This is a genomic window from Embleya sp. NPDC059237, assembly GCF_042754105.1.
Taxonomy (GTDB): Bacteria; Actinomycetota; Actinomycetes; order Streptomycetales; family Streptomycetaceae; genus Embleya.
The window spans coordinates 1,388,588-1,501,881 of sequence record NZ_JBHZAE010000001.1; the positions used below are offsets into that span (position 1 = coordinate 1,388,588).

Sequence of the window (113,294 nt, forward strand, 5' to 3'; positions counted from 1 at the left end):
GCTGCGCCGCCCGGTCGTCCTCGCCGGCAGCGCCGCCGCCCAACTGGCGCTGATCGTGCTGCGGTTCACCGACGTGATCGGCAACTGGCCGTTCGTGATCGGCATCCTGCTCGCGGTGATCGGCATCCCGGCCGCGCTCAAGATCGAGGTGATGATCAAGGCGCCGCGGACCGAACCGGAGGTGCCCGAGGGCCTGTCCGGGCAACCCGAGGGCCTGGGGCTGAACGGAAACCGGTTCAAGGCCGCCGACATCGAGGCGCTGGACAAACTCATCGCGCTGCCCTCGCTGCCCGCGGCGGCGACGGCCGCGGCACCGTCACCCATCCTGCCGGGAGCACGTCATGGGGCTTGAGGTCGAGGGCGTCACGGTCCGCTTCGGCGGCCACACGGCCCTGAACAACGTCGACATCTGGGCCCACGAGGGCAAGGTCACCGGCTTGATCGGGCCCAACGGCGCGGGCAAGACCACCATCTTCAACGTGATCACCGGCCTGCAACCGCCCTCCTCGGGACAGGTGCGGATGGACGGGCGCGACGTCAGCAAACTGGCGCCGTACCGCCGGGCCCGGCTCGGCATGGCCCGCACCTTCCAACGCCTCGAACTGTTCGGCTCGTTGTCGGTCCGGGAGAACATCCAGGTCGCCGCCGCGCAGTACCGCCGGCTGCACCGGGGCACCAGGGAGACGCCGCAGGACACCGCCGCGCGCCTGCTGCACCGCCTCGACCTGACCGCGATCGCGCACGTGCGCGCCGACCAACTGCCCACCGGGCAGGGCCGCGTGGTCGAGTTGGCCCGCTCGCTGGCCTGCCGGCCCAAGATCCTGCTCCTGGACGAGCCCGCCTCGGGCCAGGACGACGAGGAGACGCGCGGCTTCGGCCAACTCCTGCGCGAGATCGCCGCCGACGGCGTCGCTGTACTTCTGGTCGAGCACGACATGGACCTGGTGATGAACACCTGCGACGAACTGCACGTACTTGACTTCGGCAAAAAAATCGCCAACGGTACGTGCGACGAGATCCGCAACAACGCCGCCGTCCAGGCGGCCTACCTCGGTACCGCGGACGCGGCGGAGGCCGACGAAGTCCTTCAGGAGACGGTATGACCCTGAATGTGGCCGACGCGCAGCCGGCCGGCGCGCCGAGCGCCCCGCCGCTGCTCGAACTGCGCGGGATCAGCGCCGCGTACGAGCAGGTCGAGGTGCTGCACAAGGTGGACCTCGCGGTGCCCACCGGCAAGGTGATGGCGGTGCTCGGACCCAACGGCGCCGGCAAGACCACGATGCTCAAGGTGATCACCGGGCTGCACCAGCCCACCACCGGCGACATATACCTCGCCGGCCGGTGTGTCACCGGGGCCGCGCCCGTGGACCTGGCCCGGATCGGCCTGTGCAGCATCCCGGAAGGCCGCGGCGTCTTCCCCAATCTCACCGTGTCCGAGAACCTGTGGATGGCGACCTATCGAGGAGTCTCCCGCAAGGAGATCGAGGAGAAGGTCTTCCCGATCTTCCCCCGCCTCGAACAGCGCCGGAACCAGGCCGCGGGCACGATGTCGGGCGGCGAGCAGCAGATGCTGGCCGTCGCCCGGGCGATCGCCACCAACCCGGCCATCATCCTGCTCGACGAGTTGTCGATGGGCCTCGCGCCCCTCGTCGTCGACCAGCTGTACGACGTGGTCGGCAAGATCGCCGAGACCGGTGTCACCGTGCTTTTGGTCGAGCAGTTCGCGCGCACGGCCCTGGCCGTCGCCGACCTCGCCGCGGTCATGAGCGGTGGCCGGATCCTTCAGGTCGGCACCCCGGACGAGATCGCCGGCGACCTGCACAGCGCGTACCTGGGCGGCTGATCGCACATGGCCGTCGGGTACGCATCAACCTCACGGCGACCCACGAGGTGAGCACTTATATGAGTATGAACAGCGTGAACGCCGACGGGCAGCCACCCGCACCCGCGGGCCCGCCCCCCGGCGTGCCGCCGACGGTTCCGCAGGGCGTGCCGACCGCCGGGCCACCGGCGTACGCACCGCCGCGCCACGCGGCCGTCCCGGCGGCCACCCAGGACCGGACCCGGCAGTTCACCGCCGACGTCGGGGCCCTCAAGCTGCGCGCACCCAAGACCATGCTCGACACCCAGCTGATGTGGCTGGGCGTGGGGCTGATGGTGCTCGGGATCGGGATGGGCTTCGGCGCCTACTTCATGTCCCACGGCACGACGCTGATCCTGACCCAGAACGACGCCATCACCCTGGGCATCTCGGCGATCCCGGTCTCGCTCCTCGGGTTCGCCCTGTTCCTGCGCTTCTCGCTGTCCACCTTCATGCGGTTCTGGCTGGCCCGGCTGATCGCCGCCCAGCAGAGCCCGCAGCAGGGGCCGGCGGACGCGGGCACGGACACCACGGCGGTATTGCCGACCACACCGGCGAAGCACTGAACGATCGTGGCCCTCGACCGCTTCGGGGGCTCCTCAACGGGCCGCGCGCGGTGTCATCCTGAACGGGACGGACGCCGCGCGCAGCACCCGTGGAGGGCAGCGAGGACATGAGCGAGAACCCACCGCCGGGAGATGCCGCCCCGCCCGACACGACCACACCGCGCGACGGCCGCCGCCTGCGCCTGGTCACCACGGTGTGGGCGGTGCTGATGGCGCTCGCGATCGTGATGATCGTCCTGATGTTGCGCAGCTAGAGCCGTTTCCGGCAGCGCACCCGCACGTGCGGATGGCCGACCCCGTGCGGGGCCGGCCATCCGCACGTGCGCGGGTTGCTCAGATCGCCGGCGGCAGGTCCACCAGCGCGCCGAGCGTGCCCCGGTGTCGGTCCGCGGTGCCCAGAAGCAGCGCCGAGGACATCGCCCGCTTGAGGTACAGGTGCGCCGGGTGCTCCCAGGTGAAGCCGATCCCGCCGTGCATCTGCACACACTCCTCCGCCGTGCGCACCGCCACCTCGGAGCAGTACGCCTGGGCCAGCGCGGTGGCCACCGCCGCGTCGGCGGAGTCCTCCGCCAGGCACGCCGCCGCATAGCGGGCCGCGGCCCGGGCCGACGCCAGGTCCGACCACAGGTCGGCCGCACGATGGCGCAGCGCCTGGAACGAGCCGATCGGCCGGCCGAACTGGTGACGCACCTTCAGATAGCCGACCGCCTCGGCCAACGCCTGCTCGGCCACGCCCAGTTGCTCGGACGCGAGCAGCGCCGCGCCGTAGCGCACCGCGTGCCCCAGGGCCCGTTCGGCGTGCTCGGGACCGGCCACCACCCGACCGCGGACCTGATCCAGCGTCACCTGGCCCACCGGGCGCGTCGCATCCAACGAGGTCACCGCGCCGCGCGACAGGTTCGCCGCGTCACCGGCCACCAGCGCCAGATGCGGCTCGCCGGAAACGATCACCGGCAACACCAGCAGCTCGGCCCGATCCACGGCCAACACCCCGGTCACCGCGCCGGTCAGGGACAACTCCCCGTCCTCCCACGTCCCCGTCACCGACAGCGGGAAGCCCGCCTCCGGCCAGGTGGTCGCGGTCACCGCGAGCGTGGCGGTACGGGTCCCCTCCGCCAGCGCGCGCAGCGCGGCATCGCGCGCCGCACCGGCCGGACAGGCGAGCAGCGCCGAGGTGGCCAGTACCGCGCTGGCCAGGAACGGCACCGGCGCCACCGCGCGGCCCAGCTCCTCCAGCGCCACCGCGACCTCCCGCGGCCCCGCGCCGGCCCCGCCGAACTCCTCGGGGATCAGCAGCCCGGCCAACCCCAACTCGGCCGCCACCGCCTTCCACAGGCCCTCGTCGTACGCCTCGTCGGTGTCGATCCGGGCCAGCACGTCGTGCCACCCGCACCGGTCCCGCAGCAGCTCGCGCAGCGTCGCGCGCAACTCCTCCTCGATCTCGCCGTACAGCAGCGAGGGAATCGTGGGCTCGCTCACCGGGGCATCTCCTTCCACGCCACCTTCGTATCGGTGCGCGGCTCGCGCGGCAGATCCAGCACCCGGTCCGCGATCACGTTGCGCAACACCTCCGAGGTGCCGCCCTCGATCGAATTGCCCTTGGCCCGCAGGTAGTAGTAACCCGGAGCGCGCGCGCCGAGCGAGGCCTGGCCCATGTCGCTGCGCCGCATGGTCCACTCGTCGTAGCCCAGGCCCTCCTCGCCGGTCAGCTCCAGCCACAACCGGGTCACGTCCTGGTTCAGCCGCGCGTAGGCGATCTTGGCCGCCGACCCCTCCGGCCCGGGCGCCCCGACCGCGAGTTGCTGGCGGATGCGCTCGTTGCCGAGCCGGGCCACCTCGCACTCCACCCAGGCCCGAAGCAGCCGGTCGTGCAGGCCGGGAGTGCGCAACTCCGGCCGGTCGCGCCACATCCGCGCCACCGCCCCGATCGCGTTCGCCTCGCGGGGCGCGGCGCCGCCGCCGATGGCCACCCGCTCGTTCATCAGCGTGGTGTTCGACACCGCCCAGCCCTGACCCACCTCACCCGCGCGATGCGCGTCGGGCACGCGTACGTCGGTCAGGAATACCTCGTTGAACTCGGCCTGTCCGGTGGCCTGGCGCAGCGGGCGCACCTCCACCCCGGGCGAGGTCATGTCCAGGAAAAAGTAGGTCAGCCCCTGGTGCTTGGGCAGGTCCGGATCGGTCCGGGCGAGCAACATCGCCCAGCGCGCCTTGTGCGCGAGCGAGGTCCACACCTTCTGGCCGGTCACGATCCAGTCGCCGTCGCCGTCGCGCACCGCCCGGGTGGCCAGCCCCGCCAGGTCCGATCCCGCGCCGGGCTCGCTGAACAGCTGGCACCAGACCTCCTCGCCGGTCCACAGCGGGCGCAACAACCGCGCGCGCGACTCGGCGTTGCCGTGCGCGACGATCGTGGGCGCGCCCATCCCGAGGCCGATCGGATTGCGGTACGCGCTGACCACCTTGGCGCCGGCCGTGATCAACGCGTCCTCGACCACCTGTTGCAGCGCCCGCGAGGCGCCCAGACCGCCGCAGCCGACGGGGAAGTGCACCCAGGCCAGGCCCGCGTCGAAGCGGTGCCCGAGGAATTCCACCGAGGACATCGTGGTGGGATCGTGCGCCGCGACCAAGTCGGCCACCCGCCGCCGCAGTTCCGCCGCGTCGAGCGGGCCGCCCGCGGCCGGTGGGCCCTCGGGAGCGGTGCCCGACGCGGCCCGGGGTTCGTTGCCGAGCCCGTCGTCGTGCCCGTTGTCGGGCTGGTTGTCCGTATCGCTCACGCCGCCCCGCTCTCGCACAGGAGGTGCCTCCGTTCGCCACCATGACGCCCTGTTCCCGTCGTACGACACACCGTCGACAACCGGGCCACCTGGATGCTAAGTGCTGAACTCACCGGTAGGAAGCCCGTGCCCGGGCCCCCAACCCGCACGCGCAGGCGATATGTTCTTGTCCCCGTGTGATCGAGTACACGCACGGTCTCCAGCCGCCGGCTTCCGGGTTTTTGCGTGTCGCAAGGGGGTTGTCACAAGCCATGACCGCCGAAGAACTCGAGGCGGGTCTCGCCGCCGAACTCGCCGCGGACGGGGAGTCGGTCACCGAAGCACTGGACCGGTGGTCGGCGCACACCCCGATGCGGGTCTTCATCCACTACGGCGAGCACGGCCTGGACCTCGGCTACGCCGAGGCCAAGCGGGCCACCGACACGATCGCCGGCAACCTGGCCCGGGCGGGCGTGCGGCGCGGCGACCGGATCGCGGTGCACTGCCGCAGCTCGTACGCGGCCGCGCTGTGGATGTTCGGCATCTGGAAGGCGGGCGCGGTCTACTGCCCGATCGACCCGGACCTGATCGGCGACCCGCTGGTCGAGCAGCTGGAGTCCACCGCACCGCTGCTCGTGGTCACCGAGCGCATGCTGGTGCAGTCGCTGGAGGCGGTGCGCCCGCACCTGGACCGGCTGCCCCGGCTGACCGTGCACGACGCGGTCGGGCCGCGTCCGCCGCACGGCTATCCCGAGATCGCCTACGCCAACTTCCTGGCCCGCGCCGAGCCGCCGGGCGTGGTCAACGACCCCGCCGACGTCGCGATGATCGTGCACACCGCCGGGGTGACGGGCCGGCCCAAGGCCGCCGTGCTGCCGCACCGCTGGCTGGCGGCGTACACCCTGCTGCTGCGCCGGCTGACCACGCCGGACGACGTGGTGCACGTGGACCTGCCGATGCACTCGCTCCAAGGCGCGTTCGCCGGGCTGGCCCGGGCGGCCTGGACCGGCGCGGGGGTGTCGTTGTGGGACCGGTTCCACCCGGTCGACTTCTGGCGCCGGGTGACGGCAGCGGGGGCCACCAGCGCGGTGCTCACCGAGACGATGGTGGGCTGGCTCTCCGGTGCGCCCGAGCGGCGCGGCGAGCGGGACAACCCGCTGAGCAAGGTGCTGATGCAGCCGCTGCCCGCGATCCACCACTCGTTCGCGCGCCGCTACGGCATCGACACCGTGGTGGCGGGCTACGGGCAGGTCGAAACCGGACTGCCGATCGCCGCCGTGCTGATCGGCGCCGACCCGGGAGAGGGCACCCCGGAGGCGCTGCGGCGCGGGCTGGGGGCGAAGGAGGTCAAGCGGGTGTGCGACCGCCTGGGCGTACCGGTGCTGCCCGCGTCGCGGATCGTGCGCCGGGGCTGTCTGGGCGCGCCGCTGCCGTTCACCCGGGTGGCGATCCTGGACGAGCACGACCGGCCGGTGCCGCGCGGGGTGGTGGGCCACCTGGCGATGCGTCCGCATCTGCCGGGGCTGCTGGTCCAGGAGTACGTGGGCGACCCGCTGAGCATTGCCGAGGCCACCCGCAACCTGTGGTTCCACACCGGCGACGCGGCGGTGTTCGACGAGGAGGACGGGCTGCTGCACTTCGTCGACCGGGTCGTGGACCGGATCCGGATCCGCGGCGAGAACGTGTCGGCGTACCACATCGAGGACCTGGTCAACCAGCATCCCGACATCGCGGTCGGTGCGGTGTTCGGGGTGCCCGCCGACCGGGACGACGAGGACGAGGTGGTGCTGTACGCCGAGCCGGAGCCGGGTCGGCCGCTGGATCCCGACGAGCTACGCGCGTGGTGCACCCAGTCGTTGCCCGCGTACATGCGGCCGGCGTACGTGCGGATCGTGGCCCGGATGCCGCGGACGCCGAACGGGCGGGTGGAGAAGTATCGGCTGCGCAGGCACTTCCTGGGCCTGACGGATCGGCCGGGCCCGGCGGTGCGCGGGGTCACGGTGACCACGGCGACGGCCACGCCGATGCCCACGGCCCGACCGGCGCTCGCCCCGGCGCTGTCCCCGGTGCGCTCCGCGCTGCCGCCGTCGTTGCCCCCGGGGACGGGTCGCTGAGCGGCGCGCCGCGCGGGGCCCGCCCCGGTCTCTGACGATCATGCGGACAGCCGATCGTGCGGATATGTCGCTTTCCAGCGGGAAGGCGTACCACGCACGCGATTTCGCGGGCGCGGGACGGATCCGAGGAGCGGCACCCCATGGAGAGCACGAAGGGCGTCAGCGGTCCCTCCGCCGAATCCGGCGTGGGGCGGCATCGACGCAGCGGCAAGGGATTCGGGTTCGGTCTGCTCGTGGTGCTCGGCGTGGTCCTGATGCTCGGCGGGGTCGTCGGCCTGATCTACACGGGCCTGGCCACGCTCACCACGATGGTGCTGTTCGGCTGGCTGCTGCTGATCGGCGGCGTGGTCGGCTTCGTCCAGGCCATCCAGGCGCGCAAGGAGAACGCGTTCTGGCTCGTGGTCGCGGTCTCGGCGCTGAACATCGCGGCGGGCGTGGTGCTGCTGCGCCGACCCGACGTGGGGGCGCAGGCGCTCACCCTGTTCGTGGCCCTGCTGCTGCTGGGCGCGGGCATGTTCCGCATCGTCGGCGGCGTGGCGAGCATGTCGGCCAAGATGATCTGGACCATCGGCGTCGGCGTGGTCGACCTGGTCCTGGGCCTGCTGGTACTGGCCGAATGGCCGAGCAGCAGCCGCTACGTGATCGGCACGTTCATCTCCCTGGCGCTGCTCTTCGACGGCCTGAGCCTGGTCAGCCTGGGCCTCACCGGCCGCCGAATCGTAGGCATGGTCCGAGACGCGGAAGTCCCCGAGCCCACCGGGCCGACCGAATGGACAGCCGAAAAGCCCCCCACAAGGGAGGGCACATACAAGGGCCCCGACACGATGACAAAGCAACCAACCGAAGACCAATAAAAGGCAAGACACAAACCCAAACGCCGGACGGGCCACACAGCCCGTCCGGCGTTTGAGGACACCCGACTCGGGCCGCCACCTCCAGCCCGTCCGGCGCTTGAGGACCAGCGGGCCGCCGGCCGGCACAGGAGCACGGGCACCCACAACGACCTCGTCGACCCGAGCAAACCCAGCCCGTCCGGCGCTTGAGGACCAGCCCGTCCGGCGTTTGAGGACGGCCGCCCGACCCCGGCCTACTCGCCCACCGCCCCCGTGGGCCGACGGCGGCTCATCAACAGCGCCGGCAGGAACGCCAGCCCCATCAACGTCACGGCCCACCAGTACGTCCCCTGAAACGCATCGGCCAACGCCGGCCCGATCGCCACCACCACATCCGGCGACAACGTGTGCAGCTCGCCCAGCCCGCCGGCCCCCTGCCCGGCCGGCAGGCCATCCCGCATCGACCCGGCCAACAGCACCGACATCAACGCCCCACCGATCGCCGCCGACACCTGCTGGATGATCGTCAATGTCGTCCCCGCGACCGCGACCTGCTCGTGCGACATCGTGCGCAGCGCCGAGGCGGTGGTCGGCATCAGCGTCATCCCCACCCCGACACCGGTCACCGACATGCACGCCATCAGCACCCAGTACGGCGTATCCGCCGCCACCTGCGTGGTGAACGCCAGGAACCCGGACGCGGCGACCACGATCCCGATCAACACGATCCGCCCCGGCGCGATCCGGTCGCTGAGCCGACTGGCCACCTGCATGGACAGCGCCGTCGCCAGCGCCTGCGGCGCGCCCAGCATCCCGGAGGCGGTGGCACTCTCCCCGCGCACCAGCTGGTAGTACAGCGGAGCCAGCATCATCGAGCCGAAGTACGCGCAGACGAACAGGAACATGGTGCCCGCGGCGGCCACGAACGGCCGACTGCGAAACAGTCGCAGATCGATCAGCGCGTGCTCGATCCGCAACGCCCGGGCCACGAAGCCGATCACCAGGAGCGCACCGAGCACGGCCGGCACCAGCGCCCCGGCGGCGCCGAAGTCGCCCTTCTCGCCGCCGGTGGCCAGCCCGTAGATGAGCAGGGCCAGGCCGGGGGAGAGCATCAGCAGTCCGGGCACGTCCAGCGGCCTGGTCGGTTGCGCGGTGTCGCGCGGGAAGACCTTGGCGGCCAGGCCCAGGGCGATCGCGCCGATCGGTACGTTGATGAAGAAGATCCAGCGCCACGAGACGTCGTCCACCAGCCATCCGCCCAGGATCGGGCCGACCAGCGGGCCGATCAGGATCGGGATGCCCAGGATGGCCATCGTGCGGCCCATCCGGCTCGGGTCCGAGGCGCGGGCCAGGATGGTCATCCCGACCGGCATGATCAGGCCGCCGCCGAGCCCCTGCAGGACCCGGAAGACGATCAGCGATTCGGCCGACCAGGCCAGGCCGGCCAGGACCGATCCGGCGGCGAAGGTGCCGATCGAGAACATGTACAGCCGTTTGGTGCCGAAGCGGCCCATCGCCCACGCGGCCATCGGGATGACCGTGGCCAGGGCGAGGGTGTACCCGGTCGCGACCCATTGGATCGTGGCCAGCGGGGCGTCGAAGTCCTGCGCGAGGTGGTTCAGCGCGACGTTGACGACCGTCACGTCCAGAACCGACATGATCGAGCCGAGCACGACGACGAGGGCGATGGCGGCGATGCCGCGGGGCGGGGTGTCGGTGGGGTGGATGGCCGCGGGGGAGTTCGCGGCCGGGGCGGTGGTCGTTGCCATCGCGGGCTCCTGGCTTTCGACGGGGTGGGTACGCTGCGGCGACGGGCGCTTGAAGACGCGCGCCGGGGGTCAGACGCCGTACGGGCGGCGCGCGCGCATCGACCGCGTGGTCTCGGTCCACCAGGCGAGCTGGTCGAGCATGACCTTGGCGGCGGCGGCGGTACCGGCCGCGTCGACCGGCTTGCCGTCGGCGTCGAACTTCTCCCACGCCATCGGGAAGGCGAGCCCGTCGCGGGTGGTGACCATGTGCTGCTCGGCGAAGACCAGACGCAGCTGCTCGACCGCGCGCAGGCCGCCGGAGATGCCGCCGTAGGACACGAAGCCGACGGGCTTGCCCTGCCACTCGTTCCGGAACAGGTCGATCATGTTCTTCAGCCCGGCCGGGAAGCTGTGGTTGTACTCCGGCGTGACCACGACGAACGCGTCGGCGGCGGCGAGGCGGGCGCCGACCCGGGCGACCACGGCGGCGGGCTCGCCGCTCAGCGGGGCCCATACGTCGGGCAGGCGGTCCTCGGCTAGGTCGATGATGTCGACCTCGAAGTCGCCGTGCTCCTCGGCCGCGCCGGCGAACCAGTTCGACACCACCGGGGCGAACCGGCCCTGCCGGGTGCTGCCGACGATGACGGCGAGCCGGAACCTGTCGGCGCCGGCGGTGGTGGTGTCGATGTCGGCGACGGTGTGCGCGAGCGTGGTCATGGCGTCCCCAAGAAGAGTTCGGATGCGCCTCGGAAGCGGTTGCTCCGGGCGACGAGGAAAACGTTAGAAGTTCAAGTCGACTTGAAGTCAACTACCGCTTTCCCGAACCCTTTCGGCGTGTTTTGGGGCAGGTGTCGGGCTACCTCGAAGCCCTGTCGCGGCCGGGCGCGCCGAGAGGTGCGACGACGGCGACCATCGTCAGGGCGACCGCGCTCGCGCACACCATGACCGTCGAGGGGGACGTCGCGTCCACGACGCCGCCGCCGAGGAGGGCGCCGGCGGCGAAGGTGAGTTGGAAGGAGGACGTGAACACCACCGTCGCGGCCTCCGGGGCGTCGGGCGCGCACCGGGCGAACCAGGTCTGCGAGCAGGCCGGGACCGCGCCGTAGGCCAATCCCCACACCACGAGCAGGCCGAACGCGCCCGCGTCCCACCGGCCCAGGACCGGGAAGAGGGCGGTCGCCGCGGCGATCAGCGCGGCGCAGCCGGCGAAGGCGGTGCGCAAGTGGCGGGGCAGGGCCGCGCCCGCGACGAAGTTCCCGACGATGCCGGCCACGCCGAAGGCCAGCAGGTACAGGCCGATCCGGCCGCGGTCGACGTGGGTGACCTCCTCGAGGAAGGGCGTCACGTACGTGTAGGCCCCGAAGTGCGCGATCACCACGAGGGCGGTGGCGGCGAGTCCGATCCGCACGTCGGCGCCGCGCAACAGGCCGCGCAGTACCCGGGCCCGGGTCACGGTCGTCGCGGGCAGCGGGGGCAGCAGGACGAGCAGCGCGATCGACACGGCCAGCGCGAGGGCGCCCATGACCATGGACGAGGCCCGCCAGCCGAGGTGTTCGCCGAGTTGGGTACCGGCGGGCAGGCCGAGTACGGAGCCGGCCGGCACCGCGGCGAAGATGACGGCGGTCGCCGTACCCACGGCCTCGGGCCGTACCAACCGGGGCGCCAGGCCCGCCCCGATCGACCAGAAGCCGCCGATGGTGACCCCGACCAGCGCACGCGCCACCAGCACCACCCAGAACGCCGGTGCGAGCGCGGCCAGGAAGTTCGCCACCGCGAGCAGCACGATCAGCGCGACGAGCATGCTCCGCCGATCCAGCCGCCCGGTGGACACCGTCACCAACGGCGCACAGATCGCGGCCAGGAACCCGGGCACGGTCATCAACCACCCGGCCGTCCCGTCCGAGACCCCGAAGTCGTCCCCGATCGGCGTCAACAACCCGATCGGCAAAATCTCGGTCGTCACGATCGCGAAGATCCCGAGGAACAAACACACAACGGCGGCCCAGTACTGCCGCGGCGGCGCGAGATCCGTCCCGGGCTCGGGCGATGCGGCCGCACGTTCGTCGACTCGGGCGATGACGGACATGGGTGTCCCTTTCGGCGATGTGGGGGGGAGCCCCGGAAGCCGGGGCGTATCCAGTACAGCCACCCCCACCACCCCGGGTCTGGCGGAAACCCGCCCTCAACGCCGAGCCGTCACCCGCCCGAAGCCCAACCGGTCCACGTGGGCCCGCCGTTCCGGCCGCCGGACCCGATTTCGTAGGTTGACCCCATGACTTCTTCGGTTCTTGTACTCGGCATCGACCCGCACATCGTCCCCGGAACCAACGGCGCCGCCCTACTCGCCACCCTGGAGGCGGAGTTGGCCCGATTCGCCGACCACGGCATCCACGCGTCCATGACCGTGTTCGGCCCCGACGAGACCGCCGAGCCCACGATCGTCGCCGCCCTGACCGAGCGCGCCTGGAACGTGGTCCTGATCGGCGGCGGCATTCGCAAGTCGGAAGACCTCCTCCCGCTCTTCGAACAGACCGTCAACCTCGTCCGCACCCACGCTCCCGGCGCGGCCATAGCGTTCAACACCACCGCAGACACCATCGTCGAAGCCGCCCAACGCCACCTCTGACGCTGCGCCGATGAGTTTTCGGTGGTTGTGGGGTCTACCCGTCGACGACACAGGGAGGACACCATGCGCAAGATCATCGTTTGTACGTTCCTGACGCTCGACGGCGTCATGCAGGCGCCGGGTGGGCCGGACGAGGACGCGGAGAGCGGCTTCGAGCACGGCGGCTGGCAGAAGCCGGTGACCGACGAGGAGGTCGGCGCGGGCATCGCCGAGTGGTACGAGGACTCCGACGCGATGCTGCTGGGCCGCAAGACGTACGACATCTTCGCGTCGTACTGGCCGACCGCCGGTCCCGACAATCCGTTCACCGACCGGATGAACAGCATGCGCAAGTACGTGGCGTCTCGGACCCTGACATCCGTCGAGTGGCGGAACTCCACGCTGTTGGAGGGCGACATCGCCGATGCCGTCCGCGCGTTGAAGGCATCCGAGGGCGGCAACATCAACGTCGTCGGCAGCGGCGACCTCGCCCAGACCCTCATGCGGCACGACCTCGTCGACGAGTACCGGTTGACCATCCACCCGGTGATCATCGGCACCGGAAAGCGGCTGTTCGCCGACGGAGCGATCCCCACCGCGCTGGAGCCGGTCGGCGTCTCGACGACCAAGGGCGGCACCGTCCTCGGCATCTACCGACCGAAGGGCAAGCCCACCTACGACAGCTACCAGTAGGTCACAGGCCACCTTCGCCGCGCCGAACCCCGCCGGGCCCAGCGCGATCGCGGCGCCGAGCGCGGGTGCACCCATGACCACGAACGAGGCGCGCCACCCCCGGCAACGGAGAGTCCGGTACAGCCGCCCAACCACCCCCGGTCCGGCGGTATCCCGCCGTCAACGTCACACGTCCCGAATCGCTTCACAGTCGCCCCGCACTGCCTCGCATCCGCCCCGGGCGGCGCCCGCCTCGCGTTTGGGCGCCGCGCCGGTATGAGGCCGTACGGCTGACGACGTACGCGGATCGATGTACGGCGAACTCGTGCCTGCGCGTGATGATCCGACTACTCAACGCAGGGAGTCTGGGTGTGTGAGTGCTCCCACAGTGGGAGCGATACATCGACCCGGAGGCAAAGAAATGCGCTCTCTCACTCGTTCTCGCCGATATGTGTCCTGGACGGCTATCGCCGCCCTCTCGCTCGCGACCGCCGGCGTCGTCGTGTCCGCCGCACCCGCCGCCACAGCCGCAGTCCCCGCCGTGGAGCCTTTGGACTGCGCCGTGATCGTCAATCAGGACACCCACGTCGGCTTTCCCACCTGGCGGTGGGCGGACGTCCGCAACGACTGCGGGCGTCGCATGAACCTGAGCGTCCAGGTCTCGGGCTGGCCCGACCCGGAATGCCAATACCTTGCCGGCGGTGAGACCAAGCGTTTCCGATGGGACTCGACCGGTGGCCCGGCCAACTACGTGTGGGACTGCGGCGGCTGATGTCGCCATCCTCCCCACGCTGTGGACAAGGGCCCCGGATCGCTCGCGATCCGGGGCCCTTCGGCGTTCCGAGCCCCCCGATACCCCACGCGCCCGGTCACAGCCGTGGTCGCCGCGGGCCGGCCAAAGGACGACTTCGCCCAGGGCGAACAGGGGGCGGGGTGGGTGGGGGAACAAAGAGGGGCTCGTGTTTCTTGAGTCGGTACAGCGCAAGTTTTTCGACTGTGGCCACTGAAGGGGCATGACATGAGCGAGACCATCGGGACCCTGACCCTGCCGGTTCTTCCGTTGGACGACGTCGTCGTCCTCCCCGGCATGGTGGTCCCGCTCGAACTCGACGACGCGGAGACCCGTGCCGCCGTGGATGCCGCGCGGGCCGCCGCGGGGCGGTCCACCGGGCCCGGCGTCCGTAGTGAGAGCAAGGCGCGGGTGCTGCTTGTTCCGCGTGACGACGGGCAGTACCCGGCGGTGGGCACGCTCGGCGTGATCGAGCAGGTCGGCCGGCTGCCCGGGGGTGAGTCGGTCGTGGTGGTGCGCGGCGAGGGCCGGGTGCGGATCGGCAGCGGCACCACCGGCCCCGGCGCGGCGCTGTGGGTCGAGGCGACCCGGGTGCCGGACGTCGAGGCCGACGAGCGCACCCTGGAGCTGGCCCGGGAGTACAAGGCCCTGGTCACCACCGTGCTCGGCAAGCGCGGTGCGTGGCAGGTGGTGGACCATGTCCAGGCTCTGGAGGACGCCGGCGACCTGGCGGACAACTCCGGCTACGCCCCCTACCTGAGCCTGCAGCAGAAGATCGAGGTGCTCCAGACGATCGACGTCCAGGAGCGGCTGACCAAGGTGGTCGGCTGGACCCGGGACCACCTCGCCGAGCTGGACGTGGCCGAGACGATCCGCAAGGACGTCCAGGAGGGCATGGACAAGCAGCAGCGCGAGTTCCTGCTCAAGCAGCAGTTGGCCGCGGTGCGCAAGGAGCTGAACGAGCTCAACGGCACCCCGGACAGCGAGGAGGAGGACTACCGGGCGCGGGTCGAGGCCGCGAACCTGCCGGAGAAGGTCCTGGAGGCCGCGCTCAAGGAGGTCGACAAGCTGGAGCACGCCTCCGACGCGTCGCCCGAGGGCGGCTGGATCCGGACCTGGCTGGACACGGTCCTGGAGATTCCCTGGAACGAGCGCAGCGAGGACGCGTACGACGTCGCCGAGGCGCGCGCGATCCTGGACGCGGACCACTCCGGTCTGGACGACGTCAAGGAGCGCATCGTCGAATACCTGGCGGTCCGCAAGCGCCGCGAGGAGCGCGGTCTGGGCGTGGTCGGCGGCCGGCGCTCCGGCGCGGTGCTCGCCCTGGTCGGCCCGCCCGGAGTCGGCAAGACCTCGCTCGGCGAGTCGGTGGCCCGCGCGATGGGCCGCTCGTTCGTCCGGGTCGCCCTCGGTGGCGTCCGCGACGAGGCCGAGATCCGCGGCCACCGCCGCACCTACGTCGGCGCGCTGCCGGGCCGGATCGTCCGGGCGATCAAGGAGGCGGGCAGCATGAACCCCGTCGTCCTGCTCGACGAGATCGACAAGGTCGGCTCGGACTACCGGGGCGACCCGACCGCGGCGCTGCTCGAAGTGCTCGACCCGGCCCAGAACCACACCTTCCGCGACCACTACCTGGAGGTCGAACTCGACCTGTCCGACGTGGTGTTCCTGGCCACCGCCAACGTCCTGGAGACCATCCCCGAGCCGCTGCTCGACCGGATGGAGCTGGTCCGCCTGGACGGGTACACCGAGGACGAGAAGGTCGTCATCGCCCGGGACCACCTGATCAAGCGTCAGTTGGACAAGGCGGGCCTGGACGCCACCGAGGTGTCCTTCACCGAGGACGCACTGCGGCTGCTCGCGGGCGAGTACACCCGCGAGGCGGGCGTACGCACCCTGGAGCGTTCGATCGCCCGCGTGCTGCGCAAGGTCGCGGCCCGGCAGGCGCTCGACGCCGCGTCGCACCCGCTGCCGATCACGGTGGACGCGGGCGACCTGCGCGACTACCTCGGCCGGCCCCGGCACACCCCGGAGTCGTTGCTGAGCAAGGCCGAACAGCGCACGGCGGTGCCGGGCGTGGCCACCGGCCTGGCGGTCACCGGCGCGGGCGGCGACGTGCTCTACATCGAGGCCTCGCTCGCGGACGCCGAGACCGGCGGCACCGGATTGACCCTGACCGGCCAACTCGGCGACGTGATGAAGGAGTCGGCCCAGATCGCGCTGTCCTACCTGCGCTCGCGCGGGGCGGAGCTGGAGGTGCCGGTGGGCGACCTCAAGGACCGCGGCGTGCACATCCACGTCCCGGCCGGAGCGGTCCCCAAGGACGGCCCGAGCGCCGGTGTCACGATGACCACCGCGCTGGTGTCGCTGCTGACCGGGCGGCCGGTCCGCTCCGACGTGGCGATGACCGGTGAGGTCTCGCTCACCGGCCGGGTGTTGCCGATCGGCGGCGTGAAGCAGAAGCTGCTCGCCGCCGAACGCGCCGGTGTGACCACGGTGTTGATCCCCAAGCGCAACGAGGCCGACCTGGACGACGTGCCCGAGGAGATCCTGAGCCGGCTCACGGTCCACGCGGTCGCCGACGTCCGCGAGGTCCTGCACCTGGCCCTCGAACCCGCCGACAGTCGGCAGGTCGTGGCCGCCTGACCCTCGGCGATGTCCCGACAACCCCGACAACCCACCGCGCGAGCCGTCCGAAGGGGCGGCTCGCGCGGTGCTTTTCGGCCACACGAGCCGCGACCCGGTCGGGATCGGGAGGCGGGTCGTGCCACTTGAGTACACCTACTCATGTGCGCGACACCCGTCCGGCCCAAGACTGTCGTCATGACTTCGCCGCTGCGCACCAACAACACCCAAGGGTTCTTCGTCCAAGCCGCACTGTCCTTCGGGGTGTCCGTGAGCGCGGTTCTGATCGGGATCGTGTATCTCCCGGTCGACCGCTGGATCCGGGCCTTCCTCGGCATCGGCGTGCTCTACGTGGTGACCTCCAGCATTACCCTCGCCAAGGTGGTCCGGGACCGGCAGGAGAGCGAGGCCGTGGTCAACCGGGTCGACCAGGCTCGCCTGGAGAAGTTGCTCACCGACCACGACCTGTTCAAGAACGACCTGGTCTGAACAAGGATCCGCACACCGATCCGAACACCGATCCGCACGCGGACCGGCGGTGCGTCCGAGGCCCCCGGCGCCCCCGGCCCCGTCGCACCGCCCGCCGCTACCCGCCCAGTTCCTCGATCGTCTTCAGGATCCGCTTGTCCGACACCGGCTGCGGGGTGCCGAGCGACTGGGCGAAATAGCTCACCCGCAGCTCCTCGATCTGCCAGCGCACCGCCGCCACCTCCGCCGGAATCGGCGCACCCTTTGCCTGACGGTCCATCAAGTCCCGGTATGCCGCCTGGATCTGATGGACCTTCTGCATGCGCTCGCGATCGCGCACCGGGTCCGCCTCCAGCCGCTGCAACCGGCGCTCCATCGCCTGGAGATAGCGGTGCACGTCCGGCAACCGGCGCCACCCCGCCTCGGCCACGAAGCCCTTGTGCACCAGCGCCGTGTACTGCGCCTTCAGGTCGGCCAGCGCCGGGGCCAGCGCCGGACTGCGGGTCGTCTTCAACCGCCCGGCCACCCCGTGCGAGGCGCCCAGGATGCGCTCGACCTTGACCACCGTGTCCTCGGTCAGCCGGGGCAGCCCCGCCTTGACCCGATCGCGCAGCCGGACGAAGCCCGCCTCGTCCCATGCCGGCCCGCCCGCGTCGCGGATCAGCATGTCCGCCGCGCACGCGAGGATGTCCTCGAAGAGCGCGTCGATGCCCCCGTGCGGGTTGTGACTGAGCGTCAGCTTGGCCATGTTGGGCAGCCGGCCCTGGATCTGCTTGACCGGCGACTGCACGTTGAGCAACACCAGGCGCCGCGTCCCGTCCCGCATCGCGCGCAGCTGCTCCGGCTCGCTGTCGAACAGCCGCACCGCCACCGAGCCGCCCTCGTCGACCAGCGCCGGATACGCCTTGACCACCAGCGGCCCGCGCCGTTGCTCGACCACGCGCGGCAACTCGCCCAGGTCCCACGCGGTGACGCCGACGCGCTCGATGTCCAGCGTGCTCGCCGCCTCGGACACCGCCGCCCGCATGCGCTCGCGCAGCTTCAGCTTCAGCGCGTCCAGGTCCTTGCCCTCGGCGAGCACGCGCCGGTCGTCGTCGAGCACCCGGAAGGTCATCCGCAGATGCTCGGGCACCTTCGTGAGGTCCCAGCCCTCCCGCTTGACCGGCATCCCGGCCATCCGACTCAACTCCCGCTCCAGGCCGTCCACCAGAGAGCCCTTGCGCGGGGTGAGCCGGCCCAGGATCGCCCGCGCGTAGTCCGGCGCCGGTACGAAGCCGCGCCGAATGCCCTTGGGCAGCGACCGGATGTAGGAGGTCACCAACTCCTCGCGCAGCCCCGGGATCTGCCACTCGAAGCCCTCGCCGGAGAGCTGGTTGAGCACCGCGACCGGGATGTGCGCGGTCACCCCATCGGCGTTCGAGCCGGGCTCGAACTGGTAGGTCAGCGCCAGCTCCAGACCCTCCTCGACCCACGTGTTCGGGTAGTCCTCCTCGGTGATCCCGCCGGCCTTGGCGTTGATCAGCATGGACTTCTCGAAGCTCAGCAGGTCCGGATCGGTGCGGTGGGCCTTCTTCCACCACGCGTCGAAGTGCCGCCCGGAGACCACGTCGGCCGGGACGCGCTCGTCGTAGAAGTCGAACAGGGTCTCGTCGTCGACCATGATGTCCCGGCGCCGGGCCCGGTGTTCCAGCTCCTCGACGTCGGCGAGCAGTCGCCGGTTGGCCGCGAAGAACTTGTGGTGCGTGCGCCAGTCGCCCTCCACCAGGGCGTGCCGGATGAACAGTTCACGCGACAGTTCCGGATCGACCTTGCCGTAGCCGACCTTGCGCGCGGCCACGATCGGCACGCCGTAGAGCGTGACCTTCTCGAAGGCCATCACCGCGGCCATCTTCTGTTCCCAGTGCGGCTCGCTGTAGGTGCGCTTGATCAGGTGCCCGGCCAGCGGTTCGATCCACTCCGGCTCGATCCGGCCGGCGATCCGGGCCCACAGCCGGGACGTCTCGACGAGTTCGGCCGCCATCACCCACCGCGGCGGCTTCTTGAACAGCGCCGAGCCGGGGAAGACCGAGAAGCGGGTGCCGCGCGCGCCGCCGTACTCGCGCTTGGCCGGGTCCATCAGGCCGATGTGCGAGAGCAGACCGGACAGGATCGCGGTGTGGATGTGCTGGGTGTTCGGCTCCTTCGGCTCGCCGGTCGCCTCGATTCCCAGCGACTTGGCGGCGGAGCGCAACTGGCTGTGCAGGTCCTGCCATTCGCGTATGCGCAGATAGTGCAGGAACTCGCTCTTGCACATCTTGCGGAACCGGCTGGAGGACAGCTCGTCGCGCTGTTCCCTGATGTAGTTCCACAGGTTGAGATACGCGAGGAAGTCGGACTCCTTGTCCGCGAACCGCGCGTGCAACTGGTCGGCGTGCTGCTGGTGTTCGGTCGGTCGCTCGCGCGGGTCCTGGATGGACAGCGCGGAGGCGATGATCAGCACCTCGCGGACCACGCCGATGCGGTCCGCCTCCAGGATCATCCGGGCCAGGCGCGGGTCCACCGGCAGCTGGGACAACTTGCGCCCGATCGGGGTCAGCCGCTTGCGCACGTCCGGCTCGTCGGGGTCGAGCGCGCCCAGCTCCTGGAGCAGTTGTACGCCGTCCTTGATGTTGCGCCGATCCGGCGGCTCCACGAACGGGAACGCGGCGATGTCGCCCAGGCCGAGCGCGGTCATCTGCAGGATGACCGAGGCCAGGTTGGTGCGCAGGATCTCCGGATCGGTGAACTCGGGCCGCGACTCGAAGTCCTCCTCGGAGTACAGCCGGATGCAGATGCCGTCGGAGGTGCGCCCGCTGCGGCCCTTGCGCTGATTGGCCGAGGCCTGCGAGACGGCCTCGATCGGCAACCGCTGCACCTTGGTGCGCAGGCTGTAGCGGGAGATGCGCGCGGTGCCCGGGTCGATCACGTACTTGATGCCCGGCACGGTCAGCGAGGTCTCCGCGACGTTGGTCGCGAGCACGATCCGCCGGCCGGTGTGCTGCTGGAAGACCCGATGTTGTTCGGCCGCGGACAGCCTGGCGTACAGGGGCAGCACCTCGGTGTTGCGCAGCTGCCGCTTGTTCAGTGCCTCGGCGGTGTCCCGGATCTCCCGCTCGCCGCTGAGGAAGATCAGGATGTCGCCGGACGCCTCGCCGAGCAGCTCGTCGACCGCGTCGCTGATCGCCTGGACCTGGTCGCGGTCGTCGGGTCGGCGCTTGCCGCCGCCCTCCTCGTCGTCCTCGTCCTCGTCGACCTCCGCGACCAGCGGGCGATAGCGCACCTCGACCGGGTAGGTACGGCCGGAGACCTCGATGATGGGCGCGTCGTCGAAGTGCTGCGAGAAGCGCTCGGGGTCGATCGTCGCCGAGGTGATGATCACCTTGAGGTCGGGGCGGCGCGGCAGCAGCTGTTTGAGGTAGCCGAGCAGGAAGTCGATGTTGAGGCTGCGTTCGTGCGCCTCGTCGATGATCAGCGTGTCGTATTGGCGCAGCAGCCGGTCGTTCTGCACCTCGGCGAGCAGGATGCCGTCGGTCATCAGCTTGACCAGGGTGTTGTCGCTCGACTGGTCGTTGAAGCGGACCTTGTAGCCGACCACGTCGCCGAGTTGTCCGCCCAGCTCCTCGGCGATGCGGTCGCCGACGGTGCGGGCGGCGATCCGGCGCGGCTGGGTGTGGCCGATCAGGCCCTGGACACCCCGGCCCAGCTCCAGACAGATCTTCGGGATCTGGGTGGTCTTGCCCGAGCCGGTCTCGCCCGCCACGATCACGACCTGGTGGTCGCGGATCGCGGCGAGGATGTCGTCCTTTTTTTGGCTGACCGGCAGTGCCTCGGGGTAGCCGATCGTGGGCACGGCGGCACGCCGGTTCGCGACCCGTGTCTCGGCGGCGTCGAACGCGGCGATCAGGCTCTCGGTCTCGGCGACCTGCTGCGGGCCCTTGCGACTCTTGCGGGTCCGGTCCAGGCGACGGCGCAGACGGTCCTGATCCCGAAGCATCAGGTGGGGCAGGCGCGCCTGGAGGTCGGCGAGCTGAGATGTGGCTACTGGCGTTCCCATTACGGGGTCAAGGATAAGTGGCACCCCGGGGGCGACGGCCAGTGGATTACTCCCGAAGGCGCTCGGAGCGCCGATCCCTCTGCCGGGTCAATTGTTGAACGTAGAACTACTTGGTATTCTGATCGTATGGAGACCACCTCGTCGCGGCCCGCCACGCCGCGCATGCCCGTCGTCTATCTCGGTCACGGCGCGCCGCCGCTCGCGGACGACGCGTTGTGGACCGGCCAGCTGGCCGCGTGGGCCGCCGACCTGCCCCGGCCCACGGCCGTGCTGATGGTGTCCGCGCACTGGGAGGACGCCCCGATCGCGCTGGGGGCCACGCGCACCGTCCCGCTCGTGTACGACTTCGGCGGCTTTCCCGAGCACTACTACCGGGTCACCTACCCGGCCCCCGGCGCGCCGGACCTGGCGGCGCGGGTGCGGGCGCTGCTCGGGCCGGACGTGCGGGACGCGCCCGAGCGCGGCCTCGACCACGGCGCCTATGTACCGCTGGTGGAGATGTATCCCGACGCCGACGTGCCCGTCCTGCAGATGTCGCTGCCCACGCTCGACCCGGTGGAGCTGTACCGGGTCGGTCGCCGGCTCGCGGAGCTGCGCGACGAGGGGGTGCTGATCGTCGGCAGCGGTTTCTTCACGCACAACCTGCGCGGTCTGGACCCCCGGGCCGAGGCGCCGGTGCCCGGGTGGTCGGCCGAGTTCGACCACTGGGGTGACGAGGCGTTCCGCGCGGGTGATCTGGATGCGCTGCTCGACTTCGCGCACAAGGCGCCGGCCGCGCGCCTGGCCCACCCGCGCACCGAGCACCTGGCCCCGCTGTTCGTCTCGCTCGGCGCCGGACACGAGGACCTGGACACGTTGCGCCAGGTGATCGACGGCTTCTGGTTCGGGTTGTCGAAACGATCGATCCAGCTGGGCTGAGCCGGGCGGGGCCGGCCCGAAGGTGATGGTCGTACGGGCGTACCGTCGTCATAAAGAGGCCATTGTCGTAAATAACCGAAACCGCGCCACGGCGCGCCACCGGAGCCGTACCGTAGCGGCATGGCTGCCAGAACCCTGCCGCAGAGCTGCGTGGGCGTCGGCTGCATGCTCGTGCGCGAGCACCTGAACGCCGAACAACATTTCTGGGACGCGAGGTTCTTCCCGTCCGGGGGAGTGCGCGAGGACAGCGGGTTGCTGGTCGCGCTCTTGATGGCCTCGGCGCTGCACCGCGTCGCGCGCGGCATGGGCATGTCGGACGGCGATCCCGACGCGGTGATGCGCGTCCCCGTGGTCCCCACACACGCCCTCCTGCGCACCGATCGGGATGCGATCGAGGCCGCCCGGAGCTTCACCAACCCGGCCGAGCTCGACGAGTTCCACACCCGCCTGACCCGGTTGTGCCCCGGCCGCGACGCGGTCTGGCCCTCGGTTCGCTGGACCGCCGAGGACCTGCTGCTCGTCTACGCGCACGCCGCCGCGACCCACCGCGTCCTGCCCACCCTCGACCCGACCAGCGCGCTCGCCGACATCGACCCGGGCCTGACGGTGGCGGGCCTGTGGGAGGAGTGAGGAAGAGTCCCGCCCCGCCGAGGAATTGCGTGTCCATCTTCGACGTATGCACCGAGGAGACAAGGCATGACCGAGACCGAGCACGGTGACCCCACTCTCTACCGCACACCGGCGGACGCGATCGCCGCGCCCCCGGAGAAACTCGCCTACATCGTCGGCTTCGACCGCACCGAGCAGCACCCCGACGCGCTGTTCACCGTCGACACCGACCCCGAATCCCCGACCTACGGGCAGGTGTTGAGCCTCGTCGAGGTGAGCGGGACAGGCGACGAACTGCACCATTTCGGCTGGAACGCCTGCTCCAGCGCACTCGCGCACGCCTGCCACGAGCATCCCGAACGGCGCTACCTGCTCGCGCCCGGGCTGCGATCCTCGCGCCTGCACGTGTTCGACACCCAGCCCGATCCGACCCGTCCGACCCTGCTGAAGACCATCGAGGCAAAGGAACTCGCCGACCGGGCGGGCTACTCGCGCCCGCACACGCTGCACTGCGGTCCCGATGGGGTCTTCCTGTCCTGCCTGGGCGGCGCGGGCGGAGCCGACGGCCCCGGCGGTGTCGCCCTGCTCGACCACGACACGTTCGAGGTGCGGCGGGCCTGGGAGACCGATCGTGGCCCGCAACACCTGGCGTACGACGTGTGGTGGCACCTGAACCACAACGTCGCGATCACCAGCGAGTGGGGCACCCCCTCGATGATCGAGAACGGCGTCGACGCCGAACTGCTGCTCGGCCGGCGTTACGGGCATGCGTTGCACTTTTGGGAACTGGACTCCGGGCGGCATCTCCAGCGGCTGGACCTGGGCGATCAACACCAGATGGTGCTGGAGTTGCGGCCGGCCCATGACCCGCAGGCGACCTGGGGATTCGTCGGCGTCGTGGTGGACGTGACGGATCTGTCGGCGTCGGTGTGGTTGTGGCACCGGGACGGCGACGAGTTCACCATCCGGAAGGTGATCACGATCCCCGCCGAGGCCGCCGATTCGGACCGACTCCCGCCGGTGATCCGGCCGTTCGGCGCGGTGCCGCCGCTGATCACCGACATCAACCTGTCCGTGGACGACCGCTGGTTGTACATATCGGCCTGGGGGACCGGTGAGTTGATCCAGTACGACGTCAGCGACCCGTTCCATCCCCGGCGCACCGCGTCCGTCCGGCTCGGCGGCATCGCCGGCCGCGTACCGCACCCCCGAGCGCCCGAGGTCCCGCTCACCGGCGGGCCGCAGATGGTCGAGATCAGCCGGGACGGACGGCGGCTCTATCTGACCAACTCGCTGTACGGCTCGTGGGACGACCAGTTCTACCCGGACGGCGTCGAGCCGTGGCTGGTCAAGCTCGACGCGGACACCGCGCACGGCGGCCTGTCGGTCGACGAGCGCTTCTTCCCGCACGGCGAGGAGTTCTGCGGCCGACGGGTGCACCAGACCCGGCTCCAGGGCGGCGACGCCTCGTCCGATTCCTACTGCCACCCGTCGGATTCCCGGTCCTGAACCCGGGTCCCGCCCACCCGGCGCGGGTGGGCGGGCGCTGTTCGTGGCGCCTGCCCCGGAACGCGAACGGCCGCCTCACCGCGCCGGGAACGCCGCCAAGTGGTCGAGGAGCAGCCCGGTCAGGGCCTGCGCGCCGTTCTCCGGGACCCAGTGGTCCACGTCCGCGAGCACCTCGAAGCGGTACGGGCCGACGACCGAGTCGGCGGTGGCCTCCGCGGCGGCGCGGCCGAAGGCCTGGTCGCGGTCGCTCCAGACGTACAGGGTCGGAATGTCGATGTCGCCGATGTCGAGCAGGACCTTCGGATCGATCGCCCGGTACCAGTTCAACGCGCCGGTGAGCGCGCCCGGTTCGCGCAGCACGGCGAGGTAGCGTTCGGTGACCTCGGCGGGCAGCGAGGCAAAGACCTCGCGCAGATAGGCGGCGTCGTCGGCGAGCAACTTCTCCTCCGCTGCGCCGCGCGTGCGGAACAGCCGGATGTACGACGACTGTTCCCGCTGGCCCGACGCCTCGTCCCGGACCGCCGAGGCCAGCGCGACCGGATGCGGCGTGGAGACCACCGTCAGCGTGTGCAGCCGCTCCGGCGCCAGCCCCGCGACCTGCCAGGCCAGCGCGCCGCCCCAGTCGTGCCCGACCAGGTCCACCCGGTCCAGGCCGAGGGTGTCCAGCACGGCGAGCACGTCGCCGACCAACTCGTCGCGCCCGTAGGCCGATTCCTGCGGCGGCCGGGCGCCGGGCGAGTAGCCGCGCTGGTCGAAGGCGATCGCCCGGTGGCCGGCCCGCGCCAAGCCCAGGAGTTGCGCCGTCCAGGAGGCGGAGGTCTGCGGGAAGCCGTGCAGGAACAACACCGGCCGCCCGGCCGCCGGTCCGGCCACGCGGGCGTTGAAGACCCAGCCGCCGGCCGTGATCTCGGCCGCCTCCACGAACGGTTGCGGGGAGTCCGCGCCGACTGATCTGCCCGCCGAGGTGTTCATCCGACCTCCGGATCGCTGTGTCGCGCTGTGCCGGTCTTCCGATCGGCAGCATAGGCGTCTCGGTACGCGAGATTCGCATCCCATGCCCGTCCCGCGCCAGTCCCCCCTCGGCCACATCCGCGCCGGTCCGCCGCGCGCTTGCCGTCGCGTGTTTCTCATCGCACCTTAAGAAACGCCTCATCCGGCTCCCAGGCCGCCCCGACACCGTCCGACCATGAGCCTGACGACACCCACGCGCACCCGGATCGTGGACGTGGTGGTGCCCGTGTACAACGAGGCGCACGTGCTGACCGCGAGCATCCGGCGCCTGCACGCCTACCTCCTGCGCGGATTCCCGTACGCCTTCCGGATCATCGTCGCGGACAACGCCAGCACCGACCGCACCCATGCGGTGGCGTGCGAGTTGGCGCGCGAACTGCCGCACGTACGCGCGGTGCACCTGGACCGCAAGGGGCGCGGCCGGGCGCTGCGCAAGGTCTGGACCGAGTCCGACGCCGACGTGGTGGCCTACATGGACGTCGATCTGTCCACCGACCTGGACGCGTTCCTGCCGCTGGTCGCGCCGTTGGTCACCGGACACAGCGATCTGGCGATCGGCACCCGCCTCGCCCGCTCGGCCGACGTGGTGCGCGGGCCGCGCCGAGAGGTGGTCTCGCGCTCGTACAACCTGCTGCTGCGCGGGGTGTTCGCGGCGCACTTCTCCGACGCCCAGTGCGGCTTCAAGGCCGCCCGTACGGTGGTCGCCCAGGCGCTGCTGCCGCACGTGCATGACGAGGAGTGGTTCTTCGACACCGAACTTCTGTTGCTGGCCGAGCGCAACGGGCTGCGGATCCACGAGGTGCCGGTGGACTGGGTCGACGATCCGGACAGCCGCGTCGACGTGCTGCACACCGCGATCGACGATCTGCGCGGGATGGTCCGCGTCGCCCGGCGGATCGCGGCCGGCACGTTTCGGGTCCCGGTCCCGGCCCGGGTGCGCGAGGCGCGGTTGCCGACCGGGATGCGCGCCCAGCTCCCGCGCTTCGCGGCGATCGGCGTACTCAGCACGCTGGCCCATCTGTTGTTGTACGTCCTGTTTCGGGACGGCCTGGGTGTGCTCGCCGCGAACGCCCTCGCGCTGACCGTCACCACGATCGCCAACACCGCGGCGAATCGGCGCTTCACCTTCGGGGTGCGCGGGCGCGCCGGTGCCTGGCGCCATCAGGCCCAGGGCGGCCTGGCGTTCGTGGTGGGCCTGGGTCTGAGCAGCGCCGTCCTGGCCGGATTGCACGCCGCCGTCGCGGATCCGTCCCGAAGGGTCGAGTTGGCCGCGCTGGTCGGCGCCGGCGTGGTCGCCACCGTCGTGCGCTTTCTGCTGCTGCGGGTCTGGGTCTTCCGACGCTCTCCGGGCGCGACGGTGTCGGATTCACCCGCCGGCCCGGCCGCGGCCGGCGCGACAGGCCCGAACGCATCGATCGCTTCGGTGATTTCCATCACGTCGGCGAGCGCGGCCGAAAGCATGTCTCGTGAGGAGGACGCATGACCGCCGTGGTGGTTCCGCTGCCGATCCCCGCTCCCAGGGGCGGAGGCACGGTCGATCGACCCTGGTACGTCCGACTGGTGCGCGGACGCGAGGCGGACGCGCCGTGGGTGCGCCCCGCGCTGCTCGCGCTGCTCGTCGGCACCGGCGTGCTCTACATCTGGGGCCTGGGCGCCTCCGGGTGGGCCAACTCGTTCTATGCGGCGGCCGTTCAGGCGGGCACGGAGAGCTGGAAGGCGTTCTTCTTCGGCTCTTCCGACGCGGGCAACTCGATCACCGTCGACAAGACGCCGGCGGCGCTGTGGGTGATGGGCCTGTCCGCCCGGATCTTCGGGGTCAACGCGTGGAGCATCCTGATTCCGCAGGCCCTGGAGGGTGTGGCCACGGTCGGCGTGCTGTATCTGGCGATCCGGCGCCGATTCCCGGCCTGGGCGGGCCTGTTGGGCGGGGCGGTGCTGGCGCTCACGCCGGTCGCGGCGCTGATGTTCCGGTTCAACAACCCGGACGCGCTGCTCGTCCTGCTGCTCACCGTCGCCGCGTACGCGGTGCTGCGGGCGCAGGAGAGCGGCGCCACCCGCTGGTTGGTTCTGGCCGGGGCGTGTGTGGGGGTCGGGTTCCTGGCCAAGATGCTTCAGGCGTTCCTGGTCGTGCCGGTGCTTGCGGCGGTGTACCTGGTGCTGGCGCCGGTGGACTTTTGGCGGCGGGTGCGGCAACTGCTCTGGTCGGGGCTGGCGTTGCTGGTCGCGGGCGGGTGGTGGATCGCGATCGTGGAACTGTGGCCGGAATCGTCGCGCCCCTACATCGGCGGCTCGCAGCACAATTCGATCCTCGAACTGACGCTGGGCTACAACGGACTCGGTCGGCTCAACGGCGACGAGACCGGCAGCGTGGGCGGCGGCGGGCCCCGGGGCGGCGGCTGGGGAGCCACCGGCTGGGACCGGATGTTCAACCCCGAAATGGGCGGCCAGATCTCGTGGTTGTTGCCCGCCGCGCTGATTCTTCTGGTGGTGGGCCTGTGGTCGACCCGTCGGGCACCGCGCACCGATCCCGCTCGGGCGGCGATCGTGTTGTGGGGTGGGTGGCTGCTGGGCACCGGGCTGACGTTCAGTTATATGGCGGGCATCTTCCACGCCTACTACACGATCGCCCTCGCGCCGGCGATCGCGGCGCTGGTCGCGATGGGCGCGGCGCTGTTGTGGGAGCGGCGCCGGGTGTTGCGGGCGGCGGCGGTCGCGGCGCTCACCGTGGGGGTGAGCGCGTGGTGGGCGTACCACCTGCTGGGCCGTACGCCGGACTGGCATCCGTGGTTGCGGCACGGCGTGCTGATCGGCGGAGTCGTCGGCGCGCTGGGGGTGTTGGCCGTCGGGCTCACGGCGCTGCGCGGGCTTGCGCCGGTGGCGGCCGGGGTGTCCGCGGTGGCGTTGCTGGCCGGGCCGGCGGGCTACACCTGGGCCACCGTGACCACGGCGCAGCGCGGGTCGATCCCGAGCGCGGGCCCGGTGGGGGCGGGCTTCGGGCGGGGGTTCCCGGGTGGGCCGGGCGGTCCGGGGGGTCCGGAGGGCTTGGGTGGGCCACGGGGCTTTCCGGGTGTGCCGCCCGGTCAGGTGCCGGGGCAGGTGCCGGGTGGTCGGGCGCCCGGTGGGCAACCCGGCGCCGGGTCGCAGGTGTTCCCCGGTGCTCCGGACGGCACCGGTCGTACCCGGGGGCAACGCCCGGGCGCGGGCGACGGTTCCGTCCCGCAGGACGGCGGGGGCGCGGCACGCCGACCCGGCGGCGGCATGGGCGGTCTGCTCAACGGCAGCACACCGGGCAGGGAGGTCGTCGCGACGCTGAAACGGGACGCCGGCCGCTACACCTGGGTGGCCGCCTCCGTCGGCTCGAACAGCGCCTCGGGCTATCAACTGGCCACCGGCGACCCGGTGATGCCGATCGGCGGCTTCAACGGCAGCGACCCGTCACCGACCCTGGACGAATTCCGCAAGCTGGTGCGAAACGGCCGGATTCACTACTTCATCGGCGGTGGCCTCGGCGGGATGCGCGGCATGGGCGGCAGCAACACCGCGCAGGAGATCGCGACCTGGGTCGAGCGCACGTTCACCGCGACCACCGTCGACGGGGTCACCCTCTACGACCTGACCGCGCCGGAAGGGAACGTTACCGACGAATCGTCACCAACCGCCTGACGGGTTGTCAATCGACCTGCCGCGTGCGGCAAACGGCGGGCCCGGATGATCCGTAGGATCCCTCCCCGTGACGATCAAGATGCGAAAGGTCGGGGCCGGGTTGATCGGCCTGCTGACGACCTTGGCTGTCGTGGGCGGTTCCGCGCCGTCCGCGATGGCCGACGAGACGAATTCGACCGCGCCGCCACCGAAGGTCGAGTTGATCCTCGACGTGAGCGGTTCGATGAAGGCCAACGACGCCGGCGGGATGACCCGCATCGACGCGGCGAAGAAGGCCTTCAACGAGGTCGTGGACGGCGTCCCGGAACCGGCCGACTTCGGCGTCCGGGTGCTGGGTGCGACGTACCCGGGCAACGACAAGGCCAAGGGGTGCGTCGACACCCAGCAGTTGGCCCCGGTCGGCAGACCCAACAAGGTCGTGATCAAGAACGAGATAGCCAAGCTGCAGCCGACCGGCTGGACGCCGATCGCACTGTCCCTGCGCGAGGCCGCCAAGGACCTCGGCACCGGCACCGGTACCCGGCGCATCGTGCTGATCACCGACGGCGAGGAGACCTGCGCGCCGCCCGACCCGTGCGACGTGGCCCGCGAGTTGGCCGCCTCCGGCCTCAACCTCGTGGTGGACACCCTCGGTCTGGTACCCGACGAGAACACCCGCCGGCAGCTGTCCTGCATCGCCGAGGCCACCGGCGGTACGTACACCTCGGTGCTGAACGCCGACGAGCTGTCGCAGAAGGTCCAGCAGATCGTCAAGCGCGCGGTGCGCGAGGTGGACGAGACGCCCGCTCCGGTCAAGGGCAGCCCGAACGGCTGCCAGGATGCCCCGCTGCTCGGCCCCGGGGTGTACAGCGACCGTGAGGAGTTCGGTCAACACCTCTGGTACAAGGTCCCGGTCAAGCCGAACCAGGAGTTGCGGACCACCGCGACGGTCGGCGCCGACCGCAAGGTGGCGCGCGACTACGACGTGACGGTCACCGCGTTCGGCGAGGACGGCCGCGAACTGGTCGGCAACGCGGGCGCGGGCAACGGCCGTACGGACGTGCAGTCCGCCGGGTTCCGCTACCCGTACAAGACGGACAAGGACCACGCGAAGACGAAGACGGTCTGTCTGGTCGTCACCAACGCGTTCGCCGCGCAGCCGAACGTGGCCACCAAGCCCGGTCTGCCGCTGGAGTTGACGGTGGACCTGGTCAAGGCCACGGACAGCAAGGCGGCCAACGTGCACGGCCTGGGCCGCGGTTGGGTGTTCCTGGGTGTGCTCGCCGGATTCGGCCTGATCTCGGGCCTGTTGGCGGGCTGGCTGCGCCGGGCGTTCAAGGCTCTCGGGAAGGCGATGTCATGACGGCGATCCGTACGATGAGGCGGGCACTCGCGGCGGTCGCCGCGGCGTTCGTCGGGGTGACGCTGTTCGCGGGCGCGGCGGCGGCCGATCAGGACGTGCCGCCGGGGACCACGTTCCTGGCCGCAGGCACGCTCAAGCTGGGCGAGGACGCGCGCTGGTCGGCGTCCGAGGGCGAGTACCTGTACTGGCAGTTCCCGGCCAAGGCGGGCAAGGAGATCCACGCCAAGGTCGATCTCGACCTGGCGTCGGGCAATGCCCGTACCGGTCCGGTGACCTACCGGATCGAGATCTACGACGGCCTGCGTCGGCGCCAGCCGTGCGTCGAGGGCAAGCAGGTCGCCACCGCGCAGAAGGCCGACACCAAGCTCGCGCTCACCTGCGTGCCGAGGGTGGTGCGCGACTGGGCCGAGCCGTGGTCCACCGACCCGCTGCCCGGGATGTACTTCGTCCGGATCGCCGCGATGGACGTGCCGGACCTGGACGCGGGCGCCGCGGTCAAGGTCGCGGTGCGGGTGGACACCAAGGACGGCGACGACCAGGTGCCGACCTCGGACCGCAAGCTGGCCGATCCGCTGGTGCCGATCACCAAGGCCGGCGCGGTGCTCAAGAGTGGGCAGACCGCGGACACCCGGTCGGTCGCGTGGGACCAGGAAGAGGACCACTGGTACCAGTGGGACTGGATGGACGGGCCGAACGCGCGGTGGTTCTGGACGGCGATGGCGACGTTCGTCGCGGTCGTGTTCGGGATCCTGGGCTACCAGCTCACCCGGAAGAAGCGGCACTGGTTCAGCTGATTCCGGTGATTCCGGCGATCCCGGTCGCGACACCGCGTGGCGAACCGCCCCGGCGCATCCCGCGCCGGGGCGGTTCGCCATGATTCGGGAGACGTGCCGACACCGAATCCGAGCCGGACCCCGATCCGACGACGCAGGGAGCCATCATGATCATCGAACACGCGGACATCACCGTCACCGCCGGCCGCGAGGCCGACTTCGAGGCCGCGTTCCTGCGCGGGCGCGAGGTGGTCGCGAAGTCGGCCGGCTTCCGCTGGGCCCGGCTGGTGCGCCAGATCGAGTCGCCGACGTCGTACCTGCTGCTGATCGGCTGGGAGACGCTGGAGGCGCACACGGTCGGCTTCCGCGAGTCGGAGCTGTTCCCGCAGTGGCGCGGGATCGTGGGCGAGTTCTTCGCGGTGCCGCCGACGATCGTGCACTACGAGAGCGACCTGACGCCGGTGGACGAGGGCTGAGGCGGGTAGTCGGTCGGCTGGGCACCCGGCCCGGTCTTCCGGTCCCCCGGTCTTCCGGTCTCCCGGGTGTCTGGGAACCTGGTCTCCAGGTCACCCGGCCTCCAGGTCACCCGGCCTCCCGGGCGCCCGGCCTCCCGAGGCCCCTGCCCCCGTTTCGGGGCGGGGGCCTCGGTGTGTCTCGGCCGGGTCAGCCCGGCGGCGTCTCGCGTGTTCCGGGCAGGTGGATCCTGGCGATCGTGCCCGGGCCGTCGGCGGCCGGTTCCAGGGTTACCGTGCCGCCGGCGTCGGCCACCGTGCGGGCGACGATGGACAGGCCCAGGCCGGAGCCGGGCAGGCCGCGGGCGGCGGGCGCGCGCCAGAAACGTTCGAACACGTACGGGGCGTCGGCGTCGGCGATGCCCGGGCCGTGGTCGCGCACGGTGAGGCGGCCGTCCGCGAGCCGGACCGTCACGACCCCCTTCGGGCCGCCGAACTTGAGCGCGTTGTCCAGCAGGTTGACCACCGCCCGCTCCAGCGCGGCCGGCTCGCCGCGCACGTACCAGGGGCTGACGTCCACCTCGATCCGCGCGTCGGGCGCCCGCAACCGGGCCCGCTCCGCCGCGCGTTCGACCGCGGAGTGCAGCGCGGCGGCCTCGGCCGGCGGCTGGCCGGCCACGTGGTCCGGGCGGGCCAGCAGCAGCAGATCGCCGACCAGGTCGGAGAGTTCGACCAGTTGCGCCTTCACGTTGTGCAACAGGCGCTCCTTGTCGGCCTGCGGGATGGAGCGGCCGGTCTGTTCGCTGCGCAGCAGCAGATCGGTATTGGTGCGCAACGAGGTGAGCGGAGTGCGCAGTTCGTGCCCCGCGTCGGCGATCAGCCGCTGCTGGCGCAGCCGGGACGCCTTGAGCGAGGCCGTCATCGCGTTGAACGAGCGCCCCAGGCGGGCGATCTCGTCCTTGCCCGCGATCGGGATCACTGTGTCCAAGTCCTCGGTGCGGGCCACGTGTTCGGCCGCCTCGGTGAGCCGGTCCACCGGCCCCAGCGCGGCCCGGGCGACCAGCAGCCCCAGCGTGGCCGCGCCCAGGATGCCGATCGCGCTCACCGCGACGAGCCACGTGGCCAGGCTGTCCAGCGAACTCTCGATCTCGTCGAGCGGCCGGGACACGGACACCGCGGTGTCCCGGCTGACATGCTGCGTCATCACCCGCACGTGCTGCCCGCTCTTGGTGGTGGCGTCGTGGAAGACCACCTTCTTCGTGCCCGACGTGTCCGCCGCCACTGCCTTGTCGTCCTCGGTCACCGGGACCGGGCTGACCGGCACCGCACTGCTGCCCTGCTGGGTGCAGAACCAGCCGTCGCCGCGCACCACCTGATACGTCAACAGGCCGCGCTGGAAAGGTGGCGCGGGACGCAGGCAGATGTCCGCGATGGTCGTCGCCTGGCCGCCGCGTGGGTTCAGGAACGGCGTCCCGGTGGTGGCCAGGGTCCGGTCCATCTGTTCGCGCAGCTGATTGCGGGTCAGCACCCAGCAGGTGACCGCCGCCGCCGCGACCGCGAGCGCCACGGCAAGCGCGGTGAGCAGCGCCAGGCGGGCGCGCAGCGGCAGATGACGGCTCATCAGGACGGCGCCTCCGCGGTACGCAGGACGTAGCCGACGCCGCGAACGGTGTGCACGAGCCGGGGCAGGCCGCCGGCCTCGGTCTTGCGCCGCAGGTACATCACGTACACGTCGAGCGAATTGGACGCGGGTTCGAAGTCGAACCCCCAGACGTTGTGCAGGATCTGCTCCCGGGTCAGCACCTGGCGGGGGTGGGTGAGCAACAGTTCGAGCAGCGTGTACTCGGTACGGGTCAGGTCGATCGTCCGGCCGGCGCGGGTGACCTCGCGCGAGGCGGTGTCCATCCGCAGGTCGGCGTAGGTGAGCGCGTCGTCGCGGGCCTCCTCGCGCGCGCCGGCCATCGCGCTGCGGCGCAGCAGCGCGCGTACCCGGGCCAGCAGCTCGTCCAGCTCGAACGGCTTGACCAGGTAGTCGTCCGCGCCCGCGTCGAGCCCGGTGACCCGGTCGCCGACCGCGTCGCGCGCGGTGAGCATCAGTACCGGGAGCGTGTCGCCCCGGGCGCGCAGTCGGCGGCACGCGGTCAGCCCGTCCATGCGGGGCATCAGTACGTCGAGCAGCACCAGGTCCGGCTCGTCGCCCGCGATCGCGGTGAGCGCGGCCACCCCCTCGTCGGCGAGGGTGACCCGGTAGCCCTCGAAGCGCAGGCTGGATTCGAGGGCCTCGCGGACGGCGGGTTCGTCGTCCACGACGAGAATGTGCGGCGGGGTTCCGGTGTCGGCGGCGGGCGTCATCGCGGGCGTCATGGCGGGCGACTCCTTCATTCGGCGGCGGATCCCGGGGGATCCGGTTACTCCGGGTCGCCCCACGGTCGCACGCGGACACCTTCCGTGTGGACTCGGTACAAAGCGTGTCGTGCCAATGTGCGCGCTCGACATGAAAGGAACATGAATGCGACGCGGTTCGATCGAAGCCGACCCCCGCATGTGAGGATCGAGGTAGCGCAGCGGGCCCTCGCGCGTGCCGATCGAGGTGGTGGCCTCGGTCGACCGAACGGGGGGCCGACGACACACGCGGGTGCCGCGACCGGCAACATACGCGGCACCGGGCGCGCGGTCCGGGCCACCCCCGAGTCCCCGCGCCGATCGCCCCGAACCCGGAGGTACACCGTGGAGCCCGAGCCGGTACGCACGAGCCTGGACGACAAGCCCGGCCACCCGCACTCGACCGACGATCCGGTCCGGATGACGCTGGACGACGGCATCGCGACCATCACGCTGGACTCGCCCGCCAACCGCAACGCGCTGTCCGCGCGCCTGGTCGCCCGGCTGCGCCATCACCTCGCCGAGGCGGGCGTGGACGAGCGGGTGCGGGCGGTGGTGCTCACCCACACCGGGCCGACCTTCTGTTCGGGCATGGACCTGCGCGAGGCGGCGGCGGGCGGGATGGCCCAGGGCGCGGAGCAACTGCTCGCGCTGCTGCGCCTGGTGGTCGAGGTGCCGGTGCCGGTGGTCGCACACCTGCGCGGCAACGCGCGCGCCGGCGGGATCGGCCTGGTCGGCGCGGCGGATCTGGCGATCGCGCCGGCGCAGGCGACGTTCGCGTTCACCGAGGCGCGGCTCGGGCTCAGCCCGGCGGTGATCTCGCTGACCACCGCGCCCCGGATGGATCCGCGGTCGGTGTCGCGGTACTACCTCACCGGCGATGTGTTCGACGGCGCGGAGGCGGAGCGGATCGGCCTGCTGACCCGCGCGGTGAACGGGCCCGAGGGCGCGGACGAGGCGGTGGCGGCGCTGGTCGCGTCGTTCCGGCTGTGCTCGCGGCAGGGGTTGGTCGAGTCGAAGAAGTTGACGATCGGTGCGTTGCAGGCCGGTTTCGACCGGGACGGGCGCGAGTTGGCCCGGCGCTCGGCGGAACTGTTCGCCTCGGCCGACGCGACGGAGGGCATGGCGGCGTTTCGGGAGAAGCGGGCGCCGAAGTGGGTGAGCGAGGGGGGCGCAGGGCGGTGACGGGTCCTGCGCGGTGTGTAACCGTGAATGGTCGGGCGGGAGTTGCCGCGACGTGACCGGCGAACTCTTCCCGGTACCCCGGGAGCGGGTCGAACTCGCTCCCGGGGCCTGGCACGTGCCGGACTGGCTTTCGCTCGACGAGCAGCGGGAGTTGGTGGTCGCGGCCCGTGCGTGGGCCGCGCCGCCGGCCGGCATGCGGCATCTGGTGATGCCCTCGGGTGGGGTGATGAGCGTACGCAGTGTGTGTCTCGGGCTGCACTGGGAGCCGTACCGCTACAGCGAGTTCCTGCCGGACGGCACGCCGGTGAAGCCGTTCCCGGCGCTGCTCGGGGCGCTGGCGCGGCGGGCGGTGGTCGAGGTGTACGGGTCCCTTCCGGCCGATCCGTACGACATCGGCCTGGTCAACCACTACGACGCCAAGGCGAGCATGGGCCTGCACCGCGACGCGGACGAGGCGTCGCCGGCGCCGGTGGTGTCGCTGAGCATCGGCGACAGGTGTGTGTTCCGCTTCGGCAACACCGAGACGCGCACCCGTCCGTGGACGGACGTGGAGCTGTACAGCGGAGACCTGATCGTCTTCGGCGGCCCGTCCCGACTCGCCTACCACGGGGTACCGAGGATCCGCCCAGGCACGGGCGACCCGGCGACGGGCCTGGCGGGCGGCCGGCTCAACATCACCATCCGGGCGTCGGGGCGGCGGCCTGCCGGGTCGTAGGGCCTTACCCCGGTTCGTGGTGGGCGAGAACCTGCCCGAGCAGGCGGGTCAGGGTCTGCCGGTCCTCGGCCGACAGCGGCGCGAGGAGGTCGTCCTGGGCCCGATCGAGCAGTTCGTCCATGCGGCGCAGTTGACGCAGGCCGTTCTCGGTGAGGGTGACCCGGTTGCGCCGGCCGTGGCCGGGGTCGGGGGAGCGGTCGACGAAGCCCTCCTCGACGAGGGCGCTGACCGCTGCCACGATGTCGCTGCGGTCGACGCGGCACCGTCGGCCGAGCTGGGCCTGGCTCGCCGGCCCGAACTCGTGCAGCGCGGCCAGGATCCGGTAGTGGTAGCCGCGCGCCCCGGCGGCGGTGAACCCGTCGTTCACCAACCGGCGGGCATGCACGGCGAGTTGGGTGATCAGCCAGCTCGGCTTGGTGGTCAGGCGCCGGGGGGTTTCGTCCATGTGGATCACTGTATCGATGTTGGTATGACCAACATGTATGAGTAGTGTTGGTGTCACCAACATTGCAGCAGTGATTGAAGCAGTGAGAGTGAAGGAGCCGTGCCGCCGTGTCCGCAAACACCACCGATGCCACCGCCGCCTTGCTTGCCGATCGTCTTGAGGTCGCCGATCTGCTTGCCCGCCTCGCGAATCTGCTGGACGAACGCCGCTACGACGACGCGGGCAGCGTCTACCACGCCGATGCCGTGGTGCGCGGGCCGCGCGGTGACCTACGCGGCCTCGACGCGCTGACCGCCCTCCTGAAGGAGAGCCACGTCGAGGGGGTGCACACCCAGCACGTCCACGGCGACGTACTGGTGCGCGTCGACGGCGACCGCGCCGAGGCCACCGCGAACCAACTCGTGTACTTCCACCACGAGGGCGAACCGCCGCACCGGACCAGCGGCCTGCGCGTAGCCGCAACGGCCGTGCGGACCCGGGAGGGCTGGCGCTTCAGCGAAATGCGGATCACCCTCGCCTGGACGCACGACGCGTGACCGATGAGTTTCTCCGCTCCGCACGGTCTCCATGGCGAGACGACACGAGACGAGACGACGAGGAGCGTGCGGAGCATGGGAACCATGAAGCAGGCGGAATCCGTGAGCGTCGCCCTGACCATTGCCCTGCCCGCCGCGAAGGTGTTCGCGGTGCTGACCGATCCGACGACCCACGCCTCCATCGACGGCACCGGCTGGGTCCAGGAGTGCGTCGACAGGGCGCCGCTGACCGAGGTGGGGCAGGTCTTCCGGATGGCCATGTACCACGCCAAGCACCCGGACGGCGACTACCGGATGGCCAACCAGGTCCGCGTCCTCGACGCGCCACACGCCATCGGCTGGGCGCCCGGTATGGAACAGGACGACGGCGGCCTGCAGTTCGGTGGCTGGACCTGGCGCTACGACCTCAAGCCGCTCGACGCGTCACAAACCGAGGTCACCCTCACCTACGACTGGTCGGCGGCGTCGGAACCCGCCCGGGAGCGCTTCCAATTCCCACCCTTCGGCCCCGAACACCTCCCCAACTCCCTGCGCCACCTGGCAGAGATCGCCGCCGCCAGGTGACAAGGCCGCTCGATGGTCAGACGGGTCGGGTCATGGGCCCTTCGCGGTACATCTCGGCGGCGGGTGCGGTCGTGATCCTGTCGGCGCGTGCGCCGTATGCGTATTCGACCATCCACCGGTCCCCGTCGTGCCAGATGCGGGTGATGGTGCCGAGGTGGTGATGTCGCGCGTGGTGGTCGACCTTGCGCCACAGGGGTTCGCCGATGGCCCAGGGAGGCGTGGGCGTGTCGGTCATGATCTCTCCTTGCGTATGGAACGGGGCGACGGGGTCGGAGACTTCGGCACGCGGCGCTCGGTGCGCGATGATGCGCACGTAGCCCGGGGAGAACCCGGTCGCGCGGGCAATGACCTCCACCGACATGCCGCTTCGATACGCATCGGCCACGGCGCCCCGCAACGCGGCCCCGGCGGCGCGGCAGTGCCGGTGGTGGGCGCGCTGCCGATGCGGTGGGGCGGTCGCGGGGTCGGGCCGGCGGCCCGCAAGTCGATGGCGTTCGGCGGCGGTTGCACCGAGACGTTCAAGAAGCGGCGGGTACACGGACCTGCTTTCGGTGGTGGATCGGCGGACGGCCCGGCCCGGCCGGTTGTGCGGGGGTCTTCAGGCACCCAGCCGGACAAGGGATCGAGCCCCCGGTCCCGCAGCCGCGCCGGTGGCCGCAGGACCGGGAGGTGCCGCCCGCAGGAAACGGTCGGAGCGGGCGGCATCGGGCGTGGCTCAGCCGCCCGAGTCCAAACCGCGCCCGACCAACGGCGCCGGAAAGGTCCGCATCAAATACACCCGCGCCTCATGCACCAGAGCCGTCAACTCCGCCCGCGTCACATCGAGCGGATCACGACCGGGTGCCGTGATGCGGACTGCTCGGTCCGGATTGCCGGACGGCTGGATGGTTACGGAGTAGGACATGACGACGGCCCCTAGCGTTGGAAACCTGGTGGTCACAACGCTAGGGGCCGTCCAGTGACGTGAGGACTACGTTCTGTATCCTTTTCGAGGCTTGCGTCAGGCCACGCCCACACGCCTCGCAAATTCCATTCGATGCCCGCTCCTGCGGTACTTCGCCGTCATCAGGCGCACGTTCTCGCGCACGGCCGGATGCATGCGCGCCTGTTGGGGGGCCAGCTTCTCCGCTTGTTCGAACGCCTCCCAGGCCGAGTCGTGGTCGCCCGCCAGGTAGTGTGCGCGGCCCGCGTCGATGTGGAAGTGGCTGCGGCGTTCCCTGCTGTAGTTCTTCGGCAGGATGATTCGCTCCAACCGGCGGACCGCGTCGCGCCCACGGCCCAGTTCGACCGGCAGCGAAACGCCCCAGATGGCGACGTTCGTCGGACCGAAGACCAGCTCGAAGTCGTTGCGATCCCGGCCGAGTTCGGTCGCCGCCTGCTCGGCCTTCGCCCAGTGCGCCCAAGCGGCCTCACCGTCGTAGCCGCGCGCCGAGTTGAGCGACGCCTTCAGATGGTAGGCGCCCGCGAGCGACAGGGACATCGGGTCGTCGCGATACCGAGGCTTGGACAGCTCGGTCAGGCCGTCATCGAGGATGTCCGCTGCCTCCTCGTGCTCGCCGATGCCGATGTACTCGCCCGACTCGTACCAGCGGGCGGCCAACATCCGCAGCGGATCCTCCGTGCGCTCGGCGGCCCACAGGACCCGCTCGGTCGCGAGGGTCGCGTCGCTGATCAGGCCCATTTTGTAGAGGTACTGCATCGCGGCCTCGTAAGCCGAGCACAACAGGCCGTACGCCTCTCGCTGTTCGTGCGCTTCCAGCACGTGCGTGGCGATTCGGGTGTCACGCAGCAGATCGGGCAGCACCTCGCCGGTCCGGGTCATCGCTGCGGCTTGCCGCCAGGCGCTCGCCTCGGCGACACGAAGGCGCAGTTCGGCGAGGTCGACCTCGCGAGCCTGAGCGTCCGTCGGGCGAGGCGGCCGGTTGTAGCGCAGGAGTTCGCGCTTGATCGCGGACACCGCTCCGTCGTCCGAGCCCGGCACGTAGTACGGGGCTCCGGTGATGTCGGTCGGGTGGCACTTCAAGGCACGTGCCAGGGTCAGGATGTTCGCGGGTCGGTCCAGGCTGCGGGCACCGCGCTCGTATGCCTTGATGGCGGCGAGGCTGAAGTTCGCCTCCATCGCGAGGCGGCTCTGCGTCCAGCCTCGGGCGGCACGGGCCGCCGCCAATCGGGAGCCGTTGTGCTCGATCGTCGGTGTCTCGTCGTGGTCGGTGGGCATGACCTGGGATCCCTCCGAGCAGGCCCCCCGAGCTGGCCATGCGCGCCGCTCGCCGGGCTCCTGCCTGGCCAACGGACGCCGCGCCGTACCCGGGCGAGGCAAATCAGGTCCTGCCAGCGTACGCCGAAGCGCGACCCGAACAGGATGCCGAAACGGGCAACTTCGCCTGAGCCCACCCCGCCGGGCAACGAAGAGGACAAGCCGTCTCGCGGACGCCTTACCGCACCTTGCTGAGCACTCCCCGGTGCCCGGCAGCCTTCGTCGCGACCGTCACTGCCCGCCGCGTCGGCATCGCGATCGTGGCCGAGGCCCTGGTCGGCCCCAACTCGCCGGCCCAATCGACCGCTTCGGCACTGCCACCCCTACCGGCTGCCCATGCCGCAATGTTGGCCGTCCTGCTGATTCCGGTCGACCCTGGCCGGAGTGGCCTCATAACCCTGGGCAAGTACTGGTCGGCACCACCATCCCGCAACTGGGCGCACCGCTCGCAGCCGGTTGGGTGGTCCTGCTGCAACGAGCACCGAACCGCGGGAACTACCCGGCATCTTCGCGGTGGAGTCGCTGAGCAACGTCGTGGGCTACCTGCCGGACCCAACCCTGATCGGCATCCTCGGCGCGAACGAGCACACCAAGCAGGCGACCGTCCCGGCAGCCACCCCCGGTGGCGGCCGATGAAGGCTCCTGCAAGCCGTCCAGGCCGATGTCGATGCGCGAGGTCGGATCGACTGGAGCATGGTGAGCGTGGACTCCACCTCGTGCCGAGCCCATCAGCACGCTGCCGGGGCTCCGCACAGGACGCCGCAAGTTCCGAAGCGGAGATCAACACCTCGGCAGCACCGCTCCGACGAAGGGCTCAGCCGTTCGCGGGGCGGTCTGACCTCCAAGATCCACCTTGCCGGGGAAGTCGGCCTCCGCCCTCTGGCGCTGCCGATCACTCCTGGTCGGTGGGGCGACAACCCGCAGCTGATCCCAGTCCTCGAACGCATCCGGGTAAAGCGCCTCGGCGGTGGGCATCCGCGGACCCGTCCCGACCACTTGGGCGGCGCTAAGGCATACGGTTCCCGCCGTAATCGGCGCTACCTGCGCAGACGCCAGATCAAACACACCATCCCGGAACCGAAGGACCAACGAGCCAACCGCAGGCGCCGAGGAAGTCGAGGAGGCCGGCCGGCGGGCTTCGACAAGGAGACATACAAGCGCCGCAACGAGGTCGAGCGCACGATCAACCGGCTTAAGCACTTCCGCGCAGTGGCTACGCGCTATGACAAGCGCGCCTTCGTCTTCCACGGCACTGTCACCGTGGCCTCCCTCCGCCTGGAGCTCAGCCCGTGAGCGGGCGGATAAAACGGTGGCCGCCTGATTCGCTTCCCTGCCACGATCTGGGGGTGACCACGTTGTTCCTGATGGTAGGCCTGCCAGGGGCCGGAAAGACCACGCGGGCCCGACAGCTCGCAACGGAGCACGGCGCGCTGCGTCTGACGCCCGACGACTGGATGATTCCCCTGTTCGGCGAGGCGGAGGCCGACGGGAAGCGCGACGTGCTGGAGGGGCGCATGCTCTGGCTCGCGCTTGAGGCGGTCAGACTCGGCACCAACGTCGTTGTGGACTACGGCTGCTGGTCACGGGACGAACGGTCCGCGATCCGCTGGTTCGTGGAGGCCGAGGGGGCGTGCTTCCGCATGGTCTACCTGCCGGTGGACGAGGAGACCCAACGCGCCCGTATCGCCCACCGCTGGGCAACCAACCCCGAAGAGACACTGCCGATGTCCGAGACAGACATCATGCACGGGCGCGCGCATTTCGAGGAGCCCGACGTGGCGGAGCTGGAGGGCCGCAGGGCCGCCGGCCCGCCGCCCGGGTGGGTCGACTGGCGGGAGTGGGCCGCCGACCGGTGGCCGTCGTTCGCGTGACTGCCGCGGCCCACGACGACTCAGCCGTACCAGGCGTTCCCTGCACCAGCCGAAAATGATCCGCCGGACAGCCCCTGGCGGCAACGGTGCACCCCCACGTGTGTGGGGACTTCCCCGGGGTGGCCCACCTCCGTCCTCGACGGTTCACCCTTACGTGTGTGGGGACTTCCGCATGGGCTACTACATCCAGCACACCGACGGCGGTTCACCCCCACGTTGTGTGGGGACTTCTCTTTGAGCTGCGCGGCATGACCCCCAATGGCCGGTTCACCCCCACGTGTGTGGTGACTTCGCGGTTTCGACGTCGCCGAGCGCGAGGTGGATCGGTTCACCCTCACGTGTGTGGGGACTTCGGACAGGTGGTTTCCCTGGGGGTCTCGGGACCCGGTTCACCCTCACGTGTGTGGGGACTTCGGACAGGTGGTTTCCCTGGGGGTCTCGGGACCCGGTTCACCCTCACGTGTGTGGGGACTTCAAGCGGCGTGTGCGGGGTTCTCGTTGGGGCGGCGGTTCACCCCCACGTGTGTAGGGACTTCTCCCGGCCCTGTGTCAGGACGCGATGGTCGAGCGGTTCACCCCCACGTGTGTGGGGACTTCCGGGCCTCATCCTCGGTGATGGGCACGATCTCCGGTTCACCCCCACGTGTGTGGGGACTTCTCTTGCTGACCTGCGGGTCCTCTGGGTCTTTGCCATTTCGCGATGAGGATTGGGCAATTGAGGCAGAGATTCTTCCTGAATGTGGTCTGACCAGGGCCTCTTCTCGGTCCAGGTCCCGGCAAGGGTTTCAGTCTCCCAGCAATGCCGGGTGCTTCCGCAAGGCTCGCTGCGACTGTCCCGACGGTCGCACGGCCGGTGATCTTGCAGGCGTGGCGGACAACAACCTCTCGAATCCCGGTCGGTGCATGCGCAGACCTGCGGTTCGATCCTCCGGCATACTCGATGTGCTGCTCTCCGGCGCGGCGTCGCTGAAGTCCCCTACGAGACCACGGAATCCGCCATGCATGGCGGCTGCAAGGATATCTCGAGCGATTCGGCAACCCGCGATTCAGGCAGTCGGCCTCGACCCGGGCCCGCCTTGACCCCGGCTGTGGCGGGAAGGAAAGCGCCGAGGTAGGCAGGGGTTGAGGCGCCGATGCCAGCGTGGAGGTGACCCGCAGGGATGTGCCGGTACCGAAATAGGCCTGGCGGGGGCGGTGTGTGGTCTCCAGGTAGCGGCGTGCCAGGTCGACGAGCTGGCGGATGGGCCCTTGATCGGGTGTGGTGCCGACCTCGTTGCGGAAGCGCTCATATCGCCGCGATCGGCCAGGAGGGGGTCTGGTGAGGCGTCGTGGACGTGCAGCATGGCTTGGAACTCCCCGTCGGCGGGATGGAAGGCAGCCCCGATCACGCCCTATGGATCACACAGTCTCTTGCCGCGGCAGCGGCTCCTTACGCCCCGCCGAACCCCAATTGGCGTCCGAGCCCTGAAAAGGCTTGAAAACGTGACCGCATCTCCCCGACAGAAACCCGAGCGAACCACGACGACCCGCAACCACCCCCGGGCCTCCATATTCAACGGGCATCCCCTCACCGAAGCGACAGACCAGTAAATAAGGTCCGCTCTGAGCCGGATGCGGCCCCAAGCGACTCAGTCGAGGAGAGTCGTCACCGCCATGCTCAAAGCACCGGAGGATCGAACCGCAGGTCTGCGCATGCACCGACCGGGATTCGAGAGGTTGTTGTCCGCCACGCCTGCAAGATCACCGGCCGTGCGACCGTCGGGACAGTCGCAGCGAGCCTTGCGGAAGCACCCGGCATTGCTGGGAGACTGAAACCCTTGCCGGGACCTGGACCGAGAAGAGGCCCTGGTCAGACCACATTCAGGAAGAATCTCTGCCTCAATTGCCCAATCCTCATCGCGAAATGGCAAAGACCCAGAGGACCCGCAGGTCAGCAAGAGAAGTCCCCACACACGTGGGGGTGAACCGAGCGACACACTCTCGCCGCTGGAGCTCCCGCAGAAGTCCCCGCACACGTGGGGGTGAACCGTCGGCGGCGACGCTGCTGGCCGACGCGTACCAGAAGTCCCCACACACGTGGGGGTGAACCGCCGTTGAGCATGCTCGCGTGTGCCCCGGATGCGAAGTCCCCACGCACGTGGGGGTGAACCGTCGCGAAGGACATGCTCGGCAAGGCCGTGGAGGAAGTCCCCACACACGTGGGGGTGAACCGTGGAGGCGGCCCGCGTGGTAGCCGTGACGTGGATCCGAGGGGATCGGGGGGAGCCCGGGTGCGCGGGTATCCCGGTCGGCGCGAGCCGTACGTCACGAGTGTGTGAACGCGGCCACGTCGCCAGTGCGGGCGGGCGTAGCCTCCCCGGACCAGAACTGTGGGGGGATCATGCACACTCGCACCATCGGCGCCGTCTTGGCCGTCGCCTGCACGCTCGCACTTGCCGCCTGCAACGAGCGCGACGACAAGGTCGTCACCAAGGCGAACAACCCGACGATCATCGACAAGTCCGTCAGCGAACCGCCCGGGGCCGTGTCGCCGACGGTTGCCGCCCCGGGCGCCTCAGCCGCCCCGGCCACCCAGGCCGCAGCCGCACCCACCTCGACCAGGCCGAGTGCCCCGCCTGCGGCAAAGGTTGGCGACACGCTCACCCTGACGAATGCCAAGGGCGTTCCGGTCGACGTCACCCTGGTGAAACTCGTCGATCCGGCGTCGTCGTCGAATCAGTACCTCAAGCCCAAAGCGGGCAACCGATACGTCGCGATCCAGTGGAAGATCGTCAACAGTGGTGACCAGCCGATCACCGACACGCCGAACTTCGGCTCCCATCTGATCGACGCCGATGGTCAGCAGTTCGGCAGCAGCTTCGGTGAGACCAGCGCCGGCCCCGCGTTCCCGTCGAGCGTGAGCATCCCGCCCGGTGGTGTCCGGCTCGGATTCGTCACCTATGAGGTGCCCACCGCCGCAAAGATCACGACGATCCAGTTGCAGATCAGCATGATGTCAACCAACACCGGACAGTGGAACGCCTGACCTAACCGCAACACCCGAGGCTCCCGCGACCCGAACGCGCGGGGGCCTCGGCCATCTCCGCGCCGACGCAGCGGACGGCTCGCCCGCCACTCATTCGGCCGGTGGCCGCGGTTTCGAGGTCACCTCGCCGCACGCCCGCTTACCCCGTCGCCGCCGCCAATGCCGCCAGGGCCATTCGGCTCAGCATTGGGGCCAGGATGCGTTGGGGGGTGCGTAGTGTGTGGGGGGTGGAGTTGATCAGGCCGAAGGCGGCGTGGACCGCGGCGCGGGCCTCGCGGTCGTCCAAGCGGTTCGGGTGGGCCTTCATCGCCACCTCGACCCACAGCTCCACGTAGGCGCGCTGGACGCGGCGGATCCGGTGTCGCTCGGCCGTGGGGACCTGGTTGAGCGCGTGGTCGTGCAGCGTGATCAGGTCCGGGTGGCGCAGCGCGAACTCGACCTGGCCCTCGATCAGCGCCGCCAGCGCCTGCGCCGGGTCCTCGATCGACGCCCGCAGCTCGCCCCGGGCCAGCAGCTGCTCGCTGATGTCGACCAGCAGCTCGGTGAGCATCGCCTCCTTGCCCCGGAAGTGTTTGTACAGCGCGGGGCCGCTGATGCCCACCGCCGCGCCGATGTCGTCCATGCCCACGCTGTGATAGCCGCGCTCGGCGAACAGCCGGGCGGCCACCTGCAGGATCTGGTCTCGACGGCTCACGGTCATGTGTCCATGCTAGACACTCGGATTAACCGTGGTTAACCTCGGGGGCAGGTGAACGAAGGTTAACTCGAGGCGGTGTCATGGAAAACGTGCTCGGCACAGCCGCCGACCCGGGGTCGCAGACCTACCGGGCCAACGCGGAAGCCCACGAACGCGCGGTCGTCGAACTGCGCGCCCGGTTGGCGACCACCGCGTTGGGCGGCGGCGAACGGGCCCGGGAACGGCACACCGCGCGGGGCAAGCTGCTCCCGCGCGACCGGGTGGAGACCCTGTTGGACCCCGGCACGCCGTTCCTGGAGATCGCGCCGCTTGCCGCCGACGGGATGTACGGCGGCGACGCGCCGGCCGCGGGGATCATCGCGGGCGTGGGCCGGGTCGCCGGCCGCGAGTGCGTGATCGCGGCCAACGACGCGACGGTCAAGGGCGGCACCTACTACCCGATGACGGTCAAGAAGCACCTGCGGGCCCAGGAGATCGCGCTGGAGAACCGACTCCCGTGCCTGTACCTGGTCGACTCCGGAGGCGCGTTCCTGCCCATGCAGGACGAGGTCTTCCCGGACCGGGAGCACTTCGGGCGGATCTTCTACAACCAGGCGCAGATGAGCGCCCGGGGCATCCCGCAGATCTCCGCCGTGCTCGGCTCGTGCACCGCCGGCGGCGCGTACGTGCCGGCCATGAGCGACGAGACGGTGATCGTGCGTAACCAGGGCACCATCTTCCTCGGCGGCCCGCCGCTGGTGAAGGCCGCCACCGGCGAGGTGGTCAGCGCCGAGGAGTTGGGCGGCGGCGACGTGCACGCCCGCATCTCCGGCGTCGTCGACCACCTCGCGGCCGACGACAAGGACGCGCTGCGGATCGTCCGCGACATCGTCGGCACCCTCGGCGCCCGGCCGCAACTGCCCTGGGACGTACGGGAAGTGGAGCCGCCCGCCGTCGACCCGGCCGGGCTGTACGGGGTCGTGCCGCCCGACGCGCGCACCCCCTACGACGTGCGCGAGGTGATTGCGCGCATCGTCGACGGCTCGCGCTTCCACGAGTTCAAGGGCGAATACGGCACCACCCTGGTCACCGGCTTTGCCCGGATCCACGGCCACCCGGTGGGGATCGTCGCCAACAACGGCATCCTGTTCGCCGAATCCGCGGTCAAGGGCGCGCACTTCATCGAACTGTGCGACCAGCGCGGCATCCCGCTGCTGTTCCTCCAGAACATCACCGGCTTCATGGTCGGCAAGGACTACGAGCACGGCGGCATCGCCAAGCACGGCGCCAAGATGGTCACCGCGGTGGCCACCACCCGCGTGCCCAAGCTGACCGTCGTCATCGGCGGTTCGCACGGCGCGGGCAACTACTCGATGTGCGGACGTGCCTACAGTCCGCGCTTCTTGTGGATGTGGCCCACCGCCAAGATCTCGGTGATGGGCGGCGAACAGGCCGCCACCGTGCTCGCCACCGTCAAGCGCGACCAGATCGAGGCGCGCGGCGAGAGCTGGGACGGCGAGGAGGAGTTCAAGCAGCCGATCCGCGAGCAGTACGAGCGGCAGGGCAACGCCTATTACGCGACCGCGCGCCTGTGGGACGACGGGATCATCGACCCCCTCGACACCCGCACCGTGTTGGGCCTGGCCCTGACGGCGTGCGCCAACGCGCCGCTGGCCGAGCCGCGCTTCGGTCTGTTCCGGATGTAGAGGGGTCACGACGTGTTCGACGCAGTACTGGTCGCCAACCGAGGCGAGATCGCGGTCCGGGTCATCCGCACGCTGCGCCGCCTGGGCGTGCGCGCGGTCACCGTGTACGGGCCGGGCGACGCCGCCGCGCGGCACGTGCGCGAGGCTGACGCGGCGGTCGAGGTACCGAGCTACCTGGACGTGGACGCGGTGGTCGCGGCCGCCGTGCGCGCCGGCGCCGGGGCGGTTCACCCCGGCTACGGATTCCTGTCCGAGAACGCCGGGTTCGCCGCCGCCGTGGCGCGCGCCGGGCTGGTCTTCGTCGGCCCGCCGGCGGGCGTGATCGAGCTGATGGGCGACAAGATCCGGGCCAAGGAGACGGTCGCCGCCTACGGCGTGCCGGTGGTGCCCGGCGGCGGCGCGGCGGGCATGACCGACGCCGAACTCGTGGACATCGCGCGGGAGATCGGCTTCCCGGTACTGATCAAGCCGTCGGCGGGCGGCGGCGGCAAGGGCATGCGCCTGGTGCACGACGGCGCGCTGCTCGCCGACGAGATCGCCGCGGCCCGGCGCCAAGCCAAGGGCGCGTTCGGCGACGACACGCTGTTGATCGAGCGCTGGATCGACCGCCCCCGGCACATCGAGATCCAGGTGCTCGCGGACACCCACGGCACGGTCGTGCACCTGGGCGAACGCGAGTGCAGCCTGCAGCGCCGGCACCAGAAGATCATCGAGGAGGCGCCGTCGGCGCTGCTCGACGCGGACACCCGGGCCGCGATGGGCGCCGCCGCCGTGCGCGCCGCCCGGGCCTGCGGATACGTCGGCGCGGGCACGATCGAGTTCATCGTGCCGTCGGAGGATCCCGGCTCGTTCTACTTCATGGAGATGAACACCCGCCTCCAGGTCGAGCACCCGGTGACCGAACTGGTCACCCGCGTCGACCTGGTGGAGAGTCAACTGCGGATCGCCGCGGGCGCCGCGATCGGCAAGTCGGACGTGTCGATGCACGGGCACGCGGTCGAGGCGCGGATCTACGCCGAGGATCCCGATCGGGGCTTCCTGCCCACGGGCGGCCGGGTGTTGACGGTGTGTGAGCCGGAACTCGAAGGCGTCCGGGTCGACTCCGGGCTGCGCGAGGGCGGCGAGGTCGGCAGTTCGTACGACCCGATGCTGGCCAAGGTGATCGCCTACGGCGACGACCGGGCGACGGCGATCAGCCGACTGCGGGCGGCACTTGCCCAGACCCGGGTCCTTGGGGTGACCACCAACCTCGGCTTCCTGTACCGCCTGCTGGGCGACCCGGCGGTGCTCGCGGGCGACTTGGACACCGGCCTCGTGGAGGCCAGGACGGACGCGCTGACCGGGCATCCGGCGCCGCCGGAGGTGGCGGTCGCGGCGGCGCTCGCGGCGCGGGCCGAGCGGGTGTCGGCCGACGGCTGGGCGGACCCGTTCGCGGCGCAGACCGGCTGGCGGGTGGGCGGACCGGCCTGGGACACGCACGTGTTGCGGATCGGGCCGGGCGAGCCGATCGAGGTGCGGGTGCGCGACGGCGAGGTCTCGGTCGACGGCGGCCCGGCCGTGTCGGCCTCGGTCTCGGCGGTGCCGGGCGGGCTTTCCGTCGGGTACGACGGGCTGACCCGGCGCTTCGACTACGTTGCCGAGTCGTCGGGCGTGCGCTGGCTCGCCTACGGGCCGGACACCTGGCGGGTGAGCGAGGTGGACACCGTACGGGCCGAGGCGGCGGGCGGCGCGGCGCACACCGGCGCGCTGACCTCGCCGATGCCGGGCACGGTGACGGTGGTCAAGGCCGCCGTCGGGGACCGGGTCGCCCGCGGACAGACCGTGGTCGTGGTGGAGGCGATGAAGATGGAGCACGCGTTGACCGCGCCGTTCGCCGGCGTGGTCGCCGAACTGGGCGCGGTGGTGGGCGCGTCGGTGGCGATGGACCAGACGCTGGCGGTGGTGGAGCCGGACCCCGACGGGGCCGACCCGGAAGCGGCGGCGGGGGCCGAAGGAGAGGCGACGGAACGATGACGCGTCGACTGCCGGATGTACGCCGCGAACCCGGGTTGCCGGAGCGGGTGTTCATCCACGAGGTGGGTGCCCGGGACGGACTCCAGAACGAGTCCGGCGTGGTGCCGACCGACGCCAAGATCGAGTTCGTTCGCCGGCTGGCCCGTGCGGGTCTGCGCACGATCGAGGTGACCAGCTTCGTACCGCCCAAATGGGTGCCCCAACTCGGCGACGCCGCCGAGGTGTTCGCGGCGGTCCGGGCCGACGCCGAGATCACCGCCGACGATCGCCGCCTGCCGGTCCTGGTGCCCAACGAGCGCGGCTTCGACCGCGCCGTCGAGCTGGGCGCCGACCGCATCGCGGTGTTCGGCAGCGCCACCGAGACCTTCGCCCGGCGCAACCTCAACCGCACGGTGGCCGAATCGTTGGCCATGTTCGCCCCCGTGGTCGAGCGGGCCGGCGCCGCCGGGATCGACACACGCGGCTACCTGTCCATGTGCTGGGGCGACCCGTGGGAGGGGCCCGTCCCGCTCGACCAGGTGGTGCGCGTCGGCAAGGCCCTGGTGGACATGGGCTGTTCGCAACTCAGCCTGGGCGACACGATCGGCGTGGCCACCCCCGGACACGTCACCGCGCTGCTGACCGCGTTCGCCGAGGCGGGCGTGCCGGCGTCGCGCATCGCGGTGCACTTCCACGACAGTTACGGCCAGGCGCTGGCCAACACCCTCGCCGCGCTGCGCTTCGGGGTGACCACCGTGGACGCGTCGGCGGGCGGCCTGGGCGGATGCCCGTACGCGGAGAGCGCGACCGGCAACCTCGCCACCGAGGACCTGGTGTGGATGCTGCACGGCCTCGGCATCGAGACCGGCGTGGACCTCGGCGCGCTGGTGGCCACCAGCGCCTGGATGGCCGACCTGCTCGGCCGCCCCAGCCCCTCGCGCGCGGTCCAGGCGCTGATCGGCAAGCGGGTGGACGCGCACGGCCTGGTGCTCGCCGACCCGACCACCGCCACCGCCGCCGGCACCACCGCCGACGCGTAGCCGCGACCGCCCGGCCGCCGACCGAACCACCTCCGACGCACCGAAGCCGCCACGAGCGGCCCGGTCCGTCCCCCGCCACCGAACCCGGGAGCCCGGATCATGTTGGACCACCGCCTCGACGAGGAATACGAGCAACTGCGGCGCACGGTCGCCGAGTTCGCCAAGGACGTGATCGCGCCCGCGATCGGCGACCTGTACGAGAAGCACGAGTTCCCGTACACGATCATCCGCGAAATGGGCCGGATGGGCCTGTTCGGCCTGCCGTTCCCGGAGGAGTACGGCGGCATGGGCGGCGACTACCTCGCGCTCGGCCTGGTCCTGGAGGAGTTGGCCCGGGTCGACTCCTCCGTGGCGATCACCCTGGAGGCGGCCGTCTCGCTGGGCGCGATGCCGATCTACCGCTTCGGCACCGAGGAACAGAAGCAGACCTGGCTGCCCAAGCTGACCAGCGGCGAGATGCTGGGCGCCTTCGGCCTGACCGAGCCCGGCGGCGGCTCCGACGCGGGCGCCACCCGCACCACCGCCCGCCTGGACGAGGCGACGGGGGAGTGGGTGATCAACGGCGGCAAGTGCTTCATCACCAACTCCGGCACCGACATCACCGGCTTCGTGACGGTCACCGCGGTCACCGGCACCAAGGGCGACGGCGGCAAGGAGATCAGCACGATCATCGTGCCGGCGGGCACGAAGGGCTTCACCGTCGCACCGCCCTACTCCAAGGTCGGCTGGAACTGCTCGGACACCCGCGAGTTGTCGTTCACCGACGTGCGCGTCCCGGCGGAGAACCTGCTCGGCGAACGTGGGCGCGGCTACGCCCAGTTCCTGTCCATCCTGGACGAGGGTCGGGTGGCCATCGCGGCGCTGGCCACGGGGTTGGCCCAGGGCTGCGTGGACGAGTCGGTGCGCTACGCCGGTGAGCGCGAGGCGTTCGGCCGGCCGATCGGGGCCAACCAGGCGATCGCGTTCAAGCTCGCCGACATGGAACTGCGGGCGCACAACTCGCGGTTGGGCTGGCGGCACGCGGCCTCGCTGCTCGTACACGGCGAGGGCTTCAAGAAGGAGGCCGCGCTGGCCAAGCTGTACAGCTCGGAGAGCGCGGTGGACAACGCCCGCGACGCCACCCAGATCCACGGCGGCTATGGCTTCATGAACGAGTATCCGGTGGCCCGCTTCTGGCGCGACGCCAAGATCCTGGAGATCGGCGAGGGCACGAGCGAGGTGCAACGCATGCTGATCGCACGGGAGTTGGGCCTGCCGCGCTGAATCGACGACGGCTCTTTCGGCACCGACCCTTCTGGACGACACCCGTCCGGGAGGGTCGGTTTCGGTTTTCCGGGCGAATGAACACGGTCACTGTTGAACGCGGTCACCGTTGAACGCGTTCACCGTGCGACAGCACGGGTGATGCTCACGACCCGGCGTGCGCCGCGAGGGGCCCGGGTGGGGGTCAGTGGTCGACGGCCGGCCGGGCTCGGCGTGCGCTGGCCAGGACCGAATCGAGCAGCCCGGGGAAGAGGTCGTCCAGGTCGTCGCGGCGCACCCGGACCAACCGGGTCCGGCCCTCGATGGTCGTCCAGGTGACGCCGGCTTCGCGCAACACCCGGTAGTGGTGGGACAACGTCGTCTGGTGGACGTCGAGTTCCTCGCCGGCCGCGGAGCAGCTGTCCGGGCCGGTGCGGTCGAGCCGCTGTACGAGTTCGAGCCGCACGGGATCACCGAGCGCCCGCAGCACGTCCACGAGCCGGATGGCGTCCCGGGTCGGCTGTGACACCTCGCGCATCGTCGGCCTCCCGCTTTCGCTCGTGTCGCCACCGCCGGCTGATCATCTCGCGTCGAGGGGCAAGTCTATCCGACACATTGATACATGGACAAGCATCCATGCTTTGTCTACGCTGCCGACTCGTCAGCTTGCGATCCGTCCCAGCGGAAGGCACCGCCGCCCATGTTCAAACGTCTCGCGCCGTTGGCCCTGGCGACCTTCGCCGTCGGCACCGACGGCTACGTCATCGCCGGTCTGCTCCCGTCCATCGCCGACGACCTGGATGTCTCGACGCCCGCCGCCGGGCAGTTGGTCACGGTCTTCGCGCTGGTCCTCGCCGTGTCGGCACCCGTCATGGCGGCGGTGGCCGGGGCGCTGGACCGACGTACGGCCCTGCTTGTCGCACTCGGCGTGTTCGTCGTCGGCAACGCCCTCACCGCGATCGGCACCGGCTACGAGGTGGTCATGGCCGCCCGCGTCCTCACCGCGATCGGCGCCGGCACGATCACCTCGACCGCGTCCGGCACGGCCGCCGCCATCGTCGAGCCCGAACGCCGGGGCCGGGCACTGGCGTTCGTCCTCGGCGGCCTGACCCTGGCCACCGCCGTCGGCCTGCCACTGGGCACGCTGATCGGCCGCACCGACTGGCGCATCACCCTGTGGGCCGTCGCCGGCCTCGGCCTGCTCGCGGCGGTCGGCGTGGCACTCGGCCTGCCCAAGGTGGTCCTGCCGGCGGCGTCCCTGGCCGACCGCCTACGCCCACTGCGGCAGCGTCGCGTCCTGAGCCTCCTGGCGATCACCGCGATGACGTTCCTGGCCTCCTACACGCTCTACACGTACATCGCACCCGCACTCGACGACGCCACCAACGGCTCCGACGGACGACTGACCCTGATCCTGATGGCTTGGGGCACCGGCACCCTGGCCGGCAATCTCGCGGCGGGCCGCCTGGTGGACCGCCGCGACCCGACCCGAGTCCTCACGGTCGCACTCGCGTCGGCCACGGTCGCCTTGGCCCTGACGCCCGTCGCGGTACACACCCTGGGCGGGGCAATGGTGTGGGCCGTGATCTGGGGCGGCGCGGTCGGCATCATCGTCGTCCCACAACAACACCGTTTGATCGCCCTACACCCGGCCGCCGCACCCATACTCCTCGGCCTCAACTCCTGCGCCATCTACACCGGAATCGCCCTGGGCGGCGCGCTCGGCGGCGTGGCCCAACAATGGCCGTCCCTGACCCCACCCCAACTCGGCTACCTGGCAGCAGCCGTCACCGCGATCACCCTGCTCCACCACGTAACGGCCAGCCGCCGGGCCGGGGCCGGGACCCAGGCTCCCGCTCCCGCGACGCCGCCACAGGACAAACGCCCGTCCACCATCTGATCGGCCACCAAAGCGGTTTGCCTGCTTCGGCGGCGAGCCTTCGGGACGGCGTCGAGGTGGTCGCGCCATAGCCTGGGCCACATGATCAGGAGTGTCGTTTTCGATGTGGGTGAGACCCTGACCGACGATGCCCGGTTCTGGGGGCGTTGGGCCGAGTGGGTGGGAGTTCCGCCGCACACCATGTCGGCTCTGGTCGGGGCGGTGACGGCCCTTGGGATGGACAACGCGGAGGCATTGCGTCGGATCCGGCCGGGTTTCGACGTGGATGCCGAGCGGGCCGCGCGCGAGGCGGCCGGCATCGGTGAGGTGCTGGAGGAGTCGGACCTGTATCCGGATGTGCGCCCGGCGCTGGCGGAGTTGCGGGCAGCGGGCGTGTGGGTGGGGGTTGCGGGCAACCAGACACGGCGAGCGGGCGAGCTGCTGCGCGCCTTGGATCTGCCGGTGGACGCGGTGGCGGTGTCCGAGGAGTGGGGCGTGGCCAAGCCCGAGGATGCCTTCTTCGCGCGGTTGCTCGCATGGGCTCCCGGGGAGCCCCACGAGATCCTGTATGTAGGCGACCACCCGGCGAACGACCACGTCCCGGCGGCCCGGGCCGGGTTGCGCACGGCCATGGTGCGACGCGGCCCCTGGGGTTACTTGTGGGCGGGTGATTCAGAGATGAATCGCGCCGACTGGACGATCGATTCGCTGTCCGAAATCGCGAACCTCATCGGGCGATAACCACGCGAATCACCATCCCGAGCGCACCGACGAGGGTAGCGTGCAAGACATGCCGCCATCCTCGCAAATCGGATTGGGCGCCCGTGTCGCGTCGACCCGGGGCGGACGCCGGATGACGCAGGTGGCGTTGGCCAGGGCCGCAGGCATGTCGCTGAGCATGCTCCGCAAGATCGAACAGGGAACGAGGTACCCGTCCGACGACGGCTTGTCGAACCTGGCCGACGCACTCGGGGTCGACATCCATCGCCTGCTCGGAATCCGCGAGACGAGGGACAGTCGGGTAAATGCGGCACTGCCTGCGATGCGAGCTGCGATCGACGGCTACGACATGCCGGAGGACGGGCCGATCCGGGCGCTGCCCGAACTCCGGGAGGCAGTGGACACGGCCGTTGAACGGCGACTTGCGTCGCAGTACGCCCTTCTCGCACAGACCTTGCCGGACCTGTTGACCGAGTTGGCGAGGGCTGTTTGCGTGCTACCGGACCCAGAGCGTCATCGGGCTGCCGCGTTGCTGACCGGTGCATATCGAGCGGCGGACGCTGTGGCCTACAAACACGGGCACTTCGATTTGTCCGGCCGCTTGGTCGAGTTGATTCGGTGGGCTGCGGCTCGCGCCGACGACGAGCTGCAGACTGCCGTTGCAGCCTACGTCCGCACGGAAATCTTCTTCGTATCCGGAAACTTGGCGTCGGGACTTCGCTCACTGGAACGCGCTCTGGATGCGGCTCCGCCACCGCAGGGGACTCAGGCACGGGCGGCGCGAGTGGCTTTGCACATGCGGGCATCGGTGGTTGCGGCGCGTATGCGTCGGCCGGATGTAGCCCGCGCGCACATGACTGAAGCCGAGGTGCTCGTGGCGTCGATCCCGGAAGGAGTTTACTGCGGCACCGCTGTGGGTCCTTCGTCGCTTCGCGTGCACAAGGCATCGGCGGCTATCGAACTCGGCGACGGCGCAGCCGTGTTGGGTTTGGCTGGTGAGTGGAAACCCGGTACCGAGCTACCGGCGGAGCGCCGCTCTCATTTCTACATCGATCTGGCGCAGGCCCAGCTTTGGAGCGGCAAGCGGGACGATGCGTTCGCCTCGTTGCAGATCGCCAGGAAAATCGCGCCAGAGCACGTGCGTGAGCATCCTCAGGTGCGTAACACCCTGGCAACCCTGGTGAGACTGCAGCGGTCATTGCCCGACGCGTTGCTTGGCTATGCGGAGTGGGCGCACGCCATCTGAGTGCCACACCGTGTGACACTTTGCGGCTTTCCGGCGCGTCAGCATGGGTGGCGTGCCTCTCCGGGCCACATCGGAGGGCGTTTTGTAGCCGACCCATCTGCTGGGAGCACCATGTCCACGGAGTCCGTAAGTGTGTTCACATCCGGCGAGCCTGATTACCCAATCCGGATCGAGGTCGCCGATCGCCGGCCTCTCGATGTGACGCGGGCGGAGTTGACCGCTCTGGTGCACGAGTCGCGGATGTATCTGATGCGGACCTTTCCGGCGCCGTTGGTCGGGCGCGTTTCGGACTCGCGCGGCTGAGTCCCGAACGATGCCGTCCGCCACTGCCGAAAGCAGTTACGAGTACTCGCTGTTCCTTGACCGTCTCGTCGCAACCACCGCTAAGCGCAATCGACTTCAGGGGTTCGGACTCGATCCTGCGATGGCGTCACCGTACCGGCAGCGCGCCCACCAGCGTTGCTGCCTCGCCGCCGGGGTTGCGTTGCGGAATGCCGTGGCCGATGCGTATCGGGGTGGCGTATCGGTCGAGGGCATTGCTCGTATTACCGGGTTCTCCCCGGGTTATGTGCGGATGATCGTGCACCGTGCGCCGCGTGCCGAAGTCCTCGACTTCGTCGTCCCGTTTCATACGCAAGGAGTGATCATGACCGACACACCCACGCCTCCCTGGGCCGTCGGCGAACCCCTGTGGCGCAAGGTCGACCACCACGGGCGACATCACCACCTCGGGACCATCACCCGCATCTGGCACGACGGTGACCGGTGGATGGTCGAATACGCCTACGGCGCACGCGCCGACAGGATCACCACCGCACCCGCCGACGAAATGTACCGCGCAGGACCCATGACCCGACCCGTCTGAGCATCGCAGCGGAAGCGGAAGTCGAGCAAGCTGTTCGGGCGTTGCCCAGGCTGATCGCGAACCTCGCGGGATGGGTGGGTGTTTGCGGTGGGGGTTGGTCTTTGAGTTGCGGGGTGCCGGTGCCGGGTCGGTCTGGCACCAGGGGTTGGTCGCCGGTGGCGTGCGGGGCTTCGAAACCCGGAGCTCTCGACGAGGCGGGTGCTTTGGTCGGCGAAAACCGGCCTGCAGCGGGGGAGCGGGTGAGGGCCGGGTCGGGCTCTCCGGGGAGGCTTCCCAGGTGGGTCGGGTGTATCCGGCGTGCGTTGCGGTTGCGGTTGCGGGTGGCTGGTGCGGGGCGGCCTGAGTCGGTGGTGGGCCGCCGCCGGCGTGCGGGGCTCCGAGACTGAGGGCTCCCGGCGAGACGGGTGCGTTGGTCGGCGGGAAAAGCACCTGGCAGCGGCGGGCAGGGTGGGGGGCTCGGGTCAGGTCCGCCGGGGAGGCTTCGCGGGCGGTCGGGTAGTTCCGGCGAGAGTCGCGTCTCGGTCGGCTGCGCGGGGCCGGTCAGAGTCGTCGGGCGGGGCCGCCGCCAGCGTGCGGGGCTCCGAGACTCGAAGCTTTTGACGAGACGGGTGCGTTGGTCGGCGGAAAACCGGCCGGCAGTGGCGGGCGGGTGGGAGCTCGGGTTGGGTCTGCCGGGGAGTGTTCCCGGGTGGGTCGGCCGGCGGGTGTTTTCGGGGTGCGGTGGGCATGTGGGTGACGGAGGTTCACGAAACCGGATCCCGTGGGGTGCCGCAGCCTCCGCGCGCGAGAAAACCGCAGGTCAGCGCAAGTGGCCGCCGTTTCGAGCGCCGCGGGATCCGGTTTCGACGCCCACAGGGCACTTTCGGCCGCCGAGAGGCTGCAGCGCCCGAGATCGGCTCCGACTGAGCGGTTTCGGTCTCCACGCCGGAGTCGAGGAGGCTGGAGCACACGAAACCGGCACTCGACACCCGACTTTCCACCCCGACCCCACAAAACCGCAGGTCACCGAAACTCGAAGCCCACAACCACCCACCGAGATCCGGTTTCGAACCCAACCTCTCCCCAGACGCCCCCGAAACGCCCCAACCGATCGGAAGGCCCCTCGGCAATCTCAACCCGACCCTTCACCCTGCCCCCGCTGCCGGCCGGGTTTTCCGCCGAGCAACACGGCGGTGTCGTCGGGAACCCGGACTCTGGGAGCCCCGCACGCTGGCGGCGGCCTCGCTCGACGACTCTGGCCGGCCCCGCGCACCCGACCGAGATGCGACTCTCGCCGGAAGCTCCCGGCCCATTCGGGAAGCCGCCTCGGCGGACTCGACCCGAGCCCACACCCTGCCCGCCGCTGCCGGCTGCTTTTCCCGTCGAGCAATGCCGGGGTCTCGTCGGGAGCCCCGAGTCTGGGAGCCCCGCACGCCGGCGGCGGCCCCGCTCGACGACTCTGGCCGGCCCCGCACAACCACCCGAGACGCGACTCTCGCCGGAAGCTCCCGGCCCACTCGGGAAGCGCCTCGGCGGACTCGACCCGACCCTTTACCCTGCCCGCCGCTGCCAGCCGGTTTTCCGCCGAGCAATGCCGGGGTCTTGTCGGGAATCCGGAGTCTGGGAGCCCCGCGCGCTGGCGGCGGCCCCGCTCGACGACTCTGGCCCGCCCCGCACAACCGACCCAGGCGCGACTCTCGCCGCAAGCTCCCGGCCCACTCCGGAAGCCGCCTCGGCAGACTCGACCCGACCCTTCACCCTGCCCGCCGCTGCCGGCCGGTTTTCCGCCGAGCAATGCCGGGGTCTCGTTGGGAGCCCTCAGTCTGGGAGCCCCGCACGCTGGCGGCGGCCTCGCTCGACGACTCTGGCCCGCCCCGCACAACCGACCCAGGCGCGACTTTCGCCGGAAGCCCCTCGGCGGTCTCGACCCGACCCTTCACCCTCCCCGCTGCTGTCGGCTGGGCGTTCCTCGCCTCCGAGCGGAGCGGCTTCATCCTCGGCGCAACCTGTACGGCGACGGCGGCGAGAATCAGGTCTGACCCGATCCAACCCGACCCAACCCGACCACGTCACCGGTCACCGATGTGTCGGCTCGCCCCGTCGCCCGCAGAGGTAGAACAGCTCGGGGTCCCCCTCGTCGAGGCTGTACCAGTCCAACCGGGGTCCAGCCGGCTCGCCCGAGGAGGCGCTGCATCGGCTGGTTGGAGACGTTGGTCGACGTGAACAGCTTCGGGGTCGTACACGAGGCCGCTGCGGCGTTCAGCAACCCGTGCCCGACGCCCCTCCCGCGGGCCGACGGTGTCACCATCAGCATCGCGACGAAGCCCTGTTCGAAGAAGGTGTATTCCACCACGCAGTAGCCGAGCAGACGGCCGGACGCGTCCTCCGCCACCGTCGCCGAGCCCTGCCGGCACCACCTCGCGATGTTCGCCCGCCGCTCGGCGTCACCCGTGCTCGCGATCGCGTCGATCCCGGCCATCGTGTCCGCGTCCGACTCGTTCGCGCGGCGCACTGTGAAGTCGCCGAGGCCCACTGCATGCATGGGCCCATGCTGTCAGGCCGCCCCGAACACCGATCCCGCGGAGGTCGCGCGAGGCACGAAACGACCGCGGGCGCCGGACGGGAGAAATCGCTCCCGTCCGACGCCCGTGCGAACCGCCCTGCCCGGTCCTGCCTAGCTCTTCGTGGCCATTGCGCGCAGGAAGAAGGTCAGGTTGGCGGGGCGTTCGGCGAGTCGGCGCATGAAGTAGCCGTACCATTCGGCGCCGTAGGGAAGGTAGATCCGCATCAGATCGCCCTGCTCGACGATCCGGGTCTGCTCCTCGGGGCGGATGCCGTACAACATCTGGAACTCGAAGCTTCCGGGCGCCCGCCCCGCCCGGTCCGCCAGGTGCCTCGCGATGGCGATCAGGCGCGGGTCGTGCGAGGCCACCATCGGGTAGCCCTTGCCCTCCGTCAGGATCCGCAGGCAACGCACGTACGACCGGTCCACGTCGCCCTTGTCCTGGAACGCGACCGACTCCGGCTCCTGGTAGGCGCCCTTGCACAGCCGCACCCGCGAGCCCTCGTAGGCCAGGTCCCGGCAGTCCTGCTCGGTGCGCCGCAGGTAGGCCTGGAGCACCGCGCCCACCCACGGGAAGTCCACGCGCAACTCGCGCAGGATGCCCAGGGTCGAGTCGGTCGTGGTGTGGTCCTCCATGTCCAGGGTGACCGTGGTGCCCACCCGCGCGGCGGCGGTACAGATCCGCCGGGCGTTCTCCAGCGCGATCCGCTCGCCGATGCCGGGCAGGAACTGGCCCACCGCGGACAGCTTGACCGACACCTCGGCGTCGCGGGCCAGGCCGGTCTCGCCGAGCGTGTCGAGCAGCGCGTCGTACGCGTCCACCGTGGCGTCCGCCTGCGCGCGGTCGGTGGTGTCCTCGCCGAGGTGATCGAGCGTCACCTTGCGCCCGGTCTCGACGAGTTCGCGGGTGACCCGAACGGCGTCGTCGAGCACGTCGCCCGCGACGAAGCGGTCCACGATGGCCCGGGTCGGCGGCAGGTGCTCGACCAGGGAGCGGGTCCGCGGCGAGCGGGCCGCCGCGAGGATGGGGCTGCGGAGCATCTTCTTCTCCCGAAGTACCGGTGGGGTGGGGTCAGCCCATGTGCGGGTAGCGGTGGTCCGTCGCCGGGACGAACGTCTCCTTGATCGAGCGCGAGCTGATCCAGCGGGTGAGGTTCTGCATCGCGCCGGCCTTGTCGTTGGTGCCCGACGCGCGCCCGCCGCCGAACGGCTGCTGCCCCACGACCGCACCGGTGGGTCGGTCGTTGATGTAGAAGTTGCCTGCCGCGAACCGCAACACGTGCGCGGTGTGCGCGATGACCTCACGGTCCTGGGCGATGATCGCGCCGGTCAGGCCGTACGCGGAGACCGACTCCATCTGGGCCAGCATCATGTCGTAGGCGTCGTCCTCGTAGACGTGCACGGCCAGGATCGGGCCGAAGTACTCGTCCTTGAAGATCTCGTGGTCGGCGTTCGCGGAGACCAGCACGGTCGGGCGGACGAACCAGCCGACGCTGTCGTCGTAGGTCCCGCCGGCCGCGACCTCCACCGTCTCGTCGGCGTGTGCCCGGTCGATCGCGGCCTTGTTCTTGGCGAACGCGCGCTCGTCGATCACCGCGCCCAGGAAGTGGCTCAGGTCGGTCGGGTCGCCCATCGACAGCCCGTCGACGGTGGCCAGGAAGTCGGCCTTGAAGTCGGACTCCCAAATCGAGCGCGGGATGTAGGCGCGCGACGCGGCCGAGCACTTCTGGCCCTGGTACTCGAACGCGCCGCGGACGAGGGCGGTGCGCAGCACGGCGGGGTCGGCGCTGGGGTGGGCGACCACGAAGTCCTTGCCGCCGGTCTCGCCGACGATCCTCGGGTAGGTGCGGTAGCCCGCGATGTTCTCGCCGACCGTGCGCCACAGGTGCTGGAAGGTGGCGGTGGAGCCGGTGAAGTGGATGCCCGCCAGATCCGGGTGGCGCAGCGCCACCTCGGAGACCGCGATCCCGTCGCCGGTGACCAGGTTGATCACGCCCGGGGGCAGCCCGGCCTCTTCGAGCAGTTCCATCAGCAGTACGGCCGAGAAGGTCTGCGTCGGCGACGGCTTCCAGACCACGACGTTGCCCATCAGGGCGGGCGCGGTGGGCAGGTTGCCCGCGATGGCGGTGAAGTTGAACGGGGTGATCGCGTAGACGAAGCCTTCGAGCGGGCGGTGGTCGGTGCGGTTCCACACGCCCGGGCTGCTGATCGGCTGCTCGGCCAGCGCGCGGCGGGCGAAGTGCACGTTGAAGCGCCAGAAGTCGATCAGCTCGCACGAGGAGTCGATCTCCGCCTGCTGCGCGTTCTTGCCCTGGCCGAGCATGGTCGCCGCGGCCAACGTCTCGCGCCACGGGCCGGCGAGCAGGTCGGCGGCCTTGAGGAAGATCGCCGCGCGGTCGTCGAAGGACAGGTCGCGCCAGCCCGGCGCGGCGGCGAGCGCCGCGTCGACGGTGTCCTGCGCGTCGGCGGTGTCGGCGTGGGCGAAGGTGCCCAGGCGCGCGGCGTGGTTGTGCGGCTGGACCACGTCCTCGCGCTTGCCGGCGCCCATGCGCCGCTTGCCGCCGATGGTCATCGGGAGGTCGACCGGGGCCGCGGCCAGTTCCGCGAGCTTCGCTTCGAGGCGGGCCCGGGCGGGCGTGCCGGGGGCGTAGTCGTGTACCGGCTCGTTGACCGGGACGGGAACCTGGGTCACAGCGTCCAAGACGGCGCTCCTGTTCGGTGATCTGCGGCGGGGTGCGGGTGCCGTGCGGTGCGGCCGTGTGCAACGCCGGGTGACGCCGTACGGCCGTGTGCGGACACGGATCTCGTGCTCAACGGTAGGCCGCGACCGCCGTCGGGTGTTTATCCGATCGGTTAAACTCGAAACTCCCCGCTTGGCCCATCGGCCAACACCCGCGACATCCACGAAGGGGCTGAACGTGCCCGAATCCGGCGTCCCGCTGCGCGAACTGCTCGCCGCCCTCGGCGGCCCGGTCGGTGACGGCCCGATCCGGGTCGCGGCGGCGGCCGGCGGCCTGGAGGCGGCGGTCCGGCACGTGTCGATCCTGGATCCGGAGGAGGAGCCGCACGTGATGCCGGGCGACCTGCTGCTCGCGGTCGGCCTGCGCGGTCGGGCCGCGACCGGCACGGTGCGGGCGGCGGGCGCGGCCGGCGCGACGGCGATCGCGGTCAAGGGCGAGAGCGCGGCGCTGCGCGAGGTGGCCGACGCGGCGGGCGTGGTGCTGCTGTCGGTGCGCCCCGAGGCCCGCTGGGAACAGGTTGCCGCACTCGCGCACGCCGCCGTCGACGAGCGGCCCGACACCGAACCGCCCGACGGCGGCGACCTGTTCTCGCTCGCCCAGACCACCGCGATGCTCACCGGCGGCGGGGTCAGCATCGAGGACAGCGCCAACCGCGTGCTGGCCTACTCGCGGGCCACCGGGCCGGACGAGGCCGACGAGTTGCGGCGGTTGTCCATCCTGGGGTGGCAGGGGCCGGAGGAGTACATGGCCCGGCTGCGCGACTGGGGCGTGTTCCACCGGCTGCGCACCACCACACAGGTGGTCGCCGTGGAGGAGCGGCCCGACCTGGGCATCCGGCGCCGGCTCGCGGTCGGGGTGCACGCCGGTGGGCGGTGGCTGGGCACGATCTGGGTCCAGGAGGGCCGCCGGCCGCTCGCCGATCGGGCCGAGGAGGTGCTGGTCGGCGCGGCGCGGGTGGCCACGCTGCACCTGGTGCGCCGGCGGGCCAGGTCGGCCGCCGAGGCCGGGCCGACCCGGGAGAGCGTGGCGGGCCTGCTCGGCGGCTCGATCGCGGCTCGGGCCGCCGCCGCGCAGCTCGGCCTGGACCCGGTGCGGCCGGTGCTCGTGCTCGGCTTCGCGGTGCGGGCGGACGTACCCGACGAGTCGGCGCAGGAGCTGGCCCGGACCGAACTGGCGAACCTGGTCTCGGTGTACGCGGCGGCGCGACACAGCCACGCCCGGGTCGCGCCGCTGGGCTCCAGGGTCTATGTGCTGCTGTCCGCGCCGCCGACCGAGGCGGTCGCGCTCGGCTGGGCGCACGAGATCGCCGCCGCCGCGCACGGCCACCTCGACCTGGTGGTGCGCGGCGCGGTCGGCGATCCGGCACCGAGCCTTGCGCGTACCGTCGCGGCCCGGGAGTCGGCCGACCGGGTCCTGGACGCGATGGCGACCGGCGGGGTGTCGGCCGAGGTCGCGGCGTTGTCGGAGGTACGCCCGGAGGTGCTGCACGGGGAGGTCCAGGCGCTGCTGGCCGAGCACCGCGAGATTCGCGACCCGCGCCTGATCGCGCTGCGGGCGCACGACGGCGAGCACGACACGGAGTACGCGGACTCGGTGCTGGCCTGGCTGGACGCGCTGGGCGATGTGCGCGCCGCCGCCGCGGCGCTGCACATCCACCCGAACACGCTGCGCTACCGGATCCGCCGGGCGGGCGAACTGACCGGCCTGGACTGGGCCGACCCGAAGACCCGCCTGCTCGCGGCGCTGCTGCTGCGCCTGCCGGGGTGATCGGGCCGGGCCGCCCGGCCGCTTGGTCGCTCGGCGGCTCGGCGACTCGGCGGCGTCGGCTCAGACCTTGATGCCCAACTCGGAGAGCAGGTCCAGGCTCACGTACTCGCCGCCGGTGCGCGCCGCCGGCCCGTCGCACAACTCCAGCGTGGCGGAGACCATCTGGTCCATCGTCTCGATCTGATCGGGCCGCAACTGCCCACCGACCAACTCCTCGGCGCCCTCGCTGAGTACCGCGGCCCGGGGCTCGATCGTGTTCACCCGGATCCCGGTCCCGTACAGCTCCGCGGCCAGCGCGTTGGTGATCCTGTTCAACGCCGCTTTGGACGCCCCGTACACCGCGCTCTTGGTCCCGAGCACCCCCAACTCGAACGGCGGCCCCGCCCACGGCCGGGCGGTGCCGCTGGTCACGTTGACGATCCAGCCCTCGCCACGCGTCGCCATGGCCGGTATCACGGCCTGACACAACTCCATCGGGGCCAGCACGTTCACCTCGAAGTGCAGTCGCGCGCGGCGTTGCGGGTACACCCGAAGCGAGGCGTACGAGGCCATCGCCGCGTTGTTGATCAGGATGTCGATCGGCCCGCCCAGCCCCTCCTCGGCGGCGGGCACGATCCTGGCCCGCTGCGTCTCGTCGGACAGGTCGGCCTGCACCACGGCGGTGCGCCGACCGTGCCGGGCGATCAGCGTCTCCGTCCGCTCCAACGACCCGGCCAGATTCCCCTGCCGCACAGTACGCGCGGTGACCGCCACATCGGCTCCCTCGGCCGCGAGCCGCACCGCCAACGCCGCCCCGATTCCCCTGCTGGCCCCGGTGATCAATGCCCTACGTCCCTCGAACCGCTTGGCCACGGCGTCCCTCCCCTGATCCGGACAACTGCCTGCCACCATCCTCACAACAGTGGACTAGGTCAACCATCAGAACGCGAAATCCCACCCGTTGGAGATCGAGACGGGGAACGATCCGGGCCGCGGAGCGGGCTTGCCGGCGCGGCGGCGGGGAGGGTGGGTGGTCGGGTGGGGTCCGCCGGGGGGCTTCCCGGGGGGTTGGGGGGTTTCGGCGGGGGTTGCGCTTTTGGCTGCGGGCCGGCTGGTGTGGGGCTGGTCCGGGTCGTGGGGTTGGCCAGCGGGCGGTGTGGGGCTTCGGGGTGTGGGGTTTCGTCGGGGCGGGGGCCCGGGTCGGGGTGAAAGGCGACCTGCGGCGGGTGGCAGAGAAGGGGGCCGGGTTGGGTTCCGCCGGGCTTGCGTTGTCGGGTGGGTCGGGTTGTTTCGGCGCGCGTTGCGCCTTTGGTTGCGGGCCGGCTGGTGCGGGGCCGGTCCGAGTCGATGATGGGCCGCTGCCGGCGTGCGGGCTTTCGGGTGTGGGGTTTCGTCGGGGCGGGGGCCCGGGTCGGGGGAAGGGCGACCTGCGGCGGGTGGCAGAGGAGGGGGTCGGGTTGGGTTCCGCCGGGCTTGCGTTGTCGGGTGGGTCGGGTTTGTTTCGGCGTGCGTTGCGCTTGGGGTTGCGGGTGGCCGGTGCGGGGCTGGTCAGGGTCGGTGGTGGGCCGCTGCCGGCGTGCGTGGCTCCGAGACTGCCGGTCTTCGGCGAGGCGGGTGTGTCGCTCGGCGAAAAACCGGCCGGCAGCGGCGGGCAGGGCGGGCGCTCGGGTCGAGTCCTCCGAGGAGCCCTCTCGGCTGGGTTGGGACGTTTTCGGGGGTGTTTGGAGGGGAGTTTGGGTTCGGAACCGGATCGCGGTGGGTGGTTGTGGGCTTTGGGCTTCGGTGACCTGCGGTTTTGTGGGGTTGGGGTGGAAAGTCGGGCGTCGAGTGCCGGTTTCGTGTGCTCCGGCCTCCTCGAGACCGGTGTGGAGACCGAAACTGCCCGGTCGGGGTCGGGGTCGGGGTCGGGCTGCGGCCTCGCGGAGGCCGTCGAGCCGACCGAAAGTGCCCAGTGGGAGCCGAAACCGGATCCCGAGGTACTCGAAACGGCTTCCCTTCCCGCTGACCTGCGGTTTTCTCTCGCGTCGAGACTGCGGCACCCGACGCCGTCCGGTTTCGTGAACTCCCGCCCCCAACACACACCCATCGCACCTCGATATGCCCTGGGCTCGCCGGCAGACTCGACCCGAGCGCCCTCCCTCACCGCCGCTGCCGGCCGGTTTCACCAAGCAAGGCGCCCGTCTCGTCGGGAGCCCCACGTCTCGGAGCCTCGCACGCCGGCGGCGGCCCACCACCGACCCCGACCAGCCCCCCGCATCAGCCAGCTGGCAACCACAAGCGCACCCCCCCGCCGAAAACACCCCACCCACTCGGGAACGCACGCCCGGCGGACTCGACCCGAGTGCCCTCCCTGCCCGCCGCTGCAGGCCGGTTCTTCGCCGAGCGACACACCCGCCTCGCCGAAGACCGGCAGTCTCGGAGCGCACGCCGGCGGCGGCCCATCACCGACCCTGACCAGCCCTGCACCGGCCACCCGCAACCCCAAGCGCAACGCGCGCCGAAACAAACCCGACCCACCCGACAACGCAAGCCCGGCGGAACCCAACCCGGCCCCCTTCTCTGCCACCCGCCGCAGGTCGCTTTTCACCCCGGCCCGGGCAGCCGCCCCGACGCAAACCCCACACCCGAAAGCCCGCACGCCGGCAGCGGCCCATCATCGACTCGGACCGGCCCCGCACCAGCCGGCCCGCAACCAAAGGCGCAACGCGCGCCGAAACAACCCGACCCACCCGACAACGCAAGCCCGGCGGAACCCGACCCGGCCCCCTTCTCTGCCACCCGCCGCAGGTCGCTTTTCCCCCGACCGGGGCACCCGCCCCGACGAAACCCCACACCCCGAAAGCCCGCGCGCCGGCAGCGGCCAACCACCGACCCTGACCAGCCCCGCACCAGCCGGCCCGCAACCCCAAGCGCAACGCGCGCCGAAACAAACCCGACCCACCCGACAACGCAAGCCCGGCGGAACCCGACCCGACCCCCCGCCCGGCCACCCGCCGCAGGTCGCTTTTCACCCCGACCCGGGCACCCGTCCCGACGAAACCCCACGCCCCGAAGCCCCCACCCAGGCAGCGGCCCACCACCGACTCGGACCAACCCCACACCAGCCCACGCCACCAAAAGCGCAACGTGCGCCGAAAGCGCCGGGCCCACTCGAAACCGCATCCGGTGGACCCGACCCGACCCGACCCGACCCGACCGCCCACGCCCCCGCACGCACCAGCGGCGACGGCGGCGGATGCCCGCCCCGCTTCAGCGGGGGATGTCCACCGGGGGCAATACCTCCGCCGTGGCGGTGAAGCGGGCCGGGGTGGCGAAGGTGGTGTCGGTGGGTGGGGGTTCGCGGTGGTCCTCGGCGGTGGTGGAGCGGCGCAGGACGACCAGGGTCGTGATCGGTGGGGCCGGGGCGTCCTGGGGGAGGAAGCGTTGTTCGGCGACGCCCGCGAAGGCCTCGCGCGCGGTGGTGGACGGGTCGGGGGCGGCGTACTCCAGGATGTCGGCGCCCAGGCGGCGGCCGGTGTTGCGCAGGTGTAGGTAGGCCGTGGTGCAGGCCTCGCGGGCGGGGGCGCCCGTGGCCGCCGCCAACGCGCGCTCGTAGGCGGCGTGTACCTCGGGTGGCGTGGCGGCCGGGGTGATGCCGAGGATGTCGTATGGGGAGGGTTCGGCTGCGGGCATGCTCCGGGCTCCGAAGGGGTGGGGAGGGGCGGGGAGTGCGGGGAGGAAGTGGGGAGGGGGCGGGTGCGATGGGGGGTGGCGTCGGTCAGTAGTAGCCGTGGATTCGGGAGCGGACCTCGTCCAGGATTTCCCGGGTGCCGTCCGTCGGGTGGTACTCGTGGGCCCGCTCCAGATGTACCAGCGCGGTGTGGTTGTGGCCCATGTTCGCCTGCCGCACCCCCTCGTTGTGCAGCGCGAGGGCCAGGAGGCGGGTGTTCTCCGGGGTCAGCTCGATCGCCTCCAGTGTGCGGATCGCATCCTGGTAGCGCTCCTCGCCCAGGTACACCGCCACCAGCGCGTCCCGCAGCCTCGGCTCCTCGTGCTCGCGCAGCGCCGCCGACAGCACCTCGATCGCGTCGTACGCACGGCCCTTGGCCAGCAGGTCGTAGCCCCAGTCGACGGCCACCACCACCCACGCCTCGCGCAGCGTGTCGATCTCCAGGCCGGCGTCGATCTCCTGCCGCAACAACCGCTCCGCGACCTCGTAGTGCCGCGCGTAGTAGTGGTTGAACGCCAACGCCCGGCGGGTGGGCGGGTCGTCGCCGTAGTGCCGGGCCTCCTCCAGGAGCGTGATCGCCCGGTCGAAGTCCTCGTCCCGCTCGCTCGCCCCCGCCGTCTCCACCAACAGCGCGGCCACCCGCCGGCGGGCCTCGGCGGCCACGGAGTCGCTCTCGCCGTCGGGGTCGGCCAGCGCGATCGCCTCGGCCATCGCCGCCACCGCCTGCTCGCGGGCGCCCCCGCGCAGCGCCAGCCGCTCCGCGCTCAGGAACAGTGCGTTGGTCAACCCGATCCGGCTCGCCTCGCCCGGGTCGAGCGCGAACGCCTCGCGCATCGCCCCGACCGCCTCGGCCGCCGCCGCGTCGGTGTCGGCCGCCAGCAGCTCCATCACCAGCCCGCGCAACGCCGCGCCCGCCAGCGCCCGGGTCGCCGGGTCCGCCGGGGTCAGCTCCAGCGCCTGCCGCACCAGCGCGATCGCGTCCCGATGCCGCCTGCCCTCGTGCGCCCGCCGGGCCAGTCGCGCGTACGCCCCGGCCAACTCCCCGCGCAGGCCCGGCCCGTCGGGAGCCAGCGCCCACGCACGCTCCAACAGCCGCGCGGCCTCCTCCTCTTCGGCCGGATCGGCGGCAAGTACCGTCTCGGCCGCGCGAATTCCCACCTCCGCCGCCAGCTCCACCGCCTCCGCCGGGATCGGCGCGGCCTGCTCCAGACACCCCAGCGCCCGCGCCCACTCCCCGCGCCCGCCCAGATCCCGCGCCCGGGCCAGATGCGCCCGGGCCAACAGCGCGGCCACCCCCGGCGTCGCGTCAGGCCCGGCCAGCCCCGCGAGGCCGGTCAGCCCCGCCACCGCCTCGTCGAAGCGGCCCACGTCGATCAGGTGGTGGTACATCCCCAGCGGCCCGAGCAGGTCGCCGGTATGCGGATCGGCGGCGGCGCGCACCGTCTCGGCCAACGCCCGACCCGCGTCCGAGCCCTGCTCCGGATCGGCCACCCGCGCCAGGAACAGCGGCCCGCACACGATCGGCGCCGGCGCCGGATCCAGCGCCGCCACCCGCTCGGTCGCGGCCACCTCCCACGCCCAGTGCAGGTCCAGCCGGCGATACAGCGCGGCCACCGAGCCCTCGCTGTGCGCGGCGCGCTCGCGCAACTCCCGGTACACCCGCTCGATCTGCTCCTGCCGCGCGGCGTGGATCTGCTCGGCGGAGATTTCCCGCCCGGTCCGCGCCTCCAGGTCGAGCCAAAACCTCGGGCTGTACAACACCGCGGCCCACGTCCCGCAGACCAGCCGCCACAGCCCGGTGGTGTGCCCCGCGTCGCCCGCCTGCCCGGCGCGCAGCGCGGACAGTGCCAGGCACTGCAGGTTGCGTACATCCGTCGGGTCGATCCGCTCCGACTCGAGGCGGATCTCGATCGACGCCCCGTGCCTGCCGGCCAGCGCGTGGGCGAGCGCCTGCCACGAGCGCAGCAGCGGTCGGGCCCGGCGCACCTCCGGCAACTCCGGTACCAGCCGCGCGGCCCGCTCCACGTCCGCCGACGCGGCGACCAGGTCCTCGCTGTGCGCCGCGGCCCGACGCAGATACACCCGGGCCGCGATCAGCCGGCCCTCGTCACTCGCCATCGGCCCGGCCAACAGCCGCTCCAGACCGGCGAGCGCCGCGTCGTGGTCGCCCCGCTGCGCCCGCAACAGCGCCAGCAGGTGATGCGCGGCGGCCCGCCCCCCGTCGCCCGCCCACCGGTTCGCCTCGGCCTCCGCCGCCGCCCCCGTGCCCGCCAGGTGCGCACAGGACGCCAACGCGGCCAGGACCGCATCCACGCAAGTCCCGCAGCGGGCCGGCAACGCGGCGACCAGGACGCCGTGTTCGGCGCAATACGCCCGCCCGCACTGCCCGCACCCCGCCCGCGCCGACGCCGTGCACTCGGCCGCCTCGCAGACCGCGGCGTGCGGCTCCGGCTCGACCGGCCCCGGCACCACCAGCGCCTGCCGATATGCCTCCGCCGCGTCCGCCCACCGCCGACCCCGCGCGGCGTGCATCCCGCGCACCGCCCACGCCGCCGGCTCCGCCTCGACCAGCGCGCCCAGCGACACCGTGCCCGCGCCGAGCGCCAGCCGGGCCAGCGGTGCCAGATGGCCCACGCGCGGATCGGCCAGCGGATCCAGCGCGGCCGACAACCGCACCGCCAGCGCCGGTTCGCCCGCGTACAACGCCGCGACCGCCAGGTGCAGCCGGACCCGGCGATCACCCGGCACCAGCGCGCCCGCCGCGCCGAGCCGGTCCCGGGCGCCGGCCAGGTGCGCGCCCCCGTCGCGGCCGAACCGCAACAACTCGGCGCCCTCGCGGAACAACGTCTCGGCCAGCGCGGTCCGGTAGCCGTCGTGCTCGGGAAACGCGTCCCGACAGGCCTGCCAGTGCTCCCGGGCGAGCGCGTGGTCCCCGGCGGCCAGCGCCGCCCGGGCCAGCAGATCGCGCGCGGTGGCCACATTGTGCGCGCGTATCGCGTCGTTGACCCCGCCCGGCGCCGCCCACAACTCGTCCGCGCGCTCCACCCGACCCTGCCGGGCGTAGCCCAGGGCCAGATGGAAGCGGGCCGACCCGGTCGGCTCGCCGCGCACCCGCCCCAGCACCTCGATGCCGTCCGCGAGCCGCCCCGCCGCGATCCGGGCCGCCCCCAGCCGCACCACGGCCGGTGTCCAGTCCGCCCGGCGCGCCAACCCCTGCTCGTACGCCTCCGCCGCATCCTCGTGCTCGCCCGCGTGCTCCCGGACCAGCCCCAGCCCGAACCGGGCCGGCGCATAGTCCGGATCGAGCCGCACGGCGGTCTCGAACGCGCCCCTCGCGGTGGCCCATTCGTCCTCCACAACGGCCAACTGCCCACGCGCGTAGTGGGCCCGCGCGTCGCGCGGCGCGGCGGCCACCGCGGCGTCCGCGTCGGCCCGCGCCGCGCCGAGGTCGCCCTCCTCGCGATATGCGATGCCGCGGAAGAGCAACGCCTCGGCGGCCAACGGCGAATCGTCGTCCGCCCGGTCCAACACACGCCAGAACGAGGCGATCGCGTCCTGCCGCAACTCGCGCCGCAACCGCACACAGGCCTGCCGGTGGTGGGCGATTGCGCTGTCGTCGCCCGCCTCGATCGCGGCCGAGAACGCCGCGTCGGCCGCCGCGGGTTCGCCCGCCGCGCTGTACGCCCGCGCCAACAGGTGGTGCTGCGCCGCGTCCCGCTCGGGCACCGCGGCCAGGTGCGGGATCGCCCGCTGCGCCTCGCCCTGCTCGAACAACGCCCGGCCCAGGCCGAAGCGGGCCCGCGCATGGCCCGGTTCGACCGCGACCACCCGCTCGAAACAGGGCGCCGCCGCGACGAAGTCGCCGTCCTCGTCGTGGAGCGTGCCCAGGATCAGGTTGGCCGCGACATGCCGCGGCCGGCCGGCCACCACGCGGCGCAACACCGGGATCGCGGCGGCCCGTTGCCCCCGAGCCAGCGCCAGGTCGACGAACTCCATCTGCACGTCGACGTGTTCGGGCATCAACTCGCAGGCCCGGCGCAGCGGCTCGAACGCCGCGTCGTCGTGGCCGAGCGCGTGCTGCGCCCGGCCCAGGCCCAGCCAGGCCTGGGCGTGGGTGGGGGCGAGCGTGCAGGTGCGGGTGAGCAGGCCGACGGCGGCCTCCAGGGCGGCGACGCGCTGCGCCTTGTCGGCGGGCGTGCGGCGCAGGTGGGTCAGCGCCATCGCGTACAGCACCTCGGGCCGCTCCGGCTCGATGGTGAGCGAACGCTCGAACGCGGCCAGCGCCTCGTCCGGGCGGCCCGCGTCGCGGTGCAGCCGGCCCAGCTCGTACCCGGTGGCCGCGCGCGGCACCAGCCGGTCGGCCCGCTCGAACGCGGCGATCGCCTCGGCACTACGGCCCAGGTCGCGCAGCGCGCACGCGCGGCTGTAGACCGCCCACTCCAGCCGCGGCGCGCCCGCCTCGATCCGCGCCGCCAGCGCCTCCACCGCGATCAGCTCGGCCTCGGACGCCCCGGGGGCGACCACACACCTGGCCTCCAGGAAGTCGTAGGCGGGATGGTCGGGGTCGGTGTCGGTGCGGGTGACGAGGTCGACGCACAACGCGACCTCCAGCGGCCCGGGATCGGCCCGCCGGGTCGCGTCGGCCGCGGTCAGCTCCAGCGCGCCGGGCGGCAGCGTGGTCAGCGCGAACGCGGCCCGGAAGGCGGCGAGCGCGTCGGCCGAGTGCCCCTGGCGGCTCGCCACCTCGCCGAGGCCGACCAGCGCCCGGCCCCGCGTCGCGGCGAGGTCGGTCGGCGCGCCCGGTTTGCCGAGCGCGTCCGCGACGCGTCGATAGCCGCGATCGGCCGCGGCGAGCCGTCCCGCCCGATGCGCCCCTTCGGCCTGGGCCAACAGCGTGTCGGCGCGGGCCGCCACGGAGGCGGGCCTGCGCCGGAATCCGAACCACATCAGCGCGGCCACCAAGGCGAGGAGGGCCGCGACGGCGGCGAGAAGCGGGACCGTCATCGGGCGGCCCGCGGGGCATGCCGAACTTCGTCGATCAACGGGTCCCCCGACCGTTCAACCAGCACCGTTCAATCAGCACTTCATCTCAGCATCGAGCGCTCATGCTAGAACACCGGTCAGCCGACTTTCAGGTGCTTGCCGGGCCGGTTCCGATAAAATCCGGCCGCGTGCCGCCCCGGCGGTCCCGGCGCGGCGACCGGCGCCGACTACGCTCGGTGGCCATGACCAGCACACCGCCCCCGGATCGACCGACCGAGCGGGACTTCCGCCTGCTTTTGGAGCGGACCGGCGCCGACCTGCTGCCCGGCCTGACCGGGGCCGAGTTCGAGACCGTGGAGCAGGACCTCGGGTTCCGCTTCGCCGCCGACCACAGGTCGATGTTGTCGGCCGCGCTGCCGACCGGCAAGGGGTGGCCGAATTGGCGCTACGGCGGCGCGCGCGACCTGAAGGCCCGCCTGGCCCTGCCCGCCGAGGGTGTGCTGTTCGACGTCGAGCACAACGCGTTCTGGCCGGACGCGTGGGGCGCCCGGCCGGCGCAGCTCAAACACGCGCTCAAGTCGGCGCGGTATCACCTGGCGCGGGTACCGCGGATGGTGCCGGTGTACGGCCACCGCTACCTGCCCGGGACCGAGGGCCAGTGGGGGCATCCGGTGTTGTCGATGATGCAGACCGACATCGTGGTGTACGGCGCGAACCTGACCAACTACCTCACCGCGGAGTTTTTGGACGGCGGCATCGAGTACGCGGAGCCGACGGTCCCGTTCTGGCGCGACCTGGTGTCCTGATGCGGGTTCACGCGTGGTCGGGCCCCGGGAGCCAGTCCCGGGACGGGTCGTGGTCGAGCCAGCGGTTGGCGGTGCCCACCCGGCCGAACTCGCGGAGCAGGGCGTCCAGCCGTGGGTGTGGGCGGTCCGGGTGCCACAGCAGGGACCACGCGTACAGCGGGGTGGGCGCGACCAGCGGGATGGACCGCACGGCGAGGCCCTCGGGCAGCGGGCCGTCGGCGGGCAGCAGGGCGAAGCACGTGGGGTCGTCGCGCAGGTGCTCCAGGAAGGGCGTCAGGCCCAGGTTGGGTCCGGTCGCCCACTCGACGATCCCGAACGCGGTGGCGAATCGGGCCAGGAAGTCCAGCCGGTCCACCGCCGCCGGGCACCACAGGACGCTGTCGCGCAGCTGACTCGGGCGCAGTTCGGCGGCGTCGGCCAGGGGGTGGTCGGGGCCGACGACGGCGTCCACTGGTTCGAGGCGGACCAGGCGATGGGTCAGCCCGAGCGGGGCGCGTCCGGGCAGCGGGTGTACCCGGCCGAAGCCGGCGTCCACGTCGCCGCGCAGGATCGCGGAGGCCACCGACGGCAGGTCGCGCCCGGCGCTCGGTTCCAGGTTCAGGTCGGGGGCGGCGTCGAGCACCCGCGCGACGGTGCGCATCGGCGCGTACAGGTGCCCCCACACGTCCAGGCGCAGCGCCGGCCGGGCGTCCCGGACCGCGCCGACCGCGAGTTCGCCCGCCGCCAGCGCCCGGCGGGCCGGGTCCAGGAAACGGGCGCCGGCCTCGGTGAGGGTGACGCCCCGGCCGCCGGCGCGGTCGACCAGCGCGGTGCCCAACTCGGCCTCCAGGCGGGCCAGCCGCTTGGACAGCGCCTGCTGGGTGATCGTCAGCTGCTCGGCGGCGCGGCCGAAGTGCCGCAGGTCGGCCACCGCGACGAATGCGCGCACCCGGGCGAGGTCCAGATCCATGCCGCTCACCATAGGCGACAACCGTTGGTTGTCGGGTGGGCCGGTCGGTTGTTGGACCGACCGGCGTGCGGCGGCGTTGTGTTGATCCCGACGGGGAGGCCGGGTCGGCGCACCCGACCGGGGGCGTCCGCGGCCCGGCACACGGCGAGAAGAGGACATCGAGATGAAGGCGTTGACGCCGAGCGGCGGCATCGGGTCCTGGGTCGTCGCCGAGGAGGTCCCGCAGCCCCGGCCGCGTCCCGACGAGGCGTTGGTCAAGGTGGAGGCGTTCGCGGTGAACCGGGGCGAGACCTTCCTGCTGGAGCAGCCGCGCGCGGGACACCGGCCGGGCAAGGACGTGGCGGGGCTGGTGGTCCAGGCCGCGGCGGACGGCTCGGGGCCGGCGGTGTGCACCCGCGTCGTGGGGCACCCGATGGGAGGCGGCTGGGCCGAGTACGTCGCCGTGCCGACCTCCGCGCTCGCGCCGCTCCCCGAATCGATCGCCGCGACCGTCGCCGCCGCGCTGCCACTGGCCGGGTTGACCGCGTTGCGGCTGCTGCGTACGGCGGGGCCGGTCGCGGGCCGCCGGCTGCTGCTCACCGGGGCGTCCGGCGGGGTCGGGCACTACGTCACCGAACTGGCCGCCGCGGCCGGGGCCGAGGTCACCGCGGTCACCCGGTCCCCGGAACGCGGCCGTCGCCTGGTGGAACTGGGCGCGGCGGCGGTCGTACACGACGTCGGCGAAGCGGTCGGACCGTACGACGTTGTGCTCGAATCCACCGGTGGCACCGAACTGCCCCGAGCGCTGGTCAAGTTGCGCCGACGGGGACTGCTGATCTGGTTCGGCCAGGCCAGTCGGACCCCGGTCACCCTCGACTTCTTCGACTTCTTCGCCGGGCCCGAGTCGGCCACCCTGCGCCACTTCCACTACATGGACTCCGACACGCCGTTCGCCGCCGACCTCGGCACGCTGGTGCGACTGGTCGCCGAGGGCCGACTGAACCCCGAACTGGGCCTGGTCGCCGACTGGTCCGAGACCGCCGCGGTGCTCACCGACCTGCGCGAGCGGCGCGTGCGGGGCAAGGCGGTACTGACGGTGTCGTGACCCCGCCCGCCTGCCCTTGCACCGCCTGACCCATCCACACCCCCAGGAGTACGTCATGACCACCACCGCCCCCAAGGCCGTCGTCACCCGCTACGTCGAGGCCGTCGCCGAGGGCGATCTGCCCACGATCCGGGCGAGCTTCGCCGAAGACGCCACCTGGACCTACCCCGGCGAACTACCCATCTCCCGCACCTGGGTCGGCCGCGACACGATCATCGAGGACTTCCTCGGCGACGTCGGCGCGCTGCTGCGGCCGGAGACCGTACGGATCCGCCTGGTGTCGATCCACGCGGACGGCGACGTGGTGTTCGCCGAGTGGACGTCGGATGCGGTCACGGTCGGCGGCGTCGAATACCACAACCGGTGCCTCGGGATCTTCGAGGTGGCGGACGGCCGGATCGTGTCGGTACGGGAGTACGCGGACACCGGCCACACGGGTCGCGTGTTGTTCCCGAACCACGTCGTCGCGGCCTGACGGCCACCGAATCGCCGCCACCCGCCGCATCCGCACACAGCGCCCGAAAGGCGATCACGACGACCATGGCATCCACGAACGCACTCCCCGATGTCTCCACCGTCTTCGAAATCCCGGAATTTCTCCCGCAGTTCGTCGCCGGCAACCGTTCGCGGGCGATCGCCTGCGGGCTGGACCCATACGAGTACGACCGGGTCACGGCGACCGACCCGGAAACGCTCGCCGAGTGGCCGGCCGCGTTCCGCCGGGTCGGCGAGGGGTACGTGAGGGTGGGCGAGCGGTGCGCGGCGAGCGGTTACGAGGTGTCGGCGGGGGAGGCGTTCCGGACCGCCGCCCGGTGGCTGCACTGTGCGACGTTCCCGCCGGCCGCCGACCACGCGGGCACGATCGTGGCGGCGCGCGCGGCCGATGCGGCGATGCGGCGGGCGTTCGCATACCTGGATCCGGGCGCGGTGCGGATCGAGGGGGAGGGGTTCGCGGGATGGCTGCGCCGACCGGTCGACGCGGCACTGCCGCCCCGGGTCGTGGTGGTGGCGCCGGGGTTGAACTCCGGCAAGGAGGAATTCCACGCCGTGGACGAGGCGTTGCTGCGCCGCGGCCTGGCCGTCTTCTCCTTCGACGGCCCGCAGGGGGTGCTGGTCGACACCGCGCCGCGGGCCGACTACCACCGTGTGGTGAGCCGGGTGATCGACGCCCTCGACGCGCGGGCGGACCTGGACACGCGCGGCGGGGTCGGACTGATCGGCCTGAGCCTGGGCGGCTTCTACGCACTCCTGACCGCCGCCCACGAACCCCGCGTGGCGGCCGTCGTCGCGGTCAGCGGCCCGTACCGCCTGGACTGGCCGCAACTCCCGCTGTTCGTCCGGGAAACGCTCACGGTACGCACCGGAAGCCGGGCCGCCGCAAAGGAGTTCACCCGTCACATCGACCTCACCGGCATCGCCGACCGCATCGACGCACCCCTTCGGGTGGTCGAGGGCGGCGAGGACATCACCCCCGGCGTAGTGCCGGCCGCCCACGTGACCCACGACGCCCCCGAAGCGGAGATCCTGCTGATCCCCCACGGCGACCACCTGCTCTGCAACACCCGGGCCGCCTGGCTCCCCGACACAGGCGACTGGCTGACCGACCGCCTCGGCTGGTGATGGGTGCCGTCGGCGGCCAAACCGTCCAGGTGCGGCTGCGGCTGGGGCTCAGTCGGGGGTCAGGCCCGCGTTGTGGGCGATCAGGCCGGCCCGGGTGCGGTTGGTGCAGGAGAGTTTGGTCAGGGTGCGGGAGACGTAGGCCTTGACCGTCGGTTCCGTGAGGTACAGCCGGGCGGCGATTTGGGCGTTGGACATGCCCTCTCCCAGGCAGGCGAGGATTCGGGTCTCCTGCTCGGTCAGGTCGCGGATCGTGTGGCGGGCCTCGCGGCGGGCGGTCTCGCGGGCCGCGCTCGCCCCGATCAGGTTGCGGGCCGCCGCCGGGGACAACACGGTGTTGCCCTCGACGGCCACCCGGAGCAGCGCGACCAGATCCTCGGGCGGGGTGTCCTTGAGCAGGAAACCGACCGCGCCGGTGTGCAGCGCCCGCAGCACGTGGTCGTCGGTGTCGATCGTGGTCAGCACGACGACCTTGGGCGGCGCGTCGAGCCGGACCATCCGGCGCAGCGCGGTCAGCCCGTCCACGCCCGGCATGTGCAGGTCGAGCAGCACCAGGTCGGGCCGATGGCGGACCACGTGTTCCAGGGCCTCGGCGCCGTCGTAGGCCTCGCCGACGATGTCGATGTCCTCGGCGCCGCCGAGGATGGTGCGCAGGTGCGCGCACACCATACGTTCGTCGTCCACGAGCAGCAGTCGGATCATGCGGCACCTTCGTCGGGCACGGGGTGGGCGATGGGACGGGGCGGGGCGTCGGCGGATTCGCCGACCGGGATCAGCGCCTCGACGGTGAACCCGCCGGCGTCGCCCGGCCCGGCCCGGAACCGGCCGCCGAGCAGTTCGACCCGCTCGCGCAGCCCGAGCAGGCCGGTGCCGCCCGTACCCAGGTCGACGTCGGGGGTCCGGGTACCGGCGCTGTTGGCGACGGTCACCGCGATGCCCTCGGGCTCGTGCCGCACGGCCACGGTCACGTGTGCGCCGGGGGCGTGCTTGTGCACGTTGGTCAGCGCCTCCTGGACCACCCGCCGCGCGCCGCGCACCGCGGCCGGCGCGTGGTCGGCGGGCGCCGATCCGGTCACCGTCAGGTCGACCTCGATGCCCGCCGCCCGCGAGTCGGCGACCAGGTCGGACACGTCCAGACCGGCCGGCTCCGCGGCCCGCGCGGGTGTACCGGTCGGCGTCGGATCGTCGGGATCGCGCAGTATGGCCACCAACTCGCGCAGCTCGGACAGCGCCTGACAGCCCGTCAGCCGCAACTCCTCGGCGGCCGAACGCACGTTGTCCCGTTCGGCGATGGTGCGCAACGCGCCCGCCTGGAGCACCATCAGGCTGACCCGGTGGGTGATCATGTCGTGCATCTCGCCCGCCAACCGGCGGCGTTCCTCGATCCGCGCCTGCCGGTCCCGTTCGGCCTGTTCCCGCTCGACCCGCTCGGCGCGTTCGGCCAGCGCGAGGATCAGGCCGCGCCGCGACGCGAGGTACTTCCCGAGCAGCAGCGGCGTGACGACGGCCAGGAGCTCCACGAACACGTCCGACCCCGACTGCGCCCGCCACGGCTCGCACATGGTCACCGCGAGCCCGGCGGCGAGCGCCCACGCGGCGCGCCGGCTCGGGGCGTAGGCGCCGAGCGCGTAGACCGCGAAGGGCCCGGCCAGCACGGGGTCGCCGAGGGAGAGTACGAAGACGACGCCGGCGGAGGCGATCGGTCGGCGCCGCCGCTGGACGAGGGCGGCGCCGGCGGCGACCTGGACGAGCACGCCCCACCACGGCAGCGGATGCGGCGGATGCACCCCGTCGCCGTCGAACGAGCCGAGCGCGCGGAGCAGTCCGGCCACCACGGCGACCGAGCCGGCCAGGACGACGTCGAACACGACGGCGCGGGCGATCGTCGCGGGTGGTGGCGGGTGCACGTTCGCCAAGGTACCGGCAGCCGTCCAGGCGTCCGGCCAGCCGGCGGGAGTCCGGGACGCACACCGACCGGGGCGGACCGGCACCTCACTCGGACCCGAGCGCACCGAGCACCGACATGCGCGCCGCGCGCCGCGCGGGCCAGGCGGCCGCGAGCAACCCGACACCCAGCGCACCCAGTACGAACAGGGCGATCCGCAGCCACGGGATCGTCGCGCCGAGCGGGACGTTGCCCAGGTCGATCCCGCGCACCGCCAGCACCCCCACCGAGGTGCCGAGCCCGACCCCGAGCAGCGCGCCGAACAGCGAGATCAGCGCCGCCTCCAGGCGGATCAGCGCGCGCACCCGGCGGGCGTCCAGGCCGATCGCGCGCAACAGGCCGATTTCCCGGGTGCGTTCGAGCACCGACATCACCAGCGTGTTGACGATGCCGATGACCGCGATCAGCACGGCCATCGCCAACAGCCCGTAGACGATGTTCAGGAGCAGGTCGATGGCCGCGCCCAGACCCCGGCGCAGTTCGTCCTTCGACTGCACGCGCAGGGCCGGATCGGCTCCGAAGGCGTCCTTGAGGGTCGCCTCCAGGGCCCGGGCCTCGCCCGGTGTGCTCTTGACGAACACCTGGCGGCCGATCGGGCGTTCGAGGTGCGGGTCGAGGGTGCGGGTGGAGACCAGGTAGGGGAGCACGATCGGATTCGCCCGGTAGATCCCGCCGACGCGCAGGGTGCCGGACGTGCCGTCGGGGTACGTCACCGGCACGCTCGCGCCGATGCCCAGCCCCCGCGACCGGGCCTCGACCCGCTCCACGAGCAGGTCCGTGCCCAGCGCCTCGGGGCCGCCCGCGACGAAGTCGAGGCGCATCACCTTCGGGCCCGCGATCGGGTCCAGCGCGGCGACCTCCTGCTCGGCGTCGCCGATCCGCGCGGTCACGGTGCGGTACACGCTCGCCGCCTCGACGTGCGGCAACCGGCCGATGCGGTCCACCGTCGCGGCGGCCATCGGGTCGCGCAGCGTGGTGGACACCGCGTAGTCGGCGGTCAGCCCGCGCGCCGCCGCGTGGTCGAGGCTGTCCTTGAGCGACGCGCCGATCACGGTCAGGCCGGTGACCAGGAACAGGCCGACCATCAGCGCGGAGGCGGTCGCGGCCGTGCGGCGCGGATCACGCAGCGCGTTGCGGCTCGCCAGCGTCCCGGTCACCCCGAACACCCGGGTCAGTGGTCGCGCGAGCACCCCGATGACGCCGACCGAAAGCAGCGGGATCAGCATCAGCACGCCGGTGACGGCCACCACGCCGCACACCGTGACCAGAACCGGCTCGCCGTTGCCGCCGGGAGCGGCCTCGACCGTGGCATAACCGCCGCCGACACCCACGCCGATCAGGAGCAGGCCGGCCAGATTGCGTCGGAACAGCCCGGCCGGGCTCGGCGGATTCGCGCGCAGCGCCGCCATCGGAGCGATCCGGGCCACCTTGCGGGTGGGCAGCCACGCGGCGGCGACGGTCACACCGATGCCCACCACGAGCGACCACAGGATCGTGCCCGGCCGCACCACGAGCGGGCCGCGCGGCGGCGCGGCGTCGGTGTCGGTGTCGCGCAGCAGCGCGAGCAGACCGGCGGCCAGCGCGACCCCGAGCAGCAGTCCGAGCAACGCGCCGACCAGGCCGGTGATCAGCGCCTCCACGCGCACCGAGCCGGTGACCTGCCGCCGGGTGGCGCCGACCGCCCGCAGCAGCGCGAGTTCGCGGGTGCGGCGGCCGATCAGCATGGTGAAGGTGTTGGTGATGATGAACGTGCCGACGAACAGCGCGATGCCGGCGAACACCAGCAGCCCGGTGGCCAGTCCGGCGGTCCCGGCCGAGGCCAGGTCGCGGCGCTCGGCGGTGAGCGCGGCACCGGTGACCACCTCGGCGCCGGTGGGGACGAGGGGGCGGACGGCGTCCAGGAGCGCGGTGTCGGGTGTGCCGGGGCGGGCGGCGACGGTGATCAGGTCGTAGGTGTCGGGGGCGGCGAACAGGCGCTGCGCGGTGGGGGTGTCGAACAGGGTGAGGGTGGCGCCGAGCCGGATCCGGGCGTCGACGGCGTGCACGGTGCCGACGAGGGTGGCGTCCAGGGTGCCGCCGCCGGCGACCACGCGCAGCCGGTCGCCGATCCGGTAGCCGGCCGACCGGGCCCCGGCCTCGTCCAGGGCGACCTCGCCGGCGGCGCTCGGCGCGCGGCCCTCGGCGAGCCGGTAGAGCGGATCGGAACCCTCCGGCCCGGGCGCGTAGTTGGTACCGGCGGACTCCTCCACCCGACCGACGAGGTTCCCGTCGCGGTCGACCACCACGGCGGGTCCGGTGACGGAGCCGCGCACGGCCGCCACGCCGGGCAGCCCACGCAGCCGCTCCACCAGCCGGGGCCCGAGGGCCGCGGGATCGCCGGCGCCGTGCTCCGAGTCGGCGCGAACCCCCACGCCCACCCCCGCGAAGTCGTCCGCGGCCGAGGTGGCGGCGGCCTCCGTGATGGTGTCCTTGAGCGTGAGCACACCGGCCACGAAGGCCACACCGAAGACGATCGCCAGCACGGTGAGCGCCAACCGCATGCGCTGCGCGGCAAGCGTACGAAGAGCATTCCTGAACATGGGCAACGTCCCGAGGCCGACCTGGTCCCGGCCGACACCGGGTCGCCCCCAGCCTCGCCGCGCCCACGATCCACCCGATACGGCCGACGGTGGGCATTGGTCTCGCCGGTTCACCCGAGTCCGATCCGATCGACCCACCCGAAGCAACGAAGGCATCGATCCCGACAAATCGCCCGATGGGCTCCGGCCCGGGCACACGCGGCGTGTTTAATCGGGGTGGGGCTCGGGCTCGGGTGTGGCGGAAGGAATCTCGGTGGGCGTGGTGGATCGGCAGGGGCTCGGGTTGTCCGGGATGGGAGTGGAGGCGGCCGGGCACTTCGAGCGTGGGCTTGATGCGTTGTTGTTCTTTCGGCCTGAGGTTTCCGTCGAGGTGGAGGGCGTGTTGTCGGCGGCTCCCGAGGCGCCGATGGGGCATGCGTTCGCCGCCTATCTCGGGCTGCTTGGTACCGAGCCGGCCGATGCCGCCGCCGCGCGGGAGCGCTTTGCGACGTTCGCGGCCGGCGGGGTGCGGGGGGATGCGCGTGAGTCGGCCCACCTCGAGGCCGCCGAGGCGTGGTTGGCGGGTGACATCCACCGGGCCGGAGACATCCTGCGCGAGCTGGTCGTGGCGCATCCCCGGGACACGCTCGCGCTCGCGATCGGCCATCAGATCGACTTCTTCACCGGCGACGCGACCCGGCTGCGCGACCGCGTCGGCGGCGCGCTGGGCGCGTGGGACCCGGACGATCCGCACTACGGGCCCCTGCTCGGGATGTCCGCGTTCGGCCTGGAGGAGACCGGCCACTACGAGCGTTCCGAACAGGCCGGACTGGCCGCCGTGGCCGCGCACCCGCGCGATGTGTGGGCGATCCACGCGGTGGTGCACACGTACGAGATGCAGGGCCGCTTCGCCGAGGGCATCCGCTTCCTGGACGCCCGGGTCGGCGACTGGTCCGGTGGCAACTACCTCAACGTGCACAACTGGTGGCACTACGGCCTGTACGCGATCGAGGCCGGCGCGATCGATCGGGCGCTGGCGATCTACGACGCCGTGCTGCACAACGAGCGCTCGATCGGCGCCGCGATGGAACTCCTGGACGCCTCCGCCCTGTTGTGGCGCATCCACCTCGCGGGCGGCGAACAGCCGAAGCGCTGGGCCCGCCTGGCCGACGCGTGGGCGGCCCGCGCCGACGGCCCGTACTACGCCTTCAACGACGTGCACGCGGTGATGGCCTATCTCGGCGCCGGCCGGATCGCCGACGCCGAGGCGGTGGTCCACGACCGGCAGCGGTGGCTGGCCGACCCGCACCCCGGGGTGAGCAACCACACGATGACCGCCGAGGTCGGCCTGCCGGTGTGCCGCGCGCTGGTCGCCTTCGAACAGGGACGCCATCCGGACACCGTCGACATCCTCGTCCCGATCCGGCACCGGCTGAACACCTTCGGCGGCAGCCACGCGCAGCGCGACGCGATCCAGCAGACCCTGGTCGAGGCGGCCCTGCGCGCGCACCGGCACGACCTGGCCCGCACCCTCCTGAGCGAGCGGGTCAACCTGCGACCGAGCAGCCCGTACAACTGGCTGGGCCGGGCCCGGCTGGCGGACGAACTGGGCCGGGCGGCCGAGGCGGCCACGGCCCGGGAGCAGGCGGTCGAGCACACGAAGGCGATCACCGTCGCCTGGGGTCGCTGAGCGGCGGGCCGGACCGGGTCGCCCGGGGGCCGGCCGCCCCACGGCCGTGCGCGAGAATGGCCGACCTGTCCGGGGCCGCGCGGATGAGCCGAGCCCTCCGACACCGTCGACGAGCGCTGGAGAGTGGTAGGCATGGGTGAACCCCCGGTGACCGGTTCCGTGGTACGACGCGAGCCCCCGGACGACCCCGGACTCGTCGCCGCCGCCGCGCAGTCGCCAGGCGGCTCGGTCGCCGAGATCGACCCGACCTACGCCGACGACCCGAACGGATACGTGCCCGGCGAGGCGATCCGCGGCGCGTGGCTGGTCGGCCCCGACGGGGTGCTCACCGGGGAGTACCGGGAGAACCCGCACCACGGCCCGCCGCGGGACGACTTCGGCAGGCTGCTCGACCAGGACGCCTGGCTCGACTGGATCGGCGACGACCCGGCGGCCGCGCTGCGCGAAGCGGTCACCGACTGCTTCGCGGGTCAGGCCCCGGGCGCGACGCTGACCTGGATGAAGGTCCTCGAACCCCCACGCGCGGCCACCACCGGTCGGCCCGACCCGGACGACGAGCAGTACCTGATCCCCACCCGCACCGCGCTCGCCGTCTGCTTCGCCGCGCAGATCGAGGCGCCGGACCGGGAGCGGGCCACCGTGTGCGGCATCTTCACCTGGGCCGCGAGCGGCCTCGACCGCCCCGCCGAGCGCCGCGATCGGGTATGGCTCGACCTGGACGGGACCGACCTGGACCGGGCCGAGAAGCAGCTACCGCCCCGGATGTACGCCCTGGACGAGGAAACGCCCACCTGACCGGTCGCGCGCCGATCACCCCGCGACCGCCGACCACCCGACCGCCGACCACCCCGACCACCGGTCACCCCGCCTCGCGCAACCTCGGCTTCAACTGCCGGGCGATCGCCTCCGCCAACCCCGGCGGCACCGCGTTGCCGATCTGCCGCGCGATCTCGGTCTTGGACCCGCACCACACGAAGGTCTCCGGGAAGGACTGGAGCCGGGCCGCCTCGCGGTGCGTGATCGGCCGGTTGACCCGGTCGGCCGGGTCGTCCGGGTTCCATTGCGGGTGCAGATACTGGCCTTTCTCGGGCTTGTAGAACTCGGTCCGGATGGTCAGCGACGGGTGGCCCCAGCGCATCCGGCCCATCACATCCGTCGTGCCGGTCTTCTTGTTCCGCCAGCAGTCGGGAAGCAGATGGTCCGGGAGGTCGAACCGGCCGCCGCCGGGCGGCACGCAGTCGTAGCGCAGCAGCGAGCGCTCGGTCGGCGTGCGGCCCAGGTGCAGGTCGGCCTCCTTGAACACGCCGGGCACCGGGCGGCCGAAGAACTCGGTCTTCGACGTGGGCAGGCTGGTCGTCCCGGGCACGCGCGGCAGATCCGCGATCGCGTCCCGGACGGTGCTCCAGGGCAGCCGGCGGCCGGGCCCGTGGGTCGGCTCGGGCGCCTCGATCCGGCCGATCCGCGAGCCGATCACGATTGCCCGCTTGCGGCGCTGCGGAACGCCGTAGTCCACCGCCGGGAGCAGCGCATCGGTCAGTTCGTACCCCTCCAGGAGTCCGCCGGGCTGCGCCTCGGCGAGCAACAGCGCGAACTCGGCGGACTTCTGGAAGCGGTCCACGTTCTCGATCACGAACACCTTGGGCTTGGCCCGACGCACGAAGCGCAGGCATTCCTTCCAGAGCTTGTTGCGCGGATCCTCCACGTTGCGGCTGCCGAGGTTGGAGAAACCCTGGCAGGGCGGGCCGCCGATGATCACGTCGGCGCGCGGGATGTCCCGGTCCGGGATCTCCGCGATGTCGCCCCAGCGCATGTGCGCCTCGCCGAAGTTGGCGGCGTAGGTCGCGGCCGCGTGCAGGTTCCACTCGACCGCCATGACCGGCCGAAAGCCCTTCGCGGCGGCGAACCCGGACGTCATTCCACCGCAGCCCGCGAACAGGTCGATCATGGTGATGGGTCGTGCCATGCGGACAGGTTAGCCGGCCGCGCGCCTGGCGATCACCGCATCCCGAACCCTGGCCGCCGCGACGGCCGCGTCCTCGTGCTCCCAGACCCGCACGACCAACCAGCCGGCCTCGGCCATTCGCCGGTCGGTGTCCGCGTCGCGGGTGCGGTTTCCCTCGATCTTGGTCTTCCAGAACTCGGCGTTGCGCTTGGGCCAGGTCGCGTGCACCGGGCAGCCGTGCCAGAAGCAGCCGTCGACGTAGACGGCGACCTTGGCCGGGCCGAAGACGACGTCGGCCTCGCGGCGGATGCCCTTGAGCGGGCGGCGGTGCACCCGGTAGCGCAGTCCCATGCCGTGCAGGACGCGGCGCAGCGCGACCTCGACGTCGGTGTCCTTGCTGCGTTGGCGACTCATTCGGGCACGGGTCGCGTCGGTGGTGGTCAGGCTCGTCACGGGGACCATGGTGCACGCTCGCACCGTCATCGCGCGCGGCAACGGTGTTCAGGCCGGGTACGCACGCGCCTCGGTGGCCTTCACCGCCGCCCATACCGGCTTCCCGGGCGCGAGTTCGAGTTCGGCGACGGCCAGTGGCGTGACGTCGGCGAGCAGCGGCACCGGGCCGGTCAGCTCGACGCGCACCGTGTCGCCGTGCAGTTCCATGCCGTCCACCTCGACCTGCCACAGGTTGCGCGGGCTGCCGTCGGGGCGGCTGCGGTACAGCGTCACCGCCGACGGCGGGAAGGCCACGAACACCTCGGCCGCGTCCGGGAGTTCGGCGACCACCAGCCGCTGCCCGGCGGCCAGCTCGACGCCGCCGGCGGAGGTGGCGCCGCGGTACAGGTTCAGGCCGACCAAGCGGGCCACGTAGTCGGTGCGCGGATGCCGGGCCACCTCGGCCGGGGTGCCGTCCTGGACCGCGCGGCCCGCCTCGATCACGGTGAGCCGGTCGGCCAACACCATCGCGTCGAGCGGATCGTGGGTGATCACCACCGCGACGCCGTCGAAGTCGGCGAGGTGCCGGCGCAGCGTGGCGCGTATCTCCACCCTGGTGCGCGCGTCGAGGGCGGCCAGCGGCTCGTCCAGGAGCAGCAGCCGCGGGTGGGTGGCCAGTGCCCGGGCGAGGGCGACCCGCTGCGCCTGGCCGCCGGAGAGCCGACCCGGCTTGACGCCGGCGTGCTCGGCCAGGCCGACCCGCTCCAGCCACTCGGCCGCGGCGGCGCGCGCCTCGCGCCGGCCGACGCCCTGGCAGCGTAGGCCGAAGGCGACGTTGTCCAGCGCGGACAGGTGCGGGAAGAGCAGGTAGTCCTGGAACACCACGCCCACCGGTCGCCGCTCGGGCGGGGTGTAGCGGCGTCGGCCCGGATCCTCCAGGTCGACGCCGGCGAGCCGGGTGTGCCCGCCGCCCAGGGGGGTCAGGCCCGCCAGGGCGCGCAGCGCGGTGGTCTTGCCGGCGCCGTTGGGGCCGAGCAGCGCGACCACCTCGCCGGGCGCGGCGGTCAGGTGTACGTCCAGGCGGAACGCGTCGCGGGCGACCACGAGATGCGCGTCGAGACCGGAGGTCGCGTCGGGTGCCGGGTCGGGCGTCGCGTCGGGTGCTTCGTCGAGGCCGGTCACGACGTGGTCATCCAACGCTCGCGCAGCCCCGCCAGGATCAGCACGGACACCGCCAACAACACCAGGGAGAGCACGATCGCCGCCTCCGGATCGGTTTCGAGCGCGAGGTAGACGGCGAGCGGCATCGTCTGGGTCTTGCCCGGAAAGTTGCCGGCGAAGGTGATGGTGGCGCCGAACTCGCCGAGCGCGCGGGCCCACGCGAGTACCGCGCCCGCCGCCACGCCCGGGGCGATCAGCGGCAGGGTGACCCGGCGGAACGCGGTCCAGCGGGACGCGCCCAGCGTGGCCGCGGCCTCCTCGTACCGCGGATCCGCCGCCCGCAGCGCGCCCTCGACGCTGATCACCAGGAACGGCATCGCCACGAACGCCTCGGCCACGATCACCCCGGTGGTGGTGAACGGCAGCGTGTAGCCGAACGTGTCGTCCAGCCACTCGCCGACGATGCCCCGGCGGCCCAGCACCAGGAGCAGCGCCACACCGCCCACCACCGGCGGCAACACCAGCGGCAGGGTGACCAGCGCCCGGACCAGGCGCCGCCCGGGAAAGTCGGTACGGGCGAGCAGCCAGGCCAGCGGCACACCGAGCACGAGCACGATGCCGGTGGCCATGGTCGCGGTGAACAGCGAGAGCTTCAGCGCCTCGCGGACCTCGCCGCTGCCGAGTTGGCTCCCCAGGTCGCTCCACGGTGCCCGGATCAGCAGTCCGAGCAGCGGCAACACCAGGAACACCAGGCCGATCAGGCCGGGGACGAGCAGGGCCAGGGGCGCGCCGCCGCGGCGCGGACGTTCGGCCCGCACGCCGCGGCGGACCCGGGGAGAGCCGATCACGGGGCCTGGAAACCCGCCGCGGTCAGCGCGGTGCGGCCGGGCTCGGCCAGCACGAAGGCGACGAACGCCTTGGCCGCGTCGGCGTTGGGCGCCTTCGCGAGCGGGACGATCGGGTACGTGTTGACCGCCTGGGCGGATTCGGGGAAGTCCACGCCGACCACCTTGGCACCCGCGGCCTTGACGTCGGTGCGGTACACGAGCGCGGCGTCCACCTCGCCGAGGGTGAGCTTGGTCAGCGCGGCCTTGACGTCCTGTTCGAGCGTCGACGGCGTGAGCTTGACGCCGCCCGCGTCGAGCGCGGTCTTGGCGGCGGCGCCGCACGGGACCTGCGGGGCGCACTGGGCGACCTTGAGGCCGTCCCGCTTGAGGTCGGCGAGCGACTTGATGTTCTTCGGGTTGCCCGGCGCCACCGCGATCTGGAGGGTGTTCTTCGCGAACGCGGTGGGTGTGCCGTCGGCGCTCTTGCCGTCGGTGACGAGCTTCATGTTCTTCTCGTCGGCGGAGGCGAACACGTCGGCGGGCGCGCCCTGGTTGATGCTCGCGGCGAGCGCCGAGCTGCCTCCGTAGTTGAACTTGACGGTGACGCCGGGGTGGGCGGCCTCGAACTGCTTGCCCAGCGCGGTGAACGTCTCGGTCAGTGAGGCGGCGGCGAACACGGTGACGGTGCCCTTGAGCGGCTTGGCGTCGGCGGCGGGCGTGCTGCCGGGGGCCTGCGGGACGGCCTTGTCGCTCTTCTTCTCATCGTCGTCGCTGCCGCACGCGGCGAGGGTCACCATCGCCCCCGCGAGCAGCGTCGCCGCGATCGTCCGTCTGGCTCGCACCATCCCGATTGCGCCCACTGTGCCCACTCCCAGCTATTCGAGGGAGTGCTCGCGCGCGCCCTCGGTCCGCTCCACCATGACATTCGTCGACTTCACGACCGCGGTGGCGAGTACGCCGACCCGCAGGCCGAGTTCGTCCGCGGCCTCGGCGCTCATCAACGAGACCACCCGGTACGGCCCGGCCTGGATCTCGACCTGGGCCATCACCGTGTCCTTGCGGACGTCGGTGACGATGCCGCGGAAGCGGTTGCGCGCCGACGACCAGCCGAGCCGTTCGCTGTCCGCGCGGGCGTCGCCGGCAGCCGTCGAGCGGGCGAACGCGGCCAACGCCGCACCGTCCACCACCCGCCGGCCGTTCTCGTCCCGCCGCGCGTCGAGTCGACCGGAGTCCACCCATCGCCGCACCGTGTCCGCGCTCACACCGAGCAGAGCCGCCGCGTCACCGATCCCGAACGTGTTCACGGCCGGGATCCTAGCCACGCGCGCCTCTCCCGCAGAGCGAAGCCGATGTACGCAGGCGGCGGCGGGGCCGTCGCCTGCGGAGCGTCATCCTTGCAGATACCAGGATGTTTCCGCCATGGGCCTCGCAGATTCGATCCGACCGGCCGTCTGCGGCGGCGTCATGGTCGCTGTGTCGGACCCGGCCGGCAGGGTGGCGATCGTGCATCGAGACGACGTGTGGAACCTGATCGAGGAAGCCCGCCGGGCCGACCCCGACCCGAACGAACGCCTGCGCGTGTTGTGCGATCGGCTCTCGGGCCTTCCGCTGCCGGAGATCGTGGGCTTCCAGATCGGCCTGGACGAGGTGCGCCGGCCGCTGGACACGTGGGTGTCGTGGGCCGCCGCCGCGCGGATCATGGGTGGTTTCTGCTCCGACGACGGCTTCTGGTACTTCCAACCCTGGGTGATCGGCCTGGGCCGCGACGCCTACGAGCGGGTGGTCGCGAACCCGGACGCGCTCGCCGACCTGCCGGAGGTGCGGTGCCTGGCCGGCCGGCCGTTCGAATCCTGGTCCGACGCGGAATGGCCGCAGTGGGAGGAACTGGCCTACGTCGCCGAAGAGGCGTACGAGGCGCGAACGGGACAGGAGGACGGCCTGGAAAACGCCCTGGACGCCCTGGGCATCGACCTCCCGGCCGATCCGAACCCGCCGGACGACGGCCTCACCGACACCGCCCGAGCCCGACTCCTCCCCAGGCTCCACGCCCTCTTCCCCTGACCCGAGGCGGCGCGGCGGGCGACGGCATCGATCAACTGCACTCACTATCAAGGTAGTTGCGTAAACGCCGCCGGCGATGAACCAGGTGGACGGAGCCACGTCGCGGATGTCTTCGATCGACGATTCCCACGGGGCGGTGCCATGTCGATGCGTCGTGCATTGCGAGCGGCAACGGACCCGGCCACGGGGCGGGCGCCGACGCTAACGGCGGAGAATGGGCGCGAGGTCCTTCAGCCAGGCGTCACGCGCACTCGTCCACTCGGCCGCGCAGCCGGCGACGCGTTCCCGGGGGAGGAGGCTCGTGTTCGCCAGGTCGGGATTCCGGTCGGGGGCGGCGCCGTAGAGCCGGCAGAGGTGATCGGCGGCGCGCACGAGATCCGGTGCGTGTTCGTCCTTCGCATCGCGTTCGGCCCTGCCCGCCTCCGCCGCCGAAAGCCGATACTCCTCCACGGCCGCCCGCAACTGCTGCTCCCCGCCCACCCCTTGGCGTAGCAACATCAGCGCGGCGAACCGATCCGCTGCATCCTCCTCGGCCCGTTCGTCGAGGGGTAACCGCAGGACGTCGACGAGCGCGTGGCCGGCCTCGTGGTACAGGGTCTCCATCAGTACGGCGACGACCTCGTCATCGGCCGGCCGATGGCCACCACGCTCGAACAGGCCACGCTCGTCCGCGACGTCGTCGTAACACACCTCGATCTGACGGGTTTCGGGATCGTACGCGGAGCCCTCCCCACCACAGGAACGCCCGACGACGACGATCTCCCGCCCGGGGTCGACGAATGCCCCGAGCACCTCGACCGCCGCCTCCATGGGCCGTCGAGCACGCAGAAACTCCGCATCCCCCCGATCTGCGAAAGCCGGCTCCTCATAACGAACCACGAAGCCACCACCACGCCCCGGCACCGGAGCCGGCAAGCCCTTCGTGTCCGTAGGCCGAACCTCGTCCGCATCGCCCCCGGCCAAACCACACCCACCGACCAGGACAACCACGAAGAGCCCCACCCACACGCACCCGCGCCCACCCCAAGCCCGCATACGCCGAAGGTATACGCGCCACCCACCGAGCGGAGCGATCGTCGTGCGACGGGTGGGGCGGTGGTCAGAGCCAGGTGTATGTCTCGTCGGTCACCGGGGGCAGGGCGGCGTCGGTGGTGGGGGCATGTGGGGTGGGTAGGGCGGTGAGAGGTCCGGTGATCGGTGGGAAGACGGGGAGTTCGGCGGTTTCGCGGTAATCGATCCATACGATCGTGCCGACTTCGTGGCTTCCGTCGGGGAGTTCGTCCCGCTCGTGCGCCGCGAGGCGGGCGCGGATCTCGGGGGTGATGTGCAGACGGTGGAGCAGGTGGATTTTGCGTGGCGGCGGGGTGCGACCCGGGCGGCTGACGCGCTGGTCGAGGATCCACAACAGTTCGCCGCCCTCGGCCCGCTCTACGTCGAGGTCGAGTTCTTCGGCGAGTTCGCGGCGTAGAGCCGTCGTGAAATCCTCGCCGTCCTCGACGTTGCCGCCGGGCAGGACGTAGAGCGGGGAGCCGCAACGGTCACGTCGGATCAGGGCGATCTCGGCGCCGCAGAAGACGAGGGCGCCGACCCGGACCTTGATCCGGGAGAACGGGACCGCCGTCGGGTCCGGGAGCGGGGTGCGTGTCATGGCGCTCAGTATCGCGACTCGGCCCCCGGGACCCGGGCGGGCAGGCCCAGTTCATCGAAACGGCGCTTCCGGCGGAGAACGGCGTATCGCTCGCCGAAGCCCGCGTCCGGGCCCTGGTCCGACTCGGGCGCCCGCTCACTCCGGCCGATCTCGCCGCCCACGCGAACACCGGTGCCGCGCACCCTCACCGGCGTTCACGCGCGTGTGAGGCCGCCGACTTCCGCTCGGGCCGGAGCCGTGCCGCCCGCCGTCACCTCGAACTCCTCCGGCCGAATGCCCAACATCCGGCCCAGTTCGGCGCGGCCGGTCTCGGTGGCTCGGACCGCGCGGCCCGTGCCGACACGTTCGGTCCAGCCACGGGACAGGAACAGCCGGCACAGTTCGGCGCCGGCCGTGCCGGCCAGGTGGTGGCGGCGTTCGGTCCAGTCCAGGCAGGGGCGGGCCAGGGGGCGTTTGCCGGAGGTGGTGAGGTCGGCGCCGAGGTCCGTGAGCCAGGTCAGGCCCGCGTCGGTGATCGCGAAGCCGGCGTCCTGGCGGATCAGGTCCCGGGCGGTGAGCGCGTCGGTGATTGCCACGCCGAGCCGGCCGGCCAGGTGGTCATAGCAGGTACGCCCCCGGGCCAGGGCCGCGCCGGCCGAGTGCGCCCGCAGCGACGCCGCCGGCCGGGGGGTCGCCGGCGTCGTGTACGCGGCCAGATCCTCGACCATCCGCGCCACCCCCGCATCGGCCAACCGCACATACCGGTGCCGCCCCTGCCGCTCCTCGACCAGCAGGCCGCCCTCGACGAGGCGGGTCAGGTGCTCGCTGATCGTGGACGGCGCGACCCCGCAGTGCCGGGCCAACTCGCCGGCGGTCCAGGCCCGCCGATCCAGCAGGGCCAGGCACACCGCCGCCCGCGTCTCGTCCGCGAGCAACGCGGCGAGCGCGGCGAGGCGAGGCACCGAATCCGGATCGGAGGCACGTGCGATCGAGTCCATGCCGCCATCATCACCCCGGGACGCTTCGGCCCGGACCGAAGGGTTCGCCGCCGCAGACAGGCCGTGCGCGCGCCCGGCTCTGTCAGGATGGGGGCGTGTTCCTACCGCTCACGGGTGTCACCGTCGTCTCGCTCGAACAGGCCATCGCCGCGCCCTACGCCACGCGCCAACTGGCGGATCTCGGTGCCCGGGTGATCAAGATCGAGCGGCCCGGCGCGGGAGATTTCGCCCGGGCGTACGACGAGACCGTCGAGGGTTTGTCCAGCCACTTCGTCTGGGCCAATCGGGGGAAGGAAAGTCTGACGCTCGACGTGAAGGACGAGCGGGCGCCGGAGATTTTGGATCGACTGCTTGCCCGGGCCGATGTGTTCGTCCAGAACCTGGCTCCGGGCGCGGCCGATCGGCTCGGGCTCGGCGCGGCGGAATTGCGGGCCAGATTTCCCCGGCTGATCGTTTGCGGAATATCGGGTTATGGGACCGCGGGGCCCTATCGGGACAAGAAGGCGTACGACCTGCTCGTGCAGTGCGAGGCGGGACTGCTGTCGGTCACCGGTACCGCCGAGGAGCCGGCCAAGGCGGGGATTCCGATCGCCGACATCGCCGCCGCGATGTACGCGTTCACCGGATTGCTCACCGCGCTCTACGAGCGGCAACTCACCGGTGAGGGAAGCTCGTTCGAGGTTTCCATGCTCGACGCGCTCGGCGAGTGGATGGGGTTCCCGTACTACTTCGCGACCTACGGCGGCACACCCCCGCCGCGAACCGGGGCCCGGCATGCGGCGATCGCGCCCTACGGGCCGTACCGGGTGGGTGGCGGCGGGCAGGTTTTCGTGGGTGTGCAGAACGACCGGGAGTGGGCCGCGCTCTGCGAACGGGTGCTCGGGCGGCCGGAGTTGGTCGAGGATCCGGACTTTCGCAGCAATTCGTTGCGGGTCGCGGCCAACGAGCGGCTGACCGCGCTGATCGAGGCGGCCTTCGCGGACCGTACGGCCGACGAGATCGTGGCGAGCCTGGACGCGGTCGGCATCGCCAACGCCCGGATGCGTACCGTCGCCGAATTCGCCGACCACCCGCAACTCGCCGCCCGCGACCGACTGCGCACCGTCGACTCCCCGGCAGGCCCGCTGCGCGCCCTGCTGCCGCCGGTCACGGTGGCCGGCCGCGAGCCGGCGATGGGCCCGATCCCGGCGGTCGGCGAGCACACGGAGGCGATCCTCGCGGAGCTGGGGTTCACCGAGCCGAAGCCGAAGCCGGAACCGCAGCCGGAACCGCAGCCGGCACCCGAGCCGAAGGCGCCCCGCGAGTAGCCGACACGCGGTCCTCGATCGGAAATATTTCTCCGCCTCCCGAGCCCCGCGACATTTCCGTGCTAGCCTTGAGGCAGTTGCAGTAGTGGTTCCCATGAATTTTGTGAGCGCCTTACGGTCGTGACCGTCGGGCGCTTTTTGTTTATCCAGAACCGGATTCGTGTGAAGAGTGAATTGCTGTTGCGGCCTGTGGATGTGCATGTGTGCACGTCCGCATTCGGCACCACGAAGGAGATTTGTATGGCTACTGGAACCGTGAAGTGGTTCAACGCGGAAAAGGGCTTCGGCTTCATCCAGGCGGACGACGGCGGCCCGGATGTCTTCGCGCACTACTCGGCGATCCAGTCGCAGGGCTTCCGTGAGCTGACCGAAGGTCAGAAGGTCACCTACGACTCCGTGCAGGGCCAGAAGGGCCCGCAGGCGGAGAACATCACCGTCTGATCCGCGCCGCACCACCCACACGGCCCGTCCCTTCCCGGGGCGGGCCGTGTGTGCGTACCGGAGCGAACCCGCGCGTTGCATGATGCCCCCATGGCATACATCGGCAACGACGAGCACGTCGGCCGCATGCGCGTGATCCGTGCATGCGGCCGGATCCTGTCCGGGGCACGGCCCGCCACGGTCGCCGAGCGGCTGGCCCGGCTCGACGCCTACGCGCGGGAGAACGTCGACCCCGACGAATGGCCGGACACCTACGGCGACGGCGGCGCGGTCGCCCGCCTCGAGGCCCGGACCGCCGAGCTGCTCGGCACCGAGGCCGCGCTGCTCTTCCCCACCGGCACGATGGCCCAGCAGGTCGCGCTGCGCATCCACGCCGGAGCCACGGGATCCGACGTGGTCGGCATCCACCCCCGCGCCCACCCGCTGACCTACGAACGCGATGCGATCTCCGTCCTGTCCGGGCTCCGGCCGCTCGTGCTCGCCCAGGGGCCGGGGCAGATCACCGCCGACGACGTCCGGAGCAGCGCCGAGCGGTTCGGCACACTCTTCTACGAACTCCCGCTGCGCGACCACGGCTTCGTCCTGCCCGCCTGGGACGACCTGATCGCCGTCGTACAGGCCGCCCGGGATCGGGACGCCGCGCTGCACCTGGACGGCGCCCGGCTGTGGGAGAGCGCCACCGGGCTCGGACACGGGTTGACCGAGATCGTCGACCTGTTCGATTCGGTGTACGTGTCCTATTACAAGGGTCTCGGCGCGAGCGCAGGGGCCGCTCTCGCGGGCGACGCCGAGCTGATCGAGGAGGCGCACGCGTGGCGCCACCGCTACGGCGGGCGACCGTTCCAGGCCTGGCCGATGGCGCTGGAGGCGCTGGCCGCGCTCACCGAGACCCTGCCCCGGCTGGCGACCTGCGTCGGGCATGCCGCGACGGTGGCGGCCGGCCTCGCCCGGGTGCCGCAGACCCGGGTGTTCCCGGCTGTCCCGCATACCCACCAGTTCCAGGCGTGGCTGCCGTACCCGGCCGAACTGCTCAACCGGGTGAACGTCGAGTACGCCGTCGAGCGTGGCGTGTGGCTCACCGGCCGCTGGACCGAGCCCGGGCTGCCGGGCCTGTCGTACACGGAGATCACCGTCGCCGAACCCGCCCTGGAGTGGACCGAGGACGAGGTCGCCGACGAGTTCGGCGCGTTCGTGGAGCGGGTTCGCAAGAGCGGCTGAGCGCGGGCGCGGCGGGCGAGCCGACCGGCGGCCGTCGGTGACATGTGTCACCCCCGCCGCCCACGCCGATCCGGGCATGTTGCGTCAAGGCGGGCCACTGAGCAATGCTGGCCCCGCGCCGGCCCTACCGGCGCGGGGAGGGCGTGGCAGGAACCCGGTGTGATCCCGGGACGGTCCCGCCACTGTGACCGGCTCCGCCGTACGACGTCGACCGACGTCGACCATGGCGCGACCGGGAGTCAGGAACTGCGCGTCTCACCCCGAGTCCGATGGGGCGCGGACCCCGGAGAGGCGCTTTCAGGTGACGATTTTGTCCTGCCGGCGTTCTTGCACACCCAGCCGACGTACACCCAGCCGACGTATACCCGGCGGCCACACGCCCGCCCACCCCACGCCCGGCGGCCACACGCCCCGCCGGTCGGCCCGCGGCATCGTCCCCGCCGGAGGCTCCCGGTGATCCTCCTCCTCTCCACCTCCGACACCGACCTGCTCAGCGCCAAGGCGAGCGAGGGCGACTGGCGCCTGGCCAACCCCTCCCGGGTCGACGTGGCGGACCTGCCCGCGCTCCTCGACGGCACCGACCTCGTCGTGGTCCGCCTGCTCGGCGGCCGACGCGCCTGGGAGGCGGGCCTGGACGCGCTGCTCGCCGGACCGCGCCCGGTGGTCGTGGTCAGCGGCGAACTCGCCGCCGACGCGGCGCTGATGGAACTGGCCACGGTGCCCGCCGGGGTGAGCGCGCAGGCGCACGCCTACCTCGCCCAGGGCGGCCCGGCCAACCTGACCCAGCTGTACCGCTTCCTGTCCGACACGCTGCTGCTCACCGGCTTCGGCTTCGAGCCGCCCGTCGAGGTGCCCTCCTGGGGCCGGCTCGACCGCACGGCGTCCGCCGGCGACGGTCCGGCGGTGGGCGTGCTGTACTACCGCGCGCACCACCTGGCCGGGAACACCGCGTTCGTGGCCGACCTGTGCACGGCGATCGAGAACGCGGGCGGCCGTCCGGTACCGATCTGGTGCGCCTCGCTGCGCGGCGCCGACGAGTCGTTGTTCGCCGCGCTCGGCGAATTGGACGCACTCCTGGTCACCGTGCTCGCGGCGGGCGGCGCCGGTGGGGCCAAGCCCGCCGAGGTGTCCGCGGGCGGCGACGACGAGCAGTGGGACGTCGGCGCGCTGGCCGGACTCGACATCACCATCCTCCAGGCGCTCAACCTGACCACCAGCCGGGCCGAGTGGGAGGCCGGCGACGCGGGCCTGTCGCCGCTGGACGCGGCCACCCAGGTGGCCGTACCCGAGTTCGACGGCCGGCTGATCACCGTCCCGTTCTCGTTCAAGGAGACCGGCGCGGACGGCCTCACCCACTACGCGGCCGACCCCGAACGGGCCGCCCGGGTGGCCGGGATCGCGGTACGACACGCCCTGCTCCGGCACGTACCGGCCGCGGAGCGGCGGGTCGGCGTGGTGCTCTCCGCGTACCCGACCAAACACTCCCGGATCGGCAACGCCGTCGGCCTGGACACCCCCGCCTCGGCGGTTGCGCTGCTGCGCGCGATGCGCGCGGCCGGCTACGACGTCGGCGCGCCGGCCGGTGCCGACGCGCTGCCCGGCCTGGAACCCCCGGACGGCGACGCGCTGATCCACGCGCTGATCGCGGCCGGTGGCCAGGACCCCGAGTGGTTGACGGAGGGTCAACTCGAAGGCAACCCGGTCCGGATCTCCGCCGCCGCCTACCGCGAGCGCTACGCCACCCTGCCGCTGGGGCTGCGCGCAAACATCGAGGAGCACTGGGGCCCGCCGCCCGGCGAGCTGTACGTGGACCATTCGCGCGATCCGGAGGGCGAGATCGTGCTCGCCGCACTGCGCGCGGGCAACGTCATCCTGATCATCCAGCCGCCGCGCGGCTTCGGCGAGAACCCGGTCGCCATCTACCACGACCCGGACCTGCCGCCGAGCCACCACTACCTGGCCGCCTACTGGTGGCTGGACGCGCCCGCCGGGCCGGGCGGCTTCGGCGCACACGCCCTGGTACATCTGGGCAAGCACGGCACGTTGGAGTGGCTGCCGGGCAAGAACCTGGGGTTGTCCGCGGAGTGCGGTCCCGACGCGGTGCTGGGCGATCTGCCGCTGGTGTACCCGTTCCTGGTCAACGACCCGGGCGAGGGCGCGCAGGCCAAGCGGCGCGCGCACGCGATCATCGTCGACCACCTCGTGCCGCCGATGGCGCGCGCCGAGACGTACGGCGACCTGACCCGGCTCGAACAACTGCTCGACGAATACGCCAACGTGCAGGCGCTCGACCCCGCCAAGGGCCCGGCCCTGCAGAGCCAGATCTGGACGCTGATCCAGGCCACCAAGCTGGACCACGACCTGGGCATCACCGACCGGCCGCACGAGGCCGAGTTCGACGACCTGATCCTGCACCTGGACGGGTGGCTGTGCGAGGTCAAGGACGCGCAGATCCGCGAGGGCCTGCACATCCTGGGCAGCGCGCCCACCGGCGAGGGCCGGATCAACCTGGTCACCGCAATGTTGCGGGCGCGTCAGGTGTGGGGCGGACGGGCCGCCGCGCTGCCGGGGTTGCGCGAATCCCTCGGCCTGGTCGAGGGCGGCGGCGCCTCGCGCACCGAGACCGACGACGCCGAGGACCGGGCGCACCGGCTGGTCGCGGCGATGGAGGCGGCCGACTGGGACCCGACCCGGGCGCCGGCCGTCACCGCCGAGGTGTTGGGCGGCGAATCGCCCGCCGTCGCCGAGGTGTTGGCGTTCGCGGCGACCGAGATCGTGCCGCGCCTGGACCGCACCGGGGACGAGATCGGCGCGGTGCTGCACGCCCTGGAGGGCGGCTACGTCGCGGCCGGGCCCAGCGGTTCGCCGCTGCGCGGACTGGTCAACGTGCTGCCGACCGGCCGCAACTTCTACACCGTGGACCCGAAGGCGATCCCCAGCCGACTGGCCTGGGAGACCGGACAGGCGCTCGCCGACTCGCTGTTGGCCCGCTACCGCGCCGACAACGACGGGAACTGGCCGCGCTCGGTCGGCCTTTCGGTCTGGGGCACCAGCGCGATGCGGACCAGCGGCGACGACATCGCCGAGGTCTTGGCGCTGCTCGGCGTGCGGCCGATCTGGGACGACGCGTCACGCCGGGTGACCGGGATCGAGACGATCCCGCCCGCCGAACTGGGCCGCCCGCGCGTGGACGTGACGGTGCGTATCTCCGGCTTCTTCCGGGACGCCTTCCCGCACGTGGTGTTGCTGCTCGACGACGCTGTGCGGCTGGCCGCGGAGGCGGAGGAGCCGGACGAGGACAACTACGTCCGGGCACACGTGCGGGCGGACGTCGCGCGGCACGGCGACGCGCGGCGCGCCACCACGCGCGTGTTCGGCTCGCGCCCGGGCGCGTACGGCGCGGGCCTGCTGCCGCTGATCGACGCGCGCACCTGGCGCGACGACGCGGACCTGGCCGAGGTGTACGCGACGTGGGGCGGCTACGCCTACGGTCGGGGCCTGGACGGGGTGTTCGCGCGCGAGGACATGGAGGACGCGTACCGCAGGATCGCGGTCGCGGCCAAGAACACCGACACGCGCGAGCACGACATCGCCGACTCGGACGACTACTTCCAGTACCACGGCGGCATGGTCGCCGCGGTGCGCGCGCTGACCGGGACCGCGCCGGCGGCCTACATCGGCGACTCGACCATGCCCGACGCGGTCCGCACCCGCACCCTCCAGCAGGAGACCGCCCGGGTGTTCCGCGCCCGGGTGGTCAATCCGCGCTGGATCGAGGCGATGCGCAAGCACGGCTACAAGGGCGCGTTCGAGCTGGCGGCCACCGTGGACTACCTGTTCGGCTACGACGCCACCACCGGCGTGGTGGCGGACTGGATGTACGAGAAGCTCGCGGGCGAATACGTCCTGGACGAGACCAACCGCGAGTTCATGCGCACGTCCAACCCGTGGGCGCTGCGCGGGATCGCCGAGCGGCTCCTGGAGGCGGCCGACCGGGGCATGTGGGAGAAGCCGGAGGCGGCCACGCTCGACGGGCTGCGCGAGGTGTACCTGGATGTCGAGGGCGATCTCGAAGGCGGCGAGGACGCGGGGGATGGCTGACGGGAATCCCGCGTCGTGGCCGGTGTCGGACGCGGTGTCCCTGGCGGGGGCACCGTTCACCGGCACCGGCACCGGCACCGGCACCGGTCCGGTGTCCGTGGTCGGGATCGGGGACGACGGGTGGGTCGGACTGTCCGAGGCAGCACGGGCGTTGGTGGGCGACGCCGAGGTAGTGGTCGGCGGCGCACGGCATTTGGCGATGGTGCCCGACACCGGATCCGAGCGGGTCGTGTGGCCGTCGCCGTTCCAGGTGGGCTTCGTCGCCCACCTGGCGGCGTCCCGGCGGGTGTGTGTACTGGCCAGTGGCGACCCGATGTTCTTCGGCGTCGGGGCCACGCTGGTCCGGAGGTTGGGCGCCGATCGGGTCACCGTGCTGCCGGCGGCGTCGTCGGCGTCGTTGGCCTGCGCGCGGCTCGGCTGGTCGACGCAGGCCGTGGCGGTGGTCAGCGCGGTGGGCCGACCGCTCGACACCCTGTCCGCCGAACTGGCCACGGACCGGCGGGTGTTGGTACTCAGCGCGGATGGGCTGACCCCCGGGCGGGCGGCGGCGCTGCTGGTGGCGCGCGGCTTCGGTACGAGCGAGGTCACCGTGCTGGAACACCTGGGCGGCCCGGCCGAGTCGATGTGGCGCGGCACCGCGGACGCGCTCGCGGCGGCTCCCGAGCGGCACTTCGCGGACCTGAACGTGGTCGCGGTCGAGTGCGGGCCCGGGCCGGGACTGAGCCGGCTGGCCGGCCTGCCGGACGACGTCTACGTGCACGACGGGCAGTTGACCAAACGCGAGATCCGGGCGGTCACCCTGGCCGCCCTCGGGCCGCGCCCCGGGGAACTGCTCTGGGACGTCGGCGCGGGCAGCGGCAGCATCGGGATCGAATGGATGCGCACGCACCCGTCGTGCCGGGCGATCGGCTTCGAGGCGCGCGCGGATCGGGCCGAGCGGGCCGCGGCCAACGCGGTCGCGCTCGGTGTACCGGGCCTGCGGATCGTGCGCGGCCGGGCGCCGGAGGTGCTCCCGGCGGACGAGGCGGACGAGGCCCCGGACGCCGTCTTCGTCGGCGGCGGGCTGACCGTGCCGGGCGTGGTCGACCGTTGCTGGTCCGCGCTGCGTCCCGGAGGCCGGTTGGTCGCCAATGCCGTGGTCGCCGAGACCGAGGCCGAACTGGTCCGCCATCGTGCCGCGTACGGCGGGGAGTTGACCCGGCTGCAGATCACCAGAGCCACCCCGGTGGGTCGTTTCACCGGATGGCGACCGGCGATGCCGGTCACCCAATGGGTGGCCGTCAAGCCGGTCGGCCCCGAACCAGGAGTAACCCACCCATGACCGTGCACTTCATCGGCGCCGGCCCCGGCGCCGCCGACCTGATCACGGTGCGGGGGCTGCGCATCATCGCCGCGTCGCCGGTGTGCCTGTACGCGGGCGCGCTCGTCCCGCGCGAACTGGTCGAGGCCGCACCGCCCGGCGCCCGCCTCGTGGACACCGCCGACCTGAACCTGGATCAGATCGTCGAGGAACTGCGGGCGGCGCACGCCGCCGGGCACGACGTGGCCCGCCTCCAGTCGGGAGACACCTCGTTCTTCAGTGCGGTGGCCGAGCAGCAGCGCCGCCTCGACGCGCTCGGCATCCCGTGGGACATCACCCCGGGCGTACCGGCGTTCGCCGCCGCGGCGGCGGCCATGGGCCGGGAGTTGACGCTGCCGACGGTGGGGCAGACGGTGATCCTGACCCGCGTCGCGGGCAACGCGACGGCCATGCCGCCCGGCGAGGACCTGGCCACCCTCGGCCGCTCCGGCGCGCTGCTCGTGCTGCACCTGGCGATCGGTCAAGTCGAGCGTGTGGTGGCAGAGTTGACCCCGCTGTACGGCCCGGACTGCCCGGTCGCGGTGGTTGCCCGCGCGTCGCGACCCGACGAGCTGATCGTGCGCGGCGAACTGGCCGACCTGGTGTCGCTGGTGCGCGACAACGGGATCAGGGCGGTGGCGGTCATCATGGTCGGCCGCGTGCTGGGCGAACCGGGCTTTTGCGACAGCCACCTGTACAGCGAGGCGCGCGATCGGGCGGTCGCGTCGCAGCCGGCCGGATGAACGGGCGGGCGCCGCTACCCGGGTTCGGCGCGGCCGACGATCGTGCCGCCGCGGTCGATCGCGATCACGTCCACGGTGATCGGGATCTCGCTGCCGCGCAGCAGGTCGCGCGCCGCGTCCCGGGCGGCTTCGGCCACCGCGTCGCCGAGCGGGACATCGGCGGCGCGGGCCAGTTGCAGGGCGTGCAGCGCGGTGTTCGCGGCGCGGATGTTCGCGACCAACTCCGCGTCCCCGCCCACCGCCGCGGCCCGCTCGGCGAGGTGGTCCAGGTTCACCTGCGAGCGGCCCGAGTGCAGGTCGAGATGGCCGTCGGCGAGCTTGGAGAGCTTGGCGAAGCCGCCGGCGATGGTCAACCGCGAAATCGGATGCCGGCGCAGGTACTTGAGCAGCGCACCCGCGAAGTCGCCCATGTCCAGCAGGGCCGTGCCGGACAACCCGTGCACCTCGGCGCCGACCCGCTCCGACGTGGTGCCGGTGGCGCCGAGCACATGTGTCTCGCCGGTGGCCGCCGCGACGTCGATGCCCCGGCGGATCGAGTCGATCCAGGCCGAGCACGAGTAGGGGATCACGATGCCGGTGGTGCCCAGGATGGACAGGCCGCCGAGGATGCCCAGGCGCGGATTCCAGGTCTGCTCGGCGATGCGCTCGCCGTCGTCCACGGACAACTCGACCGTGACGTCACCGGTGCCGCCGTACGTGCCGGCCACCCGCGCCACCGCCTCGCGCATCAGCATGCGCGGGACGGGATTGACCGCCGGTTCGCCGACGGGCAGCGGCAGACCGGGCAGCGTCACGGTGCCGACCCCGGACCCGGCCCGGAACGTCACCCCGGACCCGGCCGCCGCGTGCCGCACGGTGGCCCGGATCAGCGCACCGTGCGTGGCGTCCGGATCGTCCCCGGCGTCCTTGATCACACCCGCCATCGCCACGTCGGCGCCGCGCTCCTCGACCGCGAGGGCGAACGCCGGCGTCTGCCCGCCGGGCAGGTACACCGTCACCGGATCGGGGAACTCGCCGGTCAGCAGGGCCTGATAGGCGGCCGTGGTGGCGGCCGTGGCACACGCTCCGGTGGTCCAGCCGCGACGCAGCGGGCGATCGGGGCGTGTCATCGGAGCGGGAGCCGATCATGAGCGAGGCGACACCATCCGACCGGCCGGCCGACGGTCGGGTGTTGCTGGTGCTCGGCGGCACCTCCGACGCCCGGACCCTGGCCGCACTCGTCGCGGACACGCCCGGACTGCGGGTGGTGTCGTCGCTGGCGGGGCGGACCCGGGCGCCGGTGTTGCCGGTCGGCGAGTCGCGGGTGGGCGGCTTCGGCGGCATACCCGGCCTGGTGGCGTGGCTGCGGGCCCGGGACGTGGCGGGCGTCGTCGATGCCACCCATCCGTTCGCGGCCCGCATCTCGGCGCACGCGGTCGCCGCCTGCGCCGAGGTCGGCGTACCGCTCCTGCGGCTGCAACGGCCGGGCTGGACGGCCGGGCCGGGCGACGACTGGCACCCGGTCGACTCGGCCGCGCACGCCGCGCGGGTGTTGCCCGGCCTGGCCCGCCGGGTGTTCCTGACCACCGGGCGCATGGAGACCGCGCCCTACGCGCACCTGGACGATCTGTGGTTTCTGCTGCGCAGCATCGAGCCGCCCACCGGCGCACTGCCCCGGGCCTGCGAAGTGTTGTTGGCCCGAGGCCCGTTCACGGTCGAGGACGAGATCGCGCTGATGCGCGACCGCCGCGTCGAGGCGATCGTCACCAAGGACAGCGGCGGCACCCGGACGGCGGCCAAGCTCACCGCGGCGCGCGAACTCGGCCTGCCCGTGGTGCTGATCCGCCGTCCCGAGGCGACCGCGCCGGAACAGGTCACCGACGCGGCGAGCGCCGCGCGCTGGGTCCTGGCCAGGGCGGCGGCGGGCGGGGTGCCGGGCGGGGCGTGAGTCGTACATATCAGTCACTGTGACACAAATCCGCATGGCGACCCCGCCCCGCACGCTCAGGCCGGGTAGCGACGCGGCGTGTACACGCCGGTGCCGCCGTCGGGGCGCGGGTAGGCGCGGGTCTGGGACGAGCCGATGATCAGCAGCGTGCGCATGTCGACCACGTCCGGGTCCAGGTCGGCGAGGCGGACCACCCGCACCGACTCGCTCGCACCGCCGACGTCGCGGCCGACCACCACCGGGGTGTCCGGCGAGCGGTGCTTCAGGAACAGGTCGCGGGCCTCGGCGACCTGGGTCCGTCGGGTCTTCGAGGCCGGGTTGTAGATCGCCACCGCTAGGTCCGCCTCGGCGGCGGCGGTCAACCGGCGCTCGATCACGTCCCACGGCTTGAGGATCGCGGACAGGCTGATCACACAGAAGTCGTGGCCCAACGGCGCGCCCGCGCGCGCCGCCACGGCCTGCATCGCGGACAGCCCCGCGACCACCCGGACCGGGACCTCGGTGGCCGTTTCGTGCGCGGCCTCCAGCACGGCCGAGGCCATCGCGAACACGCCCGCGTCGCCGGAGGAGACCACCGCGACCCGGCCGCCCGCCTCGGCCAACGCGATGGCGTGGCGGGCGCGTTCGGCCTCGACCCGGTTGTCGGTGCGGTGCCGCTTCTGGCCCGGGCGGGGCTGGACGCGGTCGACGTACGGGCCGTAGCCGACCACGTGGTCCGCGGCGGCGAGCGCGGCGTGCGCGTCGGGGGTGAGCCATTCGGGGCCGGCCGGGCCCAGGCCGACCACGTCGATCGAGCCGAGTTGACCGGTGGGTTCGGGGATGGCGTAGTCCGGCTCCGGCTCGTGCGGGGTGCGGTTGGTGGCGAACTCGCCGCCGGGCGCGGTGGAGGGGGTGATCACCAGGGAGAAGTACGGGACTTCGGCAGGGTCGACCTCGGCGAGCGGGCGCACCCGCTGCCGCTCGGTGGTGGCGCGTTCCACGTACCACGTACGATCGGCCAGTCCGGCCTGCTCGAACGCGCCCCGGACGGCCGGGAAATGCCGCTTGCCGAGCTTGATCACCGCGGCCGAGTCGGCGGTGCGCAGCCGCGCCGCGAGCACGTCGGGCGGGAGCGTACCGGGCAGGATCGTGAGCACCTCGTCGTGTTGGACGAGCGGGCGGCCCAGCACCGCCGCCGCGCCGCTGACCGAGGTCACCCCGGGGACTACTTCGACGGGGTAGCGGTCGGCGAGCCGTTCGTGCCAGTACATGTACGAGCCGTAGAAGAACGGGTCGCCCTCGCACAACACCGCGACGTCGCGACCGGCGTCCAGATGCGCGGCGATCTCGGCGGCGGTCGTGTCGTAGTAGTCGGCGAGCGCGCCGTCGTAGCCGCCGGGGTGATCCGTGCTCTCGGTGGTCACCGGGTATTCCAGCGGCAGGCGCAGCTGGGTCGCGGTCAGATACGGCTCGGCGATGGTGATCGCGACGCCGCGGGCGCCCTTCTTGACCGGGTACGCGACCACGTCGGCCGAGGTGATCAGGCGGTGCGCCTTGAGGGTGATCAGCTCGGGGTCGCCCGGGCCGAGGCCGATGCCGTACAGGCGGCCGGTGGTGGTCACGCTGTGCTCCTGGGGGTGGGTGTGGGGGTGGTGCCGCGGGTCCGCGGGTCGCTCGTGCGGGGCATCGGCTATTCCTGCTCGCTCGCGAGTGCGTTCAGCGCGGCGGCGGTCATCGCGCTGCCGCCGCGGCGGCCGTGCACGACGAGGTAGGGGATGCCGGCGGGGTGCTCGGCGAGGGCCTGCTTGGATTCCGCCGCGCCGATGAAGCCGACCGGGATGCCGATGATCGCGGCGGGGCGCGGGGCACCCTGGTCGATCAGTTCGAGCAGCCGGAACAGCGCGGTGGGCGCGTTCCCGACGGCCACCACGGCACCGCCCAGGTCGTCCACCCACAGGTCCACGGCGGCGGCACTGCGGGTGGTGCCCTGCTCGGCGGCGAGCACGGGGGTGCGGGGGTCGGCGAGGAGGCAGCGCACGTCGTTGTCCCGGGGCAGCCGCTTGCGGGTCACCCCGGACGCGACCATGTTCGCGTCGCACAGGATCGGCGCCCCGTCGCGCAGGGCGGCCGAGCCGGCGCGGGCCACGTCGGGATGGAAGCCGACGTCCTGCGGCAGGTCGGTCATGCCGCAGGCGTGGATCATCCTGACGACGACGCGCGAGACGTCCTCGGGGAAGCGGGACAGGTCCGCCTCGGCCCGGATGGTCGCGAACGAACGCCGATAGATCTCGGGGCCGTCCTTGATCCAGTCGTCCACGTCGGCTGCTCCTTCGCCCGCGAGCGGGGTGATGGTGGTCGGGGTGCGTGGCGGTGGGCCACGGCGGGGGTGGGTCGGAGGTGGGCGCCGACGCTCATGTCCGGCTCGGCGGCCCGGTCGGCGCGGTCGACCCCTCGGCGCCCGGCGGCCCGGCGGCACCCGGCCGGAGGGCCAGGTAGCCACCGTCCTCCCGGGCCACCAGCACGGTTGCCCCGGCGGGTGTGCCACAGGCGCGGGCACAACCGACCCAGTGTGTGGCGACACGCCTGTGGGAGGCCGGAGCGGCGTCGCCGGAGAGGTCTTCGTCCAGGTCTTCGTGCAGGTCTTCGTCGAGGACGAGTGCGGCGGCCCGGGAGTGGCCCAGCGCGTGGCGGGTCGCCTCCGCGCGGACGTCCGCCAGGGCTCGGCGGCACGCTCCCAGGCCGCTGCACGCGCTCACCCCGCGCCACGGCGACGCGGGGTCGGCGGACAGACCGGCCGCCGCCAACCCGGCCGACACGCCCGCCGGGTCGACCAGGTCGCGGACCACCAGGCCCCGGGAGCCGGTGATCCGTACCTCGGTCCCCGTCGTGACCAGCGCGCGCAAGTGTTCCGGCGTCAACCGCCCGAGCGGCACCGAGACCCCGACGGCGTACCGGCCGTCGCTTTGCCGCAGCACCCCGATCGGCGGCCCCGCGTCGCGCCGCCGCGCATCCGGGTGCGTCACCGCGCCGGCCGGGATCGGTCCGGGACGTCCCGGGTCGCCGCCCAGTTCGGCGGCGAACGCCACCGCACCGTGCGGGAGTTCGCGGACGTGCCAGGCGCCGCTGTCGGCGCGGGCGGTCAGGAACGCGCGGGCCGCGCGGACGATCGCCGTCGCCGCGTCGGCCGGGGCGAAGCGCCATCCCGTGTCGTGGCCGGCGGCGTACAGCGCGACGGTGTTCGCCGACCGGGCCACCAGGTCCAGGTCGTGGCGGGCGGAGGCGATCGGGAGGCCGCCGTCGTCGATGCCGATCAGGAAGCGGCCGGACAGCGCGGTCAGGTCCGGCGCCGCGCACACGGCCTCGTCCACGGCGGCCAGGATCGGGTCGGCGTCGAGCAGGGCCCGCGGATCGCGACCCGCCAGCGGGCTCGCCAGGATGTTGCGCACCCGGTCGTGGCTGCGCGAGGGCATCAGGCCGGCCGCCGCGACGGCCTCGGCGAAGGCGGGCAGGTCGGCCTCGCCCAGGCCGCGCAGTTGGATGTTGGCGCGGGCCGTCAGGTCCACCGAACCGGTGCCGAACCGCCGTGCCAGGGACGCGAGTTCGCGCACCTGGTGGGGCCCGAGTCGGCCGCCCGGCAGGCGTACGCGCGCGATCAGTCCGTCGTCGGCGGGGGACGTGTCCACGACCCCGGGGCAGGCGTCGTCACGGTCTCGGATCGGCACCGCCCCCACCCCCTTCGTGCCGCCTCGCCGGCCTGCGTCGGGGTGTCCGGTCGGTCGCCCCGGGCCGGATCACGCGCCGGCCAGATGCGACACTGTTGCATATGGACGACGGTGTACAGCACCCCACCCCCGACCCCGTGGCCGAGGCGGTGCGGCAGATCCGTGCGCACGGCGAGCGGGTCACGGTGGCGCGTACGGCGGTGTTGCGCGTCCTCGCCGACGCCGACGAACACCTGAGCGCCGACGCGATCTTCGCCGCCGTCTCCCGCGCGGCGCCGGGGGTACACCGGACCACCATCTACCGGGCGCTCGACGCCCTCGAACGCCTCGACCTGGTCGCCTTCACCCGGCTCCGGCACGACGCGGCCACCTACCACCTGGCGGGCCATCTCGTCGGCGGCGCACGGGTGTACGTACGCTGCCGGGTCTGCGGCACGGTCGGCCACGCTCCGGGCGACCTGCTGGACGACGTGGCGTTCCGGCTGGCCGCGGAACAGGACTTCGCCCTCGACCCGACCGCCGTGGCCCTGACCGGCCGCTGCGCACGCTGCGCCAAGCCGACCTGAGCCGCCGGTCCGACCCGCTCGGCCCGTGCCGGCCCCGCCCGGCCCCGCCTCGGCTCGGCCGGGTCCGGGCCCACGTCGCGTGCGGAGGTCGACGTGGGCCCGGCGGCGGCAGCGATGGCGGCGGACCGCGTCGGGTGCGGGTCAGGCCGGGAGGACGAAGCGGTAACCGTTGGACAGCGCCTCGGGCACCCATACCTCCAGTGCGGCGACCGTCTGGTCGCGGTTCCCGCCGCCGTCGTGGTTGAGCACGATCGAGCCGGTCGTGAGTGAGCTCATTACCCGCTCGGAGATCGCGTCCGCACCCGGGCGCGACCAGTCCACCGGATCGACCGACCAGCCCAGCGGACGCAGACCGCGAGCGCTCAGCGCGCCCATCACCTCCGGCGACCAGCCGCCGTACGGCGCGCGGAACCACTGGACCCGATACCGGGGCAACACCCGTGCGATCGCGGCGAGGTTGCGGTCGACCTCCTCGGCCACCTCGGTGGCTTTCAGGAGCCGAAGGTCCGGGTGGGACCACGAGTGGCCGGCGACCATGTGTCCGGCGTCGTGGATCGCGCGTAGCAGCTGGGGATGTTTCTCGACCTGGGCGCCCACGACGCAGAACGTCGCGCGCACCTGATAGCGGCGCAGTACTCGCAGCACCTCGGGGGTGTTGTCGGGATGTGGTCCGTCGTCGAAGGTCACCGCGATGCGTTGGGGGCCGGCGTCGACCGTGTCGACCGGGTCCGGGACGAAGGCGGGACGGGGGGAGGGCTGCTTGTCCGTGGCGAAAGCGGACGGAGCGGCGGCGAAGAGACCGAGGGTGGCGGTTGCGGCGGCGCCCATCAGCACCGTGCGACGTGACGACATGGCGGAAGTGGTGTCCATGTCGTGTGTCTGGCATACGTTTGTGATCACTTCGGTGCGGACACGCACGAGTCGGGCGGAGTTCACCGGTTCGGAGCACATGATCACACCGGTGCGGATCGCCCCGCCGAACCCACCGAGGCCGGCTCACCGCCCCGGGGCCGGCCCACCACCCCCGACGCCGGCCCGGGTGATCCACCCGAGCCGGCGTCACGCGCGCGGCCTACTTCTGCGCGGCCCGGTGCCGCTCGGCGGCCAGCCCGACCACGACGCCCATCACCGCCGCCGCGGCCATCAGACCCGCCTGGATCTCGAACGCCCGGGCGAATCCGTCGATCGCCGCCCGGCCCCGTTCCACGCCCGACTCGACCTGGTTCCTCGTGTGATCGGTGGCGACCGTGACGAGCACCGCGATGCCGATCGCCGCGCCGATCTGCTGGCACGTCGTCACCATCGCCGACGCGACCCCGCCCTCACCCTCGCCCGCACCGCCGGTCGCGGTGTTGATGATCGCGACGAACGCCACCCCCAGACCCAGCCCGGTGATCACCAGCGCGGGCAGCAGGTGCGCGGCGAACGAGCTGTGCGCGTCCAGTCGGCTGAGCGACCACATGCCGCCGGCCGCGACCGCCGGACCGACGCTGACCGGCAGCAGCGGTCCCCGGTGCGCGAGCAGCTTGGTGGACACCGCCGCGCCCGCGCCCATGCCGACGCTGAACGGCAGGAACGACAGGCCGGTGCGCATCGGCGACCAGCCCTGGATGCGCTGCATGTACAGGGTCAGGAAGAAGAACATCGCGAACAGCCCGCCGGCCGCGACCAGGACGAGGACGTCCGCGAGCACCACGTGCCGCATCCGCAACAGGGCCCGGGGCAACAGCGGTCCGGCCGCAGCGCGTTGGCGCACGGTGAAGCCGACGGCGAGGACGACGGCCACGCCCAGGCCGACCAGGGTCCGGGTCGAACCCCACGGGTGCTTGTCGGTCTCGACCACCGTGTACACCAGGGTCAGCACGGCGGCGGTGCCGAGCGCCGCACCGGCGAAGTCCGGTACCCGGCGCGGCGCGTCGCGGTCGTCCGGGCCGATCGTGCGGGGCAGCGCGAACAGCGCGAGCGCGCCGATCGGCAGGTTGATCAGGAAGATCCAGCGCCAGTGGGTCCATTCGACGAGCGCGCCGCCCAGGAGCAGTCCGGTGGCCGCGCCGAGTCCGGTGAGCGCGGCCCACGTGCCGAGTGCGCGGGCCCGCTCGGCGGGGTCGCGGAAGGTGGCCAGCAGGATCGACAACGCGGCGGGGGAGAGCAGCGCGCCGGCGATGCCCTGCGCCGCGCGGGCGCCGATCAGCACCCCGGCGTTCGGGGCCAGTCCGCACACCGCCGAGGCCAGAACGAACACCGTCAGGCTGATTCCGAACAACCGGCGCCGGCCGAGCAGGTCGGCCAGCCCACCGCCGATCAGCAGGAAGCCACCGAAGGTGAGGAAGTAGGCGTTGGTGACCCAGGACAGCGAGCTCTCGCCGAACTCGAGGTCGTCGCCGATGGTCGGCAAAGCGACGTTGACGATCGTGTCGTCGACCAGCAGGACGAACTGGGCGGCGCACACCAGCAGCAGCACGAGCTTGGGGTTCGTCGGGCGGCCGGAACGTTCGGGCGCGGAAGTGTCGATCCCCCGTGGCGCGGCGGTGACGGGTATCCCTGAGGCAGCCATCGGCCATTCCTACGTTCGTAGAAGCAGTTTCTATAGTTGTAGAGAAAATCTCTACAAGCGTCAAGCTCGGGGATAATGGACCCATGCCGCACGACAACGAACCCGCCACGTCGTCCCCGACCCCCGCCCGGGCCGACCGCCGCACGCTGATGCTCGACGCGTCGATCCGGGTGCTTGCCTCACAGGGGTTGCGCGGGCTGACCCATCGCGCGGTGCAGGAGGAGGCGGGGTTGCCCAACGGCTCGGTGACGTACTACTTCAAGACGCGCGATCAGCTGATCCTGGCCGTGATCGACCGGATGGCCACCCTCGACAAGATGTACGCCAACGAGATCACCCACGAGCTGATGCGGATGACGGCGGTGCGCCCGATCGCCATCGACTACCCGCGGATCGCCCGGTTCGTGCGCGAGTGGTGGAACGACGGCCGGGACGTGCAGTTGGCCCGCCTCGAGCTGGAACTCGCGGGCGCGCGCGAGCCGTTGATCCGCGAGGAGATGATCCGCTGTCAGGCCGAGTTCCGCGGCTTCGCCGAACTGGTCGCGCTGGCCCTGGGATCGACGAACGCGCGCCTGGACGGGCACGTCCTGCTCGCCCTGCTCCAGGGGCTGCTGTTCGACCACGTCACCCGCGACTGGGAGGACCCGGAGATCCTGGAGGTCGGCCTGCGCCGGGCGATCGAGTCGGTGCGGTACTGAGGCCCCGGGCGCGGGCGCGTCGGGGCCCGCGACGGTCCGGCCCCGCGAGCCGGCGCCGAACCCGTCCGACGGTCAGTGCCGGTGGTGGCCGTGCGAATCCGAGTCGTGCACCACGTCGGTGATCCGGCTGACACCGTTCACTCGCTCGGACAACGACGGCAGCACGCCGAGCGACGGCCCGACCGCCAGTGCCACCACCATCAGCACGAGCATCGCGGCGGCCTGCGTGGTCCGCCGGGTCCACCAGCGCACGCCCGTCGCCCGGCCGGGTGCCCGCTCGTTGTCGTTGCGCGTTCGTGTTGCCATCGCTCGACGAACAGCCATCTCTCCGACTCCCCATCCATCGCACGCCACCCTTCGACGGTTGTGGCCTCGCGCCGTCGATCCCCTGCCGTGCTGCCTCCACTCTCGTCCTTTTCCGCCCGGACGTCACGGGGCGCGAACCCCTTCGCACAGGGTTCTCACAGACTTGTGACAGTCCATTGGTCCCGGCAACACCGACCATGGGGATTCCCGCCACGGAAACGGCACGCGGCGGACGGCGGATCCGGCGGGTCAGCCGCCGAGTTCGACCGGCAGGCTGCTCAGTCCGCGCACCCGGATCGAGGGCTGCCAGGAGATCGGCGCGTGCCGCCGGATCTTCGGAAAGCGGGTCAGCACGGTACGGACCGCGATCTCGCCCTCCAGGCGGGCCAGTGGCGCGCCGATGCAGTAGTGGATGCCCTGGCCGAAGCTCAGATGGCGGGCCGGGTCGGGCCGGTCGAGCCGGATGCGGTCCGCGTGCGGGTAGCGGCGCGGATCGCGGTTGGCCGCCGCGATGGACAGCAGGACCGTGTCGCCCGCCGGGATGGTCACCCCGCCCAACTCGAGGTCCTCCAGCGGGAATCGCCGGATCGCGAGCAGCGCCGGGGACATGTGCCGGGCCACCTCCTCGACCAGGGTCGGCACCGCCTCCGGGTCGGCCCGCAACGCGTCGCGCAACACTTCGTCGTCCACCATCGCGTACAGCGCGCCGGCCATCAGATTGGCCGAGTTCTCGTAGCCGGCGAACAGCAGCAGGAAGGCCAGTGAGGTGAGTTCGTCCTCGCTCAGCCGATCGTCGGCGTCCCGCGCGGCGATCAGCGCGGACAGCAGGTCGGGGCCGGGATTCGCCCGTTTGGCCGCAAGCAGCGCGACGAAGAACGTGTACATCTCGCGCACGGTCGCGCGGATGCCCTCGCGCGTGGCGTCGGCGCCGAGCACTGCGTTGGTCCAGGTGCGGAAGTCGGTCCGGGACTCGGCCGGTACGCCGAGCAGTTCGGAGATCGCGCCGACCGCGAACGGGGTCGCGAAGTCCCGGACCAGATCCACTCGTTCGTGGCCGGCGAGGTCGTCGGCCAACGTCTGGGCCGCACGCTCCAGTTCGGGGCGCAGGTTCGCGGTGTGCCGCGCGGTGAACGCCTGGCCGGCGAGTCGACGCAGCCGGGTGTGGTCGGGCGGGTCCATGTTCAGCAGGTTGGCGTCCAGGGCGGGCGGAAGTTCGAACCCCTTGTAACCACCGGGCCTGGCATTGGACTTGTCCAGTGAGAACCGGGGATCGCCGAGCGCCGCCTGTACGTCGGCGTGCCGGGTGACCAGCCACGCCGGGCTGCCGTCGGGCGCGACGATCGTGTGTACGGGACCGGCCTCGCGCATGCGGGCGAAGACACCGTGCGGATCGTGGGCCATGGCGCGGGCGACATCCACCGGGAACCGCTTTCGGTCGGCAACAACACGTTTTGCCAACCTATCGACGCCACCGGGCGAAGCCAAACCGCCCGGCCCAGGGTCCCGCTCGGCCCGGTCCCGCTCCGCCCGGGCTCGGCTCAGCGCGGGAGTCGGTCCAGGAAGTCGGCGATCAGCGGGGCCACCTCCGCAAGCTTGTCCTCCAGCGCGAAGTGGCCGGTGTCCAGGACATGCACCTCGGCGTCCGGCAGGTCGGCCAGGTAGGCGTGCGCGCCGGCCTCGGGGAAGAACATGTCGTTGCGGCCCCACACGATCAGCGTCGGCGGGCGGTGCGCGGCCAACCACGCCTGCCAGTTCGGGTACAGCGCGACGTTGGTGTGGTAGTTCAGGGCCAGGTCGACCTGGGCGTCCTTGCGCCCCGGCAGGTCCAGGAAGTGCTGGTCCAGCGTCCAGCCGTCGGGGGCCACCAGCGTCGGGTCGGCCGTACCGCCCTCGTACTGGCCGCGCGTGACCGGCAGGACCAGCAACTCGGCGGCTCGATCCCGCGCACCGGCGACCTCGGGGGTGAGCGCGACGAAGTCGCGGGCCACTTCGGACAGGCCCTCGGCGTACGCGTTCGCGTTCTGCACGATCAGCCCGGCGACCGCCGCCGGCCGCCGCTCGGCCAGCCGCATGCCGACCGGCCCGCCGAAGTCGAAGGTGTAGAGCACGTAGCGGTCCAGGCCGAGCGCGTCCACGAATCCCTCGACCACGTCGGCCAGCCGATCGAACGAGTAGGTGAACCCGTCCGGCACCTCGGTGTGCCCGAAGCCGGGGTAGTCCGGCGCGACCAGGTGGAAGTCGTTGCCGAGCACGTCGATCAGCCGGCGGAACTGATGCGAGGCCGACGGGAATCCGTGCAGCAGGAGCAGCGTGGGCGCGTCCGCGGGTCCGGCCTCGCGGTAGAAGACCCGAACCCCGTCGACCTCCACGAACCGGTGCGCCACCTGCGGAATCACGGCGATGTTCATGATCTTCTGCCTTCGTCGTCGGGCTGGTGGATCAGTTCTATCGATCTTCGATCTAATGAGTCAAGGATAAGTTAAGCATTAGTCGTGCTGCATACCCGAAACGATATGTACGAGCCGCCAACAGGTATTGGACGGACATGCCGTGGCGCGGGAGGCTCGGGGTGGGAAAGCCCGAGGTGACAAACCCGGGGACGGATGATCGACAACGACGGCGACGGCGACCGTCACCGCGGCGAAGGGATCGGCGATGGCACGTTCGGTGGCCGGGAAGGCGGTTCGGCCCGCGCACTACGTGGCGGGGGAGTTCCGGCCCGCCGGCGCCGCGCGGTTCCCGCTGGTGGACCCCGTGAACGGGGCGGTGGTGGGCGAGGTGCCCGAGGCCGACCGGGAGACGGTGGACGCGGCCGTGGCGGCGGCCCGGGCGGCGCTGGCCGCGTGGGGCGGCTCGGCGGTCGAGGCGCGGGCCGCGGCGCTGCGGCGGATCGCGGACGGCGTCGAGGCCCGCTTCGACGAGTTCGTCGACGCCGAGGTCGCGGACACCGGCAAGCCGCGCGACCTGGCCGCGAGCGTGGACATCCCGCGTGCGATCGGCAACTTCCGGGCCTACGCCGACCTGCTGTACGGCCGGCCCGAGCGGGCCCACTCGACCGCCGTGCCCGGCTGGAGCGGCGGCACCGGTCAGGCGCTCAACTACACCGTGCGCCGGCCGCTCGGCGTGGTGGCGATCGTCTCGCCGTGGAACCTCCCGCTGCTGCTGCTCACCTGGAAGGTGGCGCCCGCGCTCGCGGCCGGCAACACCGTGGTGGCCAAGCCGTCGGAGGAGACGCCGTCCACCGC

The 113,294-nt window shown here is 72.0% G+C and carries 96 protein-coding genes, 1 pseudogene, 1 CRISPR repeat array and 1 riboswitch (2 of these 99 running past the window's edge); of the genes and pseudogenes, 54 read left to right on the top strand and 43 right to left on the bottom strand.

What is annotated here, in order from left to right; genetic code table 11:
* The 5 genes from ACFXKZ_RS06055 to ACFXKZ_RS06075 all read left to right on the top strand — a co-directional run.
* Positions 1-352 carry the 3' portion of an ABC transporter permease gene (locus tag ACFXKZ_RS06055; RefSeq protein ID WP_379996854.1) on the top strand. It extends 1,877 nt beyond the left edge of the window, so only the last 352 of its 2,229 coding nucleotides appear in the window; its start codon lies beyond the left edge, outside the window; the stop codon is at positions 350-352.
* The gene (locus ACFXKZ_RS06060; RefSeq protein ID WP_379996856.1) at positions 342-1,103 is read left to right on the top strand and encodes an ABC transporter ATP-binding protein; all 762 of its coding nucleotides are present in this window, start codon (positions 342-344) and stop codon (positions 1,101-1,103) included. Before ACFXKZ_RS06055 ends, ACFXKZ_RS06060 begins: the two co-directional genes overlap by 11 nt.
* Positions 1,100-1,843, top strand: coding sequence for an ABC transporter ATP-binding protein (locus tag ACFXKZ_RS06065; protein WP_379996858.1), 744 nt, complete (start codon positions 1,100-1,102; stop codon positions 1,841-1,843). Before ACFXKZ_RS06060 ends, ACFXKZ_RS06065 begins: the two co-directional genes overlap by 4 nt.
* Positions 1,844-1,902: 59 nt before the next feature.
* Positions 1,903-2,427 carry a hypothetical protein gene (locus tag ACFXKZ_RS06070; RefSeq protein WP_379996860.1) on the top strand — a complete coding sequence of 175 codons (525 nt, stop codon included), beginning with the start codon at positions 1,903-1,905 and terminating at the stop codon, positions 2,425-2,427.
* Between the two features lie 107 nt (positions 2,428-2,534).
* On the top strand, positions 2,535-2,681 hold the full coding sequence (locus tag ACFXKZ_RS06075) for a hypothetical protein (RefSeq protein ID WP_379996862.1): 147 nt from the start codon (positions 2,535-2,537) through the stop codon (positions 2,679-2,681).
* Between the two features lie 79 nt (positions 2,682-2,760).
* Here the strand turns inward: ACFXKZ_RS06075 and ACFXKZ_RS06080 are convergent, their stop codons facing one another.
* Both ACFXKZ_RS06080 and ACFXKZ_RS06085 read right to left on the bottom strand, forming a co-directional pair.
* Entirely contained in the window at positions 2,761-3,906 is a 1,146-nt protein-coding gene (locus ACFXKZ_RS06080) for an acyl-CoA dehydrogenase family protein (RefSeq protein ID WP_379996864.1), read from the bottom strand.
* Positions 3,903-5,075 carry an acyl-CoA dehydrogenase family protein gene (locus ACFXKZ_RS06085; RefSeq protein WP_379997322.1) on the bottom strand — a complete coding sequence of 391 codons (1,173 nt, stop codon included), beginning with the start codon at positions 5,073-5,075 and terminating at the stop codon, positions 3,903-3,905. Before ACFXKZ_RS06085 ends, ACFXKZ_RS06080 begins: the two co-directional genes overlap by 4 nt.
* A 377-nt stretch (positions 5,076-5,452) precedes the next feature.
* Between ACFXKZ_RS06085 and ACFXKZ_RS06090 the strand changes: the two genes are divergently transcribed.
* Complete coding sequence (locus ACFXKZ_RS06090; RefSeq protein ID WP_379996866.1) at positions 5,453-7,294, top strand: class I adenylate-forming enzyme family protein; 1,842 nt, start codon at positions 5,453-5,455, stop codon at positions 7,292-7,294.
* Between the two features lie 140 nt (positions 7,295-7,434).
* Complete coding sequence (locus ACFXKZ_RS06095; protein WP_379996868.1) at positions 7,435-8,148, top strand: HdeD family acid-resistance protein; 714 nt, start codon at positions 7,435-7,437, stop codon at positions 8,146-8,148.
* 233 nt (positions 8,149-8,381) lie between these two features.
* Here ACFXKZ_RS06095 and ACFXKZ_RS06100 read toward each other — a convergent pair whose 3' ends face one another.
* From ACFXKZ_RS06100 to ACFXKZ_RS06110, 3 genes are all read right to left on the bottom strand, one after another.
* Positions 8,382-9,896 carry a DHA2 family efflux MFS transporter permease subunit gene (locus tag ACFXKZ_RS06100; protein ID WP_379996870.1) on the bottom strand — a complete coding sequence of 505 codons (1,515 nt, stop codon included), beginning with the start codon at positions 9,894-9,896 and terminating at the stop codon, positions 8,382-8,384.
* 69 nt (positions 9,897-9,965) lie between these two features.
* Positions 9,966-10,592, bottom strand: coding sequence for an NADPH-dependent FMN reductase (locus tag ACFXKZ_RS06105; protein ID WP_379996872.1), 627 nt, complete (start codon positions 10,590-10,592; stop codon positions 9,966-9,968).
* A gap of 139 nt (positions 10,593-10,731) precedes the next feature.
* The gene (locus ACFXKZ_RS06110) at positions 10,732-11,961 is read right to left on the bottom strand and encodes an MFS transporter (protein WP_379996874.1); all 1,230 of its coding nucleotides are present in this window, start codon (positions 11,959-11,961) and stop codon (positions 10,732-10,734) included.
* A gap of 186 nt (positions 11,962-12,147) precedes the next feature.
* On the opposite strand from ACFXKZ_RS06110, the gene ACFXKZ_RS06115 reads away from it, so the two are divergent.
* The 5 genes from ACFXKZ_RS06115 to ACFXKZ_RS06135 all read left to right on the top strand — a co-directional run bounded on the left by ACFXKZ_RS06115 (position 12,148) and on the right by ACFXKZ_RS06135 (position 17,056).
* Complete coding sequence (locus tag ACFXKZ_RS06115) at positions 12,148-12,501, top strand: hypothetical protein (protein ID WP_379996876.1); 354 nt, start codon at positions 12,148-12,150, stop codon at positions 12,499-12,501.
* 63 nt (positions 12,502-12,564) lie between these two features.
* Positions 12,565-13,173: a dihydrofolate reductase family protein gene (locus tag ACFXKZ_RS06120; RefSeq protein WP_379996878.1), complete on the top strand. Its 609-nt coding sequence runs from the start codon at positions 12,565-12,567 to the stop codon at positions 13,171-13,173.
* Positions 13,174-13,603: 430 nt separating this feature from the next.
* Entirely contained in the window at positions 13,604-13,924 is a 321-nt protein-coding gene (locus tag ACFXKZ_RS06125; RefSeq protein WP_379996880.1) for a hypothetical protein, read from the top strand.
* Positions 13,925-14,170: 246 nt separating this feature from the next.
* Positions 14,171-16,588, top strand: a complete 2,418-nt coding sequence (gene lon, locus ACFXKZ_RS06130; protein WP_379996882.1) for an endopeptidase La — start codon at positions 14,171-14,173, stop codon at positions 16,586-16,588.
* Between the two features lie 177 nt (positions 16,589-16,765).
* On the top strand, positions 16,766-17,056 hold the full coding sequence (locus ACFXKZ_RS06135; RefSeq protein WP_078974632.1) for a YiaA/YiaB family inner membrane protein: 291 nt from the start codon (positions 16,766-16,768) through the stop codon (positions 17,054-17,056).
* Positions 17,057-17,153: 97 nt separating this feature from the next.
* On the opposite strand, the gene hrpA is transcribed toward ACFXKZ_RS06135, so the two are convergent.
* Positions 17,154-21,107, bottom strand: a complete 3,954-nt coding sequence (gene hrpA / locus ACFXKZ_RS06140; protein ID WP_379996884.1) for an ATP-dependent RNA helicase HrpA — start codon at positions 21,105-21,107, stop codon at positions 17,154-17,156.
* 126 nt (positions 21,108-21,233) lie between these two features.
* Between hrpA and ACFXKZ_RS06145 the strand changes: the two genes are divergently transcribed.
* The 3 genes from ACFXKZ_RS06145 to ACFXKZ_RS06155 all read left to right on the top strand — a co-directional run bounded on the left by ACFXKZ_RS06145 (position 21,234) and on the right by ACFXKZ_RS06155 (position 24,143).
* The gene (locus ACFXKZ_RS06145) at positions 21,234-22,025 is read left to right on the top strand and encodes a dioxygenase (RefSeq protein WP_379996886.1); all 792 of its coding nucleotides are present in this window, start codon (positions 21,234-21,236) and stop codon (positions 22,023-22,025) included.
* A 120-nt stretch (positions 22,026-22,145) separates the two neighbouring features.
* Positions 22,146-22,655: a hypothetical protein gene (locus ACFXKZ_RS06150; protein WP_379996888.1), complete on the top strand. Its 510-nt coding sequence runs from the start codon at positions 22,146-22,148 to the stop codon at positions 22,653-22,655.
* Positions 22,656-22,721: 66 nt separating this feature from the next.
* Entirely contained in the window at positions 22,722-24,143 is a 1,422-nt protein-coding gene (locus ACFXKZ_RS06155; RefSeq protein ID WP_379996890.1) for a selenium-binding protein SBP56-related protein, read from the top strand.
* 75 nt (positions 24,144-24,218) lie between these two features.
* Here the strand turns inward: ACFXKZ_RS06155 and ACFXKZ_RS06160 are convergent, their stop codons facing one another.
* Positions 24,219-25,115 carry an alpha/beta fold hydrolase gene (locus tag ACFXKZ_RS06160; RefSeq protein ID WP_379996892.1) on the bottom strand — a complete coding sequence of 299 codons (897 nt, stop codon included), beginning with the start codon at positions 25,113-25,115 and terminating at the stop codon, positions 24,219-24,221.
* Positions 25,116-25,329: 214 nt separating this feature from the next.
* Between ACFXKZ_RS06160 and ACFXKZ_RS06165 the strand changes: the two genes are divergently transcribed.
* The 5 genes from ACFXKZ_RS06165 to ACFXKZ_RS06185 all read left to right on the top strand — a co-directional run bounded on the left by ACFXKZ_RS06165 (position 25,330) and on the right by ACFXKZ_RS06185 (position 31,408).
* Positions 25,330-26,637: a glycosyltransferase gene (locus ACFXKZ_RS06165; protein WP_379996894.1), complete on the top strand. Its 1,308-nt coding sequence runs from the start codon at positions 25,330-25,332 to the stop codon at positions 26,635-26,637.
* Positions 26,634-28,817, top strand: a complete 2,184-nt coding sequence (locus tag ACFXKZ_RS06170) for an ArnT family glycosyltransferase (RefSeq protein ID WP_379996896.1) — start codon at positions 26,634-26,636, stop codon at positions 28,815-28,817. Before ACFXKZ_RS06165 ends, ACFXKZ_RS06170 begins: the two co-directional genes overlap by 4 nt.
* Before the next feature lie 67 nt (positions 28,818-28,884).
* Positions 28,885-30,159, top strand: coding sequence for a VWA domain-containing protein (locus tag ACFXKZ_RS06175; RefSeq protein ID WP_379996898.1), 1,275 nt, complete (start codon positions 28,885-28,887; stop codon positions 30,157-30,159).
* Positions 30,156-30,953, top strand: a complete 798-nt coding sequence (locus ACFXKZ_RS06180; protein ID WP_379996900.1) for a peptidase — start codon at positions 30,156-30,158, stop codon at positions 30,951-30,953. Before ACFXKZ_RS06175 ends, ACFXKZ_RS06180 begins: the two co-directional genes overlap by 4 nt.
* A gap of 146 nt (positions 30,954-31,099) precedes the next feature.
* The gene (locus ACFXKZ_RS06185) at positions 31,100-31,408 is read left to right on the top strand and encodes an antibiotic biosynthesis monooxygenase family protein (RefSeq protein ID WP_379996902.1); all 309 of its coding nucleotides are present in this window, start codon (positions 31,100-31,102) and stop codon (positions 31,406-31,408) included.
* A 187-nt stretch (positions 31,409-31,595) separates the two neighbouring features.
* Here ACFXKZ_RS06185 and ACFXKZ_RS06190 read toward each other — a convergent pair whose 3' ends face one another.
* Both ACFXKZ_RS06190 and ACFXKZ_RS06195 read right to left on the bottom strand, forming a co-directional pair.
* On the bottom strand, positions 31,596-33,005 hold the full coding sequence (locus tag ACFXKZ_RS06190; RefSeq protein WP_379996904.1) for a sensor histidine kinase: 1,410 nt from the start codon (positions 33,003-33,005) through the stop codon (positions 31,596-31,598).
* Positions 33,005-33,736 carry a response regulator transcription factor gene (locus ACFXKZ_RS06195; protein ID WP_379997324.1) on the bottom strand — a complete coding sequence of 244 codons (732 nt, stop codon included), beginning with the start codon at positions 33,734-33,736 and terminating at the stop codon, positions 33,005-33,007. The genes ACFXKZ_RS06190 and ACFXKZ_RS06195 overlap by 1 nt, the downstream gene beginning before the upstream one ends.
* A gap of 375 nt (positions 33,737-34,111) precedes the next feature.
* Here ACFXKZ_RS06195 and ACFXKZ_RS06200 point away from each other — a divergent pair, with 375 nt between their 5' ends.
* Positions 34,112-34,951: an enoyl-CoA hydratase family protein gene (locus ACFXKZ_RS06200; RefSeq protein WP_379996906.1), complete on the top strand. Its 840-nt coding sequence runs from the start codon at positions 34,112-34,114 to the stop codon at positions 34,949-34,951.
* A gap of 52 nt (positions 34,952-35,003) precedes the next feature.
* Entirely contained in the window at positions 35,004-35,666 is a 663-nt protein-coding gene (locus ACFXKZ_RS06205; RefSeq protein ID WP_379996908.1) for an alpha-ketoglutarate-dependent dioxygenase AlkB family protein, read from the top strand.
* A gap of 4 nt (positions 35,667-35,670) precedes the next feature.
* Here the strand turns inward: ACFXKZ_RS06205 and ACFXKZ_RS06210 are convergent, their stop codons facing one another.
* Complete coding sequence (locus tag ACFXKZ_RS06210; protein ID WP_379996910.1) at positions 35,671-36,111, bottom strand: MarR family winged helix-turn-helix transcriptional regulator; 441 nt, start codon at positions 36,109-36,111, stop codon at positions 35,671-35,673.
* 107 nt (positions 36,112-36,218) lie between these two features.
* On the opposite strand from ACFXKZ_RS06210, the gene ACFXKZ_RS06215 reads away from it, so the two are divergent.
* A complete protein-coding gene (locus tag ACFXKZ_RS06215; RefSeq protein WP_379996912.1) occupies positions 36,219-36,647 on the top strand; it encodes a nuclear transport factor 2 family protein in 429 nt (142 codons plus the stop codon).
* A 75-nt stretch (positions 36,648-36,722) separates the two neighbouring features.
* Complete coding sequence (locus tag ACFXKZ_RS06220) at positions 36,723-37,211, top strand: SRPBCC domain-containing protein (protein ID WP_379996914.1); 489 nt, start codon at positions 36,723-36,725, stop codon at positions 37,209-37,211.
* Between the two features lie 16 nt (positions 37,212-37,227).
* Here the strand turns inward: ACFXKZ_RS06220 and ACFXKZ_RS06225 are convergent, their stop codons facing one another.
* A complete protein-coding gene (locus ACFXKZ_RS06225; protein ID WP_379996916.1) occupies positions 37,228-37,446 on the bottom strand; it encodes a hypothetical protein in 219 nt (72 codons plus the stop codon).
* A 765-nt stretch (positions 37,447-38,211) separates the two neighbouring features.
* Positions 38,212-39,429: a helix-turn-helix domain-containing protein gene (locus ACFXKZ_RS06230; protein ID WP_379996918.1), complete on the bottom strand. Its 1,218-nt coding sequence runs from the start codon at positions 39,427-39,429 to the stop codon at positions 38,212-38,214.
* Between the two features lie 552 nt (positions 39,430-39,981).
* Here ACFXKZ_RS06230 and ACFXKZ_RS06235 point away from each other — a divergent pair.
* The 4 genes and pseudogenes from ACFXKZ_RS06235 to ACFXKZ_RS06250 all read left to right on the top strand — a co-directional run bounded on the left by ACFXKZ_RS06235 (position 39,982) and on the right by ACFXKZ_RS06250 (position 44,364).
* On the top strand, positions 39,982-40,104 hold the full coding sequence (locus tag ACFXKZ_RS06235; protein ID WP_379996920.1) for a hypothetical protein: 123 nt from the start codon (positions 39,982-39,984) through the stop codon (positions 40,102-40,104).
* A pseudogene (locus ACFXKZ_RS06240) lies at positions 40,105-40,761 on the top strand (IS5 family transposase); the annotation flags it as partial.
* A 53-nt stretch (positions 40,762-40,814) separates the two neighbouring features.
* On the top strand, positions 40,815-41,339 hold the full coding sequence (locus ACFXKZ_RS06245; RefSeq protein WP_379996922.1) for an AAA family ATPase: 525 nt from the start codon (positions 40,815-40,817) through the stop codon (positions 41,337-41,339).
* Between the two features lie 1,939 nt (positions 41,340-43,278).
* Positions 43,279-43,551: a CRISPR direct-repeat array (repeat unit 19 nt; unit sequence CACACGTGGGGGTGAACCG).
* Between the two features lie 168 nt (positions 43,552-43,719).
* The gene (locus tag ACFXKZ_RS06250; RefSeq protein WP_379996924.1) at positions 43,720-44,364 is read left to right on the top strand and encodes a DUF4352 domain-containing protein; all 645 of its coding nucleotides are present in this window, start codon (positions 43,720-43,722) and stop codon (positions 44,362-44,364) included.
* A gap of 139 nt (positions 44,365-44,503) precedes the next feature.
* On the opposite strand, the gene ACFXKZ_RS06255 is transcribed toward ACFXKZ_RS06250, so the two are convergent.
* A complete protein-coding gene (locus ACFXKZ_RS06255; RefSeq protein WP_379996926.1) occupies positions 44,504-45,064 on the bottom strand; it encodes a TetR/AcrR family transcriptional regulator in 561 nt (186 codons plus the stop codon).
* 77 nt (positions 45,065-45,141) lie between these two features.
* Here ACFXKZ_RS06255 and ACFXKZ_RS06260 point away from each other — a divergent pair, with 77 nt between their 5' ends.
* From ACFXKZ_RS06260 to ACFXKZ_RS06275, 4 genes are all read left to right on the top strand, one after another.
* Entirely contained in the window at positions 45,142-46,746 is a 1,605-nt protein-coding gene (locus tag ACFXKZ_RS06260; RefSeq protein ID WP_379996928.1) for a carboxyl transferase domain-containing protein, read from the top strand.
* 12 nt (positions 46,747-46,758) lie between these two features.
* Positions 46,759-48,759, top strand: coding sequence for an acetyl/propionyl/methylcrotonyl-CoA carboxylase subunit alpha (locus ACFXKZ_RS06265; protein ID WP_379996930.1), 2,001 nt, complete (start codon positions 46,759-46,761; stop codon positions 48,757-48,759).
* The gene (locus ACFXKZ_RS06270) at positions 48,756-49,778 is read left to right on the top strand and encodes a hydroxymethylglutaryl-CoA lyase (RefSeq protein WP_379996932.1); all 1,023 of its coding nucleotides are present in this window, start codon (positions 48,756-48,758) and stop codon (positions 49,776-49,778) included. The genes ACFXKZ_RS06265 and ACFXKZ_RS06270 overlap by 4 nt, the downstream gene beginning before the upstream one ends.
* Positions 49,779-49,877: 99 nt before the next feature.
* On the top strand, positions 49,878-51,041 hold the full coding sequence (locus tag ACFXKZ_RS06275) for an acyl-CoA dehydrogenase family protein (protein WP_379996934.1): 1,164 nt from the start codon (positions 49,878-49,880) through the stop codon (positions 51,039-51,041).
* Positions 51,042-51,225: 184 nt separating this feature from the next.
* On the opposite strand, the gene ACFXKZ_RS06280 is transcribed toward ACFXKZ_RS06275, so the two are convergent.
* Complete coding sequence (locus tag ACFXKZ_RS06280; protein ID WP_379996936.1) at positions 51,226-51,558, bottom strand: ArsR/SmtB family transcription factor; 333 nt, start codon at positions 51,556-51,558, stop codon at positions 51,226-51,228.
* A 162-nt stretch (positions 51,559-51,720) separates the two neighbouring features.
* Between ACFXKZ_RS06280 and ACFXKZ_RS06285 the strand changes: the two genes are divergently transcribed.
* The 3 genes from ACFXKZ_RS06285 (at position 51,721) to ACFXKZ_RS06295 (ending at position 54,865) form a co-directional block, all read left to right on the top strand.
* The gene (locus ACFXKZ_RS06285; RefSeq protein WP_379996938.1) at positions 51,721-52,920 is read left to right on the top strand and encodes an MFS transporter; all 1,200 of its coding nucleotides are present in this window, start codon (positions 51,721-51,723) and stop codon (positions 52,918-52,920) included.
* Between the two features lie 81 nt (positions 52,921-53,001).
* Complete coding sequence (locus ACFXKZ_RS06290) at positions 53,002-53,640, top strand: HAD family hydrolase (protein ID WP_379996940.1); 639 nt, start codon at positions 53,002-53,004, stop codon at positions 53,638-53,640.
* Between the two features lie 49 nt (positions 53,641-53,689).
* Positions 53,690-54,865 carry a helix-turn-helix domain-containing protein gene (locus ACFXKZ_RS06295; protein ID WP_379997326.1) on the top strand — a complete coding sequence of 392 codons (1,176 nt, stop codon included), beginning with the start codon at positions 53,690-53,692 and terminating at the stop codon, positions 54,863-54,865.
* A gap of 430 nt (positions 54,866-55,295) precedes the next feature.
* Here ACFXKZ_RS06295 and ACFXKZ_RS06300 read toward each other — a convergent pair whose 3' ends face one another.
* Entirely contained in the window at positions 55,296-55,502 is a 207-nt protein-coding gene (locus ACFXKZ_RS06300) for a hypothetical protein (protein WP_379996942.1), read from the bottom strand.
* Between the two features lie 9 nt (positions 55,503-55,511).
* Between ACFXKZ_RS06300 and ACFXKZ_RS06305 the strand changes: the two genes are divergently transcribed.
* Positions 55,512-55,730: a hypothetical protein gene (locus tag ACFXKZ_RS06305; protein WP_379996944.1), complete on the top strand. Its 219-nt coding sequence runs from the start codon at positions 55,512-55,514 to the stop codon at positions 55,728-55,730.
* Between the two features lie 2,008 nt (positions 55,731-57,738).
* Here ACFXKZ_RS06305 and ACFXKZ_RS06310 read toward each other — a convergent pair.
* The 3 genes from ACFXKZ_RS06310 to pruA form a co-directional block, all read right to left on the bottom strand.
* A complete protein-coding gene (locus ACFXKZ_RS06310; RefSeq protein WP_379996946.1) occupies positions 57,739-58,251 on the bottom strand; it encodes a GNAT family N-acetyltransferase in 513 nt (170 codons plus the stop codon).
* Positions 58,252-58,383: 132 nt separating this feature from the next.
* Positions 58,384-59,313, bottom strand: a complete 930-nt coding sequence (locus ACFXKZ_RS06315) for a proline dehydrogenase family protein (protein WP_379996948.1) — start codon at positions 59,311-59,313, stop codon at positions 58,384-58,386.
* Between the two features lie 31 nt (positions 59,314-59,344).
* Positions 59,345-60,973 carry an L-glutamate gamma-semialdehyde dehydrogenase gene (gene pruA, locus ACFXKZ_RS06320; protein WP_379996950.1) on the bottom strand — a complete coding sequence of 543 codons (1,629 nt, stop codon included), beginning with the start codon at positions 60,971-60,973 and terminating at the stop codon, positions 59,345-59,347.
* 217 nt (positions 60,974-61,190) lie between these two features.
* Here pruA and ACFXKZ_RS06325 point away from each other — a divergent pair, with 217 nt between their 5' ends.
* Complete coding sequence (locus tag ACFXKZ_RS06325) at positions 61,191-62,780, top strand: PucR family transcriptional regulator (protein WP_379996952.1); 1,590 nt, start codon at positions 61,191-61,193, stop codon at positions 62,778-62,780.
* A 60-nt stretch (positions 62,781-62,840) separates the two neighbouring features.
* On the opposite strand, the gene ACFXKZ_RS06330 is transcribed toward ACFXKZ_RS06325, so the two are convergent.
* From ACFXKZ_RS06330 to ACFXKZ_RS06340, 3 genes are all read right to left on the bottom strand, one after another.
* Positions 62,841-63,632, bottom strand: a complete 792-nt coding sequence (locus tag ACFXKZ_RS06330) for an SDR family NAD(P)-dependent oxidoreductase (RefSeq protein WP_379996953.1) — start codon at positions 63,630-63,632, stop codon at positions 62,841-62,843.
* Between the two features lie 2,376 nt (positions 63,633-66,008).
* Positions 66,009-66,431, bottom strand: coding sequence for a hypothetical protein (locus tag ACFXKZ_RS06335; RefSeq protein ID WP_379996955.1), 423 nt, complete (start codon positions 66,429-66,431; stop codon positions 66,009-66,011).
* Positions 66,432-66,516: 85 nt separating this feature from the next.
* Positions 66,517-71,472 (bottom strand): tetratricopeptide repeat protein, encoded by a 4,956-nt coding sequence (locus ACFXKZ_RS06340; RefSeq protein WP_379996957.1) that lies wholly within the window; start codon positions 71,470-71,472, stop codon positions 66,517-66,519.
* A gap of 221 nt (positions 71,473-71,693) precedes the next feature.
* On the opposite strand from ACFXKZ_RS06340, the gene ACFXKZ_RS06345 reads away from it, so the two are divergent.
* Positions 71,694-72,257 (top strand): hypothetical protein, encoded by a 564-nt coding sequence (locus ACFXKZ_RS06345; RefSeq protein WP_379996959.1) that lies wholly within the window; start codon positions 71,694-71,696, stop codon positions 72,255-72,257.
* A gap of 7 nt (positions 72,258-72,264) precedes the next feature.
* Here ACFXKZ_RS06345 and ACFXKZ_RS06350 read toward each other — a convergent pair whose 3' ends face one another.
* Positions 72,265-73,206, bottom strand: a complete 942-nt coding sequence (locus tag ACFXKZ_RS06350; RefSeq protein ID WP_379996961.1) for a LysR family transcriptional regulator — start codon at positions 73,204-73,206, stop codon at positions 72,265-72,267.
* 163 nt (positions 73,207-73,369) lie between these two features.
* Between ACFXKZ_RS06350 and ACFXKZ_RS06355 the strand changes: the two genes are divergently transcribed.
* The 3 genes from ACFXKZ_RS06355 to ACFXKZ_RS06365 all read left to right on the top strand — a co-directional run bounded on the left by ACFXKZ_RS06355 (position 73,370) and on the right by ACFXKZ_RS06365 (position 75,910).
* Positions 73,370-74,290: a zinc-binding dehydrogenase gene (locus tag ACFXKZ_RS06355; RefSeq protein WP_379996963.1), complete on the top strand. Its 921-nt coding sequence runs from the start codon at positions 73,370-73,372 to the stop codon at positions 74,288-74,290.
* Positions 74,291-74,345: 55 nt separating this feature from the next.
* The gene (locus ACFXKZ_RS06360) at positions 74,346-74,765 is read left to right on the top strand and encodes a nuclear transport factor 2 family protein (protein ID WP_379996965.1); all 420 of its coding nucleotides are present in this window, start codon (positions 74,346-74,348) and stop codon (positions 74,763-74,765) included.
* Positions 74,766-74,830: 65 nt separating this feature from the next.
* Positions 74,831-75,910: an alpha/beta hydrolase family protein gene (locus tag ACFXKZ_RS06365; RefSeq protein ID WP_379996967.1), complete on the top strand. Its 1,080-nt coding sequence runs from the start codon at positions 74,831-74,833 to the stop codon at positions 75,908-75,910.
* Positions 75,911-75,958: 48 nt separating this feature from the next.
* Here the strand turns inward: ACFXKZ_RS06365 and ACFXKZ_RS06370 are convergent, their stop codons facing one another.
* From ACFXKZ_RS06370 to ACFXKZ_RS06380, 3 genes are all read right to left on the bottom strand, one after another.
* A complete protein-coding gene (locus tag ACFXKZ_RS06370; RefSeq protein ID WP_379996969.1) occupies positions 75,959-76,609 on the bottom strand; it encodes a response regulator in 651 nt (216 codons plus the stop codon).
* On the bottom strand, positions 76,606-77,814 hold the full coding sequence (locus ACFXKZ_RS06375; RefSeq protein ID WP_379996971.1) for a sensor histidine kinase: 1,209 nt from the start codon (positions 77,812-77,814) through the stop codon (positions 76,606-76,608). Before ACFXKZ_RS06375 ends, ACFXKZ_RS06370 begins: the two co-directional genes overlap by 4 nt.
* An 85-nt stretch (positions 77,815-77,899) precedes the next feature.
* Positions 77,900-80,431: an ABC transporter permease gene (locus tag ACFXKZ_RS06380; protein ID WP_379996973.1), complete on the bottom strand. Its 2,532-nt coding sequence runs from the start codon at positions 80,429-80,431 to the stop codon at positions 77,900-77,902.
* A 253-nt stretch (positions 80,432-80,684) separates the two neighbouring features.
* On the opposite strand from ACFXKZ_RS06380, the gene ACFXKZ_RS06385 reads away from it, so the two are divergent.
* Both ACFXKZ_RS06385 and ACFXKZ_RS06390 read left to right on the top strand, forming a co-directional pair.
* Complete coding sequence (locus ACFXKZ_RS06385) at positions 80,685-82,100, top strand: tetratricopeptide repeat protein (protein ID WP_379996975.1); 1,416 nt, start codon at positions 80,685-80,687, stop codon at positions 82,098-82,100.
* Positions 82,101-82,232: 132 nt separating this feature from the next.
* A complete protein-coding gene (locus tag ACFXKZ_RS06390; protein WP_379996977.1) occupies positions 82,233-82,895 on the top strand; it encodes a hypothetical protein in 663 nt (220 codons plus the stop codon).
* 64 nt (positions 82,896-82,959) lie between these two features.
* On the opposite strand, the gene ACFXKZ_RS06395 is transcribed toward ACFXKZ_RS06390, so the two are convergent.
* The 6 genes from ACFXKZ_RS06395 to ACFXKZ_RS06420 are packed head-to-tail and all read right to left on the bottom strand — an operon-like array spanning position 82,960 to position 87,766.
* Positions 82,960-84,063: a DNA cytosine methyltransferase gene (locus ACFXKZ_RS06395; RefSeq protein WP_379996979.1), complete on the bottom strand. Its 1,104-nt coding sequence runs from the start codon at positions 84,061-84,063 to the stop codon at positions 82,960-82,962.
* Positions 84,064-84,072: 9 nt separating this feature from the next.
* A complete protein-coding gene (locus ACFXKZ_RS06400) occupies positions 84,073-84,504 on the bottom strand; it encodes a very short patch repair endonuclease (RefSeq protein WP_379996980.1) in 432 nt (143 codons plus the stop codon).
* A gap of 39 nt (positions 84,505-84,543) precedes the next feature.
* The gene (locus ACFXKZ_RS06405; RefSeq protein WP_379996982.1) at positions 84,544-85,656 is read right to left on the bottom strand and encodes an ABC transporter ATP-binding protein; all 1,113 of its coding nucleotides are present in this window, start codon (positions 85,654-85,656) and stop codon (positions 84,544-84,546) included.
* A complete protein-coding gene (locus ACFXKZ_RS06410) occupies positions 85,653-86,483 on the bottom strand; it encodes an ABC transporter permease (RefSeq protein WP_379996984.1) in 831 nt (276 codons plus the stop codon). The genes ACFXKZ_RS06405 and ACFXKZ_RS06410 overlap by 4 nt, the downstream gene beginning before the upstream one ends.
* Positions 86,480-87,307: a molybdate ABC transporter substrate-binding protein gene (modA, locus tag ACFXKZ_RS06415; RefSeq protein WP_379996986.1), complete on the bottom strand. Its 828-nt coding sequence runs from the start codon at positions 87,305-87,307 to the stop codon at positions 86,480-86,482. The genes ACFXKZ_RS06410 and modA overlap by 4 nt, the downstream gene beginning before the upstream one ends.
* A 30-nt stretch (positions 87,308-87,337) precedes the next feature.
* Positions 87,338-87,766, bottom strand: coding sequence for a molybdopterin-binding protein (locus ACFXKZ_RS06420; protein ID WP_078974592.1), 429 nt, complete (start codon positions 87,764-87,766; stop codon positions 87,338-87,340).
* A 115-nt stretch (positions 87,767-87,881) separates the two neighbouring features.
* On the opposite strand from ACFXKZ_RS06420, the gene ACFXKZ_RS06425 reads away from it, so the two are divergent.
* Positions 87,882-88,523 carry a DUF4240 domain-containing protein gene (locus ACFXKZ_RS06425; RefSeq protein WP_379996987.1) on the top strand — a complete coding sequence of 214 codons (642 nt, stop codon included), beginning with the start codon at positions 87,882-87,884 and terminating at the stop codon, positions 88,521-88,523.
* Between the two features lie 201 nt (positions 88,524-88,724).
* On the opposite strand, the gene ACFXKZ_RS06430 is transcribed toward ACFXKZ_RS06425, so the two are convergent.
* The 3 genes from ACFXKZ_RS06430 to ACFXKZ_RS06440 all read right to left on the bottom strand — a co-directional run bounded on the left by ACFXKZ_RS06430 (position 88,725) and on the right by ACFXKZ_RS06440 (position 91,148).
* Positions 88,725-89,558 (bottom strand): DUF4344 domain-containing metallopeptidase, encoded by an 834-nt coding sequence (locus ACFXKZ_RS06430; protein WP_379996989.1) that lies wholly within the window; start codon positions 89,556-89,558, stop codon positions 88,725-88,727.
* A gap of 64 nt (positions 89,559-89,622) precedes the next feature.
* Positions 89,623-90,171, bottom strand: coding sequence for an NUDIX hydrolase (locus ACFXKZ_RS06435; protein ID WP_379996991.1), 549 nt, complete (start codon positions 90,169-90,171; stop codon positions 89,623-89,625).
* A 194-nt stretch (positions 90,172-90,365) separates the two neighbouring features.
* Positions 90,366-91,148, bottom strand: a complete 783-nt coding sequence (locus ACFXKZ_RS06440; RefSeq protein ID WP_379996993.1) for an ArsR/SmtB family transcription factor — start codon at positions 91,146-91,148, stop codon at positions 90,366-90,368.
* A gap of 95 nt (positions 91,149-91,243) precedes the next feature.
* On the opposite strand from ACFXKZ_RS06440, the gene ACFXKZ_RS06445 reads away from it, so the two are divergent.
* The 6 genes from ACFXKZ_RS06445 (at position 91,244) to cobM (ending at position 100,297) form a co-directional block, all read left to right on the top strand.
* Positions 91,244-92,455 carry a CaiB/BaiF CoA transferase family protein gene (locus tag ACFXKZ_RS06445; protein ID WP_379996995.1) on the top strand — a complete coding sequence of 404 codons (1,212 nt, stop codon included), beginning with the start codon at positions 91,244-91,246 and terminating at the stop codon, positions 92,453-92,455.
* Between the two features lie 240 nt (positions 92,456-92,695).
* A complete protein-coding gene (locus ACFXKZ_RS06450) occupies positions 92,696-92,896 on the top strand; it encodes a cold-shock protein (protein ID WP_379996997.1) in 201 nt (66 codons plus the stop codon).
* Positions 92,897-92,986: 90 nt separating this feature from the next.
* Entirely contained in the window at positions 92,987-94,114 is a 1,128-nt protein-coding gene (locus ACFXKZ_RS06455; RefSeq protein WP_379996999.1) for a threonine aldolase family protein, read from the top strand.
* Between the two features lie 147 nt (positions 94,115-94,261).
* Positions 94,262-94,363, top strand: a riboswitch (cobalamin riboswitch).
* 204 nt (positions 94,364-94,567) lie between these two features.
* Positions 94,568-98,215, top strand: a complete 3,648-nt coding sequence (gene cobN / locus ACFXKZ_RS06460) for a cobaltochelatase subunit CobN (protein WP_379997001.1) — start codon at positions 94,568-94,570, stop codon at positions 98,213-98,215.
* Entirely contained in the window at positions 98,208-99,536 is a 1,329-nt protein-coding gene (gene cbiE / locus ACFXKZ_RS06465; protein WP_379997003.1) for a precorrin-6y C5,15-methyltransferase (decarboxylating) subunit CbiE, read from the top strand. The genes cobN and cbiE overlap by 8 nt, the downstream gene beginning before the upstream one ends.
* Complete coding sequence (gene cobM / locus ACFXKZ_RS06470; RefSeq protein WP_379997005.1) at positions 99,533-100,297, top strand: precorrin-4 C(11)-methyltransferase; 765 nt, start codon at positions 99,533-99,535, stop codon at positions 100,295-100,297. Before cbiE ends, cobM begins: the two co-directional genes overlap by 4 nt.
* Positions 100,298-100,311: 14 nt before the next feature.
* On the opposite strand, the gene ACFXKZ_RS06475 is transcribed toward cobM, so the two are convergent.
* Positions 100,312-101,406 (bottom strand): cobalt-precorrin-5B (C(1))-methyltransferase, encoded by a 1,095-nt coding sequence (locus tag ACFXKZ_RS06475; RefSeq protein ID WP_379997007.1) that lies wholly within the window; start codon positions 101,404-101,406, stop codon positions 100,312-100,314.
* Between the two features lie 17 nt (positions 101,407-101,423).
* Between ACFXKZ_RS06475 and ACFXKZ_RS06480 the strand changes: the two genes are divergently transcribed.
* Positions 101,424-102,224 (top strand): cobalt-precorrin-6A reductase, encoded by an 801-nt coding sequence (locus tag ACFXKZ_RS06480; RefSeq protein ID WP_379997009.1) that lies wholly within the window; start codon positions 101,424-101,426, stop codon positions 102,222-102,224.
* 56 nt (positions 102,225-102,280) lie between these two features.
* Here ACFXKZ_RS06480 and ACFXKZ_RS06485 read toward each other — a convergent pair whose 3' ends face one another.
* The 3 genes from ACFXKZ_RS06485 to ACFXKZ_RS06495 form a co-directional block, all read right to left on the bottom strand.
* On the bottom strand, positions 102,281-103,825 hold the full coding sequence (locus ACFXKZ_RS06485) for a precorrin-2 C(20)-methyltransferase (protein ID WP_379997011.1): 1,545 nt from the start codon (positions 103,823-103,825) through the stop codon (positions 102,281-102,283).
* Between the two features lie 68 nt (positions 103,826-103,893).
* Complete coding sequence (locus ACFXKZ_RS06490; RefSeq protein ID WP_379997013.1) at positions 103,894-104,520, bottom strand: precorrin-8X methylmutase; 627 nt, start codon at positions 104,518-104,520, stop codon at positions 103,894-103,896.
* Positions 104,521-104,614: 94 nt separating this feature from the next.
* The gene (locus tag ACFXKZ_RS06495; protein ID WP_379997015.1) at positions 104,615-105,925 is read right to left on the bottom strand and encodes a cobalamin biosynthesis protein CobG; all 1,311 of its coding nucleotides are present in this window, start codon (positions 105,923-105,925) and stop codon (positions 104,615-104,617) included.
* Positions 105,926-106,026: 101 nt separating this feature from the next.
* On the opposite strand from ACFXKZ_RS06495, the gene ACFXKZ_RS06500 reads away from it, so the two are divergent.
* Positions 106,027-106,491, top strand: coding sequence for a Fur family transcriptional regulator (locus tag ACFXKZ_RS06500; RefSeq protein WP_379997017.1), 465 nt, complete (start codon positions 106,027-106,029; stop codon positions 106,489-106,491).
* Positions 106,492-106,632: 141 nt separating this feature from the next.
* Here the strand turns inward: ACFXKZ_RS06500 and ACFXKZ_RS06505 are convergent, their stop codons facing one another.
* Together ACFXKZ_RS06505 and ACFXKZ_RS06510 are read right to left on the bottom strand one after the other, a co-directional pair.
* Positions 106,633-107,361, bottom strand: coding sequence for a polysaccharide deacetylase family protein (locus ACFXKZ_RS06505; protein WP_379997019.1), 729 nt, complete (start codon positions 107,359-107,361; stop codon positions 106,633-106,635).
* 202 nt (positions 107,362-107,563) lie between these two features.
* The gene (locus ACFXKZ_RS06510; RefSeq protein ID WP_379997021.1) at positions 107,564-109,045 is read right to left on the bottom strand and encodes an MFS transporter; all 1,482 of its coding nucleotides are present in this window, start codon (positions 109,043-109,045) and stop codon (positions 107,564-107,566) included.
* 83 nt (positions 109,046-109,128) lie between these two features.
* Here ACFXKZ_RS06510 and ACFXKZ_RS06515 point away from each other — a divergent pair, with 83 nt between their 5' ends.
* Positions 109,129-109,743 carry a TetR/AcrR family transcriptional regulator gene (locus tag ACFXKZ_RS06515; RefSeq protein WP_379997023.1) on the top strand — a complete coding sequence of 205 codons (615 nt, stop codon included), beginning with the start codon at positions 109,129-109,131 and terminating at the stop codon, positions 109,741-109,743.
* Between the two features lie 72 nt (positions 109,744-109,815).
* Here the strand turns inward: ACFXKZ_RS06515 and ACFXKZ_RS06520 are convergent, their stop codons facing one another.
* The 3 genes from ACFXKZ_RS06520 to ACFXKZ_RS06530 all read right to left on the bottom strand — a co-directional run bounded on the left by ACFXKZ_RS06520 (position 109,816) and on the right by ACFXKZ_RS06530 (position 112,457).
* Positions 109,816-110,049: a hypothetical protein gene (locus ACFXKZ_RS06520; protein WP_379997025.1), complete on the bottom strand. Its 234-nt coding sequence runs from the start codon at positions 110,047-110,049 to the stop codon at positions 109,816-109,818.
* A gap of 249 nt (positions 110,050-110,298) precedes the next feature.
* Positions 110,299-111,450: a cytochrome P450 gene (locus ACFXKZ_RS06525; RefSeq protein WP_379997027.1), complete on the bottom strand. Its 1,152-nt coding sequence runs from the start codon at positions 111,448-111,450 to the stop codon at positions 110,299-110,301.
* 137 nt (positions 111,451-111,587) lie between these two features.
* Positions 111,588-112,457: an alpha/beta fold hydrolase gene (locus ACFXKZ_RS06530; RefSeq protein ID WP_379997029.1), complete on the bottom strand. Its 870-nt coding sequence runs from the start codon at positions 112,455-112,457 to the stop codon at positions 111,588-111,590.
* A 247-nt stretch (positions 112,458-112,704) separates the two neighbouring features.
* Between ACFXKZ_RS06530 and ACFXKZ_RS06535 the strand changes: the two genes are divergently transcribed.
* Positions 112,705-113,294, top strand: partial view of a 2-hydroxymuconic semialdehyde dehydrogenase gene (locus ACFXKZ_RS06535; protein WP_379997031.1) — the 5' portion only. The gene runs 874 nt beyond the window's last position; the window shows 590 of its 1,464 coding nt (coding positions 1-590); it begins with the start codon at positions 112,705-112,707; its stop codon lies beyond the right edge, outside the window.

What these genes read in the sequence shown, in the direction of transcription:
- ACFXKZ_RS06060 (WP_379996856.1), top strand. Translation starts at nt 342, where the DNA reads ATGGGGCTTGAGGTCGAGGGCGTCACGGTCCGCTTCGGCGGCCACACG.
- ACFXKZ_RS06065 (WP_379996858.1), top strand. Translation starts at nt 1,100, where the DNA reads ATGACCCTGAATGTGGCCGACGCGCAGCCGGCCGGCGCGCCGAGCGCC.
- ACFXKZ_RS06070 (WP_379996860.1), top strand. Translation starts at nt 1,903, where the DNA reads ATGAGTATGAACAGCGTGAACGCCGACGGGCAGCCACCCGCACCCGCG.
- ACFXKZ_RS06075 (WP_379996862.1), top strand. Translation starts at nt 2,535, where the DNA reads ATGAGCGAGAACCCACCGCCGGGAGATGCCGCCCCGCCCGACACGACC.
- ACFXKZ_RS06090 (WP_379996866.1), top strand. Translation starts at nt 5,453, where the DNA reads ATGACCGCCGAAGAACTCGAGGCGGGTCTCGCCGCCGAACTCGCCGCG.
- ACFXKZ_RS06095 (WP_379996868.1), top strand. Translation starts at nt 7,435, where the DNA reads ATGGAGAGCACGAAGGGCGTCAGCGGTCCCTCCGCCGAATCCGGCGTG.
- ACFXKZ_RS06100 (WP_379996870.1), bottom strand. Translation starts at nt 9,896, where the DNA reads ATGGCAACGACCACCGCCCCGGCCGCGAACTCCCCCGCGGCCATCCAC.
- ACFXKZ_RS06105 (WP_379996872.1), bottom strand. Translation starts at nt 10,592, where the DNA reads ATGACCACGCTCGCGCACACCGTCGCCGACATCGACACCACCACCGCC.
- ACFXKZ_RS06110 (WP_379996874.1), bottom strand. Translation starts at nt 11,961, where the DNA reads ATGTCCGTCATCGCCCGAGTCGACGAACGTGCGGCCGCATCGCCCGAG.
- ACFXKZ_RS06115 (WP_379996876.1), top strand. Translation starts at nt 12,148, where the DNA reads ATGACTTCTTCGGTTCTTGTACTCGGCATCGACCCGCACATCGTCCCC.
- ACFXKZ_RS06120 (WP_379996878.1), top strand. Translation starts at nt 12,565, where the DNA reads ATGCGCAAGATCATCGTTTGTACGTTCCTGACGCTCGACGGCGTCATG.
- lon (WP_379996882.1), top strand. Translation starts at nt 14,171, where the DNA reads ATGAGCGAGACCATCGGGACCCTGACCCTGCCGGTTCTTCCGTTGGAC.
- ACFXKZ_RS06135 (WP_078974632.1), top strand. Translation starts at nt 16,766, where the DNA reads ATGACTTCGCCGCTGCGCACCAACAACACCCAAGGGTTCTTCGTCCAA.
- hrpA (WP_379996884.1), bottom strand. Translation starts at nt 21,107, where the DNA reads ATGGGAACGCCAGTAGCCACATCTCAGCTCGCCGACCTCCAGGCGCGC.
- ACFXKZ_RS06145 (WP_379996886.1), top strand. Translation starts at nt 21,234, where the DNA reads ATGGAGACCACCTCGTCGCGGCCCGCCACGCCGCGCATGCCCGTCGTC.
- ACFXKZ_RS06150 (WP_379996888.1), top strand. Translation starts at nt 22,146, where the DNA reads ATGGCTGCCAGAACCCTGCCGCAGAGCTGCGTGGGCGTCGGCTGCATG.
- ACFXKZ_RS06155 (WP_379996890.1), top strand. Translation starts at nt 22,722, where the DNA reads ATGACCGAGACCGAGCACGGTGACCCCACTCTCTACCGCACACCGGCG.
- ACFXKZ_RS06160 (WP_379996892.1), bottom strand. Translation starts at nt 25,115, where the DNA reads ATGAACACCTCGGCGGGCAGATCAGTCGGCGCGGACTCCCCGCAACCG.
- ACFXKZ_RS06165 (WP_379996894.1), top strand. Translation starts at nt 25,330, where the DNA reads ATGAGCCTGACGACACCCACGCGCACCCGGATCGTGGACGTGGTGGTG.
- ACFXKZ_RS06170 (WP_379996896.1), top strand. Translation starts at nt 26,634, where the DNA reads ATGACCGCCGTGGTGGTTCCGCTGCCGATCCCCGCTCCCAGGGGCGGA.
- ACFXKZ_RS06180 (WP_379996900.1), top strand. Translation starts at nt 30,156, where the DNA reads ATGACGGCGATCCGTACGATGAGGCGGGCACTCGCGGCGGTCGCCGCG.
- ACFXKZ_RS06185 (WP_379996902.1), top strand. Translation starts at nt 31,100, where the DNA reads ATGATCATCGAACACGCGGACATCACCGTCACCGCCGGCCGCGAGGCC.
- ACFXKZ_RS06190 (WP_379996904.1), bottom strand. Translation starts at nt 33,005, where the DNA reads ATGAGCCGTCATCTGCCGCTGCGCGCCCGCCTGGCGCTGCTCACCGCG.
- ACFXKZ_RS06195 (WP_379997324.1), bottom strand. Translation starts at nt 33,736, where the DNA reads ATGACGCCCGCCGCCGACACCGGAACCCCGCCGCACATTCTCGTCGTG.
- ACFXKZ_RS06210 (WP_379996910.1), bottom strand. Translation starts at nt 36,111, where the DNA reads ATGGACGAAACCCCCCGGCGCCTGACCACCAAGCCGAGCTGGCTGATC.
- ACFXKZ_RS06220 (WP_379996914.1), top strand. Translation starts at nt 36,723, where the DNA reads ATGGGAACCATGAAGCAGGCGGAATCCGTGAGCGTCGCCCTGACCATT.
- ACFXKZ_RS06225 (WP_379996916.1), bottom strand. Translation starts at nt 37,446, where the DNA reads ATGACCGACACGCCCACGCCTCCCTGGGCCATCGGCGAACCCCTGTGG.
- ACFXKZ_RS06230 (WP_379996918.1), bottom strand. Translation starts at nt 39,429, where the DNA reads ATGCCCACCGACCACGACGAGACACCGACGATCGAGCACAACGGCTCC.
- ACFXKZ_RS06250 (WP_379996924.1), top strand. Translation starts at nt 43,720, where the DNA reads ATGCACACTCGCACCATCGGCGCCGTCTTGGCCGTCGCCTGCACGCTC.
- ACFXKZ_RS06255 (WP_379996926.1), bottom strand. Translation starts at nt 45,064, where the DNA reads ATGACCGTGAGCCGTCGAGACCAGATCCTGCAGGTGGCCGCCCGGCTG.
- ACFXKZ_RS06260 (WP_379996928.1), top strand. Translation starts at nt 45,142, where the DNA reads ATGGAAAACGTGCTCGGCACAGCCGCCGACCCGGGGTCGCAGACCTAC.
- ACFXKZ_RS06270 (WP_379996932.1), top strand. Translation starts at nt 48,756, where the DNA reads ATGACGCGTCGACTGCCGGATGTACGCCGCGAACCCGGGTTGCCGGAG.
- ACFXKZ_RS06275 (WP_379996934.1), top strand. Translation starts at nt 49,878, where the DNA reads ATGTTGGACCACCGCCTCGACGAGGAATACGAGCAACTGCGGCGCACG.
- ACFXKZ_RS06280 (WP_379996936.1), bottom strand. Translation starts at nt 51,558, where the DNA reads ATGCGCGAGGTGTCACAGCCGACCCGGGACGCCATCCGGCTCGTGGAC.
- ACFXKZ_RS06285 (WP_379996938.1), top strand. Translation starts at nt 51,721, where the DNA reads ATGTTCAAACGTCTCGCGCCGTTGGCCCTGGCGACCTTCGCCGTCGGC.
- ACFXKZ_RS06290 (WP_379996940.1), top strand. Translation starts at nt 53,002, where the DNA reads ATGATCAGGAGTGTCGTTTTCGATGTGGGTGAGACCCTGACCGACGAT.
- ACFXKZ_RS06295 (WP_379997326.1), top strand. Translation starts at nt 53,690, where the DNA reads ATGCCGCCATCCTCGCAAATCGGATTGGGCGCCCGTGTCGCGTCGACC.
- ACFXKZ_RS06305 (WP_379996944.1), top strand. Translation starts at nt 55,512, where the DNA reads ATGACCGACACACCCACGCCTCCCTGGGCCGTCGGCGAACCCCTGTGG.
- ACFXKZ_RS06310 (WP_379996946.1), bottom strand. Translation starts at nt 58,251, where the DNA reads ATGCATGCAGTGGGCCTCGGCGACTTCACAGTGCGCCGCGCGAACGAG.
- ACFXKZ_RS06315 (WP_379996948.1), bottom strand. Translation starts at nt 59,313, where the DNA reads ATGCTCCGCAGCCCCATCCTCGCGGCGGCCCGCTCGCCGCGGACCCGC.
- ACFXKZ_RS06335 (WP_379996955.1), bottom strand. Translation starts at nt 66,431, where the DNA reads ATGCCCGCAGCCGAACCCTCCCCATACGACATCCTCGGCATCACCCCG.
- ACFXKZ_RS06340 (WP_379996957.1), bottom strand. Translation starts at nt 71,472, where the DNA reads ATGACGGTCCCGCTTCTCGCCGCCGTCGCGGCCCTCCTCGCCTTGGTG.
- ACFXKZ_RS06345 (WP_379996959.1), top strand. Translation starts at nt 71,694, where the DNA reads ATGACCAGCACACCGCCCCCGGATCGACCGACCGAGCGGGACTTCCGC.
- ACFXKZ_RS06350 (WP_379996961.1), bottom strand. Translation starts at nt 73,206, where the DNA reads ATGGATCTGGACCTCGCCCGGGTGCGCGCATTCGTCGCGGTGGCCGAC.
- ACFXKZ_RS06355 (WP_379996963.1), top strand. Translation starts at nt 73,370, where the DNA reads ATGAAGGCGTTGACGCCGAGCGGCGGCATCGGGTCCTGGGTCGTCGCC.
- ACFXKZ_RS06360 (WP_379996965.1), top strand. Translation starts at nt 74,346, where the DNA reads ATGACCACCACCGCCCCCAAGGCCGTCGTCACCCGCTACGTCGAGGCC.
- ACFXKZ_RS06365 (WP_379996967.1), top strand. Translation starts at nt 74,831, where the DNA reads ATGGCATCCACGAACGCACTCCCCGATGTCTCCACCGTCTTCGAAATC.
- ACFXKZ_RS06370 (WP_379996969.1), bottom strand. Translation starts at nt 76,609, where the DNA reads ATGATCCGACTGCTGCTCGTGGACGACGAACGTATGGTGTGCGCGCAC.
- ACFXKZ_RS06380 (WP_379996973.1), bottom strand. Translation starts at nt 80,431, where the DNA reads ATGTTCAGGAATGCTCTTCGTACGCTTGCCGCGCAGCGCATGCGGTTG.
- ACFXKZ_RS06390 (WP_379996977.1), top strand. Translation starts at nt 82,233, where the DNA reads ATGGGTGAACCCCCGGTGACCGGTTCCGTGGTACGACGCGAGCCCCCG.
- ACFXKZ_RS06395 (WP_379996979.1), bottom strand. Translation starts at nt 84,063, where the DNA reads ATGGCACGACCCATCACCATGATCGACCTGTTCGCGGGCTGCGGTGGA.
- ACFXKZ_RS06400 (WP_379996980.1), bottom strand. Translation starts at nt 84,504, where the DNA reads ATGGTCCCCGTGACGAGCCTGACCACCACCGACGCGACCCGTGCCCGA.
- modA (WP_379996986.1), bottom strand. Translation starts at nt 87,307, where the DNA reads ATGGTGCGAGCCAGACGGACGATCGCGGCGACGCTGCTCGCGGGGGCG.
- ACFXKZ_RS06425 (WP_379996987.1), top strand. Translation starts at nt 87,882, where the DNA reads ATGGGCCTCGCAGATTCGATCCGACCGGCCGTCTGCGGCGGCGTCATG.
- ACFXKZ_RS06430 (WP_379996989.1), bottom strand. Translation starts at nt 89,558, where the DNA reads ATGCGGGCTTGGGGTGGGCGCGGGTGCGTGTGGGTGGGGCTCTTCGTG.
- ACFXKZ_RS06435 (WP_379996991.1), bottom strand. Translation starts at nt 90,171, where the DNA reads ATGACACGCACCCCGCTCCCGGACCCGACGGCGGTCCCGTTCTCCCGG.
- ACFXKZ_RS06440 (WP_379996993.1), bottom strand. Translation starts at nt 91,148, where the DNA reads ATGGACTCGATCGCACGTGCCTCCGATCCGGATTCGGTGCCTCGCCTC.
- ACFXKZ_RS06450 (WP_379996997.1), top strand. Translation starts at nt 92,696, where the DNA reads ATGGCTACTGGAACCGTGAAGTGGTTCAACGCGGAAAAGGGCTTCGGC.
- ACFXKZ_RS06455 (WP_379996999.1), top strand. Translation starts at nt 92,987, where the DNA reads ATGGCATACATCGGCAACGACGAGCACGTCGGCCGCATGCGCGTGATC.
- cbiE (WP_379997003.1), top strand. Translation starts at nt 98,208, where the DNA reads ATGGCTGACGGGAATCCCGCGTCGTGGCCGGTGTCGGACGCGGTGTCC.
- cobM (WP_379997005.1), top strand. Translation starts at nt 99,533, where the DNA reads ATGACCGTGCACTTCATCGGCGCCGGCCCCGGCGCCGCCGACCTGATC.
- ACFXKZ_RS06475 (WP_379997007.1), bottom strand. Translation starts at nt 101,406, where the DNA reads ATGACACGCCCCGATCGCCCGCTGCGTCGCGGCTGGACCACCGGAGCG.
- ACFXKZ_RS06480 (WP_379997009.1), top strand. Translation starts at nt 101,424, where the DNA reads ATGAGCGAGGCGACACCATCCGACCGGCCGGCCGACGGTCGGGTGTTG.
- ACFXKZ_RS06500 (WP_379997017.1), top strand. Translation starts at nt 106,027, where the DNA reads ATGGACGACGGTGTACAGCACCCCACCCCCGACCCCGTGGCCGAGGCG.
- ACFXKZ_RS06505 (WP_379997019.1), bottom strand. Translation starts at nt 107,361, where the DNA reads ATGGACACCACTTCCGCCATGTCGTCACGTCGCACGGTGCTGATGGGC.
- ACFXKZ_RS06510 (WP_379997021.1), bottom strand. Translation starts at nt 109,045, where the DNA reads ATGGCTGCCTCAGGGATACCCGTCACCGCCGCGCCACGGGGGATCGAC.
- ACFXKZ_RS06515 (WP_379997023.1), top strand. Translation starts at nt 109,129, where the DNA reads ATGCCGCACGACAACGAACCCGCCACGTCGTCCCCGACCCCCGCCCGG.
- ACFXKZ_RS06520 (WP_379997025.1), bottom strand. Translation starts at nt 110,049, where the DNA reads ATGGCAACACGAACGCGCAACGACAACGAGCGGGCACCCGGCCGGGCG.
- ACFXKZ_RS06525 (WP_379997027.1), bottom strand. Translation starts at nt 111,450, where the DNA reads ATGGCCCACGATCCGCACGGTGTCTTCGCCCGCATGCGCGAGGCCGGT.
- ACFXKZ_RS06530 (WP_379997029.1), bottom strand. Translation starts at nt 112,457, where the DNA reads ATGAACATCGCCGTGATTCCGCAGGTGGCGCACCGGTTCGTGGAGGTC.